General features: G+C 69.1%; 113 protein-coding genes (1 of these 113 only partly in view). 53 read left to right on the top strand and 60 right to left on the bottom strand.

Annotated elements, in window-relative coordinates:
- Positions 1 to 96 precede the first annotated feature (96 nt).
- The 4 genes from P0W64_RS11150 to P0W64_RS11165 form a co-directional block, all read right to left on the bottom strand.
- A complete protein-coding gene (locus tag P0W64_RS11150; protein WP_275480172.1) occupies positions 97 to 1410 on the bottom strand; it encodes a primosomal protein in 1314 nt (437 codons plus the stop codon).
- Positions 1411 to 1420: 10 nt separating this feature from the next.
- A complete protein-coding gene (locus P0W64_RS11155) occupies positions 1421 to 1987 on the bottom strand; it encodes a hypothetical protein (protein ID WP_275480173.1) in 567 nt (188 codons plus the stop codon).
- 224 nt (positions 1988 to 2211) lie between these two features.
- Positions 2212 to 3414: an NlpC/P60 family protein gene (locus tag P0W64_RS11160; RefSeq protein ID WP_275480174.1), complete on the bottom strand. Its 1203-nt coding sequence runs from the start codon at positions 3412 to 3414 to the stop codon at positions 2212 to 2214.
- On the bottom strand, positions 3411 to 3719 hold the full coding sequence (locus P0W64_RS11165; RefSeq protein ID WP_275480175.1) for a hypothetical protein: 309 nt from the start codon (positions 3717 to 3719) through the stop codon (positions 3411 to 3413). The genes P0W64_RS11160 and P0W64_RS11165 overlap by 4 nt, the downstream gene beginning before the upstream one ends.
- Before the next feature lie 120 nt (positions 3720 to 3839).
- Between P0W64_RS11165 and upp the strand changes: the two genes are divergently transcribed.
- On the top strand, positions 3840 to 4469 hold the full coding sequence (upp, locus tag P0W64_RS11170) for a uracil phosphoribosyltransferase (RefSeq protein WP_275480176.1): 630 nt from the start codon (positions 3840 to 3842) through the stop codon (positions 4467 to 4469).
- 10 nt (positions 4470 to 4479) lie between these two features.
- Here the strand turns inward: upp and P0W64_RS11175 are convergent, their stop codons facing one another.
- The 14 genes from P0W64_RS11175 to P0W64_RS11240 form a co-directional block, all read right to left on the bottom strand.
- Positions 4480 to 5076, bottom strand: a complete 597-nt coding sequence (locus P0W64_RS11175) for a hypothetical protein (protein ID WP_275480177.1) — start codon at positions 5074 to 5076, stop codon at positions 4480 to 4482.
- Between the two features lie 94 nt (positions 5077 to 5170).
- Positions 5171 to 5785 (bottom strand): isochorismatase family cysteine hydrolase, encoded by a 615-nt coding sequence (locus P0W64_RS11180; RefSeq protein WP_275480178.1) that lies wholly within the window; start codon positions 5783 to 5785, stop codon positions 5171 to 5173.
- A complete protein-coding gene (locus tag P0W64_RS11185) occupies positions 5782 to 7206 on the bottom strand; it encodes an amidase (RefSeq protein WP_275480179.1) in 1425 nt (474 codons plus the stop codon). Before P0W64_RS11185 ends, P0W64_RS11180 begins: the two co-directional genes overlap by 4 nt.
- A complete protein-coding gene (locus P0W64_RS11190) occupies positions 7203 to 8630 on the bottom strand; it encodes an amidase (RefSeq protein WP_275480180.1) in 1428 nt (475 codons plus the stop codon). The genes P0W64_RS11185 and P0W64_RS11190 overlap by 4 nt, the downstream gene beginning before the upstream one ends.
- A 17-nt stretch (positions 8631 to 8647) precedes the next feature.
- A complete protein-coding gene (locus P0W64_RS11195) occupies positions 8648 to 8827 on the bottom strand; it encodes a hypothetical protein (protein WP_275480181.1) in 180 nt (59 codons plus the stop codon).
- A 54-nt stretch (positions 8828 to 8881) separates the two neighbouring features.
- Positions 8882 to 10468: an ABC transporter substrate-binding protein gene (locus P0W64_RS11200; RefSeq protein WP_275480182.1), complete on the bottom strand. Its 1587-nt coding sequence runs from the start codon at positions 10466 to 10468 to the stop codon at positions 8882 to 8884.
- A gap of 70 nt (positions 10469 to 10538) precedes the next feature.
- Entirely contained in the window at positions 10539 to 11495 is a 957-nt protein-coding gene (locus tag P0W64_RS11205) for an ABC transporter ATP-binding protein (protein ID WP_275480183.1), read from the bottom strand.
- Positions 11492 to 12481 carry an ABC transporter ATP-binding protein gene (locus P0W64_RS11210; protein ID WP_275480184.1) on the bottom strand — a complete coding sequence of 330 codons (990 nt, stop codon included), beginning with the start codon at positions 12479 to 12481 and terminating at the stop codon, positions 11492 to 11494. The genes P0W64_RS11205 and P0W64_RS11210 overlap by 4 nt, the downstream gene beginning before the upstream one ends.
- A complete protein-coding gene (locus tag P0W64_RS11215; protein ID WP_275480185.1) occupies positions 12478 to 13383 on the bottom strand; it encodes an ABC transporter permease in 906 nt (301 codons plus the stop codon). The genes P0W64_RS11210 and P0W64_RS11215 overlap by 4 nt, the downstream gene beginning before the upstream one ends.
- The gene (locus P0W64_RS11220; protein ID WP_275480186.1) at positions 13380 to 14324 is read right to left on the bottom strand and encodes an ABC transporter permease; all 945 of its coding nucleotides are present in this window, start codon (positions 14322 to 14324) and stop codon (positions 13380 to 13382) included. The genes P0W64_RS11215 and P0W64_RS11220 overlap by 4 nt, the downstream gene beginning before the upstream one ends.
- Before the next feature lie 3 nt (positions 14325 to 14327).
- Positions 14328 to 15170 (bottom strand): GntR family transcriptional regulator, encoded by an 843-nt coding sequence (locus P0W64_RS11225; RefSeq protein ID WP_275480187.1) that lies wholly within the window; start codon positions 15168 to 15170, stop codon positions 14328 to 14330.
- A 107-nt stretch (positions 15171 to 15277) separates the two neighbouring features.
- The gene (locus P0W64_RS11230) at positions 15278 to 16033 is read right to left on the bottom strand and encodes a GntR family transcriptional regulator (protein ID WP_275480188.1); all 756 of its coding nucleotides are present in this window, start codon (positions 16031 to 16033) and stop codon (positions 15278 to 15280) included.
- A 216-nt stretch (positions 16034 to 16249) separates the two neighbouring features.
- Positions 16250 to 18031 carry a phospho-sugar mutase gene (locus P0W64_RS11235; protein WP_275480189.1) on the bottom strand — a complete coding sequence of 594 codons (1782 nt, stop codon included), beginning with the start codon at positions 18029 to 18031 and terminating at the stop codon, positions 16250 to 16252.
- A complete protein-coding gene (locus P0W64_RS11240) occupies positions 18028 to 18882 on the bottom strand; it encodes a purine-nucleoside phosphorylase (RefSeq protein ID WP_275480190.1) in 855 nt (284 codons plus the stop codon). The genes P0W64_RS11235 and P0W64_RS11240 overlap by 4 nt, the downstream gene beginning before the upstream one ends.
- Positions 18883 to 18923: 41 nt before the next feature.
- On the opposite strand from P0W64_RS11240, the gene P0W64_RS11245 reads away from it, so the two are divergent.
- From P0W64_RS11245 to P0W64_RS11255, 3 genes are read left to right on the top strand one after another with little or no spacing between them, the layout of a single operon-like run.
- Positions 18924 to 19634, top strand: a complete 711-nt coding sequence (locus tag P0W64_RS11245) for an enoyl-CoA hydratase/isomerase family protein (protein WP_275480191.1) — start codon at positions 18924 to 18926, stop codon at positions 19632 to 19634.
- A gap of 1 nt (position 19635) precedes the next feature.
- Complete coding sequence (locus P0W64_RS11250) at positions 19636 to 20802, top strand: amidohydrolase (RefSeq protein WP_275480192.1); 1167 nt, start codon at positions 19636 to 19638, stop codon at positions 20800 to 20802.
- Positions 20803 to 20807: 5 nt separating this feature from the next.
- Positions 20808 to 21971, top strand: a complete 1164-nt coding sequence (locus P0W64_RS11255) for an amidohydrolase (RefSeq protein WP_275480312.1) — start codon at positions 20808 to 20810, stop codon at positions 21969 to 21971.
- Between the two features lie 17 nt (positions 21972 to 21988).
- Here the strand turns inward: P0W64_RS11255 and P0W64_RS11260 are convergent, their stop codons facing one another.
- The gene (locus P0W64_RS11260) at positions 21989 to 22474 is read right to left on the bottom strand and encodes a gamma-glutamylcyclotransferase (protein ID WP_275480193.1); all 486 of its coding nucleotides are present in this window, start codon (positions 22472 to 22474) and stop codon (positions 21989 to 21991) included.
- A gap of 85 nt (positions 22475 to 22559) precedes the next feature.
- Between P0W64_RS11260 and P0W64_RS11265 the strand changes: the two genes are divergently transcribed.
- The gene (locus P0W64_RS11265; RefSeq protein ID WP_275480194.1) at positions 22560 to 23963 is read left to right on the top strand and encodes an NAD(P)H-quinone dehydrogenase; all 1404 of its coding nucleotides are present in this window, start codon (positions 22560 to 22562) and stop codon (positions 23961 to 23963) included.
- Between the two features lie 49 nt (positions 23964 to 24012).
- Positions 24013 to 24456, top strand: a complete 444-nt coding sequence (locus P0W64_RS11270; RefSeq protein WP_275480195.1) for a nucleoside deaminase — start codon at positions 24013 to 24015, stop codon at positions 24454 to 24456.
- Between the two features lie 7 nt (positions 24457 to 24463).
- Here the strand turns inward: P0W64_RS11270 and glpK are convergent, their stop codons facing one another.
- Positions 24464 to 25978, bottom strand: coding sequence for a glycerol kinase GlpK (gene glpK, locus P0W64_RS11275; RefSeq protein WP_275480196.1), 1515 nt, complete (start codon positions 25976 to 25978; stop codon positions 24464 to 24466).
- A gap of 26 nt (positions 25979 to 26004) precedes the next feature.
- Between glpK and P0W64_RS11280 the strand changes: the two genes are divergently transcribed.
- Positions 26005 to 27744: a glycerol-3-phosphate dehydrogenase/oxidase gene (locus P0W64_RS11280; RefSeq protein WP_275480197.1), complete on the top strand. Its 1740-nt coding sequence runs from the start codon at positions 26005 to 26007 to the stop codon at positions 27742 to 27744.
- A 52-nt stretch (positions 27745 to 27796) separates the two neighbouring features.
- On the opposite strand, the gene P0W64_RS11285 is transcribed toward P0W64_RS11280, so the two are convergent.
- The 4 genes from P0W64_RS11285 to P0W64_RS11300 form a co-directional block, all read right to left on the bottom strand.
- Entirely contained in the window at positions 27797 to 28222 is a 426-nt protein-coding gene (locus P0W64_RS11285) for a TIGR03618 family F420-dependent PPOX class oxidoreductase (RefSeq protein WP_275480198.1), read from the bottom strand.
- Between the two features lie 28 nt (positions 28223 to 28250).
- Entirely contained in the window at positions 28251 to 28694 is a 444-nt protein-coding gene (gene paaI / locus P0W64_RS11290; protein WP_275480199.1) for a hydroxyphenylacetyl-CoA thioesterase PaaI, read from the bottom strand.
- Entirely contained in the window at positions 28691 to 30727 is a 2037-nt protein-coding gene (gene paaZ, locus P0W64_RS11295) for a phenylacetic acid degradation bifunctional protein PaaZ (protein WP_275480200.1), read from the bottom strand. The genes paaI and paaZ overlap by 4 nt, the downstream gene beginning before the upstream one ends.
- Positions 30728 to 30816: 89 nt before the next feature.
- The gene (locus P0W64_RS11300; RefSeq protein WP_275480201.1) at positions 30817 to 31431 is read right to left on the bottom strand and encodes a TetR/AcrR family transcriptional regulator; all 615 of its coding nucleotides are present in this window, start codon (positions 31429 to 31431) and stop codon (positions 30817 to 30819) included.
- Positions 31432 to 31509: 78 nt separating this feature from the next.
- On the opposite strand from P0W64_RS11300, the gene P0W64_RS11305 reads away from it, so the two are divergent.
- The 12 genes from P0W64_RS11305 to P0W64_RS11360 all read left to right on the top strand — a co-directional run bounded on the left by P0W64_RS11305 (position 31510) and on the right by P0W64_RS11360 (position 42300).
- On the top strand, positions 31510 to 32247 hold the full coding sequence (locus P0W64_RS11305) for an enoyl-CoA hydratase/isomerase family protein (RefSeq protein ID WP_275480202.1): 738 nt from the start codon (positions 31510 to 31512) through the stop codon (positions 32245 to 32247).
- Positions 32244 to 33092 (top strand): 3-hydroxyacyl-CoA dehydrogenase family protein, encoded by an 849-nt coding sequence (locus P0W64_RS11310; RefSeq protein WP_275480203.1) that lies wholly within the window; start codon positions 32244 to 32246, stop codon positions 33090 to 33092. Before P0W64_RS11305 ends, P0W64_RS11310 begins: the two co-directional genes overlap by 4 nt.
- Positions 33093 to 33104: 12 nt before the next feature.
- Complete coding sequence (locus P0W64_RS11315; protein WP_275480204.1) at positions 33105 to 33902, top strand: enoyl-CoA hydratase-related protein; 798 nt, start codon at positions 33105 to 33107, stop codon at positions 33900 to 33902.
- A gap of 15 nt (positions 33903 to 33917) precedes the next feature.
- Positions 33918 to 34859: a 1,2-phenylacetyl-CoA epoxidase subunit PaaA gene (paaA, locus tag P0W64_RS11320; protein ID WP_275480205.1), complete on the top strand. Its 942-nt coding sequence runs from the start codon at positions 33918 to 33920 to the stop codon at positions 34857 to 34859.
- Positions 34856 to 35152 (top strand): 1,2-phenylacetyl-CoA epoxidase subunit PaaB, encoded by a 297-nt coding sequence (gene paaB, locus P0W64_RS11325; RefSeq protein ID WP_275480206.1) that lies wholly within the window; start codon positions 34856 to 34858, stop codon positions 35150 to 35152. The genes paaA and paaB overlap by 4 nt, the downstream gene beginning before the upstream one ends.
- Before the next feature lie 48 nt (positions 35153 to 35200).
- Entirely contained in the window at positions 35201 to 36118 is a 918-nt protein-coding gene (paaC, locus tag P0W64_RS11330) for a 1,2-phenylacetyl-CoA epoxidase subunit PaaC (RefSeq protein WP_275480207.1), read from the top strand.
- Positions 36119 to 36158: 40 nt separating this feature from the next.
- On the top strand, positions 36159 to 36653 hold the full coding sequence (paaD, locus tag P0W64_RS11335) for a 1,2-phenylacetyl-CoA epoxidase subunit PaaD (RefSeq protein ID WP_275480313.1): 495 nt from the start codon (positions 36159 to 36161) through the stop codon (positions 36651 to 36653).
- Positions 36653 to 37747 (top strand): 1,2-phenylacetyl-CoA epoxidase subunit PaaE, encoded by a 1095-nt coding sequence (gene paaE, locus P0W64_RS11340; protein WP_275480209.1) that lies wholly within the window; start codon positions 36653 to 36655, stop codon positions 37745 to 37747. Before paaD ends, paaE begins: the two co-directional genes overlap by 1 nt.
- Before the next feature lie 14 nt (positions 37748 to 37761).
- Positions 37762 to 39060: a phenylacetate--CoA ligase PaaK gene (paaK, locus tag P0W64_RS11345; RefSeq protein ID WP_275480211.1), complete on the top strand. Its 1299-nt coding sequence runs from the start codon at positions 37762 to 37764 to the stop codon at positions 39058 to 39060.
- A gap of 9 nt (positions 39061 to 39069) precedes the next feature.
- Complete coding sequence (locus P0W64_RS11350; RefSeq protein WP_275480213.1) at positions 39070 to 40044, top strand: helix-turn-helix domain-containing protein; 975 nt, start codon at positions 39070 to 39072, stop codon at positions 40042 to 40044.
- Between the two features lie 159 nt (positions 40045 to 40203).
- Positions 40204 to 41316: an NDMA-dependent alcohol dehydrogenase gene (locus P0W64_RS11355; protein WP_275480214.1), complete on the top strand. Its 1113-nt coding sequence runs from the start codon at positions 40204 to 40206 to the stop codon at positions 41314 to 41316.
- A 75-nt stretch (positions 41317 to 41391) separates the two neighbouring features.
- Entirely contained in the window at positions 41392 to 42300 is a 909-nt protein-coding gene (locus P0W64_RS11360) for a patatin-like phospholipase family protein (protein WP_275480216.1), read from the top strand.
- A gap of 9 nt (positions 42301 to 42309) precedes the next feature.
- On the opposite strand, the gene P0W64_RS11365 is transcribed toward P0W64_RS11360, so the two are convergent.
- The 4 genes from P0W64_RS11365 to P0W64_RS11380 form a co-directional block, all read right to left on the bottom strand.
- Positions 42310 to 42519, bottom strand: a complete 210-nt coding sequence (locus P0W64_RS11365) for a dodecin (RefSeq protein ID WP_275480217.1) — start codon at positions 42517 to 42519, stop codon at positions 42310 to 42312.
- Between the two features lie 207 nt (positions 42520 to 42726).
- A complete protein-coding gene (locus tag P0W64_RS11370; RefSeq protein ID WP_275480314.1) occupies positions 42727 to 44349 on the bottom strand; it encodes an MDR family MFS transporter in 1623 nt (540 codons plus the stop codon).
- A gap of 282 nt (positions 44350 to 44631) precedes the next feature.
- Complete coding sequence (locus P0W64_RS11375) at positions 44632 to 45783, bottom strand: hypothetical protein (protein ID WP_275480218.1); 1152 nt, start codon at positions 45781 to 45783, stop codon at positions 44632 to 44634.
- A 115-nt stretch (positions 45784 to 45898) separates the two neighbouring features.
- Complete coding sequence (locus tag P0W64_RS11380) at positions 45899 to 50395, bottom strand: ATP-dependent helicase (RefSeq protein ID WP_275480220.1); 4497 nt, start codon at positions 50393 to 50395, stop codon at positions 45899 to 45901.
- A gap of 124 nt (positions 50396 to 50519) precedes the next feature.
- Between P0W64_RS11380 and P0W64_RS11385 the strand changes: the two genes are divergently transcribed.
- Positions 50520 to 51122: a lysozyme gene (locus P0W64_RS11385; RefSeq protein ID WP_275480221.1), complete on the top strand. Its 603-nt coding sequence runs from the start codon at positions 50520 to 50522 to the stop codon at positions 51120 to 51122.
- Between the two features lie 45 nt (positions 51123 to 51167).
- Here the strand turns inward: P0W64_RS11385 and P0W64_RS11390 are convergent, their stop codons facing one another.
- Positions 51168 to 51716, bottom strand: a complete 549-nt coding sequence (locus P0W64_RS11390; RefSeq protein ID WP_275480223.1) for an NAD(P)H-dependent oxidoreductase — start codon at positions 51714 to 51716, stop codon at positions 51168 to 51170.
- Between the two features lie 39 nt (positions 51717 to 51755).
- The gene (locus tag P0W64_RS11395) at positions 51756 to 52664 is read right to left on the bottom strand and encodes an NAD(P)/FAD-dependent oxidoreductase (RefSeq protein WP_275480225.1); all 909 of its coding nucleotides are present in this window, start codon (positions 52662 to 52664) and stop codon (positions 51756 to 51758) included.
- Between the two features lie 68 nt (positions 52665 to 52732).
- Here P0W64_RS11395 and P0W64_RS11400 point away from each other — a divergent pair, with 68 nt between their 5' ends.
- A complete protein-coding gene (locus P0W64_RS11400; protein ID WP_275480227.1) occupies positions 52733 to 53293 on the top strand; it encodes a helix-turn-helix transcriptional regulator in 561 nt (186 codons plus the stop codon).
- Between the two features lie 4 nt (positions 53294 to 53297).
- On the opposite strand, the gene P0W64_RS11405 is transcribed toward P0W64_RS11400, so the two are convergent.
- From P0W64_RS11405 to P0W64_RS11440, 8 genes are all read right to left on the bottom strand, one after another.
- A complete protein-coding gene (locus tag P0W64_RS11405) occupies positions 53298 to 53525 on the bottom strand; it encodes a hypothetical protein (protein WP_275480229.1) in 228 nt (75 codons plus the stop codon).
- A 2-nt stretch (positions 53526 to 53527) separates the two neighbouring features.
- The gene (locus tag P0W64_RS11410) at positions 53528 to 55312 is read right to left on the bottom strand and encodes an acetyl/propionyl/methylcrotonyl-CoA carboxylase subunit alpha (RefSeq protein ID WP_275480231.1); all 1785 of its coding nucleotides are present in this window, start codon (positions 55310 to 55312) and stop codon (positions 53528 to 53530) included.
- A gap of 95 nt (positions 55313 to 55407) precedes the next feature.
- Positions 55408 to 56955: a condensation domain-containing protein gene (locus P0W64_RS11415; RefSeq protein ID WP_275480233.1), complete on the bottom strand. Its 1548-nt coding sequence runs from the start codon at positions 56953 to 56955 to the stop codon at positions 55408 to 55410.
- A gap of 7 nt (positions 56956 to 56962) precedes the next feature.
- Positions 56963 to 57382, bottom strand: coding sequence for a SufE family protein (locus P0W64_RS11420; RefSeq protein WP_275480235.1), 420 nt, complete (start codon positions 57380 to 57382; stop codon positions 56963 to 56965).
- Complete coding sequence (locus P0W64_RS11425) at positions 57379 to 58275, bottom strand: sulfurtransferase (protein ID WP_275480237.1); 897 nt, start codon at positions 58273 to 58275, stop codon at positions 57379 to 57381. The genes P0W64_RS11420 and P0W64_RS11425 overlap by 4 nt, the downstream gene beginning before the upstream one ends.
- 313 nt (positions 58276 to 58588) lie before the next feature.
- Positions 58589 to 59218, bottom strand: coding sequence for a Maf family protein (locus tag P0W64_RS11430; RefSeq protein WP_275480238.1), 630 nt, complete (start codon positions 59216 to 59218; stop codon positions 58589 to 58591).
- 5 nt (positions 59219 to 59223) lie between these two features.
- Positions 59224 to 59505 (bottom strand): acyl-CoA carboxylase subunit epsilon, encoded by a 282-nt coding sequence (locus P0W64_RS11435; protein WP_275480239.1) that lies wholly within the window; start codon positions 59503 to 59505, stop codon positions 59224 to 59226.
- Complete coding sequence (locus P0W64_RS11440; protein WP_275480240.1) at positions 59502 to 61148, bottom strand: acyl-CoA carboxylase subunit beta; 1647 nt, start codon at positions 61146 to 61148, stop codon at positions 59502 to 59504. Before P0W64_RS11440 ends, P0W64_RS11435 begins: the two co-directional genes overlap by 4 nt.
- Before the next feature lie 99 nt (positions 61149 to 61247).
- On the opposite strand from P0W64_RS11440, the gene P0W64_RS11445 reads away from it, so the two are divergent.
- From P0W64_RS11445 to P0W64_RS11455, 3 genes are read left to right on the top strand one after another with little or no spacing between them, the layout of a single operon-like run.
- Positions 61248 to 62057: a biotin--[acetyl-CoA-carboxylase] ligase gene (locus P0W64_RS11445; protein WP_275480241.1), complete on the top strand. Its 810-nt coding sequence runs from the start codon at positions 61248 to 61250 to the stop codon at positions 62055 to 62057.
- Between the two features lie 31 nt (positions 62058 to 62088).
- The gene (locus tag P0W64_RS11450; protein ID WP_275480242.1) at positions 62089 to 62598 is read left to right on the top strand and encodes a PH domain-containing protein; all 510 of its coding nucleotides are present in this window, start codon (positions 62089 to 62091) and stop codon (positions 62596 to 62598) included.
- Between the two features lie 38 nt (positions 62599 to 62636).
- On the top strand, positions 62637 to 63314 hold the full coding sequence (locus P0W64_RS11455; protein ID WP_275480243.1) for a response regulator transcription factor: 678 nt from the start codon (positions 62637 to 62639) through the stop codon (positions 63312 to 63314).
- A gap of 22 nt (positions 63315 to 63336) precedes the next feature.
- On the opposite strand, the gene P0W64_RS11460 is transcribed toward P0W64_RS11455, so the two are convergent.
- Positions 63337 to 64647 (bottom strand): HAMP domain-containing sensor histidine kinase, encoded by a 1311-nt coding sequence (locus P0W64_RS11460; RefSeq protein ID WP_275480244.1) that lies wholly within the window; start codon positions 64645 to 64647, stop codon positions 63337 to 63339.
- 9 nt (positions 64648 to 64656) lie between these two features.
- On the bottom strand, positions 64657 to 65184 hold the full coding sequence (locus P0W64_RS11465) for a GtrA family protein (protein ID WP_275480245.1): 528 nt from the start codon (positions 65182 to 65184) through the stop codon (positions 64657 to 64659).
- 106 nt (positions 65185 to 65290) lie between these two features.
- Between P0W64_RS11465 and P0W64_RS11470 the strand changes: the two genes are divergently transcribed.
- The 4 genes from P0W64_RS11470 (at position 65291) to P0W64_RS11485 (ending at position 68985) form a co-directional block, all read left to right on the top strand.
- The gene (locus tag P0W64_RS11470; RefSeq protein ID WP_275480246.1) at positions 65291 to 66547 is read left to right on the top strand and encodes a 5-(carboxyamino)imidazole ribonucleotide synthase; all 1257 of its coding nucleotides are present in this window, start codon (positions 65291 to 65293) and stop codon (positions 66545 to 66547) included.
- Positions 66540 to 67070 (top strand): 5-(carboxyamino)imidazole ribonucleotide mutase, encoded by a 531-nt coding sequence (gene purE / locus P0W64_RS11475; RefSeq protein WP_275480247.1) that lies wholly within the window; start codon positions 66540 to 66542, stop codon positions 67068 to 67070. The genes P0W64_RS11470 and purE overlap by 8 nt, the downstream gene beginning before the upstream one ends.
- 99 nt (positions 67071 to 67169) lie before the next feature.
- Positions 67170 to 67736, top strand: a complete 567-nt coding sequence (locus P0W64_RS11480; RefSeq protein ID WP_275480248.1) for a hypothetical protein — start codon at positions 67170 to 67172, stop codon at positions 67734 to 67736.
- 88 nt (positions 67737 to 67824) lie between these two features.
- Positions 67825 to 68985 (top strand): acyl-CoA dehydrogenase, encoded by a 1161-nt coding sequence (locus P0W64_RS11485; protein ID WP_275480249.1) that lies wholly within the window; start codon positions 67825 to 67827, stop codon positions 68983 to 68985.
- A gap of 130 nt (positions 68986 to 69115) precedes the next feature.
- On the opposite strand, the gene P0W64_RS11490 is transcribed toward P0W64_RS11485, so the two are convergent.
- Positions 69116 to 69502 (bottom strand): hypothetical protein, encoded by a 387-nt coding sequence (locus P0W64_RS11490; protein ID WP_275480250.1) that lies wholly within the window; start codon positions 69500 to 69502, stop codon positions 69116 to 69118.
- Positions 69503 to 69550: 48 nt separating this feature from the next.
- Here P0W64_RS11490 and P0W64_RS11495 point away from each other — a divergent pair, with 48 nt between their 5' ends.
- Positions 69551 to 69778: a hypothetical protein gene (locus tag P0W64_RS11495; RefSeq protein WP_275480251.1), complete on the top strand. Its 228-nt coding sequence runs from the start codon at positions 69551 to 69553 to the stop codon at positions 69776 to 69778.
- Between the two features lie 22 nt (positions 69779 to 69800).
- Here P0W64_RS11495 and P0W64_RS11500 read toward each other — a convergent pair whose 3' ends face one another.
- Together P0W64_RS11500 and P0W64_RS11505 are read right to left on the bottom strand one after the other, a co-directional pair.
- A complete protein-coding gene (locus tag P0W64_RS11500) occupies positions 69801 to 70484 on the bottom strand; it encodes a TIGR03089 family protein (RefSeq protein WP_343232852.1) in 684 nt (227 codons plus the stop codon).
- Complete coding sequence (locus P0W64_RS11505; protein WP_275480253.1) at positions 70481 to 72244, bottom strand: LCP family protein; 1764 nt, start codon at positions 72242 to 72244, stop codon at positions 70481 to 70483. The genes P0W64_RS11500 and P0W64_RS11505 overlap by 4 nt, the downstream gene beginning before the upstream one ends.
- Before the next feature lie 221 nt (positions 72245 to 72465).
- Between P0W64_RS11505 and P0W64_RS11510 the strand changes: the two genes are divergently transcribed.
- From P0W64_RS11510 to P0W64_RS11535, 6 genes are all read left to right on the top strand, one after another.
- Entirely contained in the window at positions 72466 to 73371 is a 906-nt protein-coding gene (locus P0W64_RS11510; protein ID WP_275480254.1) for a glycosyltransferase family 2 protein, read from the top strand.
- Between the two features lie 4 nt (positions 73372 to 73375).
- On the top strand, positions 73376 to 74506 hold the full coding sequence (locus P0W64_RS11515) for an NDP-sugar synthase (protein WP_275480255.1): 1131 nt from the start codon (positions 73376 to 73378) through the stop codon (positions 74504 to 74506).
- A complete protein-coding gene (locus P0W64_RS11520; RefSeq protein ID WP_275480256.1) occupies positions 74499 to 75308 on the top strand; it encodes an SGNH/GDSL hydrolase family protein in 810 nt (269 codons plus the stop codon). The genes P0W64_RS11515 and P0W64_RS11520 overlap by 8 nt, the downstream gene beginning before the upstream one ends.
- Complete coding sequence (locus P0W64_RS11525) at positions 75309 to 75935, top strand: TetR/AcrR family transcriptional regulator (RefSeq protein ID WP_275480257.1); 627 nt, start codon at positions 75309 to 75311, stop codon at positions 75933 to 75935.
- A 67-nt stretch (positions 75936 to 76002) separates the two neighbouring features.
- Positions 76003 to 76920 (top strand): diiron oxygenase, encoded by a 918-nt coding sequence (locus tag P0W64_RS11530; RefSeq protein ID WP_275480315.1) that lies wholly within the window; start codon positions 76003 to 76005, stop codon positions 76918 to 76920.
- A gap of 11 nt (positions 76921 to 76931) precedes the next feature.
- Complete coding sequence (locus tag P0W64_RS11535) at positions 76932 to 77648, top strand: DUF4873 domain-containing protein (protein WP_275480258.1); 717 nt, start codon at positions 76932 to 76934, stop codon at positions 77646 to 77648.
- A gap of 10 nt (positions 77649 to 77658) precedes the next feature.
- Here the strand turns inward: P0W64_RS11535 and P0W64_RS11540 are convergent, their stop codons facing one another.
- Positions 77659 to 78306 (bottom strand): class I SAM-dependent methyltransferase, encoded by a 648-nt coding sequence (locus P0W64_RS11540; RefSeq protein ID WP_275480259.1) that lies wholly within the window; start codon positions 78304 to 78306, stop codon positions 77659 to 77661.
- A gap of 219 nt (positions 78307 to 78525) precedes the next feature.
- Between P0W64_RS11540 and sigE the strand changes: the two genes are divergently transcribed.
- From sigE to tatB, 4 genes are all read left to right on the top strand, one after another.
- Positions 78526 to 79158 carry an RNA polymerase sigma factor SigE gene (sigE, locus tag P0W64_RS11545; protein WP_275480260.1) on the top strand — a complete coding sequence of 211 codons (633 nt, stop codon included), beginning with the start codon at positions 78526 to 78528 and terminating at the stop codon, positions 79156 to 79158.
- A gap of 249 nt (positions 79159 to 79407) precedes the next feature.
- A complete protein-coding gene (locus P0W64_RS11550) occupies positions 79408 to 79755 on the top strand; it encodes an RNA polymerase subunit sigma-70 (RefSeq protein ID WP_275480316.1) in 348 nt (115 codons plus the stop codon).
- 9 nt (positions 79756 to 79764) lie between these two features.
- The gene (locus P0W64_RS11555; RefSeq protein ID WP_275480261.1) at positions 79765 to 81312 is read left to right on the top strand and encodes a trypsin-like peptidase domain-containing protein; all 1548 of its coding nucleotides are present in this window, start codon (positions 79765 to 79767) and stop codon (positions 81310 to 81312) included.
- Between the two features lie 29 nt (positions 81313 to 81341).
- Positions 81342 to 81809 (top strand): Sec-independent protein translocase protein TatB, encoded by a 468-nt coding sequence (gene tatB / locus P0W64_RS11560; protein ID WP_275480262.1) that lies wholly within the window; start codon positions 81342 to 81344, stop codon positions 81807 to 81809.
- A gap of 64 nt (positions 81810 to 81873) precedes the next feature.
- Here the strand turns inward: tatB and P0W64_RS11565 are convergent, their stop codons facing one another.
- From P0W64_RS11565 to P0W64_RS11595, 7 genes are all read right to left on the bottom strand, one after another.
- A complete protein-coding gene (locus P0W64_RS11565) occupies positions 81874 to 82191 on the bottom strand; it encodes a hypothetical protein (RefSeq protein WP_275480263.1) in 318 nt (105 codons plus the stop codon).
- Positions 82192 to 82409: 218 nt separating this feature from the next.
- Positions 82410 to 83549 (bottom strand): P-loop NTPase, encoded by a 1140-nt coding sequence (locus P0W64_RS11570; protein WP_275480264.1) that lies wholly within the window; start codon positions 83547 to 83549, stop codon positions 82410 to 82412.
- Positions 83550 to 83603: 54 nt separating this feature from the next.
- Positions 83604 to 85532, bottom strand: a complete 1929-nt coding sequence (locus P0W64_RS11575; protein WP_275480265.1) for a lytic transglycosylase domain-containing protein — start codon at positions 85530 to 85532, stop codon at positions 83604 to 83606.
- A gap of 50 nt (positions 85533 to 85582) precedes the next feature.
- The gene (locus P0W64_RS11580; RefSeq protein WP_275480266.1) at positions 85583 to 86509 is read right to left on the bottom strand and encodes an AAC(3) family N-acetyltransferase; all 927 of its coding nucleotides are present in this window, start codon (positions 86507 to 86509) and stop codon (positions 85583 to 85585) included.
- 22 nt (positions 86510 to 86531) lie between these two features.
- Complete coding sequence (locus P0W64_RS11585) at positions 86532 to 87737, bottom strand: acetyl-CoA C-acetyltransferase (RefSeq protein ID WP_275480267.1); 1206 nt, start codon at positions 87735 to 87737, stop codon at positions 86532 to 86534.
- A gap of 75 nt (positions 87738 to 87812) precedes the next feature.
- Positions 87813 to 88169, bottom strand: coding sequence for a hypothetical protein (locus P0W64_RS11590; protein ID WP_275480268.1), 357 nt, complete (start codon positions 88167 to 88169; stop codon positions 87813 to 87815).
- A gap of 155 nt (positions 88170 to 88324) precedes the next feature.
- A complete protein-coding gene (locus P0W64_RS11595) occupies positions 88325 to 88963 on the bottom strand; it encodes a dTMP kinase (RefSeq protein ID WP_275480269.1) in 639 nt (212 codons plus the stop codon).
- A 52-nt stretch (positions 88964 to 89015) separates the two neighbouring features.
- On the opposite strand from P0W64_RS11595, the gene mtrA reads away from it, so the two are divergent.
- The 6 genes from mtrA (at position 89016) to secA (ending at position 97753) form a co-directional block, all read left to right on the top strand.
- On the top strand, positions 89016 to 89702 hold the full coding sequence (gene mtrA / locus P0W64_RS11600; RefSeq protein ID WP_275480270.1) for an MtrAB system response regulator MtrA: 687 nt from the start codon (positions 89016 to 89018) through the stop codon (positions 89700 to 89702).
- A 122-nt stretch (positions 89703 to 89824) separates the two neighbouring features.
- Positions 89825 to 91426: an MtrAB system histidine kinase MtrB gene (gene mtrB, locus P0W64_RS11605; RefSeq protein ID WP_275480317.1), complete on the top strand. Its 1602-nt coding sequence runs from the start codon at positions 89825 to 89827 to the stop codon at positions 91424 to 91426.
- Positions 91419 to 93227 carry an MtrAB system accessory lipoprotein LpqB gene (lpqB, locus tag P0W64_RS11610; protein WP_275480271.1) on the top strand — a complete coding sequence of 603 codons (1809 nt, stop codon included), beginning with the start codon at positions 91419 to 91421 and terminating at the stop codon, positions 93225 to 93227. Before mtrB ends, lpqB begins: the two co-directional genes overlap by 8 nt.
- A 68-nt stretch (positions 93228 to 93295) precedes the next feature.
- Positions 93296 to 93937 (top strand): phosphoribosyltransferase family protein, encoded by a 642-nt coding sequence (locus P0W64_RS11615; RefSeq protein WP_275480272.1) that lies wholly within the window; start codon positions 93296 to 93298, stop codon positions 93935 to 93937.
- Between the two features lie 257 nt (positions 93938 to 94194).
- Positions 94195 to 94917, top strand: a complete 723-nt coding sequence (raiA, locus tag P0W64_RS11620) for a ribosome-associated translation inhibitor RaiA (RefSeq protein WP_275480273.1) — start codon at positions 94195 to 94197, stop codon at positions 94915 to 94917.
- 118 nt (positions 94918 to 95035) lie between these two features.
- Complete coding sequence (gene secA, locus P0W64_RS11625; RefSeq protein ID WP_275480318.1) at positions 95036 to 97753, top strand: preprotein translocase subunit SecA; 2718 nt, start codon at positions 95036 to 95038, stop codon at positions 97751 to 97753.
- A gap of 9 nt (positions 97754 to 97762) precedes the next feature.
- Here secA and P0W64_RS11630 read toward each other — a convergent pair whose 3' ends face one another.
- Positions 97763 to 98323 (bottom strand): Rv3235 family protein, encoded by a 561-nt coding sequence (locus P0W64_RS11630; RefSeq protein WP_275480274.1) that lies wholly within the window; start codon positions 98321 to 98323, stop codon positions 97763 to 97765.
- Positions 98324 to 98412: 89 nt separating this feature from the next.
- On the opposite strand from P0W64_RS11630, the gene P0W64_RS11635 reads away from it, so the two are divergent.
- From P0W64_RS11635 to P0W64_RS11660, 6 genes are all read left to right on the top strand, one after another.
- Entirely contained in the window at positions 98413 to 99816 is a 1404-nt protein-coding gene (locus P0W64_RS11635) for a wax ester/triacylglycerol synthase family O-acyltransferase (RefSeq protein ID WP_275480275.1), read from the top strand.
- Positions 99817 to 99828: 12 nt separating this feature from the next.
- Positions 99829 to 100371: a hypothetical protein gene (locus tag P0W64_RS11640; RefSeq protein ID WP_275480276.1), complete on the top strand. Its 543-nt coding sequence runs from the start codon at positions 99829 to 99831 to the stop codon at positions 100369 to 100371.
- Positions 100372 to 100423: 52 nt separating this feature from the next.
- A complete protein-coding gene (locus P0W64_RS11645; protein WP_275480277.1) occupies positions 100424 to 101569 on the top strand; it encodes a ferredoxin reductase in 1146 nt (381 codons plus the stop codon).
- 172 nt (positions 101570 to 101741) lie between these two features.
- The gene (locus P0W64_RS11650; protein ID WP_275480278.1) at positions 101742 to 103007 is read left to right on the top strand and encodes an acyl-CoA desaturase; all 1266 of its coding nucleotides are present in this window, start codon (positions 101742 to 101744) and stop codon (positions 103005 to 103007) included.
- Between the two features lie 202 nt (positions 103008 to 103209).
- Positions 103210 to 104490 carry a fatty acid desaturase gene (locus tag P0W64_RS11655; RefSeq protein WP_275480279.1) on the top strand — a complete coding sequence of 427 codons (1281 nt, stop codon included), beginning with the start codon at positions 103210 to 103212 and terminating at the stop codon, positions 104488 to 104490.
- Positions 104491 to 104604: 114 nt separating this feature from the next.
- Positions 104605 to 105957, top strand: coding sequence for an acyl-CoA desaturase (locus P0W64_RS11660; protein ID WP_275480280.1), 1353 nt, complete (start codon positions 104605 to 104607; stop codon positions 105955 to 105957).
- A gap of 37 nt (positions 105958 to 105994) precedes the next feature.
- Here P0W64_RS11660 and P0W64_RS11665 read toward each other — a convergent pair whose 3' ends face one another.
- On the bottom strand, positions 105995 to 106465 hold the full coding sequence (locus tag P0W64_RS11665; RefSeq protein WP_275480281.1) for a pyridoxamine 5'-phosphate oxidase family protein: 471 nt from the start codon (positions 106463 to 106465) through the stop codon (positions 105995 to 105997).
- 63 nt (positions 106466 to 106528) lie between these two features.
- Between P0W64_RS11665 and P0W64_RS11670 the strand changes: the two genes are divergently transcribed.
- The gene (locus P0W64_RS11670) at positions 106529 to 106948 is read left to right on the top strand and encodes a MerR family transcriptional regulator (RefSeq protein ID WP_275480282.1); all 420 of its coding nucleotides are present in this window, start codon (positions 106529 to 106531) and stop codon (positions 106946 to 106948) included.
- An 18-nt stretch (positions 106949 to 106966) separates the two neighbouring features.
- Here P0W64_RS11670 and P0W64_RS11675 read toward each other — a convergent pair whose 3' ends face one another.
- Complete coding sequence (locus tag P0W64_RS11675) at positions 106967 to 107416, bottom strand: ester cyclase (protein ID WP_275480283.1); 450 nt, start codon at positions 107414 to 107416, stop codon at positions 106967 to 106969.
- A 154-nt stretch (positions 107417 to 107570) separates the two neighbouring features.
- Between P0W64_RS11675 and P0W64_RS11680 the strand changes: the two genes are divergently transcribed.
- Positions 107571 to 108305 (top strand): VOC family protein, encoded by a 735-nt coding sequence (locus P0W64_RS11680; protein ID WP_275480284.1) that lies wholly within the window; start codon positions 107571 to 107573, stop codon positions 108303 to 108305.
- A gap of 234 nt (positions 108306 to 108539) precedes the next feature.
- On the opposite strand, the gene P0W64_RS11685 is transcribed toward P0W64_RS11680, so the two are convergent.
- From P0W64_RS11685 to P0W64_RS11710, 6 genes are all read right to left on the bottom strand, one after another.
- Complete coding sequence (locus P0W64_RS11685) at positions 108540 to 109154, bottom strand: methylated-DNA--[protein]-cysteine S-methyltransferase (RefSeq protein WP_275480285.1); 615 nt, start codon at positions 109152 to 109154, stop codon at positions 108540 to 108542.
- 13 nt (positions 109155 to 109167) lie between these two features.
- The gene (locus P0W64_RS11690; RefSeq protein WP_275480286.1) at positions 109168 to 109638 is read right to left on the bottom strand and encodes a sigma-70 family RNA polymerase sigma factor; all 471 of its coding nucleotides are present in this window, start codon (positions 109636 to 109638) and stop codon (positions 109168 to 109170) included.
- A complete protein-coding gene (locus P0W64_RS11695; protein WP_275480287.1) occupies positions 109607 to 110041 on the bottom strand; it encodes a hypothetical protein in 435 nt (144 codons plus the stop codon). The genes P0W64_RS11690 and P0W64_RS11695 overlap by 32 nt, the downstream gene beginning before the upstream one ends.
- A gap of 80 nt (positions 110042 to 110121) precedes the next feature.
- Positions 110122 to 111297 (bottom strand): cytochrome P450, encoded by a 1176-nt coding sequence (locus P0W64_RS11700; RefSeq protein ID WP_275480288.1) that lies wholly within the window; start codon positions 111295 to 111297, stop codon positions 110122 to 110124.
- A complete protein-coding gene (locus P0W64_RS11705; RefSeq protein WP_275480289.1) occupies positions 111290 to 112747 on the bottom strand; it encodes an AarF/ABC1/UbiB kinase family protein in 1458 nt (485 codons plus the stop codon). The genes P0W64_RS11700 and P0W64_RS11705 overlap by 8 nt, the downstream gene beginning before the upstream one ends.
- A 107-nt stretch (positions 112748 to 112854) precedes the next feature.
- Positions 112855 to 113178, bottom strand: partial view of a TetR/AcrR family transcriptional regulator gene (locus P0W64_RS11710; RefSeq protein ID WP_275480290.1) — the 3' portion only. Its footprint extends 255 nt past the window's final position; 324 of the gene's 579 nt are visible here — the last part of the coding sequence; the start codon falls outside the window, past its right edge — the gene reads right to left on this strand; its stop codon occupies positions 112855 to 112857.

Below are 113178 nucleotides of genomic sequence, written 5' to 3' on the forward strand. Positions count from 1 at the left end.
ACACGCCCCCGCCGCGGGGGGGGGCCTTCTTCGTGCGTACGTGGAACCGGGTGTCGCCGCGCGGCGATGACTTCGGAGGGCGTCGAGCCCGGACGGTCAGCGCTTCTCGAGCCGCCCCTCGAACTCGTGCTCGAGCGCGCGCCACGCCTCGGACTCGTTCTCGAAGGGCTCCGACGGAGCGAGGCGACGCGGCTGCGGGTCAAGCGCGTAGGACACGAAGAAGCCGAGCGGCGTGGTCGGGCGCAGCGCATCGCGGACGGCGCTCTCGTCGGCGAAGTCGGCCGCGTCCAGCAGCAGCTCGACGGCGAGGTCCAGCTGATCGCGGTCTATGCGGCGCGGTCCGTCGGCGATGTCCTCGGCGATGCCGGGCAGCACATACACGTTGTCGTCGTGCACCTCTACCTCGAGCGTGCCGTCGGTTGCTGCGACCTGTACCTCCTCATAGGTGGAGACCTTCGACAGCTCGGTGTCGTTGTCGTCGGCGAGGTACCGCTCCAACGCCGAGGTCGAGTCGAAGACGTAGATCCTGCCCTTCTTTCCGAGGAACACCGGCGAATCGTCGAGGTAGCAGCGCAGGGTGTAGTACTCGCCGTCGCGCGTCACGACCTTCACGGGGTCGATGCCGACGGACCCCCAGAACGAATCGTCCTCGTAATCCTCGTCCTCCTCCTCGTCCTCGTCGGAATCGGTATCGGCTGCGTCGATACCGTCATCGTCCAGATCGTCGTCGGAGTCGTTGTCATCGGTGTCCAGATCGTCCAGGTCGTCGTCGAGGTCGGCTTTACCCGCGGCGAGCTCGGCTGCCGTCTCCGCTGCGGCGGCCAGTTCGGTCTCGGCGACCTGGACCGTGGCCTGCGGCACCTTGGGCGCCGTGACAACGCCCTCGATCGCATCGACCACGTCGTCCCACTTGCGGGCGATGATCTGGCCGACCTTGTGCCACATCTCGCGGCCCTCGCGACCCTCGAAGTTGCGGGTGCCGATGCGGACCGTCCCCAGCACCGGGTTGCCGTTGAAGAACTTGGTGACGTCGAGCAGTTCGCACACCTCGCCGATCAGCGACACGATCTCGAGGGTGTCCTCGAGCTCGGCGATGACCTCGGGTGTCGGCTCCTCGGCGGCCAGCTCGGGCACCGAGATCAGGTCGTACGAGCGCTCGTCCTTGGGCGTGAACGCCTCGGCGGGAAGGTCGGTGAGCCCGCTCCAGGCAGGGTGGTCATCGAGGTCGTTGTCGGCTCCGCTGCGCACGAATGCGACCAGTTCCGCAACGGATCCGAACCCGTACAGGTCGTCCTCGAGACCGAGGAATGCCTCCCATTCGTCGTCTCCCTCCCGCCAACGCGGGGCCCATAGGGAGTACACCGGGCCGTCGGTGAGGCCGAGCTCGATCGGGACGATGTCAGACGCCATGGCCGCCAGCCTAGTGCACGGCGGTGACAGCCTCGCGATGCTGACCTGCGAGTGCCGGATCGCTCCACTGGCCGGTGCGGGCGAGGTGCCCGGCCTCGTCGCTGCGTACCCGGACCAGGCACTCGACAGTGGAGCAGAAGGGCGGGAACCACGCGGTGTACTCGCCGGGCCGGAACACGGGATCGCGCATGTAGCGCAGCCGCAGGATCATGTCGCCACAGTCGCAGCTCCCGAGCAGCTGCGTCTGAACCCCGGGGTAGACGGTGTCGACCGTGGCATCGCGGCCCCACGGCCACGGGGCGCGGAGGAAAGCCCTCTCGAGGCTGAGCTTCCGGATCATGCAGTGCGGTCCCGAGCAGACCGGCGGATACCAATCGGTCATCGCGCCCGGCGACCCGGCGGGTGCGGTGTGTCGTACCTGCGCGATGGGCCCGCCGCATTGGCAGGTCCCGACGGTGCGACCCTCTACCCGACCGTAACCCTGTGTCGAGAGATGCCCGGTCGCGGTAGCGCGGTGGGCGCCCGGTTCGCGCGCGGGTCGGTCGTCGAAGCCCGGCCGCGCATGCCTGCCTGCCATGGCTGACAGCCTATGCGCGCTGATCGCGATTCGCCCTGCGTACGGAGGATTTGTGCAGCGACTCCTCAGATCGGATCGAACTCTGTCGAGGGGGTCTCCGGTCGGCGTCGGATGCCGGCCGCGGCGGTCGTCGTTCTGGTGGCCACGGTGATGAGTACGCGTCCCCGATCGCTGTTGCGCGTCGGGCCGCGTGGGGAAGCCTGGTCGTCCACCGGTGCGCGATCTCATGCCGGTCCCTCGGTGGGCCGGAAGAATCCCATGAAACCCATGCCGACGTTGTCGGTGCGCACCGACGAGATCTGGACCGGGTCCCCGGCCTCGATCATCCGGCCGTCGCCGATCACCATCGCCACGTGCCCGTCCCATACCGCCAGGTCGCCGGGGAGCAGCGAGTCGGCGGACACCTGCGCGCCGACGTGCTGCTCCTGTGCGAGCCGCGGGATCTCGATCCCGGCCTGCCGGTACGCCCACTGTGTGAGCCCGCTGCAGTCGAGTCCCTGGCCGGGAGAGGTACCGCCCCATTGGTAGGGGACGCCGAGTTGCGTCAGGGCGGCCCGCACCGCGGCGGCCGCCTGCTCGTTCGGGGCGCGGACAACACGACCGTCCGGTAGCCGCACCTCTACACCCTCGCCGGCGAGGATCGAATGTGACGCTACCCGTTGCGCGTTCACACTCGGAGGGCGCGCGGACGAGCGACCAGAGCCCGCTCCACCTGTCGCATCCGGCACCGACGACAGCGCCGAACCGAGTCCCGATGCGCCCGATCCACCGGTCCCCGTGCCGGATCCCGCTCCCGAACCACCGGCCCCGAGCGCCGACCCCGCGCCCTGTGCAAGGGTGGGCGCCGTCGACGTACCGGCGGATGCGGGCGCCGTCGCTGCGCCGGCCGAGCCGCTCGTGCCGTCCACCGCCTCGGGTGCCGACGGGGTCCGCTGGGCCAGCCCGGCGACGACGCCGGTCTCGCCGTCGAGGGCCTGACGGGTCTTCTCCAGCACCTGCAACGCCTGCTGTAGGTGCTCGGCAGCGAGCCGCAGCACAGCGAGCAGCCCGGCGGGATTCGTCAGGGTCGGGTTCGCGGCCTCGCCCTGCTGCACGAACGAGTCGACTACGCGTCTGAGCTCGGTCCGGCCCTGCTCGACCACGTGGGCAGCCGTCTGCAGCGAGGTCTGCAGTCTCCCGGTGTGCGTGCCCATCGCCTGCGCGCTCGTCCCGGCCTTGCCGAGGGAGCGCTGCGCCGCGCCCGCGTCGACGCCGGCCCAGGCGTGGCCGACGGTGACATTGGTCGAGCGAGTCTGGTCGCCGACCGATTCGAGCTGCTCCCGCAGCGTCGCGATCGCCCGGTCGATGCCCGCGGCCGTCACGTCGCCTGAGCCGAACGAGTCGAGGATCGAATAGAGCGGGGTCGCGAGGGCGTCGACGATGCTCACGCCATCACTCCGAACACGCTCGCGGCCCCGGTGGTCTCCGACGCCGCGACCACAGCGACCGACTGCGCGGTCGCCGTGCCGGCGGACGCGTAGTAGGCGGCGAGCCTTCCCACCTCGACGTCCGTCGATCCCAGCGCGCCGACCAGTGCTGCCAGGTAATCGCCGCCGATCACGCCGAAGACGGGCGCCAGGGCTCCCATCGTGGCCGCACCCGCCACAGCCCCGGATGCGGTCTCGCCTGCCAGCGCCCCGATCCGTGTCCCCGCGGCGGCGACCGCGTCCGTGTCCATCCGAAACGGCTCCATACGCCCTCCTCCCAGCACCCCTGCACTGATTAGACGCGCCAGGTGCCGCTCCGGTTCCGCCGAATCCGGCACCCGGCTGGCAGTCCGGAATGCCGCGCGGCGCCGGTAGGGTATCGATCCATGCAGACGACCGTCGTCGACCATCCGCTCGCCGCCGTGCGCCTGACGGCGCTTCGGGACCGGGGTTCGGACAACGCCACCTTCCGGGCCGCGCTCAAGGAACTGACCCAGATGCTCGTGTACGAGGCGATGCGTGGTGCCCGGGTCGACACGGTCGCCGTGGTGACTCCCCTGGAGACCACCGACGGCCACCGCCTCGCGGCCCCGCCGCTACTCGTGCCCGTGCTCCGCGCCGGCCTCGGCATGGTGGATCAGGCGCATGCCATGATCCCGGAGTCGCAGGTCGGCTTCGTCGGGATGGGACGCAACGAGGAGACCCACATTCCCGAGCCGTACTTCGAGTCGCTGCCGGCCGATCTGTCGGACCGCCCCGTGTTCGTGCTCGACCCCATGCTCGCGACCGGCGGCTCGATGGTGCAGGCCCTGGAACTGCTGAACGATCGCGGCGCCACCGACGTCACCGCCGTCTGCGTCGTCGCGGCACCGGAAGGTGTGGCGGCACTGGAGGAATCCGGCTATCCGGTGCGTTTGGTGACCGCCACCGTCGATCGGGAACTCGACTCCAACGCCTATATCCTGCCCGGGCTCGGCGACGCGGGTGACCGGCAGTTCGGGCCGCGCTGGACCTGAACGCTCCGAGCTACCGGGACCAGTACGCTAACGCGGCCTCGGGATGTTGCACGCCGTCACGGGTCGTGATCAGCAGCCCGGCCGGTCCGACCGTGTAGACGGTGGCGTGGTCGCTGCCGCGCACGACGTAGCCCGCCGACGAGCGGCTCACCGCGGAGAGCGTGATCCCGTGGCCCGAGGCCGTTCGGTAGCCGCGGTAGTACAGCCCGCCCGGGCCGGAGCAGATGGCCACCTGCGACGCGGAGGTCGACAGCAGGGCCTGCGCCTCGTCGATTCCTTGGCAGCGCGCGTCACCGGTCACGAAGCCTTGCCGGTCGGTGCCGGGCACGGTCGGCGCGTTCCCGCTGGTCGTCTGCACATTCCCCGTGGTCGTAGTCCGCGTGGTCACGGTCGCGGGCATCGGTGCCGCGGAGACGGTCACGGTCGTGCCGCCGACGGCGCTCACCGCGGCGGGTGCCGGGGTGGCCGAAGCCGCGGAGGACGAGCTGTGCCCGCCACGTGTCAGCAGCAGCGCTGCTGCGACGGCGCCCGCGAGGATGAGGAGTCCCACGATGACCGCGAGCACCACCACGGGGGTGTGGTTCGGCTGCCGGGGACCGTTCTCCATGGCCGTGAATGTACCGGGTCACGACATCGGACGTCACACGCCGTCGACGAGGTGGAGTCGCGGATCCACGTCGTGGATTCGCGCGAGCAAGGCGTCAGCCGGCGGCAACGGGAACGGTCGGTAGCCGACCCTCGAGCGCCCATTCGAGCATCTGCGAGCCCGGTCCCACGGCGGCGAACAGTGTCGCCATCATGTCCAGCGCCGGCTGGTGCTGGGCTATCGGTGCGGACGTCGCGTCGGCGGCGACGTACATGTCGAAATCGCGCTGCTGCCCCGACCGCACCGTCGACTCCACGCACACGCTGGTGACGACCCCACCGACCACCAGGCGACTGATTCCCCTGGCGCGCAGGACCACTTCCAGATCGGTGTACAGAAAGGCGTCGTAGCGGTTCTTGTCGACGATCGTGTCGCCGGGTTCGGGGGCCAGCTCGTCGATCACCGCGGCGTCCCAGCTTCCCCGCAGCAGTGCCGGCGGGTGCAGGGGCAGGCTGTCTGCGACCATGCGCGGCAGGTCCACCCGATCGGCACGGTAGACGTGCCGCGTGTAGATCACCGGCACCGATCGTTCCCGTGCGGCGGCGATGAGGGCCACGTTCGCTGCGGTCACGGCCTCCATGTAGGGGAGCCCGCGCCCGGCGGAGGGCAGCGACCCCCGGGGGTGGACGAATCCGTTCTGCATGTCGATGATCAGGACGGCGGTGGTCATGATGCTCCTTCCCGGGAGAGATCGGGACCGGCTCGGTGCCAGTCGGTGGACTGCTGGAAGGCGTCTGCCGCGCGCAGCACGGTGGCCTCGTCGAACGGGCGGCCCGCGAGCTGCATGGCCAGGGGGAGTCGGTCGGCCGTGAAGCCGATCGGCACGGACACGACGGGATTGCCCATCGGATCCCAGTAGGCCGTGTTGATCGAGTCGAACCACGAGAGCCCGATATCGAGTTCGTCGTAGGCGAGGGCGCCGGTATAGGCCGTGGCGGTGAGGATCAGATCGAGCCCCCGATCCGCGTAGAGGTTCGCGAGCTCCTGGTGTGCCACCCGCCGGACACGCTGTGCCTGAACGTAGTCCGCGGCACTGTCGGCCGTAGCACTCGGCAGCGACAGCCGCAGGGACGGCGAGTAGTCGGCGAGACGTCGCCGTGCGTCTCCGCGGTGATAGGCCAGCGTCTCACCGTTGTTGATGACGAACAGCGCCTCCGTCACCTCCCGATACCGCGGAAGGGTCACCGGCACGGTCTCTGCTCCGCGGTTCTGCAGCACCTCGATCGCCCGGTCCAACGCGGGATCGAGCGCGGGGTCCACGTCCGCGGTGTCGCGCCCGCTCGTCAGGTCGACGCCGATGCGGAGTCCGGTGAGGTCGGCGGTGAGTGCGGTGGTGTAGTCGCTGGTGGGGGTGTCGATGGCGGTGTGGTCGCTGGGGTGGTGTCCGGCGAGGACGGTGAGCATGGTCGCGCAGTCGCGGGCGCTGCGGGCCATGGGGCCGATGTGGTCGAGGCTGTATCCGAGGGGGACGCAGCCGGATTTGGGTACCCGGCCGAAGGTGGGCATGAGTCCGGTGATTCCGCAGAATGCGGCGGGGATGCGGATACTGCCGCCCGTGTCGGTGCCGAGGCCGCCGAGGAACATCCCCGCCGCCACGCCCGAGCCGGTGCCGGAGCTGGAGCCGCCCGGCCAGTGCGAGAGGTTCCACGGGTTGCGCGGTAAGGGGAAGTCCCTTGCGGCGTCGGGAAGCCCTGACGCGAACTCCATGGTGGTCAGCTTGCCCAGGATGATCGCTCCGGCATCCCGCAGGCGTTGCACGACGACGGCGTCGCCGTGGCTCCATGCCGGGTCGAGGACCAGGCTCTGTGCGGTGGACGGCGCCTCCGAGGTGGTGATGATGTCTTTGATTCCGATCGGAATGCCGGCCAGTGCCCCCGGTTCGCGGCCGGCGGCGCGGTCGGCGTCCGCCTGTGCCGCCGCAGCCAGGGCCTCGTCCGTGAAGCGGATGATGAAGGCGCCCAACGTCTCATCGTGTCGATCGGCCACATCTATGCAGTCCTGCACCAACTCCAGGCTGGTCAGGTGGCCGGCATGGAGTGCGGCCGCGGCATCGGTCAGGGTCGATACCTGTCGCGTGCCCGCCGTCGTCATGCCGGGACCTCTGCGGCCGTCGGCGTCATCGCGGGAGACCGCAGATGCCAGTCGGAGGCGGCCTGATAGGCGTCGCCGACGCGCAGGACGGTGGCCTCTTCGAAGGGGCGACCCGCCAGCTGCATCGACATCGGTAGGCCGGCGTCGTTGAACCCGATCGGTACGCAGAGCACCGGGTTGCCGGTGGTGTCCCAGTAGCCGGTGTGCATGGCGCCGGTGGTTCCCGAGGCCAGTGCTTCGACGAACCCGTCCATGTCCGCGTAGGAGGGCGCGGCGGTCGAGCTGGTGGGGGTTGCTATCACGTCGACGTCGGCGTAGAGCTCGGCCAGCGCCTGCTGCCCGACCCGGCGACACCGCTGCGCCTGCACGTAATCGGCTCCGCCGTAGAAGATCCCCGATCCGACGGTGGTGCGTGTGGCGGCGAAGTAGTCGCCCCATCGAGTCTGCAGATCGCCGCGGTGATAGGCCAGCGCCTCACCGAACATGATGACCAGATCGGCGATGGTCATCTCCTCGTAGAACGGCAGCTCGATGTCTACTATCCGGGCTCCGCGAGCGCGCAGCACATCCATCGCGTCGTCCCACAACCGCGGCAGCGCCGGATCCTCGTCCTCGAGCGCATATCGGGCCAGGCGGTCGACGCCGATGCGGAGGCCGGTGAGGTCGCCGGTGAGTGTGGTGGTGTAGTCGCTGGTGGGGGTGTCGATGGCGGTGTGGTCGCTGGGGTGGTGTCCGGCGAGGACGGTGAGCATGGTCGCGCAGTCGCGGGCGCTGCGGGCCATGGGTCCGATGTGGTCGAGGCTGTATCCGAGGGGGACGCAACCGGATTTGGGTACCCGGCCGAAGGTGGGCATGAGTCCGGTGATTCCGCAGAATGCGGCGGGGATGCGGATACTGCCGCCGGTATCGGTGCCCAGCGCCCCCAGCACCGCTCCTGCGGCCACGGCGCTGCCGGAGCCGGAGCTGGAACCCCCGGTCCAGTGCTGCAGATTCCACGGATTACGCGGAATGGGAAAGGGTTTCGTGGCGTCCGGCGAGCCGATCGCGAACTCCATGGTGGTGAGCTTGCCCAGGATGATCGCTCCGGCATCCCGCAGGCGTTGCACGACGACGGCGTCGCCGTGGCTCCATGCCGGGTCGAGGACCAGGCTCTGTGCGGTGGACGGCGCCTCCGAGGTGGTGATGATGTCCTTGATTCCGATCGGAATGCCGGCCAGTGCCCCCGGTTCGCGGCCGGCGGCGCGGTCGGCGTCCGCCGCGGCTGCAGCCGCGAGGGCCTGATCGGTGAACCGGGACAGGAACATCCCGGTCTGCTCGTCGTGGGCATCTGCCACCGCTATCGCGGCGGTGACGAGTTCGGTACTTGTGGTGGTGCCCGCCGCCAGCGCGGCGGCGGCATCGGACAGGGTGGTCGCTATCGACACGAGTGAGACCTTTCTCTTCAGGGGCGGGGATCGAAGGTGACGGCGGGTTCGGCGTACCGGACCCCGGGCATCGCGTACAGTCGCTCCACGCGGGCGCGGCTCGGCGCGTATGCGGCGACAAGCAGGTCCACCTCCGCGGAAGGTGGTGTCAGCCCGTGCATCTGCAGCAGTGCCTCTACGATCGTTCGATCATCCATGTTGTGACTCCTTCTCTTGCAATGTGATACGGATCTTCGGAGGTCGGATCGAGGTCAGTCCACGCTGACGGGTACGAGGTCCAGGAACCAGGACTTGGGTTGGACGAAGCCGTGCACGTCGGGAGCGAGCACGCGGGGATTGCGGTCGTTGAACGCGGTCAGCCAGGCGGCGTCTGCGGTCACCTGAGCCGAGATCTGTCCGTACAGGCTGTTGCGGGTGGCCGGATCGATCGTCGCCGTGGACCGCGTGATCAGGTCGTCGACCCGAGGGTTGGAGTAGTGGCCGATGTTCGTCGGCGATCCGGTGCCGAAGAGCAACCCCCAGAAGGCCTCCTGGATGAAGGTCAGTGAGATGTTGATGGCGTCGGCATGGTCCGGGATACTGCCGCCGGAGAATGCCGTAAGCATCGCCGCCCATTCGATCGGCTTCAGCCGCACCCGCACACCCACCGCTGCCAGATCGGCCTGCATCGCCTGATTCATCGAGCCCGGTTGCATATTGCCCGAGCCGCTCGTCGGGTATGACACCGTCATATCGAAGCCTCGGGGGTATCCCGCCTGCGCCAGCAACTGCCTGGCCTTCTCGGGGTCGTATCCGTAGAGATCGTCGTCTGGTCGATAGGCGAGGCTGGCGCGGGGCGCCACCTGCTCGGCGGTGTCGGCGGTCCCGGCCAGGAGGTGGGTGGCGATCGCGCGTCGATCGATGGCGTAGTTCAACGCCCGGCGCACTCGGACGTCGTCGAGTGGCTTCTTGGTGACGTCGAAGATCCACGGCCACACGTGGTCGTATGCGTTGGTGAGAACCTGGTAGCCGTGGCCCCGTAGCCAGTCGATGTCGTCGGGGTTGGGAGCCTCCGCCCAGTCCACACTGCCCGAGCGCACCGCGGCCAGCCGGGCCGATGCGTCGGGGACGGGCAGCAGGACGAGCTCCCGCAGCTTCGGTGCCCCGCGCCAGTAGTGCGGATTGGCCCGCAGCGTGAGCCGCTGCCCGCGCTGCATCGACGAGTAGACGAACGGCCCGGTTCCCACCGGGTGGGCGCCGAACTCTGAACCCCACCGGGTGACGGCCGCGGGGCTCGCCATATAGACGAACACCATGTCCTCCGGGAGATGTGAGTAGACGCCCTTGGTCTCGATCGCAACGGTGCGATCATCGATCCTGCGATACGACCGAACGCCGGACAGCGATAGGGCTGCGCGTCCCGATGCCGCCGTGTTGAACTGTGGCGCTGCAGGATTCATGTAGCGATCGAGGTTGAAGATCACGGCGTCGGCGTCGAAGGGGGTGCCGTCCGTGAAGGTGACCCCCGGCCGCAGGTGGAAGATCCATTCGGTCCCGGTGGGCGACAGCTCCCACGACTGTGCCAACGCCGGCACCACGCGAGGGGTGCTGGTGGACTGGTCGAGGTCGTACCGGGTGAGACCGTCGTACAGCTGATTGCCGACGAACCGGTTCCCCTCGTATCCCTGATTGCCGGCGAGGGTGGTGTCCAGTGACGGGATGTCGGACGCGGTCATCGCGATCCTCAGGGTCCCCGGATGATTCGATCGCTCCGGCGCGCCCTTCTCGCCGCAGGAGGCCAGCATGCCGCACACGACGATCAGGGCCAGGACGGCACGTGGCCGGATGATCCGCATCATCGGACGCTCCTTTCGGGCAGGGGGTATCGACGCAACGCGCCGGTGGGCGCGATGCGCGGGTGTCGTTCGCTCAGCCGGCGGCGGGAGCCATCAGCGCTTGGGGGTCGAGGTGTACGCAGGCGGCCAGGTGGCCTCTGTCACGGACCTGCAGATCGGGCCATTCGCGGGTGCAGGCTTCGACAGTGACGGGGCAGCGGGTGCGGAAGCCGCACCCGCTGGGCGGATTGCTGGGGCTGGGCAGTTCGCCGTCGAGCACGACGCGCTCGCGGCCACGGCCCGGTGTGGACGACAGCAGTGCCGCCGTGTAGGGATGCCGAGGCCCGCGCCACAGCTCGTCCGCCGAGGCCTGCTCCACTACCCGCCCGAGGTACATGACGGCCACACGATCGGAGATGTGCTGCACCACAGCGAGATCGTGACTGATGAACAGGTAGGCGATCCCGAGATCCGATTGCAGCCGGGTGAGTAGGTTGAGCACCTGGGCCTGCACGCTCTTGTCCAGCGCGCTGACGGCCTCGTCGCAGATCACCACATCCGGGTCACTACACAGTGCACGGGCTATGGCTGCGCGCTGGAGCTGACCGCCGGACATCTGGTGCGGATACCGCTGCGCATAGGACGGATCGAGCCCGACGCGATCGAGCAGCTCGGCAACGCGTGTGGTCCGCGCGCGCCGCGGGAAGCCGTGCGCGCGTAGATGGAAGGCGAGGGAGTCGAACACCGTCAGGCGGGGATTGAGGCTGGTCTGCGGGTTCTGCGGAACCACCTGTACGCGTCGGCGGAACTCCTTGCGTTCGCGCCCCCGAAGGCGGGCGATGTCGCGCCCTTCGAAGAACACGCGTCCGGCGTCCGGCTGTAGCAGACGCAGCATCATCTTCACTGTCGTCGACTTGCCGCAGCCGGATTCGCCGACGATGCCGAGCGTCTCGCCGGCGCGCAACGCGAGGTCGACGTTGCTGACCGCCCGTACGCCGCCGCCGAACGTCTTGCTGATGCCTTGTGCCTCCATCAGGTATTCGGTACTCATGCCGGCTGCCTCTCGCGTTCGCCGTTCACGGGCGCCACGACCGGGCAGGCCGTCCAGCGGCCTCCTGTATCCACCAGCTCCGGCTCGACATGCCTGCAGGAGTGGACGGCGTGATCGCAGCGTGGCGCGAAAGCGCAGCCGGCGGAGTGCTCCCCGGTGAGCGGCGGACGGCCCACGATCACCGGAAGCCGGCCGCGAGGCACGCCCGGAGTGGGGAGCGAGGACAGCAGGCCTGCGGTGTAGGGATGTTGAGGATGCGTGAGGATGTCGCGCGCAGAACCGGATTCGGCGATACGACCGGCATACATCACCGCCACCATCCCGTCCAGTTCCTCGGCCACCCCGACATCGTGCGTGACCATCAACAGGGCCATGCCCATCCGGCGCTGCAGCGAGGTGAACAGGGACAGCACCTGCGCCTGGACTGTGACGTCCAGGGCGGTCGTCGGCTCGTCGGCGATCAGCACGTCGGGCTCGCCGGCGACGGCGATGGCGATCACCGCCCGCTGCCGCATTCCGCCCGACAGCTGATGCGGTCGGCTGGCCAGCACCTGTGGTACGTCCGGGATCCCCACCAGCGTCAGCAGCTCCTCGCAGCGCGCGCGGGTGCCGGCACGAGTGCGGGTCAGACGGTGGGCGCGGAGCACCTCGGCCAGTTGTGAACCGATGCTGCGCAGGGGATCCAGCGCCGCCGTCGGGTCCTGGGGGACGAGCCCTAAGCGGCGTCCGCGAAGAGTCCGCATCCGCTTCTCCGGCATCGTGAGCAGGTCCTCCCCGTCGAGGGTGACCGAACCCGTGCACGCGGCAGCCGACCCGTACAGGCGCAGGACGCTGCGGGCGGTGACGGACTTTCCGCTGCCGCTCTCGCCCAACAGGACCAGTGTCTCGCCGGCGTCGACGGAGAGGCTGACGCCTCGGACGGCACGAATCGGGGAGTGGCCGCGAAACGTGGTCGTGAGGTCGGATATCTGTAGGCGTGGTGTCATCTGATCCTCCGGCGTACATCGAGGGCATCGCTGAGAGCGTCGCCGAGCATGTTGAAGACGAACGAGGCGGCGAAGATGACGCACGCGGGGATCAGGGCCGCCGCTGGGTGCGAGAAGAGGTACTGCCGTTGGTCACCCACCATCTGGCCCCATTCCGGCTTCGGTGGCGCGACACCGAGCCCCAGAAACGACAGCCCGCCGGCGAAGACCAGGGCCAGGCCCACGAGGCTGGTGCAGTACACGAGCAGCGCGGGTGCGACGTTCGGCAGGACCTGGCGATAGGCGATCGCGATCCGCGAGGCCCCGCTGACCTGTGCGCTCTCCATGAAGTCCATCCCGGCCAGGCGCAGTGTCTCGGTCTCCGCGATCCTCGCGACCGGTGGGATCAATACGATCGACAGCGCGATGACCGTGCTGGTCGTGCCCGCACCGAGGGCGGTGGCTATGGCGATGGCCAGTAGCACCGCCGGGAACGCGTAGAACACGTCCAGGGTGCGCATGATGGCGGAATGGATTCCGCGACCGGACATCCCGGCGGCCATACCGAGTACGGTGCCGAGGATGCCCGCGATGATCACCGGCACCAGAGCCGCCGTCATGCTGGGCCGGGCCCCGGCGACGAGCCGGTCGAGCACGTCGCGGCCCAGGCCGTCCGTCCCAAGGGGGTGGCCGCTGGCGCCGATCCCCTGCATGCGCTCGCTCAGCTGTCCGATCGTGGGATCCGATACCAGGTAGGGCCCGACGATCCCGAGTGCTACCAGGGCCAGCCCGAGCGCTCCGTAGCCCCACAGAGCCACCGGCATCCGGCGCATCCAGATACGCACGCGGGTGCGCGCGATGGACGCGCTCGTTGGAGCGGAATCGCGGGCGATCGTCCCTTCATCGGTGGCGATGCTGGTCATGATGTCCTCACTCGGGAATCGATCATCGCCAGTGCCATGTCGACGACGATGTTGATGAGTACGAATGCGACCCCGCAGACGAGCACTCCCGCCTGGGTGACGGGGAGATCACGCGAGGAGATGGACTGGAACAGCAGCAGACCGATGCCGGGCCAGGCGAAGATGGTCTCGACGAAGACCACGCCGCCGAGCAGGTAGCCGATCTGCAGTCCGGTCATGGTGATCAGCGCGGGCAGCGTGTTGTGCACGGCGTGCGCCGCTATCCGGGGGCCGGGTAGGCCGCGGGCCCGTAACGCCTCCACGAAGTCCATCGACAACACCTCCAGCAGGGACGACCGGAAGGTGCGCGCTATCACCCCGGCCGGCACCAGGGCGGCGGTCAGGGCGGGCAGGAGGCCGTGCCACATCAGGTCGATGAATCCGCCGCCGTCGAAGCCGTGCATCCCCGATACCGGAAAGAACCCTGTCGCCAAGGCGAGATAGACGATGAGGATCAGCGCGACCGAGTACTGCGGGGCCGACAGAGACACGGAACTGAGTGCCGACGTGACGCGCCCCGGCAGGCTCCGCGGATACCGCGCGGCGACCCCGCCGAGCAGCAGCCCCAGTGCGACGGCCAGGACCGTCGCATAGAGCGCCAGGATCAGCGTGTTACCGAAGGCGTCGGCCACCAGCCCGAAGACCGGCCGCTGCTGCGAGATGCTGATGCCGAAGTCGCCGCGCAGCGCATGTGTGAGCCAGGCCCAGAACTGGATGGGTAGCGCGCGGTCGAGCCCGAGCCGCTGGGTGAGCGCGGCCTTGGTCTGGTCGGAAGCGCCGGCGCCGGCCAGGAGTGCCACCGGGTCGCCGGGGATCAGCGCGATGGTGAGGAAGACGACCACGGCCACACCCAGCAGGATGGGGATCGCGAAGCCGAGACGGCGACATGCGAAGACCAGCATGTCTCACCTCGACCGATCGCCGCGCGGATCGCGGGAGGCACGGGAGGACACAGCGATCCGGTCGCCGCGATTGCGGAGCAGCGCGTAGTCGAACGGGACACCGGCGGGATCGAGGATCAGTTGCTCGACGCCGAGTACCGGCTGCCCCGCGGCGATTCCGAGGGTGTCGGCCAGGACGTCGTCGGCAGGGAGGCTCTCGATCCGCAGGTCGGTTCCGCCGACTCGTAGGCCGGCGTCCGCCAGCAGCGTCCACCAGTCGCTCCGGAACGGGGTGCGCGCCACGGCCTCCGCCTCCGGGAAGCGGATGTAGTTCGTGTAGATGCCGATGGCGGAGCCGTGGAGACGACCGATGTACTCGAGCAGCAGGCAGTCGTCGCCCGTGTCCGCGCGTAGCCGGGCGGCCACGAGCCGGGGCATGGGGATGCGTTCGCAGGCGACCACCTGATTCGTGATACCCCGATCCGAGAGCCCCTCCGCGCCATGGAGTTCGGTGATTCGGTAGGCGAATCGCTCGGCCACCGCGAACGTTCCGGTTCCCGGGATGCGTTCGATGACGCCTTCGTTCCGCAGCAGCGCCAGTGCCTCCCGGACCACCGAGCGCGAGACGTGATGCGTCCCCATGAGCTCGGGTTCCGGCGGGATTCCACCGTCGCCCGTGCGGCCGGCCAGTATGTCGCTGCGCAACACGTCCCGGAGCCAGCGCGCGTGATCGTGCGAGGAACCGCGAGAAGAGCCGGCCGCCCGCTGCGACGAGGTGGGCTCCTGCCTGCGTGCCGGGGTGGCCGTGCGCCGGGGGACGCGGGCGCCGCACGGTGGGCGCCGGTGTCGCTGATCTGCAACGTTCATGTCCCCATGGTGCGAGGCCGTTGTTACCGCCGGCATCTGCGGAGTAACGCGATGGTTTCGCCGTCGATCGCCGGTGAAACTGCAGGTCAGGGCTTCGGCTGCGTCCGCTACGCCGGATCCGGCTCCAGTTCCGCCGGTGCACGCCGATAGCTGGAGGTATTCGCGAGGCGGTGCCCCGGGTTGCGGATGAACGCCACGTCGAACACCGCGCCCTCGGCGGTGCGGATGACCTGCTCACCCAGCAACACCGGCTCGCCCTCCGCGACACCCAGCAGCCGCGCGTCGTGGGTGTCCGCCTGCGAGGCCTCGAACAGGAAGGTCGACTCGCCGATATCGATGCCGGCGGACCGCAGCATCCGATACCAGTCGACGCCGAACATGTCGCGGCGCAACAGGCCCGCCTGGGGGTAGCGCGTGTAATTGGTCGCCAGGCCCAGCGGCGCCTCGTTCAGCATGGCGACGTAGTCCACCCGCAGGACGGTGTCACCAGGCTCCACGCCGAGGCGATGGGCGATCCCGGCGTCGGCGGAGGCATCCGCCCAGTCCAGGATCCGGGTGCGCATGGCTCCGTCGAATATGCCGGTGGGAGCCGGATCGGACACACCGTGCGATTCCTGCAGGGAGACTGTGACCTGGCGGTGCGTAGCAATGGTGCCGATGCCGCGCAGCCGCACCACCAGGCCTTCCTGCTGCAATCGGGTGAGTACGTCGCGGACCGCCGCGCGCGAGACCTGGAACTCGGCGCGCAGCTCCTCCTCGGTCGGCAGACGCCCGTCGGGGAAGCCGTCGGTGACGATCTGCGTGCGCAGCGCGTCGTGCACGCGGCGTGATACGAACGAGCGGGGCTGAGGCGGGTCGGCCATGCATTCAGCATTCAGCATCGTGCGAGATCCGCAAGCGGGAGCGCCCGGTCGGCTGGACCGGCAGCCGCCGCTCGGGGTGCTGCCGCGCCCCACCTGTCGGGGAGCCGCGGTGTCAGAGGCCGGTGGGCCGGAACAGCGGGGCCCGGTCCAGCACGGGGTGTGGTTCGGCTAGTGGCGACCGTTCCGCAACGCCGTGACGGGGCACGACATCCGATGTCACCACGCCCGCACCGCCTCGGTCACGGAGTCCAGGCGTTTCTGCGCGGAACTCCTTGCCTCTGAGACGGAGCCGTGCTCGACCACCTCGAGGTAGAACTTGGCCTTGGGCTCGGTGCCCGACGGGCGGACGGTGATTCGCACACCGTCGCCGGTGAACACCAGGGCGTCTGCGGCGGGCCGAGCCGTGAGCAGATCCGCGACGGCGAGCGGGACACCGGCCGCCGACGGCGGCGGGTCGGCCCGCAGCCGGGCCATCAGGCTCGCGATCTGAGCCACGTCGGTGACGCGCCGCGACACCTGGGCGGTGAGATGCACGCCGTGCCGGGCGTAGAGATCGTCCAGCGCATCGAACACGGTGCGTCCCTGGGACTTCAATGCCGCCGCGTATGCCGCTGCGACGACCGCCGCGGAGATGCCGTCCTTGTCCCGCACCGCGTCCGGATCCACCGCGAGGCCCAGCGCCTCTTCGTACGCGAACACGAGCCCATCACCCGCGCGCATCAGGTTCTTGAAGCCGGTGAGCGTTCGCGCACACCGCGCGCCGCGCCCGGCCGCGATTGCGCCCAGCAGCTCGGAGCTCACGATCGTGGTGGCCACCAGTGGATCCCGCGCGTCGGAGGATGCCAGCACGTGATCCCCTAGGAGCGCGCCCGCTTGATCGCCGGTGAGCATGCTCCACCCGCCCAGGTCGCGGGTATCGCTCGCCCGCCAGGTCGTGCGGGCGCCGATGGCACACCGATCGGCATCGGGGTCGAGTGCGATGGCGATGTCGGCGTCCACCCGCTCCGCAAGCGCCAGCAGCAGGTCCGTCGCGCCGGGTTCCTCCGGGTTGGGGAACGATACCGTCGGGAAGGCACCGTCGGGTGCGAACTGCTCGTCCACGAGGTGTACATCGGTGAAACCGCTGCGCTGCAACGCCTCGACGGCGGGGGCGCCGCCGACGCCGTGCATAGGCGTCAGTGCGATCCGTAGGTCGCGCGGCCCGTCCCCGGCCCGCGACGCTGCGCGATCCAGATACAGGTCCGCCAGCGCGAGTGCTCGTTCATCCGACACCACGGGAGTCCGCGAGATCGCGGAAGCCGGGGGCGCAGAGGCGATCAGCGCCTCGATCTCGCGGTCCGCCGGCGCGGTCAGCTGCGGCCCACCCGACACGTACACCTTGTATCCGTTGTCGGCAGGTGGGTTGTGCGAGGCCGTGATCTGGATACCCGCGGCGGCGTCGAAATGCCGTGTCGCGAACGCGACGTACGGCGTCGGTGCCGGATCCGGCAGGGCTATCACCGAGAAACCCTGCGCTGCCAAGACCTCGGTGGCCGCCGCGAAGAACTCCTCCGAACCGTGCCGCGCATCCCGGCCGACCACCACTGCCGAACCACCCAGGCATCTTGCCGAGAGCCACGAACCGACCGCCCAGGTCGCCCGCGTCACTGTCGCCACGTTCATCCCGGCGGGTCCGCCGCGGACCGGGCCACGCAGGCCGGCTGTACCGAAAGTCAGTGGGGTGGAGAATCTCTCGACGATATCATCGGCGGACAGAGCGGCTACCTCGGCGCGCGTAACAGGGTCCGGGTCACCATCGATCCAGGCGCGCACGTCCTCCGCGGCGACGTTCGTTCCGCTCCCGGCGCCGGTTACGTTCGGCCCGCTCGCTCCGCTCCCGGCGCCGGTGACGTTCGGCCCGCTCGCTCCGCTCCCGGCGCCGGTGACGTTCGGCCCGCTCGCTCCGCTCCCGGCGCCGGTGACGTTCGGCCCGCTCGCTCCGCTCCCGGCGCCGGTCATGACGATCCCGCCACCACATCGGCGAGCAGACCGCCCATGCGCTCGGCCGCAGCGCGGCCTGCGGCGAGCACCTCCTCATGGTCCAGTGGCTCGCCCGTGATCCCGGCCGCAAGGTTCGTCACCAGCGAGACCCCAAGTACCGCAGCTCCTTCCGCGCGGGCGGCGATCGTCTCATGGACCGTCGACATGCCGACCAGGTCCGCGCCGAGCGTCCGTAGCATGCGGATCTCCGCGGGCGTCTCGTAGTGCGGGCCAGGCAGGCCTGCGTACACGCCCTCGGCGAGCGACGGGTCCACGTGTCGCGCTGCCTCGCGCAGGGCGGGGGAGTAGGCGTCGACGAGATCGACGAACTGCGCGCCGCGTAGCGGCGACCGCGCCGTGAGGTTGAGATGATCCGAGATGAGCACGGGCTGGCCCACCGACATGTCGTCCCGTAGACCGCCCGCGGCGTTCGTGAGGATCACCGTCCTCGCCCCGGCCGCGCACGCGGTCCGGACCGGGTGCACCACGCGGGACAGGTCGTGCCCCTCGTAGGCGTGGGTGCGGCCCAGCAGCACCAGCACGCGCGAGTCGCCGACGTGTGCCACGTAGGCGACTCCGCGGTGCCCCGCCGCGGTGGGCGGAGCGAACGACGGCAGCTCCGCCATAGGCACCGTCGCCGCCAGGCGACCCCGCGCGAGCAGCGCGTCCGCCGCGGGCGCCCAGCCGGAACCGAGGACGACGGCCACGTCGACCGCGTCGCCGTCGAATCCCTGACCCGCGGCCCGCGTCAGTAGCGCGTCCGCCGCCTCCGCCGCGGCCGCCGCGGGGTCCTCGAGTCCGGTGTCCCGCGCCGTCCGATCGTCGACCATGGTGCCCGATGCTATATCGCGTAACCGTTATGGTTGTCGCCATGCCCTATCTCGTGCGCGACGACGACGTCTTCATCCTCTACCTCGGCGATGAGGGCGTGGAGTTGTCCGCGACCAACCCCGAGAACCGCTTCACACCGGAGTGGATCGACGCCGTCGAGGCGCAGCTCGACGAGGTGGAGGCGCAGGCCGCGCGCACGCCCGGCGCCCTCGTCGTGACGGCGACGGGCAAGTTCTTCAGCAACGGCCTCGACGTGGGCCACATCGCGGCGCACCTCGACGAGCTGCCGCAGTACCTCGACACCGTGCACAGGCTCTACAGCCGCCTGCTGACCATGCCGATGACCACTATCGCCGCCGTGAACGGCCACGCGTTCGGAGCCGGCGCGATGCTGGCCCTGTCCTGCGACGCGGCCGTGATGCGCTCCGACCGCGGCTTCTGGTGCCTGCCGGAGCTTGGTCTGAAGATGAGCTTCACCGTCGGTATGGCGTCGCTGCTGCGCACGCGGATGCCCTACCAGACCGCGGTCGAGGCGATGACCACCGCGCGCCGCTACGGCGGCCCCGACGCGCAGGACGCGGGCATCGTGGCGGCGGTCGCCGAGGCCGGGGAACTGCTGCACGCCGCCGTCACTCAGGCCCGCGGGAACGCCGGTGCCGACGGCCCGACGCTGCGCAAGATCAAGACCGCGCTGCACGCGCCGCTGCTCGCCGACCTCGCGACGCCGCCCGCGCCGATGTCCTTCGGCTGACATGGCCGGTCCCCTGGCGGGGGTCGTGGCCGAGCACGAGGCCGATCTGCTGGCGCTGAGCCACGACCTACACGCACACCCGGAACTCGCGTTCGCCGAACACCGTTCGGCGGCGCTCGTCGCCGACGCTCTGGCTGCCGGCGGTTTCGAGGTGACCCGAGGCATCGTGGGCCTCGACACGGCGTTCGTCGCGACCGCCGGATCCGGAGACATGCGTGTCGGGGTGTTCGCCGAGTACGACGCCCTGCCCGGGATCGGGCACGCGTGCGGCCACAATGTCATCGCGGCGGCCGCCGTGGGGGCGGGGCTCGCTCTCGCGTCCGTCGCCGACGAGCTGGGGATAACCGTCGAGGTGTACGGCACGCCCGCCGAGGAGAGCGGCGGCGGCAAGGTGCTGATGCTCCAGCGCGGCGCGTTCGACGGCCTCGCCTGTGCGGGCATGGTGCACCCGGGGCCATTCGACGTGGCGGGCGCGCGATCGTTCGCCCTTGCGGACCTGGCGGTCGAGTACATGGGCCGGCGGTCGCACGCATCGGCCGCACCGCATCTCGGGCGCAACGCGGGCGATGCTGTGACCATCGCACAGGTCGCGATCGGGTTGTTGCGGCAGCATCTCGAGCCCGGACAGCAGCTGCACGGCATCGTGTCCAGCGGCGGCGAGGCGCCGAACATCGTCCCCGGCGCGGCCGAGCTGCTCTACTACCTGCGCGCCGACAGCGCAGACTCGGTTACGCGCCTGCGGGAGCGCGCGGAGGCCTGCTTCGCGGCCGGAGCCGTCGCGACGGGGTGCACACACCGCGTGCACGAGGTCTCCCCGCTCTACACCGAACTCGTGCCCGACCCGTGGCTGACGGATGCGTACCGCGCCGCCGTGGTCTCGCTGGGCCGGGAACCCGTCCCGGCTGCCGACGAGGTGCGGCATCCCGTCGGCAGCACCGACATGGGGAACGTGTCGCACGCGATCCCGTCGATCCACCCCCTGATCGGGTTGGAGGCCGGCGGCGCGGTGACCCACCAGCCCGAGTTCGCCGACGCGGCCGCGGGGCCGTCCGCCGACCTCGCTGTGACCGACGGTGCGCTCGCCCTGGCCACCGCGTTCGCGGCGGCGGCCTCCGACCCCGACCAGCGGCGGCGGCTGATCGATCGAGGAAACGGAGGAGAGGCGTGAAGTACATCGCGCACGTCGACGACTGGCTGACGCGAAAGGGAGAGTGGCTCCGCGAGTTCCGGCGCGACGTCCACGCCCACCCAGAGCTTTCGTGGCAGGAGCGGCGCACCACGGAGCTGGTGTTCGAGGCGCTCACTGCGGCCGGCCTGCATCCTCGTCGCCTCTCGACGACCGGGCTCGTGTGCGACCTCGGACCGTCCGAAGGCCCGCGGATCGCGCTGCGCGCCGATATGGACGCCCTGCCGATCCACGAGGACACGGGGCTGCCGTTCGCGTCGACCTCCGCGGGCGTCTCGCATGCGTGCGGCCACGACCTGCATACCTCGATCCTGCTCGGCACCGGCCTCGCGCTGGCCACGGTGCCCGAGCTGCCGATCGGCGTGCGACTCGTGTTCCAGCCCGCAGAGGAGGTCATGCCCGGCGGCGCGTTGTCGGCCGTGCGCGATGGCGTGCTCGACGGGGTCTCGAAGATCTTCGCGCTGCATTGTGATCCGCGGATCGAGGTGGGAAAGGTCGGCGTCCGTAGCGGGCCGATCACGTCTGCCGCCGATCACCTGGAGGTCGTGCTGCACTCGGCCGGCGGCCACACGTCGCGCCCGCACCTGACGTCGGACCTCATCTACGGGCTCGGGACCGTCATCGTCGGGCTGCCCGGTGTGCTGTCGAGGCGGATCGACCCGCGGTCCGGCACCGTGATGGTGTGGGGCGCCGCGAACGGCGGCTCCGCGCCCAATGCGATACCCCAGATCGGGCGGCTGAACGGTACCGTCCGTACCGGCGAGCACCATGTGTGGGAGATCCTCGAGCCCCTGGTCCGCGAGGCGGTCGACGGCATGCTCGGCCCATTGCGACTGAAGTACGAGGTCAACTACACGCGCGGGGTGCCGCCGGTGATCAACGACGAGGCCGCCACGGCCACGATCGCCGCCGCGGCCCGGGCGTTCGACCCGGAAGGCGTCACCGACACCCCGCAGTCCGGCGGTGGCGAGGACTTCTCGTGGTACCTGGAGGATGTGCCCGGAGCGATGGCCAGGCTCGGCGTCTGGCCCGGCGAGGGGCCGCAGCACGACATCCACCAACCCGATTTCATCGCGGACGAGCGCGCGCTGGAGACCGGTGTGCGGATCCTCTACGGCATCGTCTTCGAGAGCGGTTCGGAACTCGGCTGAACGGGATCCGGCCCGCGCTAGTCCGCCGAGGCGCCGGGCCCGGGGCCGACGTTGCGGGACTCGCGCGTCCGCAGCGCCAGGACGTAGTCGTCGGGTGCGCCGGCGATCTCCGCGGCGTCGGCCATCACGCCCAGGTAGCGCGCCGAGGGTAGGCCGCCCTCGAACGCGTCGAGCACATACAGCCACGCGAGGGTCGAACCGCCGCCCACGAGGTCGACCCGCGCCTTCACCTTGACGTGGATCCCGAGTTCGGAGCCCTCCCAGCGGTCGAGGGACCGCTCGTCCTCGTTGGTGACGTCGTAGAGCACCACGAAGACCTTGGCCTCCGGGTCGTCGAGGTCCTCGGTGACGGTGGCCAGCGCGCCCTCCCAGCCGATGTCGCCGCCGCCGAAGGTCAGCCGCCACCCACGCAACCACCCGGTACCGGACATGGGAGAGTGGGGTGCGCGCTCCGCCATCTGGTCGGGATGCATGTTGGATCCATAAGCGGCGTAAATCGGCACACCCGAGACTGTAGCCGCCCGCGCCGCGCGGCGTGGCAACCCTTACCGCGGCCCCGGGCGCCGCGACGCGTTACCGTTTCAAACCATGACCAACATCGTGATCATGGGCGGCGGACCGGCGGGATACGAGGCGGCCCTGGTGGCGGTGGCGCACGGTGGGGACGTCACCGTCGTGGAGGCCGACGGTATCGGCGGCGCGTGCGTTCTGTACGACTGCGTACCGTCCAAGACCTTCATCGCGTCGACCGGGATCCGGACCGAGACGCGCCGGGCCGTCGACCTGGGGATCGACCTACAGTTCGACACGGTCCGGATCGACGTCGCCCAGATCCACGGCCGCGTCAAGAACCTCGCGGCCGCGCAGTCTGCGGACATCCGTTCCCGGCTGGTCGAGGAGGGTGTCCGCATCCTCACCGGCACAGCGTCGCTTGCCGCGGCCGACGCGGGCATGGCGCAGCACAAGGTACACGTCACCACGCCGACCGGCGGAGAGATCACTCTCGACGCCGACGTCGTGCTGGTCGCGACGGGCGCGTCCCCGCGGGTGATGGACACCGCCCGGCCCGACGGGGAGCGCATCTTGACGTGGCGCCAGCTGTACGACCTCGAGGAGTTGCCCACGCACCTCGTCGTGGTGGGTTCGGGCGTCACGGGCGCCGAGTTCGTCCACGCCTACACCGAGTTGGGCATCAAGGTCACCCTCGTGAGCTCGCGCGATCGCGTCCTGCCCGGTGAGGACGAGGATGCAGCGCTCGTGCTCGAGGACGCCCTCGTCGACCGCGGCGTCACGCTGATGAAGAAGTCGTACGCCGCTGCCGTGGACCGCACCGACGACGGCGTCGTCGTCACCCTGACAGACGGCCGTACCGTCACCGGCTCGCACTGTCTCATGACGGTCGGCTCGGTGCCCAACACGTCCGGGATCGGGCTCGAGGAGGTCGGGCTGGAGGTCGACGGACGCGGCTACATCCCCGTGGACCGCGTATCCCGTACCAAGGTGCCCGGCATCTACGCGGCCGGCGACTGCACCGGGGTGCTGCCGCTCGCTTCGGTGGCCGCCATGCAAGGTCGCATCGCGATGTATCACGCTCTGGGCGAAGGGGTCTCGCCCATCAAGCTGAAGACGGTGTCATCGGCCATCTTCACGCGTCCGGAGATCGCCACCGTCGGCGTGTCGCAGGTGGCGATCGACAACGGCGTTTTCCAGGCGCGCACCGTCATGCTGCCGCTCGCCACCAATCCGCGCGCCAAGATGAGCGGCAACAAGCGCGGTTTCGTGAAGGTCTTCTGCCGTCCCAATACCGGCGTCGTCATCGGCGGTGTCGTGGTGGCGCCCAACGCATCCGAGCTGATCCTGCCGATCGCGCTCGCGGTGCAGAACGCGATCACCGTGGACGACGTGGCGCAGACGCTGTCGGTCTACCCCTCCCTCTCGGGCTCCGTCACCGAGGCCGCCCGCCAGCTGATGCGCCAGGACGACCTGGCCTGAGCCCGCGCGGAGCGCTGCGCGGCTGCGGGTGCGGGCGTAAGGTCTGCGCATGAAGGTGGAACTGATGCTCGAGGTCGCGTTGAACGAGGCTCGCGTCGGCTTCGGTGAGGGCGGCATTCCGGTTGGTGCAGCGCTCTTCGCTGCCGACGGAACGGCGCTGGGACGCGGCCACAACAGGCAGGTGCAGGAGGACGATCCGTCCGTGCACGCGTGTACGGACGCGTTCCGCAGAGCCGGTCGGCAGCACGACTATCCGTCCATGACCATGGTGTCCACACTCAGCCCGTGCTGGTACTGCGCGGGCCTGATCCGGCAGTACGGGATCGGTCACGTCGTGGTGGGGGAGACTCGCACGTACGCCGGTGTGCACGAATGGCTTTCGGATGCCGGGGTGCAGGTCACGCTGTTCAACGACGAGCGTTGCGCCGACCTCATGACCCGATTCATCGCGAATCGACCCGACGAGTGGAAGCTGGCCCGGGGCTCGCTGTGACGGCGCATCAGGCCCAGTCGAGCGTGCGCTCCACGGCGCGGTTCCAATCCGCGTAGAGACGCTCTCGGTCTTCGGAAGTCATGGCGGGCAGCCACCGTCGGTCCTCTGCCCAGCCCGAACGGATCTCGTCGAGGGTCCAGAATCGCGTTGCGTAGCCCGCCGCGTACGCCGCGCCCAGGGCCGTCGTCTCGATGATGCGCGGACGGACGACCGGTACCCCCAGGACGTCCGCCTGGAACTGCATGAGGGTGTCGTTGACGACCATCCCGCCGTCCACGCGCAGCTCGGACAGCGGGATGCCGCTGTCGGCGTTCATCGCCTCGATCACTTCGCGTGACTGGAATGCGGTGGCCTCCAGTGATGCTCGCGCGATGTGCCGCTTGTCCGCGAACCTCGTGAGCCCGACCACGACCCCGCGCGCGTCGGGACGCCAGCGCGGTGCGAACAGCCCCGAGAACGCCGGGACCACGTACACGCCGCCGTTGTCGGGCACGTCGCGCGCGAGCGTCTCCACCTCCGGCGCCGACGAGATGATGCCCAAGTTGTCCCGCAGCCACTGCACGAGTGAACCGCTCACCGCCACAGAGCCTTCGAGCGCGTACACCGTGGGCCCGTCGCCCAGCCGGTAGCAGACCGTGGTGAGCAGTCCGTGCTCAGAGAACACCGGCCGCTCGCCCGTGTTGACGAGGAGGAAGTTGCCGGTGCCGTAGGTGTTCTTGGCCGCTCCCTCGTCCAGCGCCGCCTGCCCGAACATCGCCGCCTGCTGGTCCCCGAGGATGCCCGCGATCGGTACGCCCGCCAGCACCCCGGTGGCGCGCACGTCGCCGTAGACCTCGGCGCTGGAACGGATCTCGGGCAGCATCGCCATCGGTACGCCCATCGCCGCGCACGTCTCGGCGTCCCACGCGCCGTCGGACAGCCGCATGAGCATTGTGCGCGAGGCGTTCGTGATGTCCGTGACGTGCATGGGGCGGCCCGGGCCGCCGTCGTCGGTGAGATTCCACATGAGCCACGAGTCGATGGTCCCTGCACACAGCTCACCCGCCTCCGCGCGCTCCCGCGCCCCGGGGACGTTGTCGAGGATCCACCGGATCTTCGGGCCCGCGAAGTACGTCGAAAGCGGCAACCCGCACGACGAGCGGAACCGGTCCGGGTCGCCGTCCGCGAGGCTCGTGCACAGGTCCGCCGTGCGCGTGTCCTGCCAGACGATCGCGTTGTGGATCGGCTCGCCGGTGGCCCGATCCCACACGACCACTGTCTCGCGTTGGTTGGTGATGCCCAGGGCCGCGATATCGGATGGACGCAGGTCCGCAGTGGCGAGGGCGTCCGCCGTGACCTTGCGGGTGTTGAGCCATATCTGCGTGGCGTCGTGCTCCACCCACCCGTTCCGTGGGAGTATCTGGTCGTGTTCGCGTTGCTCGGAGGCGACGATCCCCGCGTTCCGGTCGAAGATGATGCATCGGGTGGAGCTCGTACCTTGATCGATCGCCGCGACGTACTGCGGGCCGGAACCTGTAACCACGAGTCGATAGTGACACGGTGAACCTCATGGAACCTGCCAACACGGAAACCGAGCTCTCGCCGGCCTACCGCGCGAAGGCGTGGCAGCGGCTGGGGGAGACCGAGTTCGACGTCGTCGTGATCGGCGGCGGGGTGGTGGGCGCAGGCGCGGCCCTGGACGCCGCGACGCGCGGGCTGTCCGTCGCGCTGGTCGAGGCGCGCGACTTCGCTTCGGGTACTTCGTCGCGCTCGTCGAAGATGTTCCACGGCGGTCTGCGCTACCTCGAGCAGTTGGAGTTCGGCCTGGTCCGGGAGGCGCTGCACGAGCGCGAGCTCTCTCTGTCCACGCTGGCTCCGCACCTGGTCAAGCCGCTACCGTTCCTGTTCCCGCTGACCAGACGCGGGTACGAACGCCCGTATATGGCGGCAGGAATGTTCCTCTACGACACCATGGGTGGAGCCAAGACGGTGCCCGTGCAGAAGCACCTCACCCGCAGTGGGGCGCTGCGCCTCTTCCCGGGCATCAAGCGTGACGCGCTCATCGGCGGGATCCGCTACTACGACACCGTCGTCGACGATGCTCGGCACACCCTGACCGTCGCTCGCACGGCCGCGCACTACGGCGCCGTCGTGCGCACGTCGACGCAGGTGGTCGATTTCATGCGCGAGGCCGACCGGGTGTCCGGGGTGGTCGTGCGCGACACCGAGTCGGGCGAGACGACGCAGGTGCGCTCGACGGTGGTCATCAACGCGACCGGAGTGTGGACCGACGAGCTGCAGGCCCTGTCGCAGCAGAAGGGACGGTTCCGCGTCCGCGCGTCGAAGGGAGTCCACATCGTGGTCCCCCGCGATCGCATCGTGGGCGACGCCGCCCTGATCCTGCGCACGGAGAAGTCCGTGCTGTTCGTGATCCCCTGGGGGCTGCACTGGATCATCGGCACGACGGACACCGACTGGCACCTCGACCTCGCGCATCCGGCTGCGACCGCCAAGGACATCGACTACATCCTCGATCACGTCAACACCGTGCTCATCACGAAACTCACGCGCGAGGACATCTCCGGCGTGTACGCAGGTCTGCGGCCGTTGCTCGCCGGGGAGTCCGACGAGACGTCGAAGCTCTCGCGCGAGCACGCGGTCGCCGCCGTCGCGCCCGGGCTCGTGGCCATCGCAGGCGGCAAGTACACGACGTACCGGGTGATGGGCGCGGACGCCGTCGATGCCGCCGAGCAGTTCCTGCCCTACAAGGTGCCCACGTCCTGCACCGAGAAGGTGCCTCTGCTCGGAGCAGACGGTTACTTCGCGCTCGCCAACCAGACAGCCTCCATCGCGAAGGACCACGGCGTGCATCCGCACCGCGTGTCGCACCTGTTGAACCGGTACGGGGCTCTCGTCGACGACGTGCTCGCGCTTGCCGCCGACGATCCGGGTCTGCTCGAGCCGCTCGGTGGTGCGCCGCAGTACCTGCGTGTCGAGGCGCTGTACGCGGCCCGCGCCGAGGGGGCGCTGCACCTCGAGGACGTTCTCGGCCGCCGCACCCGCATCTCCATCGAGTATCCGCACCGCGGGATCGACTGCATGGACGAGGTGGCTGCGCTCATCGCCCCGGTCCTGGGTTGGGATGCCGCCGATATCGCCCGGGAGATCGAGGTCTACCGGGCGCGGGTCGATGCCGAGGTCAGGTCGCAGACTCAGCCGGACGATGCTGGTGCCGACGCCCTGCGTGCGGCCGCCCCCGAGGCTCGGCAGGAGATCCTCGAGCCTGTTCCGGCACCCGAGCGCACCTGACCGCGGACACCGGACGCAGGCGCGGCGGAGGGCCGACGCACCGCGCCTCGGATCACGCCGAGTAGTCCTGCGTGATCCAGCGGTCGGGGCGGATGCTCAGCAGCACGGAGTCGGAGCCGTCCATCGCGTCTACGAACGCGCGGCCGCCATCGGTGCCGAGGTAGCGGATGGCGAGCTCCTCGCGCGCCTGTCGCGGAGCAGGCTTCTGGCTGGCGACCACGGTGCCCTCGACGATGACGTACTGGTACGGCGGCTCCTCGCGTTGAACGGTCAGGGTCACGCGCCCGGCTGCCTCTATGAGGCGGGCCTTGCGGCTGTTCGCGCCCGTGCTGATGCGGATCACGCCGTCCGGCGTGTAGTCGTACCAGATCGGCGCCGCTGACGGCGGTCGCCCGTCCGGGGCGGCCACCGACAGCACAGCGACATGCTTGGCAGCGAGGAAGTCCTGGCGCTCGGTCTCTGAGAAGGCTCGTGGCATGCCTCCGAAACGCACGCCGTAGCGGTGGCTATTCCCGCCGCTGAGTGCCGATTCCTCGACGCCGCTCGCGGCCGATGGTCCGGCTGTCGCCGCGGAACTCCGCGACCACGTCGCCGTCGCGGGCGCCGACGCGAACCGTCACGTCGTAGATCCCGTTGCGGCCGTATCGCGCCCGTTCGACCGCCTCGGCGAAGAGGCGGTCGCCGAGGTGCGTCGGGGCGAGGAATCGGATGTCGACCCGGGCGGCGACGGCGGGCTCGTCGTAGCCGTTGCAGGCCACAGCGAACGCGGTGTCCGCGACGCTGAACACGAACCCGCCGTGCGTGATCCCGTGCCCGTTCACCATGTCGTCGCGCACCGTCATCGACACCACCGCGTGACCGGGCCGGAGCTCCACGATCTCCATGCCGAGGCCGATCGACGCCTTGTCGTCCTCGAACATCGCCCGCGAGAGCGAACAGCCGCCGCTCATTCCTCGCCCTTGGCGACCAGCGTCAGGACGTCATAGGTGGCGACCGGCTCGCCGTCCTGATTGGTGACGACGGCGTCCCAGCGGACCTCGCCGTAGTCGGCCGAGCTGCGAGGGGTGATCTGCTTCGCGGTGAGCGTGACCGTGAGCGAGTCCCCGGCCTTGACGGGGGTCAGGAAGCGGAGGCTGTCGACGCCGAAGTTCGCCAGGACGGGCCCGGGCGCAGGGTCGACGAACAGGCCGGCTGCGAGTGAGACCACGAGGTACCCGTGCGCGACGATCCCGCCGAACAATGGATTGGCCGCTGCCGCTTCGGGATCGGTGTGCGCGTAGAAGGTGTCGCCGGTGAACTCGGCGAAGTGGTCGATGTCCCCCCGGCTGACGGTGCGTGGCCCGCCGACGATCGTGTCGCCGATCCGTAGCCGCGTCAGGTCCTTCCGGAACGGGTGCACGCCGTCGTCGTTTCGTCTAGAGCCCTGGACCCAGCGACCGCCCGATGCGGTCAGGACATCGGGCGTGCCCTGGATCGCGGTGCGCTGCATATGGTGCAGCACGCCGCGGATGCCGCCGAGTTCCTCGCCGCCACCCGCGCGGCCCGGGCCGCCGTGCACCAGGACCGGCAGGGGGGAACCGTGGCCGGTGGATTCTCGTGCGTCATCGGAGTTCAGCACGAGCAATCGGCCGTGATAGGGCGCGATGCCGAGGAGGACGGTTCGGGCCAGCAGCGGATCCTTCGTCACGAGCGATGCCACGAGGCTGCCGCCGCCCCTCGCCGCGAGCGCGATCGCGTCGGCGGTATCGGAGTAGCCGATAACGGTGGAGACGGGGCCGAAGGCCTCGATCTCGTGTACTGCCGAAGCCGCCGGATCGGTGCAGCGGAGCAGCATCGGGGGCAGGAAGGCGCCTGTCTTCGCGTCGGCCCCGACCACCTCGAAGGCCTCCGGATCGCCTACGACGAGGTCCGCCGCGGCGCGTAGCTTGTCGACCGCGGCCAGAACGTCGGCGCGCTGGCCGAGGCCGACTACCGGGCCCATGGTCACACCGTCGGCGTCGGGTGCGCCGATCACGACCCGGGAGAGTCGCTCCCGCGCAGCCTCGACCACCGCATCGACGAGGGCGACCGGAACGATGGCCCGGCGGATGGCGGTGCACTTCTGCCCGGCCTTGACCGTCATCTCGGTGGTGAGCTGCTCGACATAGAGCGCGAACTCCTCGGAGTCAGGCGTGACGTCCTCGCCCAGGATGGAGCAGTTCAGCGAGTCGGCCTCCGCCGTGAAGTGGACCGAGTTCGCCGCGATCGCGGGGTGGGTGCGGAGCACGGCCGCAGTGTGCGCGGAGCCGGTGAAGGCGACGGAGTCCTGGCCTCCGAGGCACTCGAACAGCCCAGTGGTGGGTCCGCACAGCAACTGCACCGAGCCCTCGGGCAGCGCCCCGGACTCGATGATCCGACGGAAGACCAGCTCGGTGAGGTAGGAGGTCTGCGTGGCAGGCTTGACGATGCTGGGCACACCCGCGATGAACGCCGGGGCGAGCTTCTCGAGGAACCCCCACACAGGGAAGTTGTACGCGTTGATCTGAACCGCCACACCTCGCCGGGAGGTGTACAGATGCTGACCGAGGAACGTGCCGTGTCTGCCCAGCGGCTCGACCGGACCGTCCAGGTGGACTACGTCATTGGGCAACTCGCGTTTGGCCTTGCCTGCGTAGCTCAGTAGCGTGCCGAAGCCGCCGTCGATATCGACACCCGAGTCGCGCACGGTGGCGCCGGTGGACTTCGAGAGCTCGTAGAACTCGGCCTTGCCTGCCACCAGGGTCAGCGCCAGTGTCTTGAGGGCGGCGGCGCGTTCGTGGAAGGTGAGCCGCGCTAGCGCGGGGCCGCCGACCTCGCGGGCATACGTCACCATCGCCGGGATGTCGAGTCCGGTCGATGACACGCGGCACAGCTCCGACCCGTCGACGGCGCTGAGAACCGCTCGTCCCCCGTCGTCGGCAGCGAACCACCGGCCCGCCGCGTAGCTCTCCAGCATCCTGCTCACTAGGGACTCCCATCTACCGTACGTTCGGTCGGTAAATGAGAATGCGCGTGTCCTGTGCCGGTGTCAAGGCGCCGCGGCTCGGTCCTGGGTCAGCGGGGGCGGCGCAACCCGTCGAACGCCACCGCGACAACGGCGTCGGCGAGCTCGTCCGCGGAGTGTCCGGGGCGGGGGCGATACCACTCGATCAGCGAGTTCACCATGCCGAACACGAGTCGGCTGGTGAGTGCCGGGTCGACGTCGGCGCTCAGGTCGCCCTCGCCGACAGCGGCGGTGACCAGGCCAGCGACGAAGCCGTCGAATTCTCGACGGCGCGCGAGTGCCCTGCGCTCGACCTCGGAGTTGCCGCGCACCCGGAGCAGCAGTGTCACGTAGGGCAACTCGGCTACCAGCACGTGCACGCTGCGCCTGACCACGTGCTCGAGACGGTCGATGTACCTGCCGCTGGTCGCGCCGGCCTCGGTGGTGACGGAGAACAGGCCGCTCAGTGCGCGCGTGAGGGCCAGGTCGAGTAGCTCCTCCTTGCTCGCGACGTGGTGATAGATCGACGACTTCGTCAGTCCGAGGCTCGTCGCGAGGGTGCCCATGCTGGTCGCGTCGTAGCCGCGCTCGTTGAAGACCCGGACGGCCACGGAGAGTAGCGAGTCGAGATCGTAGCCGGGCCGTCCGGGCGAACCGGTCCGGCGCTTCATCGGGGCTTCTGGCATCGGTCCATCCTCGCAGACCGTGCACCGGATTCACCGGAGGACTTGAAACCGACCGAATGATCGGTTAATAATTACGGTGTGTCAGCCACCACAGCCCTTCGCGTCGAGCGGAACGAGGACCGCTACGTCCTGACTCTGGACCGGCCCGCCGTGCGCAACGCCATAGACGCGGCGATGATCGCCGAGCTGCATGCCGCGTGTGGGCGCATCGAGGCCGACCCGGCGCCGGTGATCGTGGTCGGTGCCGGCGACCACTTCGCCGGCGGTGCCGATATCGCGCAGCTGCGCGAGCGTGGTCGTGAGGAGGCGCTCGCGGGTATCAACCGGACCCTGTTCGATCGACTCGCCGCTCTGCCGTCCCCGACCGTTGCCGCCGTGAGCGGCTATGCGCTGGGCGGGGGTGCCGAGCTGGCCTACGCCTGTGACATCCGCGTCGCGGCCCAGACCGCCGTCTTCGGCAACCCCGAGCCCGGGCTCGGGATCATCGCGTCGGCGGGCGCGAGCTACCGCCTGCCGGCGCTCGTCGGGCAGTCGGTCGCGAAGCAGGTGCTGCTTGCCGGCCGCACCCTCGACGCTGAGGCTGCCTATCGCCACGGCTTGGTCATCGAGATCGTTCCTGCCGGAGAACATCTCGAAGCGGCACACCGCATCGTCGACCGCTTCCTGCGGTCCGCCCCGCTCGCGCTGCGCCTCACGAAGACCGTCGTCGACGCCCCGGGCAGCCACCCCTGGGCCGACGACATCGCGCAGGCGGTGCTTTTCGAGACCACCGAGAAGTACGACCGGATGACCGCGTTTCTGGAGAAGAGGAGATGATCCGGACGATCCCCGAGCACGTCGCCGTCGTCGGCGGCGGACGCATGGGTGCCGGAATCGCGCAGATATTCGCGCAACTCGGTTCGCACGTCACGATCGCCGAGTCCGGCGACCAGGCCGCCGCCCGCAGGCGCGTGGCGAACGGCCTCGCGCGCGCTGCGGAGAAGGGCGTCGCCGTCGACCCCGACACGGTGCTCGCCCGCGTCGCCACCGTCGGCGGCCCCGAGGAACTGCCGAACCGGATCGCACTCGCCGTGGAGGCCGTGCCCGAATCGATCGAACTCAAGCTCTCCGTCCTGGCTGCGGTCGAGCGGACCGTCGACGACGGTGCCGTGATCGCGTCCAACACGAGCTCGCTCTCGATCACGGAACTCGGTGTCGCTCTGAGTGATCCGGAACGGCTCATCGGGATGCACTTCTTCAACCCGGTGCCGGCGTCGAAGCTGGTGGAGATCGTCCGGGCGCCCGCGACCCGCTCCGACGTCGTCGAGCGCGTCCGCGCCTGGGTGGCTCTGCTCGGCAAGTCCGAGGTGCTGGTCACCGACTCGCCCGGGTTCGCCACCAGTCGCCTCGGCGTGCACCTCGGGCTCGAGGCCGTCCGCATGCTCGAGGAGGGGGTCGCCGACGCCGCATCCATCGATCGAGCCATGGAGCTCGGCTACCGCCACCCGATGGGACCGCTGCGCTCGACCGACCTCGTCGGGTTGGACGTCCGGCTCGCGATCGCGGAGCACCTGTCCGCCACCCTCGGTGACCGATTCACGCCGCCCCGTCTGCTGCGCGACAAGGTCGCCCGCGGCGAACTCGGCCGCAAGTCCGGCCGCGGGTTCTACAGCTGGCCGTAGGAAGGAGACCCCATGTCCGACATCGCCGATGACACCGTCTCGGTCGAGCGTGAGGAAGGCCTCGTCGTCGTGACCCTGCGCCGGGCCGCGGCAGCGAACTCGCTCGACCACGAGCTGAAGACCCGGCTGCTGCAGGTCGTCCAGGCGGTCGCCGCCGACGAGACGGTGCGTGCGGTCCTGCTCGCCGCGGACGGCAGGAACTTCTGCGTCGGCCAGGATCTCGGCGAGCATGCGACGGGCCTCGCCGCCGACCCGGCTCACGCAATGGACACCGTGGGCGAGCACTACAACCCGCTGCTCACCGCGCTGGCGGCGATTCGGGTCCCCGTCGTCGTCGCGATCCAGGGGGCCTGCGTCGGGGCGGGCCTGGGCATCGCCCTTGCCGGTGATATCCGTATCGCGGCGGAGGGAGCGTCGTTCGCGACAGCCTTCACGGCGATCGGGCTCGCCTCCGATTCGGGCCTTACCCGAACTCTCGTGGACGCCGTCGGCGCGAGTCGCGCGCGCGGCCTGATCCTGCTGGGCGACAGGTTCACCGCTGCCGAGGCGCACGCCTGGGGGATCGTGCATCGCGTCGTCCCCGACGACGACTTGCCCGCCGCGGCGAGGACGGTCGCGGCACGCCTCGCCGCCGGGCCGACCGCCGGTCTCGTCGCGGCGAAGCGGCTCGTCGCCGACGCGCTGCCACCGCTGGGCGAGGCACTGGAACGTGAGCGGACGGCGGCGGAGGCGCTCGGCGCGACCGCCGACCACCGCGCCGCCGTCGCAGCCTTCCTCGACAAGGCCCGTCCCACGTTCACCGGCCGCTGAAAGAAGGAGACTCTCGTGACCGACACCGCAGCGCTCGAGGAGGACTTCCTCCGCATAGTCGAGTCCGATCAGCGGATCGAACCCCGGGACTGGATGCCCGCGGGTTACCGCAAGACGCTGATCCGGCAGATCGCACAGCACGCGCATTCCGAGATCATCGGCATGCAGCCCGAGGGCAACTGGCTCACGCGGGCACCTTCCTTGCGCCGCAAGGCGATCCTCATGGCGAAGGTTCAGGACGAGGCCGGCCACGGCCTGTACCTGTACTCTGCGGCTGAGACCCTCGGAGTCGATCGCGCCGACCTGACCGACATGCTCATCGAGGGCCGGCAGAAGTACTCGTCGATATTCAACTACCCCGCGCTCACCTATGCCGACGTCGGCGTCATCGGATGGCTCGTCGACGGCGCCGCGATCTGCAACCAGGTTCCGCTGTGCCGCAGCAGCTTCGGCCCGTACGGCCGGGCCATGATCCGTGTGTGCAAGGAGGAGTCGTTCCACCAGCGGCAGGGCTACGAGCTCCTGCTGACCATGATGAAGGGCACCGACGCACAGCGCGCGATGGTGCAGGAATCGGTGGACCGCTGGTGGTGGCCGGCCCTGATGATGTTCGGGCCGCCGGACGACGAGTCGCCCAACTCGGCGCAGTCGATGGAGTGGCGGATCAAGCGGCACACCAACGACGAACTGCGCCAGCGGTTCGTAGACATGTCGGTACCACAGGCCGAGGTACTCGGCGTGACCTTCCCGGATCCCGACCTGCGGTGGAACCCCGAGCGGAGCTCCTACGACTTCGGTGAGCCCGACTGGGACGAGTTCGTACAGGTCGTCAAGGGCAACGGTGCGACCAGCATCGAGCGCATCGCGCATCGACGCGCCGCACACGAGGACGGCGCATGGGTGCGCGCGGCGGCCGCCGCGTTCGCGGCGAAGAACGACCGGGGGGCGGCGAAGTGACCGACCAGGCGAAGATCGAATGGCCGCTGTACGAGGTATTTCTCCGCGGCAAGCGTGGCCTCAACCACGTGCACGTCGGGTCGTTGCACGCCGCCGACGACGAGATGGCCCTCCGCCACGCCCGTGACGTGTACACGCGCAGGAACGAGGGAGTCAGCATCTGGGTCGTCCGGTCCACCGACATCACTGCGTCCAGCCCGTCGGAGAAGGACCCCTACTTCGCGCCGAGTGGCGACAAGGTCTACCGGCACCCCACCTTCTACGAGATCCCCGACACCGTCCCGCACATGTGATGCTGCGTGTCCGCCGATCCACAACCCAGCCCCGAACAGGATTCAGCCATGATCGATCCCGATAACGCCTATGAGGGGCTCGTCGATACCGACACCCACGGCCAGTGGGCATTCGGCACCAGCTTCGACGAGCCGCTCGCCGGTGTCGACACGACGGTGCCGGACGGCGTGGACGTCCATGCGTTGGCCGTCTACTGCTTGATGCTCGGCGACGACGCCCTCATCTCATCGCAACGGCTCACCGAGTGGTGCACGCGCGCACCGGAACTGGAGGAGGAGGTCGCGCTCGCAAACATCGGGCTGGACCTCGTCGGTCAAGCCCGGCTGTTGCTGGCGCGCGCCGCAGCCGCGGACCCGTCCGTGGTCCCCCGTATATCGGACACCTCGCCAGTGCCCGACGAGGACGCCCTCGCCTTCTTCCGCGACGAGCCCGGCTTCCTTAACGTCCGTCTAGTCGAGCTCGACAACGGCGACTTCGCCGAATCCGTCGTCCGACTGCTGGTGTTCACGTCCTGGCGCCTCGCTGCTCTCGACCGGATGCGAGACTCTCGCGACCCCGTGATCGCGGCCGTCGCGAGCAAAGGCGTGAAAGAGATGACCTACCACCGGGACTACGCCGCCCGCTGGGTAGTCACCCTCGCACGGGGCACCGACGAGTCGCGCCGCCGCACGGATCATGCCGTCTCCAAGGTCTGGCCGTACGTGCCGGAACTCTTCGAACCCGCCGACGAGGAGATCGCGCTCGCGAAGGTCGCTGTCGCCGTCGACCCGCGCGATGTGCGGGCCGAGTTCGACGCCGCGATCGGCCTCGTCTTCGGGGCTGCTGGACTCGACGTGCCGCAGGTGCCGGGCGTCGGCCGCGTCGGCGGGCGGGCCGGGCGCCAGGGGCTGCACACAGAGGCCCTCAGCCGGATCCTCGCCGAGATGCAGTCGGTCGCACGGGCTCATCCAGAAGGGAGGTGGTGACGTGACGTCACCCCTGCGGTGCACCCGCGCCACGACCACGGTGCTCCGGATCGCCGAGGAGATCGTCGGCGCCGTCCTCGATCCCGAGATGCCGCAGGTGACCCTGGCCGACCTGGGGATCGTTCGCGGGGTCACCTCGACCGGGTCTGGGGTCGAGGTGACCATCACGCCCACCTACTCCGGATGTCCCGCGATGGGCACGATCCGCAGCGACATCGTGGCGGCGTTGCAGGCGGCGGGTTTCGGTGAGGTCACGATCCTCACGGCACTGACTCCGGCGTGGACCACAGACTGGATCAGCGAGGCCGGACGTGCGAAGCTGCGCGCCGCAGGATATTCCACGCCTGGTGCGGCGCCCCGCCGGCCCGACGGTCCCGTCCCGCTCACCCTCGTTCCGCTGCCGCGGAGCATCACCTGTCCCGTCTGCGGATCCACCGACACACGTCTCGACTCCGAGTTCGGCGCCACGCCCTGCAAGGCCCTCTACCGCTGCCTGGGCTGCCGTGAACCGTTCGACCATGTGAAGGAGATCTGATGACCGCAGCCGCCCTCTCGTCCGCCAAGGCGCGTGGCCGCGGCTTCCACGCCCTCACAGTCGCGGAGGTCGAGTCCCTGTGCGACGACGCCGTCGCCGTTACTTTCAGTGTGCCGGAGGAGCTCGCGGACGAGTTCGCCTTCGCCGCCGGGCAGTCGCTGACGTTCCGCCGCATCGTCGACGGTGTCGAGCACCGTCGCTCCTACTCGATCTGCTCGTCCGTGGGACAGCGTCCGCGCGTGGGCGTCAGGGAGGTTTCCGGGGGCCTGTTCTCCACCTGGCTGGTGCGTGACGTGAAGGCCGGCGACACGATCGATGTGCAGGGGCCCACCGGTGTTTTCGCGGCCGACCCCGAAGCCGGTGGAGTGCACGTGCTCATCGCCGCGGGCTCGGGGATCACTCCGATGCTGTCGATCGCCGGAACGATGCTCGCGAACCCCGAGGCCCGCGTCGTCCTGGTGTACGGCAACCGGCGCACCCGGTCCGTGATGTTCGCGGACGAGATCGCAGATCTGAAGGACCGGTACCGCGACCGCTTCGACGTCATCCACATCCTGTCCCGCGAGCCGCGCGACGTCGAACTATTCAGCGGCCGTGTCGATTCGGAGCGGCTGCGGACGCTGTTGCGGACAGTCATCCCCAGCGCGGACGTGGATCACTACTGGCTGTGCGGTCCGCACGGGATGGTCGCGGACGCGGAGTCCGTCCTGGGCGAGATCGACGTCGACCGGGGGCGGATCCACCGAGAGCTGTTCTACGTCGACGACGGCACGCCGCCCCCGCAGGAGAAGCATCGTGAGCCGGGAATCACCGGACCGAGCAGCGAGGTCACCGTTGTGCTCGACGGCCGCAGTGTAGCCGGAACCGTGTCGCGCGCGGACACGATCCTCGACGGGGCGGAGGATTTCCGCTCGGATCTGCCGTTCGCGTGCAAGGGCGGCGTGTGTGGCACCTGCCGCGCAAAGGTGTTGTGCGGCGCCGTCGATATGGTCCGCAACTACGCGCTCGAGGAGGACGAGGTCGAGGCCGGCTTCATCCTCACCTGTCAGACATACCCGACGAGTGACGACGTCACCGTCGACTTCGACGCCTGAGACCAAGGATGACCATGACCACAGCACCGGCCTCGACCGAGGATATCGAGTTCGCGTCCAGAGACCGTATCGCCGCCGTCCAGCTGGAGCGGCTCAAGTGGAGCATCGCGTACTCCTACGAGAACGTGCCGCATTACAGGAGGTCTTTCGACGAGGTGGGTGTGCATCCCAGCGACCTCACGGAGCTGTCGGACCTCGCGAAATTCCCGTTCACAACCAAGGCGGATCTGCGGGCGAACTATCCGTTCGGAATGTTCGCCGTTCCGCGCGAACAGGTTTCGCGCATCCACGCATCGTCGGGTACCACCGGTCGCCCCACCGTCGTCGGGTACACCGCGAAGGACATAACCACGTGGGCCGACGTGGTGGCCCGCTCGTTGCGCGCCGGGGGCGTGCGCCCGGGTGACCGCGTGCACGTCGCGTACGGCTACGGCCTGTTCACCGGTGGTATGGGTGTGCACTACGGCGCGGAGCGGCTCGGTTGTGCCGTGATCCCGATGTCCGGCGGGCAGACGGAGAAGCAGGTCCAGTTGATCCGCGACTTCGAGCCGGACGCCATCATGGTGACGCCGTCGTACATGCTCACGATCCTCGACAAGATGGTCTCGATGGGTATCGATCCGACGACGAACTCGCTGAGGGTCGGTGTGTTCGGGGCCGAGCCGTGGACAGAGAAGATGCGGTCCGAGCTGGAGCGCGATATGGGGTTGTCTGCTGTCGACATATACGGTCTGTCGGAGGTCATGGGCCCCGGCGTGGCGATGGAATGTGCAGAGACGAAGGACGGCCTGCACATCTGGGAGGACCACTTCTACCCCGAGATCATCGATCCGACAACGGGCGAGGTCATGCCGGACGGTGAGCGGGGCGAACTGGTCTTCACGTCACTCACCAAGGAAGCGACACCGATCATCCGTTATCGCACAAGGGATCTCACCCGTCTGTTGCCGGGCACCGCGCGATCGATGCGGCGGATGGAGAAGATCACCGGTCGTACGGACGACATGATCATCCTGCGTGGCGTCAATCTGTTCCCGACGCAGATAGAGGAGCTGATCCTGGGTATCGACGCGCTCGCGCCGCAGTTCCAGTGCATTCTCGAACGTCCTGACCGAATGGATCAGTTGACCGTTCGGGTCGAGTACCGGCCGGACGCGCCGTCCGCGACGCATGCCGCTGCGGGCCGGATCCTGCAGAAGCTCGTCAAGGACAGGATCGGCGTCACGGTCGCGGTCGACGTGGTGGAGCCCGGCGGGCTCGAGCGATCGGTCGGGAAAGCCCGAAGGGTTCTGGATCGACGGCCGCGGGACTAGGCTGCGCCCATGACGACGGCCTGTACGCGCTTCGACGCCGCAGAGCTGGACCACGCGGATCGCTTCGACGCGTGGTACGAGACGGTGCGCAGCAGCTTCGTGCCCCTGCGTGCCGACGCATCGGAGCCCGCGGCGTTCACCGGTCGGCTCGTCGCTCAGACGATGGGTGGGCTGGCGATCAGTACCGTCGCCGCGACCGGGGTGACGGTGCGCCGGACGCGGCGCGAGATAGCCTCCGGTGACCCCGGTTTCGTCAAGGTGGGGCTCCAGCTGCTCGGCCGGGGCGCCGTCACCCAGGACGGTCGGACGACGATGCTCGATGCCGGTGACTTCGCCGTCTACGACACCTCCCGCCCGTACCGGCTCGACTACGAAGACGCATTCGCGGTCTTCGTAGTCATGGCGCCGAGCGAGCGGTTGCGGATCCCACGCCCGCGGCTCTCCGAGTTGACCGCCCAGAGGTTCGACGGGCGGTACGGGTTGCCGGCGATGGTCTCGCGTCTGCTCGGCGAGCTCAGCCGGCAGCTCGACGACTTGCCGGTGCGCAGTGACCCGGTCGTCGCCGACGCCGTGCTGGACCTGCTCACGGCGACCCTGGCCGACCGGATGGACGTCGACCCGGCGGCGGACGCGCATCGGCGCGCACTACTCCTCGAGATCCAGACCGGCATCATCTCGCGGCTCGCGGAACCAGACCTCACCGTGCCGGACATCGCTTCTGCGCACCACGTGTCCGTGCGCTATCTGCAGAAGCTCTTCGGCGAACACGGGGAGACGGTGAGTGGCTGGGTGCGGGCCCGTCGCCTCGAGCGGATCCGGCGCGACCTCGCCAACCCCGCTATGGCCGATCGCACCGTCGCCTCCATCGGAGCCCGGTGGGGTATCGAGAACGCCGCCGCACTGTCCAGGTTGTTCCGTGCGGAGGTCGGCTGCACGCCAACGGAGTTCCGCGCGACCGCCGCACGCTGGAGTGCGAGCGTCTGACGCGTCGCACTGCCGCCCACTGCACCGGTGGAGCCATGAGCCCCGGCCGACGGTGCGCCGGAGGGTAATGGTCGTGCGCACATAGGCAACTGCGCATGGGTCGATCCGAGCAGACTCGTGTTCTGAGCCACACCACCAGCACGACGGAGGATCAGACACATGAAGACGCAGGCAGCGGCGATCTTTGAACCGGGACAGGACTGGCAGATCGAGGAGCTCGAGCTCGACGCGCCGAAGTGGGGTGAGGTACAGGTCGAGCTGGCCGCGTCCGGCATGTGCCATTCGGACGAGCACGTGCGAGACGGCAGCGTCATCGTCGGAATGTACCCGTACATCGGGGGCCACGAGGGTGCCGGAGTCGTGACGGCCATCGGCCCCGGCGTCACGACGCTGGAGGTGGGCGACCATGTGGCGCTGGGCTTCATCCCCGCGTGCGGGCGCTGTCGTGCGTGTGCGACCGGTATGTCGAGCATCTGCGACCTGGGCGCGAACCTGCTGGTCGGAGCGCAGATTCTGGACGGTACGGCGCGCCATCACATCCGGGGCGAGGACGCGGGCCTGATGTGTCTGCTCGGAACGTTCGCGCCGCACACCGTGGTCAACGAGGCGTCCTGTGTGAAGCTCACCAACGACATACCACTCGACAAAGCCGCGCTGGTCGGCTGCGGCGTCACGACCGGCTGGGGCTCGTCGGTGTACGCGGCCGGAGTATCGGCGGGGGAGACCGTCGTCGTGCTCGGTATGGGCGGCGTCGGTTGTGGTGCGGTGCAGGGTGCGCATCTGGCGGGCGCCCGCCATGTGGTCCTCGTCGATCCGTCACCGTTCAAGCGCGAGCAGGGCAAGGTCTTCGGCGCCACGCACACGGTCGCGACGATCGAGGAGGCGCTGCCGCTGCTGGAGGAACTCACGTGGGGCCACCTCGCCGACAAGGTGCTGATCACCGTCGACGTGGCGCGCGGCGATCTTGTCGCGCCGGCGATGAGTCTGGTGGCGAAAGGCGGTGTATGCGTGCAGGTCTCGGTCGGAAAGCCTGACGATATCGACGTCCAGATGAGCCTGTTCGATCTGACTGCCATGCGCAAGACCTTCAAGGGCTCGTGGTTCGGCAACGCCAACATCCGCTTCGACATCCCCCACCTGCTCCGGCTCTATATGGAGGGGCAGCTCAAGCTCGACGAGATGATCACCCGCGAGTACACCCTCGACCAGGTGAACGACGGATACGCCGCCATGCGCCGCGCGGAGAACGTGCGCGGGCTCATCCGCTACTGACAGTCCCGCTCGGTCGTCGGCTGACCAGGGACCCACCGTGGCGGGCCGGGGAGGGGTCGGGCGCAGAATGGAGGGATGCGGGTCGCGTTGGTGCTGGGGAGCGGAGGAGCCAGGGGGTACGCGCATATCGGCGTGATCGCGGAGATCCTCGCACGCGACCACGAGATCGTCGGAGTCTCGGGATCATCGATGGGTGCACTCGTAGGTGGCCTGCACGCTGCCGGGCGGCTCGCGGAGTACGCGGAGTGGGCGGGGAGCCTCACACAGCGGGCGATGCTGCGGTTGCTCGATCCGTCACTGACCGCCGCCGGCGTTCTGCGTGCGGAGAAGATCCTCGAGGCCGTGCGTGACATCGCCGGGGACGTCGACGTCGAGGATCTGCCGGTTCCCTTCACGTCGGTCGCGACCGACATGCTCGCCGGCCGTTCGGTGTGGATCCAGCGAGGGCCGCTGCACGACGCGATCCGTGCGTCGATCGCGATCCCGGGTGTCATAGCGCCGCATGTCCTCGACGGCCGGCTGCTGGCGGACGGCGGGATCCTCGAGCCGATCCCGATCGGCCCCGTCGCCGCCTTGGACGCGGACGCGGTCATCGCGGTGTCCCTGTCCGGAGAGGACCCCGCCGCCCGGCCGGGTGAGCGGTTGGGGCGGCGCTGGCGCGCGACGTCCGCACTACTCGACACGAAGGCGGCGAAGACGGTGCTCGACACCCCTTCGGGCCGTGCGATGTTCGGGCGCTTCGTGGACGACGTCGACGATGACGAGACGGCGCCGCGCCTCGGCGGTTTCGAGGTCATGAACCGCACTATCGATATCGCCCAGGGGGCGCTCGCTCGGCACGCCCTGGCCGCCTATCCGGTGGACCTTCTCATCGAGATCCCGCGCACCGTATGCCGGAGCCTGGAGTTCCACCGAGCCGTCGAGGTCATCGGTGTGGGGCGGGCCGTCGCCCGGCAGGCGCTCGAGGATTGGGAGGAAGTGTGACCGATCAGGTCACTCCTCCATGCGGAACCCGATCTTGAGGGTCACCTGCGTGTGCCCGACTCTGCCGTCGTCGATGTGGCCGCGGGTGGAGACCACCTCGAACCATTCGAGGTTGCGCACGGTCTGCGACGCGCGTGCGATGGCGTTGGCGATTGCTGCATCGGATCCGTCGGGGGAGGAGCCGACGACCTCGATCTGGCGGTAAACGTGATTCGTCATGCCTCGATCGTGACACCCGTGGCGGTGCTGTGGGCAGGAATGGACGCGGCGCGGGTGAGGCGGTCGTCCGAATCGCCGGCCCAGAGGTGAAGCATCGCCGTCGGGGGGATGGCGCCGCGGATCCACCGTGAACTGGACCGACCGTGGGTGTGCCGGGGCCCGCCCCAGGCTGTGGGGCGGGCCATGCCGTGCCGCAGGGGGCCGAGTTCAGACGGCGATGGGTTCGCGCGTCGGGAGCTCGCCGGAGCCGGGCTCCTCGGTGCTCGCGGCGTCGGCAGCCACCGCGTCTCCGGTGAGGGGTTCGAGCGCGAGCTCGGTGTCGTCGGTGCCCGCGGTATCGGACTGCACGTCGATCGTGGTGCGCAGCGGCCGGTTCGGCAGCAACGCGACGGCGATCAGGCTGATCACGGCGCATGCGGCGGCGATGAGGAAGATACGGCCGGTGGCGTCGCCGTACGCGGCCTGGACGACGGCCCTGACGGGCGCGGGGAGCGCCGACATGTCGAGACCGCCGCTCGCCGGGCCCGCTTGGATGCCAAGTTTCGCCAGCCCCTCGGCCGACAGCGAGGAGACGCGGGTGGCGAGCACCGAACCCAGGACGGACACGCCGATCGCACCGCCGAAGGTGCGGAAGAAGGCGATGGAGCTGGAGGCGGTGCCGATGTTGCGGGCGCTCACCGTGTTCTGTACTGCGAGCACCAGATTCTGCATCAGGGCGCCGATGCCGAGGCCGACCACGGTGATGAACACGGCCACCGCCCACAGGCTCGTGGCGTGGTCGACCGTGCCGAGCAGGGCGAAGCCCGCGACCAGCAGCGTCGCGCCACCGATGACGAACGGCTTCCAGTTGCCGAATCGGGTGATCAACTGCCCCGACACGACCGACGAGACGAGCATGCCGGCCACCATCGGGATGGTGAGGATGCCGGCCATGGTCGGGGTGTAACCGCGCGCCGTCTGGAAGTACTGGCCGAGGAACGTCGTAGCGCCGAACATGCCCACCCCGACGGCGATCGAGGCGATTATCGCGAGGCCGGTGGTCTTCTCCATGACGATCTTCAGCGGTATGACAGGGTCATCGGCCCGCGACTCGACGAACACGGTGAGCGCCAGCAGCGCGACTCCGATGACGACGTATACGGCAGAGGTGGCGGAGAACCACGCGTAGTCGGTGCCGGCGAACGACACCCAGATCAGCAGGACCGAGACGCCTGCTGTCATGAGAAGCGCGCCGAGCCAGTCGATCGACACGCGGTCCTTGCGCGCGGTCGGGAGGTGCAGCGTGCGCTGCAGCAACGCGAGGGCGACGACGGCGAGCGGGACACAGACGAAGAAGCACCAGCGCCAGCCGAGCGTGCTGTCGACGATGACGCCGCCCAGGATCGGGCCACCGGACATCGACACCGCCATCACGGCGCCCATGTAGCCGGAATACCGGCCGCGCTCGCGCGGGGCGACGATGCTGCCGATGATGGCCACGACGAGGGCGGTCAGGCCGCCCATCCCGATACCCTGCACGACGCGGGCCGTGAGCAGCACGGGAACGCTGTGTGCGAGGCCGGCCATAGCCGAGCCGGCGACGAAGACCACGATGGCCGTCTGGACCAGCAGCTTCTTGTTGAAGATGTCCGCGAGCTTGCCCCAGATCGGGGTCGACGCTGCGTTGGCGAGCAGGGCTGCCGTTATGACCCACGCGTACGCGGTCTGCGAGCCGTGCAGGTCGCCGATGATGGTCGGTAGTGCCGTCGCGACGATGGTCGTGGACAGCAGGGCCGTGAAGAGCGCGGCGAGCAGTCCGGTCATCGATTCGAGGATCTGCCGATGGGTCATCGGCGCGGCCGTCGGTACGGCCCGGGACGTCGTTGATGTGGGCGTCATCGTTACCCCTCCTAACTGGTTCGGCCCGCGCCCTGTGGGGCAGCGAGTCGGTGAGTGTCATTGCAACCGTGTCGTTCTGGTGGGAACCGGACACGATCGCCCACATCGTCGGGGGCTCGGGCGATGACGCCCGCTTGGTTGCACTCTGCAAGTATATGTAGATTGAATGCGATATGCAACTATTCGAAGTATGCAAATGTTGTGGTGTGCGACACTCCGGTCGGAACGCAGTCGCTACGGGTTCTTTGCGAGGATCGTGTACTGCGCGGCCGCGGCCTGCTGCGCGTCGAGCAGTGAGTCGGTGGACAGGGTGAATACATAGCGGCCTACCTGCCCGCTGCACCCGAACGTGCCGTCGTCCGAGTAGTGCGCGCACCGCACGGTGGCCAGTCCGGCCGGCGCGGGCACCGGTTCGGCCGTCGGGGTGCTGTGACTGCGGCGAGCCGCGAGGAATCCGGACGCCGCCGCCTCGTTCCGAGTCCGGTAGACCACCGTCTTGCCTTGTCCCACCGCGTCGATCCCGGCGGCGCGGTACATGTCGGCGTCGGAGATGTCCTCGATGCGCAGGAGCAGGCCGTACAGATCGAAGTAGCTGTTGGCGATCTCGGTCTCGGAGATCGGGGGATCGGCCTCGTACAGAGTGCGGGCGAGGATGCCGTTGTCGTCTCCGGGTAGTGACTGGATCGATGCGGTGGGCGTCGGACTGAACCGCCTGACCTCGGGTACCTCGCGCGCGTAGGCCTTCGAGACGAGCCCTGCCGCCTCGCCGGTCGTGGGGGCCGTACCGCTGATGTTGATCACGAACGGTCCTTCAGCCCGGTAGGAGTCCACAGTGCCGGGCTTGAACTCGGTCGCGAACACGCCGTCGATCCCCACGATCCGCCGCTGGGACCCGGTGCCCTTCTCAACCGCCGCGAGCGCCTGGGTCGCTGAGTCGGGAGTGTCGAATCGATACAGGCCGACGCGCAGGGCCACGGTCGGATCGTCCATCTTGTCGCCACGGGTCGTGGTCATCCCCACGCGCATCTTGTTGGTGCTGAAGGCGGCGGCCGTCTCGTCGGGCACTCGCTTGCTCAGGTTCAGGCCGTCGAGTACGGGGTACGACCGCAGAGCGATGCCGCCGATCTTCAAACGTGGATCGACATCGGAGACCTGGATCAGGGCATCGCCCATACGGTTGCCCTCGACGATCCAACCGCGGTCCCTCGACGACGGCGGGACGGCTCGCATCGTGGTCGGGTACGTGCCGACGTCCAGCCCGGCCGGGACGACCGATCCCGGCGAATCGCCGGCGCTCTCGACCGCATGACCCGCCACCGTAGTGCCGCAGGCCGTCAACGAGGCGGCGGTACCGACGACGAGCAACATGAGGACTGTCTTCTTCATAGAGGCCTCTCCATTCCACGTGCAGTGGATCAGGCACGACTTGGCCGCCGCCAAATGCCCGATAAACACTATCTGCGGAAGGCGTGCAGGCAGACGAGATCCATGCGGCCCGCGACTAGCGCAGGCGCAGCCCCTTCGGCGTGCGGCCGAAGCCTGCGTCGAGGAACGCAGCCGCCAGCGCGTGGCCGTGGACGTGTTCGCCGTCGATGCGCTCCACGGTCAGGCTGCCGATGTGGCGCTCGCGTGCCACTGTGGCCAGCGCCGTCACCGCTGCGGCGGGGTCGACGTCGAATGTGAGGACCGTCCGCCCGCCGCGCTCGACGAACAGGGCGGGTCGGCCTCCGTCGAGCACCACCAGCGCACCGGCCTTGCGGCCGGGACGGGCGCGTGAGGAGTCTCCGTCGGGCTCGGAACGCTCGGGCCAGGGAAGGGCCGCGCCGTAGGGGTTGGCCGGATCGGTGGCTGCCAGGACGAGCGGGTCCGTCGGTTGCTCGCTCGCGCGCAGGGCGTCGACGGTGCCGGTGCGCGCGAACTGCGCGGCGCCGAGGTGCTCGATGAAGTACCCGCGTCGGGCTCTGCCGGACTCCTCGAATGCACTGAGTGCCTTGTATATTCGGGAGAATCCGCCCGGCACCTCCTCTGCGGCGACCGCCCCCTTGGTCACCACGCCGTACCGCTCGAGCAGTTGATCGGCGAGGCCGGCCGTCGCGGCGGTCGGGTCGAGGTCGGCGCGTGGCACTGCGCTCCACCGCCCCGTGAGCATGGGCGGGGCGAGCTCCGTCGGCACACGCACGCGTGCACGCGGCACACGTCCACGCGCACGGTGAGCGCCGCCCCGTGCCCTGCCACGCCCCCCACTCGACAGGGACGCCGAGCTGCGGCCGCCGACCAGGCGTGCGCGGACAGGCGCGAACGTGTCGCCCGTCAGCAGGCCTGCCCACACCAGGTCCCACAGGGCGTCCGGTGAGTGGGCGTCGGTGGGCAGCTGACGGTAGAAGAAGGCCCCGCCGCCCGCGACCGCGTCGAGCAGGGCGAGGTGCCCGGGCGTGAGCTCGAGCGGCGCCCCGGCCGGCACCGTCGTCTCCGCGAGATCCGCGGGGTGGAAGGCGATCCAGCCGTCCTGTGCGCCGATGGAGCCGGAACCGGTCCACAGGACCTCGCCGGTCGCCGTCAACTCGTCGAGCATCGCGGGGGAGTAGTCGCACACGCGCGACGGCAGGACCAGCGTCTCCCACGCCGATGCAGGAAGGGGCAACCCGGCGAGTTGGTCGAGGGCATCGGCGACACCGTCGACGCCGCGCAACGGCCTGTCGAGGTGGTGCCATCCTGCAAGGAATCCGGCGTACGTGGCGCCGGACACCGGTTCCACGTCGTGCCGCAGCTTCGCTAGGCTGCGCTGCCGGATGCGGCGCAGCACGGCGATATCGCACCACTGTGGCGAAGGGAGGTCGGTGACGAAATCACCTTCCACGACGCGCTTCTCGGATGCGAGGGCGGCCAGCGACCGCGCCACGACCGCTACGCCGAGGCCGTATCGTGAGGCGACCTGCTGCGCCGAGAACGGACCGTGCCTCCGCGCGTATCGCGCCACGAGATCGCCGAGGGGATCGGGGACCGCGTCGGTGAACGCGGCCGCGATGCCGGGCTGTAGGGGCACACCGAGGCCGTCCCGGAGGCGGCCCGCGTCTTCGACTGCGGCGACCATCTCTGCGCCTGTCGACCCCAGCCGGAAGGTGAAAGCCCTTCCGGCAGCGATCAACGCATCCACCGCATCGGGCACGGAGTCGCTGCGTTGGGCGATCTCGTCGGAGGTCAGTGGTCCGACCTCGCGAATCAGATCCGCCACCTGCTCGACCGATCGCGCCCGATACCCCGGCGCGACGCGCTGCAGCCCCGCTTCGATCTCGGCGATGATATCGCCGTCGAGCAGTTCGGTGAGCTCGACCCGCCCCAGCAGCTGAGCGAGCACCGCCGTGTCCAAAGATAGTACGGCGGAACGTCTTTCGGCCAGGGGTGCGTCCCCCTCGTACATGAACGCACCCACGTAGCTGAAGAGCAGTGACGCTGCGAACGGCGACGGTGCCTCCGTCTGCACCTCCGCCAGTCGCAGCGACCGCCCGGCGAGCCCGCGCATCACGTCCACGAGTGTCGGCACGTCGTAGACGTCCTGCAGGCATTCGCGCACCGCTTCGAGCACGATAGGGAACTCCGGATACCGGCGAGCCACCTCGAGCAGCTGCGATGCCCGCTGCCGCTGCTGCCATAGCGGCGCCCGCTTGCCGGGTTCGCGGCGGGGGAGCAGCAGCGCACGGGCGGCGCATTCACGGAAGCGTGACGCGAAGAGGGCGGAGCCGCCTACCGCGTCGGTCACCAGCTGCTCGACCTCGTCCGGCTCGAAGCGGAACAGCTCGGCGCCGGGCGGCGCGTCGTCGGTGTCCGGGAGACGCACGACGATGCCGTCGTCGGTAGCCGTCGCCGCGCCCGAGAGGCCGAGACGCTCAGACAGTCTGGCGCCTACGGCGAGGGCCCACGGCGCGTGCACCGGCATACCCAGCGGCGAATGCAGCACCACACGCCAGTCGCCGAGCTCATCGCGGAACCGCTCCACGACGAGAGTGCGGTCCGTGGGAAGTACTCCGGTGGCCTCCAGCTGCTCGTCGAGCAGTCTGCCGAGGTTGCCGATCGCGTACTCGTCCAGACCGATCGCCGCACCGCGCGCCGCCCGCCCGGCCGGGCCGAGGGATGCGAACTCCGAGGTGAACGAGCCCAGTGCGCGGCCTAGCTCGGCGGGACGGCCGACGGTGTCGCCGATCCAGAACGGTAACCGCCCCGGCTGTCCGAACGCGGGTGAGACGAGGACGCGATCGTGCGTGATCTCCTCGATCCGCCAGCTGGTGGCACCGAGCGCGAACACGTCACCGACGCGGGACTCGTAGACCATCTCCTCGTCGAGTTCCCCTACACGCGAGGCTTTCTCGCCGACCATGAACACCCCGAACAGGCCGCGGTCCGGGATCGCTCCGCCCGACGTGACCGCGAGCCGCGCGGCACCCGGCCGGCCGGTGAGCACACCGTTGTCGCGGTCCCATACGACGCGCGGGCGCAGCTCCCCGAACTCGTCGGACGGGTACCGGCCCGAGACCAGGTCGAGCGTCGCTGTGTAGGCCGACTCCGGCAACGTGGCGTACGGCGCGGCGCGGCGGACGACTGCGAACCATTCGTCGACGTCCAACTCGTCCATCGCGGCCGCGGCGACGGTCTGCTGGGCGAGCACGTCGAGTGGGTTGCGGGGGATAGACAGACGCTCGATCTCTCCCGCGCGCATGCGCTCGACGGTGACCGCACAGTGCAGTAGATCCGTGCGGTGCTTGGGGAAGAACGCGCCCCGACTCGGCTCGCCCACCTGGTGCCCGGCGCGGCCCACGCGCTGCAGGCCGCTCGCGACCGACGGTGGTGCCTCCACTTGGATCACCAGGTCGACTGCGCCCATGTCGATGCCCAGCTCGAGACTGGACGTGGCCACCACGCACTTGAGCCGGCCGGACTTCAAGTCGTCCTCGATGGTGGCCCGGCGCTCCTTGCTCACCGAGCCGTGGTGGGCCATCGCCAGAACGGGATCGGCTCCGTTGGACTGCCCGCTGCCCATCACGACCGCAGGGGCACCTCCGGGGACCGCGCTGTTGAGCGCCCGCGGAGCCGTGAGCTCTGCGTGGATCTCGTTGATACGAGCGGTGAGCCGCTCCGCCAGCCGTCGCGAATTGGCGAACACGATAGTCGAGCGATGGCGTTCGATGAGTTCGACGATGTCGCTCTCGACGTGGGGCCACAGCGACCCGGGGGCCGTGGCGGATCCGTCCTCATCGGGGTCGACCGTGTCGAGCGCGGTCATGTCCTCGACCGGCACGGTGACCGTGAGGGCGAAGGTCTTCTCGGACGGCGGGCGCACGACGCGTGCCGGGCGGGGGCCGCCGAGGAATGCGGCCACCTGCTCCGCGGGCTCGACGGTGGCGGACAGTCCGATCCGCTGCGCGGGATCGTCGAGCAGGGCATCGAGTCGCTCGAGCGAGAGTGCAAGATGTGTACCGCGTTTCGTGCCCGCGACGGCATGTACCTCGTCGACGATCACCGTGGTCACCCGTGTGAGGGTCTCGCGTGCACTGGACGTGAGCATGAGGTACAGCGACTCGGGTGTCGTGATGAGGATGTCCGGCGGTGTGCGCACGAGGGCGCGGCGCTGCTGCGCAGGTGTGTCGCCGGATCGCACGCCGACGGTCACCGTCGGCGCCGGGTCGCCGCGGCGCTCGCGAACCCGGGCGATGCCCGCGAGGGGAGCACGGAGGTTGCGCTCGACGTCGACCGCGAGGGCCTTGAGTGGGGACACGTAGAGCACGGTGGTATGCGGTCGCGACGCACTGTGCTCCCGCTCGGCCAGGCGGTCGAGCGCCCAGAGGAATGCGGACAGTGTCTTGCCGGAGCCCGTGGGGGCGACGACGAGCGTGTTGTGCCCGGCGGCGATCGACTCCCACGCGCCGACCTGAGCCGCCGTCGGCGCGGCGAACGACTCCGCGAACCACTCCCGTGTCGCGGGCGTGAACACATCCGGAACCGTCACCCGCCCATCATGGCCGACGGCACCGACAGGTTTCCCGACGCGCCGGGTCGCGGTCGTTGTTCGTGTGACTGGTGTGGTGAATGATGTTTCTGGTGTTCCTGGTATCGAGTGTGAGGCGGGATTCATGAGCGCGATGTCCATTCGGCGCGTGCAGCAGGGTGTCGTCGCTGCGCTCGCACTCGCTGTCGGGGTCAGCGGGGCCTGCGTCGCCGTCGCGCACGCCGATCAGCAGGTCGGTCGCTACGCGGTCAAGGGGCAGATCGAGGTGTCGTACTTCGCGTCGGGCGGCACGTCGACGTGGGGTGCGCCGATCTCGCCCGAGCGCGTCGCCCCGCATGGCGGTCGCTATCAGGACTTCGCGCGCGACACGTCGTTCTACTGGCATCCAGGCGTCGACGGTGGAACTGCTCATCAGGTAGGCGGCGCGATCCGCGCGGCCTGGGCTCACGAGAAGGGGGCCGCCGGCCCTCTGGGCTACCCGACCAGCGACGAACTGCGCGCCCTCAATTCGTTCAGTCAAGTGACGGCAGCCTACAACCAGTTCCAGGGCGGCGTCGTCTACTGGTCGCCCACTACCGGCGCGCACCCCGTGTGGGGAGAGATCCTCGTGAAGTGGACCGAGGCCAAGCGCGAGGCCGGCCAGTACGGCTACCCGATCGGTGACGAGGTGCGCAGCGGCGACACCTACAGTCAGAAGTTCCAACGCGGCACGATCACCTGGCCCTGAGAGCGCCCATCCGAACAGGATCCGGCCGTCGGGGCGGATTCGACGTCAGCCGCGGAGCTTCTCCGTAGCGGTGACGAGGGCGTCGAGTAGGCCGGTGAGCTCCCCTGCTCGGCGGTCGAGCGGGTTGAGGCCGTCGGGGCCGAAGTCGGTGAACAGGCCCAAGGCGACCTGGCTCCGCACGTCGACCATGTGGAAGTTAGCGACGATCTGACGCCACTGTTCGACGGCGCGGATGCCGCCGTCGGCGCCGTACGAGACGAAGCCGACCGTCTTGTGCGCCCATTCCGAGCCCAGCGAGTCGAAGGCGTTCTTGAAGCCGCCGGGCACGCCGTGGTTGTACTCGGGGGTGACGAAGACGAACCCGTCGTGCTCGTCGATCGCCTTGCTCCATGCTGTCACCGCCGGGTCGTCGTACTGCTTGTTCGCGGCGCCGGGCACCGTCGCCGACGTCAGGACGGGCACCCCGAACGACTTCAGGTCGATGATCTCGAACTCCGCATCGGTACGTTCCTCTGCGGCCTTGTAGACCCACTGCGCGACGGCCTCGCCGTTGCGTCCGTCGCGGACCGACCCGATGATGATGCCGATCTTCACGTGCACTTCCTTCCGATTGTGGCGGACTGCGCACCGACTCTAACCCGCAAGGCTGAACACCATCGCCGCCGCGGCCTGATTGCCCGCGGCGGCGGCCGCGACGACCTGGGCGAAAGGGTCGGCGACGTTCCCCGCCGCCCAGACCCCGTCCGCCGCGGTCGCGCCCACTGGACCCGTCGCTACCCGCGTGCCCACCACAGTGCCCATCATCTCCAGCGGCTCGGGCTCCAAGCCCAGTCCCGCCAGGAACCCGGCTCGGGCCTCAACGAACGTGGGGACGACGACCGCGGCGCAGGGTACGGCACCGTCGGCCGTGCGAATGGCGGTGACCCCGGCATCGTCGGACTCGATGGCGACGGCGGGACCGTCTACGACCTTCACGCCGGCCTCGGCGAGAGCCTGCTCCTGCTCTGCGTTCAGGACGCCGGGGGTGTGGCGGACGACCGTCAGGTCGTCGGTCCAGCGTCGCCACAGTCGACCCGCATGGGCGGCGAGGGCTCCGTCCGTGGCGAGGATCACGAGCGGCCGCTCGCGCACCTCCCAGCCGTGACAGAACGGACAGTGCACGACGCCCTTGCCCCAGTGCTCATGCAGTCCGTCGACGTCCGGGAGTCGATCGACGACGCCGGACGCCACGAGCAGCCGGCGCGTGCGGACGACGGTGCCCGACGCGAGTGTGACGGCGATGCGCTCGCCGTCACGGGCCGTCGAGACCGCTGCGTCATCGAGGGTCGTCGCGCCGTACTGCGCGAGCTGCTCGCGGCCGATCCGGACGAGCTCAGCGGGCGCCAGTCCGTCGCGCGTGAGGAAGGCGTGTACGCCCTCGGCGGGTGCGTTGCGCGGCTCCCCACCGTCGACGACCGTGACCGATAGGCGGGCGCGGGCGAGCGTGGTTGCTGCTGCCAGGCCGGCGGCTCCGCCGCCGATGACGAGTGCGTCTGTGTTCATGTCCTCCACAGTGCCCCGCAGCTGAGCAGAGTGGCAATATTCATTGCCGAAGTGGCAAAGTGGTGGCTATGGACGACGCATCGATCCTCGCCAATGTGGGCCCGCGGCTACGCGCAGTACGGCAGGAGCGGGACATCACACTGACCGCCGTCGCCGACGCGACGGGCATCTCGGTCAGCACTCTGTCGCGGCTCGAGGGGGGCGAGCGCAAGCCGACGCTGGAGTTGTTGCTGCCGCTCGCGCGCGCATACGGGATGCCCCTCGACGAACTCGTGGACGCCCCCGACGTGGGCGATCCGCGCGTGCGTCTCAAGCCGCAGCGACACGGCTCGACGACGATCGTGCCGCTCACGCGCCGGGCGGGTGGCCTGCGCTCGTTCAAGGTGGTGCTGGGGCCCCGCAGGAACGAGGTGCCCCAACCGCGCAGCCACGAGGGTTATCACTGGCTCTACGTGCTGGACGGACGCCTACGGCTCATCCTGGGCGAGCGGGACCTGGTGATCGCGCCGGGCGAGGTGATCGAGTTCGACACCCGCCTGCCGCACTGGTTCGGCTGTGCCGACGACCGTCCGGTGGAGTACCTCGCGATCTACGGGCCGCAGGGCGAGAAGGCCCACCACGTGGGTTGACGCGTTAGAGCGAAGCGGAGAAGCGCTGGACGGCGGCGACCGCGGTGCGCAGGCCCTCCGAGTCCGCACCTGACGAGGACACGGCACCGCCGGGAGAGAGGACGACGGAGCCGATCGAGTCACCGGTCGTGGCCTCGCGGACGGCCCAGGAGTAGGACTCGTCCGCGAGCCAGCGATCGGGCGACGTCGCGGTCAGGTAGTACCCGCCCACGTTGAGTCCGATCGGATCCACGGCTACTTGATCTCGAGCAGGACGGTGCCCTGTGTGACGGCGGTGCCCGGCTCGACGGACAGGTCGGACACGACGCCGTCCTTGTGCGCGGCGACCGGGTTCTCCATCTTCATGGCCTCGAGGACCACGATCAGGTCGCCCGCGGCGACCTCTTGCCCCTCCTCGACGGCGACCTTCACAACGGTGCCCTGCATGGGGGCGGTGACCGAATCGCCGGTCGCGGTCACCTCGGCGCCGCGATCGCGCTTACGCGGCTTGGGCTTACGCCGGATCGCGCCGTTCGAGCCGCCGCCGGCGAGGTTCAGCTCGCCGGGCAGCGACACCTCGACGCGGCGGCCGTCGACCACGACGACGACGTTCTGGCGCGGCAGCGAGTCGTCCTCGGGCAGCGGCTCGCTACCCGCGTAGGGCTCGATGGGGTTGTCCCAGTCGGTCTCGATCCACTTGGTATAGACGTCGAACCCGTCCTCGTCGCCGACGAAGGCGGGATTCTCGACGATATGCCGGTGGAACGGGATGACGGTGGCGAGGCCTTCGACCTCGAACTCGGCAAGGGCGCGGCGCGCACGCTCGAGCGCCTGCGTGCGGTTCTCACCGGTGACGATCAGCTTCGCGAGCATCGAGTCGAACTGGCCGCCGATCACGTCGCCCGCGACGACGCCGGAGTCGACACGCACACCCGGGCCGGTCGGCTCCTTGTAGACGGAGATCGGACCGGGCGCGGGCAGGAAGCCGCGGCCCACGTCCTCGCCGTTGATGCGGAACTCGAAGGCGTGGCCGCGCGGCGTCGGGTCCTCGGTGACGTCGAGCTTCTCACCCTGGGCGATCTTGAACTGCTGGCGGACGAGGTCGATGCCCGCGGTCTCCTCGGTGACGGGGTGCTCGACCTGCAGGCGCGTGTTGACCTCGAGGAAGGAGACGGTGTCGCCCTGCACCAGGTACTCGACGGTCCCGGCGCCGTAGTAGCCCGCCTCGCGACAGATCGCCTTGGCCGACTCGTGGATCTTGGCGCGCTGCTCGTCCGTCAGGAACGGTGCGGGCGCCTCCTCGACGAGCTTCTGGAAACGGCGCTGCAGCGAGCAGTCGCGGGTGCCGGCGACGACGACGTTGCCGTGCTGGTCGGCGATGACCTGGGCCTCGACGTGACGGGCCTTGTCCAGATACTGCTCGACGAAGCACTCACCGCGGCCGAACGCGGCGACCGCCTCGCGGGTGGCCGACTCGAACAGCTCCGGGATCTCCTCGATGGTCTGCGCGACCTTCATACCGCGACCGCCGCCGCCGAACGCCGCCTTGATCGCGACGGGGACGCCGTACTGCTCCGCGAACGCGACCACCTCGTCGGCGCCGGCCACCGGGTCCTTGGTGCCTGCCGCCATCGGCGCGTTGGCGCGCTCGGCGATGTGCCGTGCGGTGACCTTGTCGCCCAGGTCGCGGATCGACGCGGGCGAGGGGCCGATCCAGATGATGCCGGCGTCGATCACCGCCTGCGCGAAATCGGCGTTCTCGGACAGGAAGCCGTAACCGGGGTGGATGGCGTCGGCGCCCGACTTGCGGGCCGCGTCGAGGATCTTGTCGAAGACCAGGTACGACTCGGCCGACGTCTGGCCGCCCAGGGCGAACGCCTCGTCGGCGAGCTTCACGAACTGGGCCTGGGCGTCGGGCTCGGCGTACACCGCCACACTCGTGTAGCCCGCATCGCGCGCTGCACGGATCACGCGTACCGCGATCTCGCCGCGATTGGCGACGAGGACCTTGCTGATCTGGTTACTGGCGTGGGCTGCCACTGAAATCTCCTCTGGACCCTGTAGGGCGCTTGCGCACCCGTTCGTTTCATCCGGCTCGTCAGCCGCTCGCTAACCTTCCACGGGAGTCTAAGCGTCTACGCGGAGGGCGGGACTGGCAGGACCCCGCCGCCGTATGCGCTGGAGTCGCCGATCTCGGTCAGCAACGACCGTAGCGCGCCCAGATACAGGGTGACCGCCCGGCGCGCCGTCTCGAAGCCCGGGAACCTGGCAGCGACGTGCAGGCCCGACGGAGTGCGGTTCACCCACAGGTACACGTCCTCGATCGAGTAGTCCCGGGAGCGCAGCACGGCGGCGCCGCCCGCATCGTTGTACGCGGCGCCGGGTGCCGAGCGCGTGTCCATGAAAGAGATGACGAAGCGCGGCGTCGGCGTCGTGCCTATCAGCTCGCCGACCCGCAGGAAGGGCAGTTCCGTGCCCGGTTTGGACTGCTTCCACTGCTGCTGCGCACGACGCGCGAGGTCGCCGAAGCCCCGGGCCCCCGTCGTGTCCAGGCGGAACGGTGCGATCGCCACGAACCAACCCAGCGCAGCGAGCCACTGCTCGGCGTTGCGCGTGTGCCGGGGGATGACGCACCGGAACACCGGCCCGAAACCCAGGTCCGTGTTGATCCGCGCCATGCACGCCAGGACCCCTGTCACCAGCGTCGCCCCGGCCTCCGAGCACACGAGCGTGAATTTGTTGGTGCGGTCGTCGTCGAGCAGGTGGAAGTTGAGGGCGCCCTGCGGGATCCGCGGGACGCCTTCCGCGTCGTGCGTCAGCGCGGCCTTCGTCTCGACGGCCAGCGCGGCCGCCGATGTGGGCAGAAGCGGCATCGGGAAGGACGCCATCTCGCCACCCGATTCGTGCAGATGGGCGCGCCACAACCGGGCTGCGCGATGGTCCGCGTCGGCGCGAGCGGCGTCCTTCCGCTCTGCCGCGGAGAAGTCGACGTAGCTCCCGGTAGGCAGCAGTCGGGCGGGCGATCCCTTGGTCGCCTTCCGGTACAGCGAGGCGATCTCGTGGGGCGCGAGGACCAGCGAGTAGCCGTCGACGAGCGAGTGGTCCGCCGCGAAGAAGAGCGTGAAGGAATCCGGTCGCGCCACCGTCGCGAACATGTACGCAGGCCACGTGAGAGGCGCGGTGGCCCGGTCGAACTCACCCTGCAGCTGATCGCGCAGCGGATCCACCGAGTGGTACGTGCCGATCATGCGTAGGTCCAGCTCGACCCCGTCGGCAGGCAGGCTGCGCCGCACCACCGTGCGCTCGCCTGCGTCCGTCTCCCCGTCGCTGCGCTCGCCTGCGTCCGTCTCCCCGTCGCTTCGCTCGCCTGCGTCCGTTTCTTGGAGGATGACGTGCGTGCGCAGCACCTCGTGCCGGTTGATCCACGCGGTCAGGGCCTCGCGCAGCCCGGGGATGGACAGGGGCTCGTCGAACTCGATCCCGACGGCCAGCCACGACTCGCGCCCGCCGACGATGCGTCGGCGAGCCAGCAGGTCGTAGGCGCCCCGCAGGTGTGCCTCGTGCACATACGAGGTCCCGCGGTCGTCCGGCCGCCACTTATCGAAGTCGCGTTCCGCGGTCGGCATCCACTGGCCCAGCGTTCCCGGCACCAGCGGGTAGGCGCTCAGCTCGGTGAACTGCATGTTCGACTCAGGCGGACAGGCGCCGTTTGATGCGCGCGAGCATCGCCGACATCCCGCGCAAACGCAGCGGGCTGACGACGGTGTCCAGGCGCAGTGCCGAGTAGAAGTCGTCTGGAACGCCGAGGATCTCGTCGGCCGACCGCCCGTCCAGGCCCGCGGCCAGGATCGCCGCGAAGCCCCGGGTGGTCGGTGCCTCCTCGGGAGCGCTGAAGTACAGGCGCACATGTTCCCGATCGGCTGCGTCGACGTCTAGGAACAGCGGCGACTGGCATTCCGGCACCGGCTCCATCGCCGCAGTCTGGAGGTGCTCCGGCAGTGGCGGCAGGTCCCGCGAGAACTCCACGAGCATCGTGACGCGGTCGGACTCGCCGACCGCCGCGAAGTCGTCGACGATCTCCGCGAGCGGTTCCGGCAGGGCTGAGGTCACAACGCGGCCGGGGCCTCGCCCGGCTCCTCGCCCCGAGCGATCGGGGCCCGCACGGTGTTGCCCCACTCGGTCCACGAGCCGTCGTAGTTGCGCACATCCCCGAAGCCCAGCAGATACTTCAGAACGAACCAGGTGAGCGAGCTGCGCTCGCCGATGCGGCAGTACGCCGTCACGGGCGCCGAGCCGTCCAGGTCGCTGTACACGCCGTCGAGTCCCTCGCGGCGAAGGAAGCGGCCGTCCGGGCCCACCGCCTTCGCCCACGGGATGGACACCGCGGTCGGTATGTGGCCGCCGCGCAACGCGCCCTCCTCCGGGTAGTCGGGCATATGCGTGCGCTCGCCGGTGTACTCCTGCGGCGAGCGCACGTCGACGAGTTGCTGGCGGCCCAGCGCTGCGCGTACGTCCTCGGCGTACGCACGGATGACCGAGTCGTCGCGCTCGACGACCGGATAGTCCGTAGGTGGGTAGTCGGGGGTGTCGAGCGACACGTCGCGGCCGTCCGCGATCCACTTGTCGCGGCCGCCGTCCAGCAGACGCACGTCCTCGTGGCCGAACAGCGTGAAGACCCACAGCGCGTATGCGGCCCACCAGTTGGACTTGTCGCCATAGATCACGACGGTGTCGTCGCGGCTGATCCCCTTGTCGCTCATGAGTTTCGCGAAGGCGGTGCCGTCGATGTAGTCACGCGTGACGGGGTCGTTGAGGTGCAGGTGCCAGTCGACCTTCTGCGCGGTCGGGATGTGCCCGATGTCGTACAGCAGGACGTCCTCGTCGGACTCGATGACCCGCAGTCCCGGTGTGCCCAGGTGGGCGCTCAGCCAGTCCGCGGTGACGAGACGTTCGGGGTGGGCGTAGCCCGCTAGCTCGGGGCTGGTGTCGAGGTCGGTAGCCACGGATCACAGAGTAGTCCGTGCCTGCGGGGCGATGTACACGAGCGACCTGGAGGGGTGACGGATCGACCTCCGCGGACTCGGCCCGGCCGGGCCGCCCTCGTTCTACAGCGGTTGTCTGCGGCACCGAAGATCGTGGTGACGCTGCAGTGCGGGTCGGTCGGGGTGGCCTCGTCGACGGTGCCCAGCGCAGGACCCGCTCAATCCCTCTCTGCGGTAGTCGAATTCCTCATCGGCCGCGGACGCCCCGGCGGTCGCCGTGCCCGTTCGCGGCCGAGCAGGATGCGCCCGCAACCGTGGTCCGGTCCCCATCGTTTCACGCCCAGAGCGCCGCGACGTCCAGGTCCAGCTCACCGAGCAGGCGCCGGACCAGGGGGAGCGAGATGCCGATCACGGAGCTCGGGTCCCCGTCGATGCCGTCGACGAACCAGCCGCCCAGGCCGTCGAGCGTGAACGCGCCGGCGACCTTCAGGGGTTCGCCGGACTGCAGGTAGGCCTCCAATTCGGCGTTCGACGGCGCGCCGAAACGCAGTGCCGTCGCACCCGTCCCACGCGCCTCGCCCACGATGGTGCCGGCCCGTACGCGCAGCAGGCTGTGTCCCGTCAAGAGATCGCCGGATCGCCCGGCCATCGCGTGCCAGCGCCGCCGTGCGACATCGATGGTGTGCGGCTTGCCGACCAGCTCGCCACCGATGGAAAGCATGGAGTCGCAACCGATCACGACGGCATCGCCGAGAACGGTATCGTCTGCCAGCCGCTCGGCGACATCGCGCGCCTTCGCCTCCGCGAGCGCGACCACCGCGTCGCTGTGGGAGACGTCACCGAGTGCGGCGAGTACCGCATCCTCGTCGACCTGCGAGACCGACACGGTCGGCTCGACGCCCGCGGCGCGCAGCACCGACAGACGCGCGGGAGAGGCGGACGCGAGGACCAGCCCGACGGTCACGGCGCTCAGTGGCCGCCGGTGTAGAACAGCGGTGTCAGCGACGTGTAGGTGTTGGGCCCGTTGTAGTACTGCGGACGCATCTTCTCGCGGACCGGCGCCCATGAGTTCTTCGGCGCCGGCGGGCCGGAGACGGTTCCGGACGTCGCTGCGGCCAGCACCGTCACGATCGCGGCGACGTCCTCGGCGGAGGGGTTGCCCTTGACGAACTCGATCGCGCTCGCCAGCCGCTGCTTCTCTGCGGCGGCCGCGTCCACGGCGCCGTCGCCCGCGGTGTTCGTGCCGCTCACAGCGGGATGTTCCCGTGCTTCTTGGGGAGTGTCTCGACCATCTTGCGCTCGAGCATGTTGAGCGCTGTGACGATGTGGCCGCGCGTGTGCGACGGCGGGATCACGGAGTCGACGTAGCCGCGCTCGGCCGCGACGTAGGGATTCACGAGGGTGTCCTCGTACTCCTCCTGCAGCTTCAGCCGCAGAGCGTCGACGTCGTCACCGCTCTGTTCGGCCTCTTTGAGCTCCTTGCGGTAGACGAAGCCCACCGCGCCCGAGGCGCCCATGACGGCGAACTGCGCCGTGGGCCAGGCGAGATTGATGTCGGCGCCCATGTCCTTCGATCCCATGACGCAGTACGCGCCTCCGTAGGCCTTACGGGTGACGATCGTGATCTTCGGGACCGTCGCCTCACCGTAGGCGTACAGCAGCTTGGCGCCGTGCCGGATGATGCCGCCGAACTCCTGCTCGGTGCCCGGCAGGAAACCCGGGACGTCGACCAGCGTGATGATCGGGATGTTGAACGCGTCGCAGAAGCGCACGAAGCGCGCGGCCTTCTCGGAGGCGTTGATGTCGAGGCAGCCGGCGAACTGCGTGGGCTGGTTGGCCACGATGCCCACGCTGCGCCCGTCGATGCGGCCGAAGCCGACGACGATGTTCTGCGCGCGCTGGGCCTGGATCTCGAGGAACTCGTCGTCGTCGAGGAGTCTACGGATCACCTCGTGCATGTCGTACGGCTGATTGGCCGAGTCCGGGATGAGCGAGTCCAGCTCGCGGTCCTCCTCGGTGATCGAATCGGCGATCGACCCCGTGAGCGGGTCGGATGCCGGGTACCGCGGCGCCTCCGCGCGGTTGTTCGACGGGATGTAGCCCAGCAGCTCGCGGACGTAGTCCAGGGCGTCCTGCTCCCCGGATGCGACGTAGTGGGCCACGCCCGACTTCGCCATATGCGTCGACGCGCCGCCCAGCTCCTCCTGTGTGACCGACTCGCCGGTGACGGTCTTGATGACGTCCGGGCCGGTGATGAACATCTGGCTGGTCTTGTCCACCATGACCACGAAGTCGGTGAGCGCGGGGGAGTAGACGTGGCCGCCCGCGGCAGCACCCATGATCACGGAGATCTGCGGGATCACGCCGGACGCGCGGGTGTTGCGGAAGAAGATCTGCGAGTACAGCGCGAGCGAGACGACGCCCTCCTGGATGCGGGCGCCGGCACCGTCGTTGATGCCGATCAGCGGGCGTCCCGTCTTCACCGCGAGGTCCATGACCTTGGTGATCTTCTCGCCGTACACCTCGCCCAGTGAGCCACCGAAGACGGTGGCGTCCTGGCTGAACACGCAGACCTCACGACCGTCGACGGTGCCGTAGCCCGTCACGACCCCGTCGCCGGTGGGGCGCTTGGCCGCCATGCCGAAGTTGGTGCTGCGGTGCTTGGCGAGCTTGTCGAGCTCCACGAAGGAGCCCTCGTCGAGAAGGGCGAGGACGCGCTCGCGAGCGGTGAGCTTGCCCTTCTCGTGCACCTTCTCGATCGCGGCCTCACCCATCGGAACGTGGGCCTCCGCGTCGCGCTTGCGGAAGTCGGCGATCTTGCCTGCCGTGGTGTGGATGCTCGGCTCGTCGCCGGCTGCTCCGGCGGCTGCGCCGTCGGTGGTCGCACTCGTCATGCCCCGACTGTAACCAATAGGGTGTCCGCTACAGGCGATCGGCTCGGCGGACCCGCCGTTCGGGTTCTTACTCGAGATCGCGGAGAGGCGACCACATCCATGAGCACATTGCCGGACGCCGACGCGATCACCGCGGGCGTCGCCGGGACCCGCTGGAACTCCGTCGTCGTCGTCCCCGAGACCGGTTCCACCAACGACGACCTCGCTACGGGTCTGCGGGCGGGCGAGGAACCGGGTCGCGTACTCATCGCCGATCTGCAGACCGCGGGCCGCGGGCGGCACCACCGCTCGTGGGGCGCGCCCGCAGGATCACAGCTCGCGATCTCCGTCTCCGTTGCCGTACCCGGCACGGCCGCGCCGAGGGCGGGCTGGCTCAGCCTCGTGATGGGTACGGCCGCCGTCGCCGCGGTACGCGCGGTCGCCGGTTTGGACGCCGGTCTCAAATGGCCCAACGATCTGTTGCTCCCCGATACCGCGGGTCGCGGTGGCAAGACCGCGGGCCTGCTGGCCGAGCTCGTCGTGCCCGTGGGCGGGGGCGACTCCACGGCCGTGCTCGGTATGGGCCTCAACACGACGCTCGCCGAACCCGATCTACCTGTGCCCACCGCCACGTCGCTGGCCCTCGCGGGGGCGTCGACGACCGACCGCGACGCTCTCGCCGTCGCCTACCTGAGGGCTCTCGATGCGGGCCTGACGCGCTGGGCAGAGGACCCCGCCGGGACCCGCGACGCCTATCTGGGCGTTTGTGTGACCATCGGCCAGGACGTGAACGTCTCGCTGCCGAACGGCACCGTCGTCACAGGGACCGCGACCGGCGTCGACGACGAGGGCCGCATCCTCGTCCGAGCCGCGGGCGGTGAGACGCAAGCCCTGTCTGCCGGCGACGTGACACACCTTCGCCCGGCCTGATCGGCGCGTTCGTTTCTTTAGACTGATGGGCGTGGGGTTTCCCGACAACGTCCTGGGGATGGACGAGGAGCTGATAGTGCACTGCCACCCGCACGGGCGGCGGATGACGTTGCCCGTCGCGGCGCTGCTCGTGATGTCGGGCGGGTGTGGTGTCGCGGGCGGCCTGATCTCGCGCACCTCCGTCGCGGGCGACGCGCGGTGGGCCGCGTACGGCGCGGTCGTCCTGATGTGGCTGGTGGTGGTGGGTTGGTGCACCCTGCGGCCATGGCTCCGGTGGAGCACGACGCACCTCGTCGTGACCGATCGGCGCCTCGTGTTCCGCAGCGGGATAGTGCGGCGCCGGGGTATGGATGTGCCACTCGACGACATCCTCGGTGTGCGGGTTCGGCGGTCCGTCGGCGACCGGCTCGTGGGGTCGGGGCGGATCACCGTCGAGACCCTCGGCGGGCCGCTGCGCTTCGAGGACGTACCGCATGCCGCGCGCGTCGCCTCGGTGCTGGATGAACTCGCGACGTTCGGCCACCACGAGCCGGTGTGGTGAGCGGCGGTGCTCGTACACGGGGTGGCTATGCTGGGCCGATGCCCAGAGTTCTGCTAGCCGAGGACGATGACGCCATCGCCTCACCCCTCGCCCGCGCACTCGGGCGCGAAGGCTATGAGGTGGTTGTGGCGTCGACCGGGACCACCGCCCTGAAGCAGGCCACGGACGACGAGTTCGATCTCATGATCCTCGATCTGGGGCTGCCCGAGATGGACGGGCTGGACGTCTGCCGCGAGGTCCGCGCGGCCCGGCCCGGCATCGCGGTCCTCATGCTCACGGCACGCACCGACGAGGTCGACTTCGTCGTCGGGCTCGACGCCGGGGCGGACGACTACGTCGGGAAGCCGTTCCGGCTCGCCGAGCTCATGGCGCGCACCCGTGCACTCCTGCGTCGGCACAGCACGGCCGCCAATGCCCTGGATGTGGGCGGTATCCGAATGGACGTGCGGGGGAGGAGGGTCACCGTCGACGGCCAGGACGTGAGTCTGGCCAACAAGGAGTTCGAGCTGCTCCGCTACCTCATGGAGCACGCTGGTGAGCTGTTGGCCCGCGAGGACATCCTCGGCGAGGTATGGGGCGATTCAGACCTCCGCGGCTCGAAGACCCTCGACATGCACATCTCCTGGCTGCGCCGCAAGATCGGCGACGACGCCGGCACCAGCAAGCGCAGGATCGTGACCGTCCGCGGCGTGGGCTTCCGCTTCGACGCCGAGTAGGTGCTCATACTCAGGGAGCGGATCAGCGGGGTTCGGAGCTGAATTCGGCCTTGGGCTCGCCCGAGTCCGGAGTAGCGGCGGGAACGAAGACGGCGAATGTGGGTGGGCGGCGGTTCTGGAGTTGCAGGCGGCCGCCGTCGGCCTCGACGAACGCGCGAGCGAGCGCGAGGCCGACGCCCGTGCCGCCGGCGCCGGAGTAGCCGCGCTCGAATATCTTCTGCGCGTCCGAGTCGGAGACGCCGGGGCCCTCGTCGGTGACGGTGACGAGCACCGTCGGCGTGCCGCCCGCGCGCCCGACGGTGATCCGCGCCGTCCCGTCGCCGTGTTGCAGCGCGTTGTCGATCAGCACCGCCACGGTCTCGCGGAGCCGCGCCGGGGTGACCCAGGCGAGGATCGGCTCGCCGTCGGCGACCCGGAGGACCAGGCGTCTGCCCACGCGCGTGTAGAGCGCGCCGAAATCGGCGATCAGCGGACGCAGCTCCTTCTCGACGTCGACCGAACTGCGTGTCCCGGGCGGTGTGGCGGCACGTGCAGCGGCGACCATGTCGGTGAGCGCCGAGGTCAGTCGGTCGACCTGGTCGAGGGCGGCGTCGGCCTCCGTGACGACGTCGGGGTCGGGGTGCATCGACAACTCGTCGAGGCGGATTCGCACGGCGGTGAGGCGGCTGCGGAGCTGGTGGCTGACCTCGCCGACGATCTGTCGCTCGCGGTGCAGCCTATCGGCGATCTCGAGGGTCACGGCGTCCAGGACGTCTGACACACGGTCCAGCTCGGTGATGCCGTGCCGTGCCGGATCGGGGCGGAAATCGCCTCGCGCGATGCGCTCGGCACGGCCGGCGACCGCGAGCACGGGATCCGCGAGGCGGCTCGCTGTCATGGCGGCGACGACTATGCCGGCCGCGATCGACAGCGCCACCATCGTCGAAACGATGGTGAGCACCTGCCACTGCTGGTCGCGCAGGCGGTCGCGTGATTGTTGGAGCCGGATCTGGCCGGTGGTACCGAGGGACATCGACTCGGTGATGGGGTTGTGGCACGGTTCGCCGACCTCGATGTGGTGCAGTCTCCCCTGTGGGTCCGGGTAGTCCAGGGTGAGCCGGCCGCCCTCGGGCAGGATCAGCTTGAGCGATTCGACCTTGATCTCGGCGGGCAGGCGCCCGTCCGTGTCCTCCTGTGCGATGAGCTCGGAGCTGACGCGCTGCAGGCGGTGCTGCAGGTCGTTGCGAGCGGTGTCGTCCACCCAGCGCCATGCGTAGAACGTGAGCGGGATACCCAGCAGCAGGCCGGTGATGGTGACGACCGCGACCGTCGATAAGAGGATCCGGCGGCGCAATCGAGGTGGCTACTTCGGCTCGTCGACGAGGATCTGTTCCTCGGCGGGGGCGCCGGAGATGTCGTCCGGGAATGCCCAGCGCCGCAGGGCCCAGAACCGGAAGATCATCTGCAGCAGGTTGCCGACGATGTAGTTCAGCACGAAGTCGACGGTGACCAGCACCATGTGCGAGTCGGTCTCGCGGAGCGCGAACATGTTGTTCGCGACCCAGATCGGGGCCGCACCGATGATGACGCCTACCGCTGAGATCACGAAGAACAGCAGGGCCTCGTGGTGGCGCTCGCGGCCGCCGCGGTTCTTGAAGCTCCACTCGCGATTGAGGATGTAGGAGAGGATCACGGCGCACACGCCGGAGAAGATCTTCGCCACCGTCGGCTTCTCCGCGAGCACGGTGAAGACCAGCCCGTAGAAGATGGCTGCGTCGAAGATGCAGGTCGTGGCTCCGACGATCGCGAACTTGATCAGCTCGTGATGCTGCATCACCAGCCCGCGCAACGGCGCGGGGGTGCGGTCTAGGATCGCCTCGATGAATGCCACGCGCGAGAGTCTACGCGAACTTCTTAGACTACCTCGCAGAGTGTGATGCGGTCCCGGCGGGCCCGGATGTGTCCGCCGCAGCCAGGTGGCCTGAGAGGATGTCGCCGTGACTGACGAACGACCGGTCCCGAACAGGGACGGACCGCCGCGCGTGACGATGATCGGCGGCGGGCAGCTGGCCAGGATGACGCACCAGGCGGCCATAGAACTCGGCCAGAGCCTGCGGGTCCTCGCCGCGTCGCCGGAGGATCCCGCCGCACAGGTGTGTGCGGACGTCGTCCTCGGCTCGCACGACAGCCTCGACGATCTGCGCCGCGCAGCCGACGGCAGTCACGCCGTGACGTTCGACCACGAGGGGGTGCCCACCGAGCACCTCGTAGCGCTGCAGGACGAGGGCGTCGTCGTCCATCCGCCGCCGCAGGCGCTGCTGTACGCGCAGGACAAGCTGGCAATGCGTCGGCGTCTGCGCGAACTCGGCGCGCCGGGGCCGGACTTCGCGGAGATCGCCTCCGAGGACGACGTTCGCGCGTTCTGGGCCCGCGTCGACGGTGCGATCGTGCTCAAGGCCGTCCGAGGCGGGTACGACGGGCGGGGCGTCTGGCTGCCGGACACGCTGGGCGAGGCCGTCGAGGTGGCCCGTGATCAGCTCGCGGCGGGCGTTCCGCTCATGGCGGAGGAGAAGGTCGAGTGGGTCCGCGAGCTGTCTGCGATGGTCGCGCGCTCGCCGTTCGGCCAGGGCGCCACGTGGCCCGTGGTCGAAACGGTGCAGCGTAACGGGCAGTGTGCGGTGGTGCTCGCACCGGCGCCCGGGCTCGATTCCGTGGCCGCGGAGCGGGCCGAGGCGCTCGCACTGACGATCAGCAGGGAGCTGGGCGTCGTCGGGGTCATGGCCGTGGAGCTGTTCGAGACGGAGGACGGCGGCCTGGTGGTGAACGAACTGGCCATGCGGCCGCACAACTCCGGGCACTGGACGCAGGACGGCTGCGTGACGAGCCAGTTCGAGCAGCATCTGCGGGCTGTACTCGACTACCCACTGGGCGGCACCGCACCGCGCGCGCCGATCACGGTGATGGCGAACATCCTCGGCGCGGCCGAGCGGCCGGAGATGTCGATGGACGAGCGCCTGCACCACCTGATGGCCCGTATGCCCGACGCGAAGGTGCACCTGTACGGCAAGGGGGAGCGACCGGACCGCAAGGTGGGGCACGTCAACATCGTGGGTGGAGAGATCGGCGATGCGACGGACGCACCCACCGAGGGCGCGTACGACGAGTACGTGGCGGCCGTGCGGGAGCGCGCCGAGCGGGCGGCGACGTGGATGTCGACCGCCGAGTGGACCGACGGATGGAGCGAGCATGGCTGAGACGGTGGACGGTTCGACGCGAGGTGGCGGGGCGCGGGTCGGCCTGATCATGGGTAGCGACTCGGACTGGCCGACGATGGAGGCCGCCGCGGAGGCGCTCGCCGAGTTCGGCATCCGGTTCGAGGTGGGGGTCGTGTCCGCCCACCGGACCCCACAGCGCATGCTGGACTACGCGCGCGACGCCGCCGGGCGCGGTATCGAGGTGATCATCGCGGGCGCGGGCGGTGCCGCGCACCTGCCGGGCATGGTCGCATCGGCCACGACGCTGCCCGTCATCGGTGTTCCCGTGCCGCTCAAGTACCTGGACGGCATGGACTCCCTGTTGTCGATCGTGCAGATGCCGGCCGGGATCCCAGTGGCGACGGTGTCCATCGGCGGTGCTCGTAACGCGGGCCTGCTGGCGGTACGGATCCTCGGCACGACCGATCCGGTGCTGCGGCAACGCATCGCGGCGTTCCAGGAGTCGCTCGAGAAGATGGTGCTGGACAAGGACGACGCACTCCGGCGGCGCCTGCTCGAGTGAGCGTCGGGAACCCGCTGCGCACGGAGTGGTTCCCTTAGCGGTGCTCAGCCCTTACACTGACCCGCGACACTTCTGTGACAGGAGAGAACAATGGGTCGGATGGGATTCAAGTTCACTGGTGTGATTGCCGCGGCTGTGCTTGCTGCCGGTCTGGCGGCACCCGCTGCGCAGGCCGCCCCAGCGCCGCAGCCGCCGCATGTGGCGCCGTCGGCGAAGCACGCACCGGCGCCGGGTAAGAAGGCCGTGGGCAAGAAGGCCCCGATGAAGAAGGTCGCACCCAAGGGTGCCGCTTCGCCGCAGCAGGTGAAGGCCATGACGGCCACCATCCAATCGCAGCTCGACGCCGTTCTGGCGGGGGATACCGCGCGCGTGAAGAGGCTGTCGTGCGGCCTGTTCGCCGACGACATCCTGCAGCAGCCCAAGATGCTGCCCGCGATCTCCAAGCAGACGCGCCTCGTCGACGGTCGGCTGGTGATCGGCCGTCCGCGCGCCGCGACGGTGCGCAGCAACCAGGGGAAGATCACCGTCGACCTCGGCACGGCCAAGAACAACCGGCGTGCCGCGAAGACTGTCGCGTTCACGCTGGACCGGACGTCGGGCAGCTGGAAGGTGTGCGCGGCGGACAGCCCTTACGTCACGTTCGCGGGGCTCGCCGCATCGGCGTGATCCGCCGCCGGTTACCCGCAGCTAACTGAACCGGCGGTGCGGGCTAGGATCGACCGAGACACCTGCACGTCGGTCAAAGGAGATCTCCATGGCGGGTAACCCCGACTTCGATCTGTTCCAGCTCCCCGAGGAGCACAACGAGCTGCGTGCCGCGATTCGCGCGCTGTCCGAGAAGGAGATCGCGCCCCACGCGAAGGACGTGGACGAGAAGGAGCGGTTCCCGCAGGAGGCGCTCGATGCGCTGGTGGCCTCCGGGTTCAACGCGATCCACGTCCCCGAGGAGTACGACGGACAGGGCGCGGACTCGATCGCGACCTGCATCGTGATCGAGGAGGTCGCCCGGGTCTGCGGCTCGTCGTCGCTGATCCCCGCCGTCAACAAGCTGGGGACGATGGGTCTGATCCTGAACGGTAGCGACGAGCTCAAGCGTCAGGTCCTGCCGACCCTCGCATCCGGCGAGGCGATGGCGTCGTACGCGCTCTCGGAGCGCGAGGCCGGCTCGGACGCCGCGTCGATGCGCACACGAGCCAAGCAGGACGGCGACGACTGGGTCCTCAACGGCAGCAAGTGTTGGATCACCAACGGCGGCAAATCCACCTGGTACACGGTCATGGCCGTGTCGGATCCCGACAAGGGGTCCAACGGCATCTCGGCGTTCGTCGTGCACAAGGACGATCCGGGCTTCTCGGTGACGGGGTACGAGCACAAGCTCGGCATCAAGGGCTCGCCCACCGCCGAGCTTGCGTTCGAGAACTGCCGCATCCCGGGCGACCGGATCATCGGCGAGCCGGGCACCGGATTCAAGACGGCGCTGCAGACGCTCGACCACACGCGCCCGACGATCGGCGCGCAGGCCGTGGGCCTCGCCCAGGGTGCCCTGGACACCGCGATCGAGTACGTCAAGGAACGTAAGCAGTTCGGGAAGCGGATCGCCGACTTCCAGGCGATCCAGTTCATGATCGCCGACATGGCGATGCGTCTCGAGGCCGCGCGGCTGATGGTCTACACGGCCGCGGCGCGCGCCGAGCGCGGCGAGAAGGACCTGGGCTTCATCTCGTCGGCGTCGAAGTGCTTCGCCTCCGACGTGGCGATGGACGTCACCACCGACGCCGTGCAGTTGCTCGGTGGAGCCGGCTACACGCGGGACTTCCCGGCCGAGCGCATGATGCGCGACGCCAAGATCACGCAGATCTACGAGGGCACCAACCAGGTGCAGCGACTGGTCATGTCGCGCCAGCTGTTGCGCTGACGCTTCGAGCACGAAACGGGCCGCCGGGAAACCTCCCGGCGGCCCGTCGTGAATGCTGCGCGTGTGGCGGCCCGTCCCGAGCTTCAGGCTGCGGACTCAGGCGGTCTGGCGTGGCCTCACCGACGTCGCATCATCCGATGAGCGCGTGGATCGAGATGGCAACCGCCGCTACGGCTGCGACGACGGCGACGAGGCACAGCGGCTCGCGCCGGGCGATCGCGCGGATCGCCAACACGACCGGCACGATGCCGATCACCACCAGGTGACTCGTCTCTGCGAGCAGGATGTAGACCAGCGCCACCACAAGGGCGACGATCGTGCATTGGTTACGCGCCCAGCCGAAGCGGCCGGGCGGCGTCGTTACGACGGGGAGCGGCTGAGCCTGTGGGTACAGCGAACCCTGCGGCGGGTACTGCGGCCCCTGCGGATAGGGGTTGCCATGTGGGTACTGCGGTCCCTGTGCGTACTGCGTCTGCCACTGCTGCTCGCCGTGCTGCCACGATCCGGGATTCGTCATGCGTCGTAGTAGACCGGCGGCCCCCAGTCGATCGCTTAACGCATGCTGATGCCATCCAACCGAGCGCTCCCGCGGCCGTTCATCCTTGCCGCGGCCATACGCACAGTCGCGGGTTGGACGTTCGGCCCCGGCGGCAGATCATCGATGGCCCACACGTTCTCGACCGCGTTGTCCGGGTATGGCTCGGTCGACACCGTCGAGTTCGCATCGTGGACCGACAGTCCACCCGGCCGTTGGCCGACCCGCTCCGAGGTTCGCCTGCGTCGGCTCGCCTGACGCCGGCGCAGGCTGCATGAGCCTAGGTGACGCGGGCGGTCGCCTTCTCGGTCTCGAACTTCGCGGCCAGCCCGTCGCGGTCGGGGTTCGATACGTGTATGACGGAGGCCTCGGCGGCGAGGGGTGCGAGCAGGCCGTCGTAGACGTCGTCCACGCCCGCCCACTCCCGCGTGGACAGCACGCGGTCGCCCCGGGTATAGCCCGCGGATGCGGCCAGCGCCGTCGAGCGGGCCACCACGAGGTCGACGGAGTCGCCGTCGAGGGCGGGACCGGCTCCGCCGGGCGTGAACCCGTCGGGGTGCGCGCGCACCTCTGTGGTGTAGTCGTCGATCCCGACGGGGAGGCCGGAGATCGCTACCCCGAAGGCGTCGAGACCCACTGCGAGAACCTCGTCTCCATCGGCCTCAGACACCCGCTCGGGCGTGCAGAACGTCACCGACCCGGATGCTCCGAACCGTACCTCGCAGCCTGCCCACCATGCTCCGAACAGGATCCCGGCCGTCTGCCAGTGAGCGGGGAGCAGCACGCCCACCTCATCACCCTCGCCCAGCCCGTACTGGTCGCGGAGCAGGTTGGCGCACTTGGCGGCCCAGTTCGCGAGCGTGACGCCGGAGAGGCCCATACGCGCACCGGTCGCATCGTCGTACCAGGTGAACAGAGGATCGGGCCCGGCCGCGGGGAGAAGGATGCGATCGGTGACCGTCAGTCCACGCACGGCACACCCCCGTTCTGGGCGGCTGAGAAACCGGGCCGGTTGAGGATCGACGAGTACGTCGCGGCGAGCGACGGATCCATGGCCTCGGTCGTGGTCGTCTCGGAGTCGCTGCTGTCGCTGCTGTCGCTGCTGTCGCTGCTGTCGGTGGAGCCGGACGCGCCCGGCCCCGTGTAACCGTTCGCGAGAACGACCTTCACATGGCCCGAGTCGACTGACGTGTCCGCAGTGACCGGGAGTCCGCCCAGCGCGGCGGCGACGGCCTTGGCGCCGGCGTCGTCCTTGCTCGGCCCCACGACGGTGCTCCGCGAATAGCTCTCGCCGCCCTCCGCGTTCCCGACGGTGCCACGCGCGTAGCCCTTGCCGGCGAGTAGCTCGGAGACGGCGGACGCCAGGCCGGCCGTGTCGCCCGCGTTGACGACGTCGACGGAGACCGAGCCCGCGTTGACGGACGGCGCGGCCGGGGTGGACGCGGCCGACTTCTTGACGGTCTTCGGGATCTCGCCGCCGAGTAGCGACTTGGTGTAGGCGTGCACCTGCTTCGGATCGACGACGACGACGGACTGCTGGCCGTCGTCGCTCCAGCCGTCGTCGCGGACCACGGGGATGGTGGCGAACTTGATCGCGCCTGCGGACAGGTCCGCGAGTTGCTTGGCGAAACTGATGGTGTCCCACTGGTCGTCGATCGTGACCGAGCGGTGGATCGCGCTTTCGAGCTGATTCAGCTTCGACGGGCTGGACAGGGTGCCCGCGGACAGGACCTTATGCGCAAGGGACGCCATGAACACCTGCTGCCGCACGATCCGGTCGAGGTCGCCGCGGGGCAGCCCGTGGCGTTGCCGTACGAAGCTCAGCGCCTTGGGGCCGTCGAGGGTCTGCTTGCCTTTGCGGAACCGTGCGCCGGAGAACGTGTCGTTGACCGGATGCTTGAGGCACACGTCGACGCCGCCGACGGCATTGGTGAGCAACGAGAACCCGACGAGGCCGATCTCCGCATAGTGGTCGACGGTCACGCCCGTCAGGTCTGCGACGGTCTGCACGAGGGCGTCGCGGCCCGCCTTGGTGGCCTCATCCATCGCCTGCTCCTCGGACTCGCCCTCGTTCTCCAGCTCCTGCTTCTTCTGGATGACGGTGGTGCCGAAGGCCGAGTTGATCTTCCCCTTGCCGAGGCCCGGGATGCTCACGTACGAGTCGCGGGGGATCGACATCGCAGTCGCGGAGCGTCCGTCGTTGGGGATGCGGATGAGGATGATGGTGTCGGTGTTGAGCGTTCCGTCGTCGATACCGGCGTGCAGCTTGGCGAGTTCGCTGTCGGACAGCGGGTTGCCCTGCGCATCCACGCGGGAGTCCGTGCCGACGAGCAGGATGTCGGTCGCCCCGTCGGGCGCCGAGCCGCGTGGGATCGAAACGCGGCTCACCGCGGACTCGAGTGCATCGACGCGCGCCCACGCATACCCGACGACGACCAGAACCAGCACGGACAAGAGGGCGACCGCCGCGGTGCCGAGCCGCAGCACACCCGCGCGGTCGGGTGCCGCCGCGTTCGCGGCTCCGCGGAGCCCCGCGGTGCGGGTTCCGCGCTCACCGTGGCGCGCCGCGGACCGTCGGGAGGGCTCGCCGGGCTCGCCCGACGGCGTGCTGCCGCGGACCCCGTGCGCCGGCGCTCCCTGCGGGCGTGCGTCCCGTCTGGGTTGCCGCCTGCGTGTCGGCCGGTCGCCGGAGCCCCCCTGATCCGGGCTCGGGTTTTCGGGCACCAAACGGCTCCTTCGATCTCTGGCTCGTACGCGCGTGAAGAGGTCACGCGCGTCCGCTGTGACGGCACAGTCGCCGGCACATTCGCGTCAACGGTACTTCAGTCCGGTAGGACTTCCGCTGAAGCGGGAATGTAACGAAGTACATCGCGTCGCGCCTTCCGGGAACCCGCCCGGGAACCTGTGAGCTCGCTGCGCACTCACGCCCCGGTACCCTGTCGTCCGTGGCAGAGGACGGAGCCGAACACAGACGCGAACGCGTGGCGGTCGTGACCGTCACCTATTCGCCCGGTGAGCACCTCGACGACTTCCTCGCCAGCATTCCCGCTGCGACCATCACGGCGCCACGGGTTCTCATGGCGGACAACGGATCCGTCGACGGAGCTCCGGAGGCGGCGGCCGAGCGGTACCCGTTCGCGAGGTTGTTGCGAACGGGCGCGAACCTCGGTTACGGCGGGGCCGTGAACTTCGCTGCTGCACAGGTTCCCGTCGACGTGGAATTCCTCCTCGTCGCCAACCCGGACGTGCGCTTCGCACCGGGGGCGATCGACGAGTTGCTCGCCGCGGCCGACAGGCTGCCGGGCGCCGGCGCGTTCGGCCCGCTGATCCGTGATCCCGACGGCACGGTGTACCCGTCCGCGCGCGAGGTCCCGCAGCTCGTATCCGGCGCCGGCCACGCGGTGCTCGGCAAGGTGTGGCCGGCGAACCCGTGGACGCGCACCTACCAGCAGGCGGAGGCGGCGATCGCCGAGCGGGACGCCGGCTGGCTGTCCGGCTCGTGTCTGCTGGTGCGACGTGCGGCGTTCGACGCGCTCGGCGGCTTCGACGACCGATACTTCATGTATATGGAAGACGTCGATCTGGGCGACCGCCTCACGCGCGCAGGCTGGCGGAACGTGTACGTTCCGTCCGCCGAGATCGTGCATGCGAAGGGGCACGCCGCCGGGCGGGTGCCGGAGGTGACGCTCCGAGCGCACCACGTGTCTGCGTACCGCTTCTTCGCCGACCGGAATCCCGGGCCCGCGAGGCTGCCGCTGCGGGTGGCGCTCAAGGCTGGGCTGGGCGCCAGGTCGCGGATCGCGGTGACGATGGCCAAACGTGCCCGTGCGGGCGCGGTCAGGGAGAGGTGAACCGATGACGGATCAGATCGCGGGTAGCGGTGGGGCGGCCGGTCCGGCCGGCACCGATTCGCCGTTGGGCGACGTGGAGGCGGTGATCCTCGTCGGCGGCAAGGGCACGCGCCTGCGCCCGCTGACGTTGTCGGCACCCAAGCCGATGCTCCCGACGGCGGGACAGCCGTTCCTGACACACCTGCTGTCGCGGATCCGCGACGCGGGCATCTCCCGCGTGGTGCTCGGCACGTCGTTCCAGGCGGAGGTCTTCGAGGAGCACTTCGGCGACGGGTCCGAGCTGGGGCTGGAGCTCGAGTACGTGACCGAGACCGAGCCACTGGGCACGGGTGGCGGCATTCGGAACGTACTGCCGCAGCTGCGCGCCGAGACCGTGATGGTCTTCAACGGCGATGTGCTCGGCGGCAGTGACCTCAAGGCAGTGCTCGCGACGCATCGGGAGAAGGACGCCGATGTCACCATGCACCTTGTGCGTGTGGGCGACCCGCGCGCGTTCGGTTGCGTGCCCACCGACGCCGACGGCCGCGTCACCGCCTTCCTCGAGAAGACCCAGGATCCTCCCACGGACCAGATCAACGCTGGGTGCTACGTGTTCCGTCGTTCGGTCATCGAGGACATCCCGACCGGTCGCGCCGTGTCGGTCGAGCGCGAGGTCTTCCCGGCGCTGCTCAACGGCGGACGCAAACTGTACGGTCACGTCGACTACGCCTACTGGCGCGACATGGGGACCCCGGACGACTTCGTCGCCGGCAGCTCGGACCTGGTCCGCGGGATCGCACCGTCGTCGGCGCTCGAAGGGCCGCGCGGCGAGGCCCTCGTGCACCCGGGCGCATCGGTCGCGCCGGGTGCGCTCGTGATCGGCGGAACAGTTGTGGGCCGGGGAGCGGAGATCGGCGCGGGTGCCAGGCTCGACGGCGCAGTCGTGTTCGACGGCGTGAAGGTCGAGGCGGGCGCGATCGTGGAGCGGTCGATCCTGGGGTTCGGCGCGAAGATCGGCCCGAGGGCGCGTCTGCGCGACGCCGTCATCGGCGACGGCGCCTCGGTCGGCGCCCGCTGCGAGCTGCTGCACGGCGCCCGGGTGTGGCCCGGAGTGGAGCTGCCCGACGGCGGCGTGCGGTTCTCCACCGATGTCTAGCGGGACCGTAGGCGACGCGGGTTCATTCCGCCGCTACGTCGCGATCGGCGACTCGTTCACGGAGGGTGTGGGCGACCCGGACCCGACCGGGACCCACGAGTTCCGCGGGTGGGCGGACCGCGTCGCCGAGCAGCTGGCGGCGCATACGCCCGGATTCGGGTTCGCCAACCTGGGGATCCGAGGCAAGTTGCTGGCGCAGGTCGATGACGAACAGATCGAACCGGCCCTACAGATGCGGCCGGATCTGATCACCGTCTACGCGGGGGCGAACGATCTGATCCGCCCGTCTGTGGACATCGACGCTCTGATGCAGCGCTACGACGCGATGATCGGGCGCCTGGCCGATTCGGGTGCGACCGTCGTGGTGTGGACGGGCGCCGACACCAACGGCGGCGGGATCTTCTCGGCGCTGCGCGGCCGTTTCGCCATCTACAACGAACTGGTGCGTGAGATCGCGGAGGACCGCGGCACGTTGCTGCTCGACTACTGGCGCATGCGGGAGTATCGCGACCCGCGCATGTGGGAGTTCGACCGTATGCACATGTCGACTGCTGGGCACACCAGGATGGCGATCGGCGTCCTGGACCTCCTAGGCGTCGAGCACGACATCGAGGCGCTCGATCTGGGCCCGGTCCCGGTCGTCACCCCGGCGGAGGACCGCGAGATCAAGCGCAGATGGCGCCGCGAGTTCGCCTATCCGTGGGTGGTGCGGCGTGTGCGTGGCGTCTCGACCGGCGACGGGCTTCCCCCGAAGTACCCGCGACTGACGTTGCCCGTCATGGCCGAACCCACGGGGGAGTAGGTGCCGAGCAACGGGTCGCGGAAGCGGGGCGACAGCCGAGCGCAGACACGCGCGGCGATCCTCGGTGCGGTGCTCGAGTGGGCGGCCGAGTCGGGACTCGGGCGGGTGTCCATGGACGCGATCGCACGCCGGGCGCGGTTGGCGCGCGCGACGCTGTATCAGCACTTCCCTGGCCGGGACGCGTTGGTACAGGCGGCGATTCGCAGCGAACTCGATCGCTTCTACGTGGAGGTGGACAAGTTCGCCGGCCGCATCTCGGGACATACCGAGCGCATGGCGGCGAGCTTCGGCTTCGTCTATGCATACCTCCTCAGCCACCGGATCCTCGTGCGTGCGATGGCTGTGAATCCCCAGGTGCTCATCCCGCACATCCTCGGGGACTCGCCCACGCTGGCCGAAGGGCGCGCGTTCTTCCATCGGGAGATCCGCAAGGGTGACTACCGCGCCGACTGCGACCTCGAGGCGCTCGCGGACTTCGTCGTCCGGCAGTTGCACAGCGTCGTGCTGTCTCCGCTGCCCGGATCGAAGGGGGCGTCGACCGAGGAGCTGGTCGCGATAGGACGCCACTATGCGGAGGAGTTCGTCGTTCCTATCCAGCGCAGGTATCTGAAGGGCGACGCGCAGTAGACATTTCTTGAAAACTGTCTATTGGCGGAGTTACGTTGGACACATGACCACAGATGTAGCTCGCCGAATGTCCCACGAGGACGGCCGTTCGCCCGAAGACGGCCGTTCCCGCGAAGACGTCGCAGGCCGCCTCCTCGGTGGCTCGGTCCGTCGTTCCTACGCCCCCGCAGTCGATATCGACTGGGAGGCCCCTCTCGAAGAAGACAAGTGGTTCCTGCCGCCCCAGATGTGCACCCTGTACGGCACCGACATCTGGGAGTCGATGAGCAGGGAACAGCAGGTCGAGCTGTCTCGGCAGGAACTCGTGAACCTGCTCTCCATGGGCGTCTGGTTCGAGAACCTGCTGAATCGGATGCTGTTGCGGAACCTCCTGAGCGCCGATCCGACTTCGCGCGACTCGCACTACTCACTGACCGAGATGGGCGACGAGTGCCGCCACATGGTCATGTTCGGCCGCGTCATCGATCGGATCGGCGCCCGGCCGTTCCGGCTGCGCGGCTGGCAGCTCGGTGTCGTCAAGTACCTGCTGCCGCTGCTCATCCGCGGCGATGCGGTGTGGGTGTTCGCACTGGTGGGGGAGGAGATCTTCGATGCGCAGCAGCGCAAGATCCACCAGGATCCGCAGCTGCAGCCCATCGTCGCCCGGCTGATGCAGATCCACGTCACCGAGGAGGCCAGGCACATCGGGTACGCCCGCGACGCGGCGAAGCGCGGCATGGCGACCCGTAGTCGCCGGCAGACGTTCGTCGCCGGCAACCTGCACTTCGCGGCGGCTCTGGGATTCCGGTACCTGTTCGCGAACCCGCGGATGTACGCCAGGGTCGGTCTCGATCCGCGCGCCGCATACCGCGCCGCGGTGACGAATCCGAACCACATCGCGGCCAAGCACGACGGTTTCCGCGGGCTGGGGAAGTTCCTCGAGTCGGTGGGCCTGATGGGGCCGATAGCCCGGGTGGCGTGGCGGCGAGCGGGGTTCTGGGCGTGAACATCCTGGTCGTGACCGACGGACCGCCGCCGCACTGGCTGGGGTCCACGACGGTGATGCGGCCGCCCACGGAGCCGATCACGTTCGATCCGGCGGCCGACCGCTGGCAGGGCGAGTACGACGTCGTCGTATGCGACGCTCGCGTCGCCGTCGACGTGCCCCGGATTCCCGGCCTCCCGCCCGCGCCCGACGAGATCGGCCCGGGCTCGCCGAACGCGTACCTCGGCGTGCTCGTCGACGGTGTTCCGAACCTGTTCGTACTCGGCGACGGGACCGAGCGCTTCGTCCGTACCTGCTTGAAGTGGATGGCCGAGGAGGGCGCGACACGCATTACCTCCCGTGCTGCCGTCACCGCCGATCACGCTGTGCGGCGCGATACCCGGCGTCGCCTGCGTCGCCCGACGCGCGAAGAGGTCGATCTCTCGGATCCGTATCTGCGCGACGACGGTGTGTACTCCGGGCCCGCGTGCATGACGTCGGGTGAATCGGCGTTCACGGTGCCCGTGCGCCTATCGGGGCACCTGGAACCGCTCGACGGGCACTACCACTGGTACGGCACGGTCGACGACCCGGAGGCGGGCGCGCAGCTGAAGAAGGCGAAGAAGGGCTCGGTGACCCTCGCGATCGGCGACGGGCCGACGGTGCCGGCCGCCGTCACGGAGCGCACGGGGTGGGGGAGCTACCGCGTCGAGGGAACCGGCGGTCCACCGTTCCCCCTCGCGGGCTGAACAGCCACTGCTATTCGGTGTACGCCTTCGCGGCGACGACGAGGCCGCCGCCCAGCGGTAGCACGACAGGCAGGAGGCGCTCGTCGGCCGCGATGGATTCGGTCGCCTCGCGTGCGGCGAGCACGTCGTCGTCGGTGACCTTCGGGTCGGCGATGCGCGCACCCGCGACGCCCGTGTTGACGACGACGACTCCACCCTGGCGCAGCAGCCGCACGGCCTCGGCCACGTAGCGCGGAGCGTCGCCGACCTCGCCGTCGACGAAGATCAGGTCGTACGTCTCGTCTGCGAGTCGCGGCAGCACGTCGAGTGCGTGCCCGTTGATGAGGCGTGTGCGGTTGGTCGCGACGCCCGCCGCCGAGAACCCGATCTTCGCGGCCGACTGGTACTCGGACTCCGAGTCGATGGTGGTGAGGACTCCGCCAGGGCGCATACCGGACAGCAGCCAGAGGCCGCTGATTCCCGCCCCGGTGCCGACCTCGACCACCGATCTCGCTCCGGTGGCGGCCGCGAGCACGGACAGCGCGGCGCCCACCGCGGGCGCGACGGCCGGCACGCCGAGGTCGGCGGCGCGTTCCCGAGCCGAGGCCATCGCGTCGTCCTCGACGATCGCGTTCTCGGTGAACTCGAGCAGGGCGGCGGGATCTGCAGGTCGTGGCACGTGCCCGAGCCTATCGTGAACCCTTGCGTGAGTGGCCGCCACCTGCAACAGTTAGTGACGGAAATAGAGTCACAGGCGACACACAGACTGCTATCAGTGGTGCCACACGGGGGTTCGAAAGGCTCTAGCCGACGCCGATGCTCGACGGGAACAAATGCCGAGTGTCGGGAGTTCAGTGCACAGGAGACCCGGCTCGGGCCGGGGCCGAGGGAGGTTGGAATGGCGCGTTACGCCCGATTCGACGATGCGGTGGAACCGCTGGAGTCGGGGGCCGACGACGCCGCGCCGGAGGGCACCGCCGCTTTCGACGAGACCGGGGACCGGTCGCTGCTCCCGTCTTGGGATCAGTTGGTCCGCGAGCACGCCGATCGCGTATACCGTCTGGCCTACCGGCTGTCCGGCAACCAGCACGACGCGGAGGATCTGACGCAGGAGACCTTCATCAGGGTCTTCCGCAGCCTGCACAACTACGAGCCGGGAACCTTCGAGGGCTGGTTGCACCGCATCACCACCAACCTGTTCCTGGACATGGTCCGCCGCCGTGGCCGCATCCGTATGGAGGCGCTGCCCGAGGACTACGAGCGTGTCCCGAGCGGGGATCCGGATCCCGGACAGGTTCTCGACGATGCGAATCTCGGTGCCGACCTACAGCGAGCCCTCGACTCGCTTGCGCCCGAGTACCGCGCCGCCGTCGTTCTGTGCGACGTCGAGGGTTTGTCGTACGAGGAGATCGCCGCGACGCTCGGCGTGAAGCTCGGAACCGTGCGTTCGCGCATCCACCGCGGGCGCGCCGCCATCCGTGAGACCCTGGCCGGCAGCGGTCACACCACTAGCGCCTCGCTCGCCTACTGAGCGTTCCCGTGCTGTCGGGAACCTGAGGTCGCGTCCCGTTCGTTACTCATGGGTATGCAGTAATGTGAACGGGCGGTAGACCCGCACGGCCGAAAGCGAGGTGGACGCGACGTGAGTGGACCGTATGCGCCCGGGCCCGACCCGGCCGAAGACCCGACCCGTGAGCACCGCACAGCGGCGTTGCGCCGAGTTCTGTCTCGGGTGCCCGGGCGGCTCCAGCAGTCCGGAAACTCGGCTTTCCTCGCCCCCGTGGCCCCGACAGCCCCGGGGGAGCGGCGCTTCACCTCCACTCAACACCTCGCCTTCGAGGCCGTCGTCGCGTACGTCGACGGCGAGCTGCGGATGAACGCGCACATGCGCGCGGCCACGCACATCGCGGAATGCCCGGTGTGCGCGGCGGAGGTCGACGCGCAGCGCCAGGCCCGCGAGATGCTGCGCGAGTCCGGCGAGATCAGCGTGCCTCGCCACCTCCTAGGCACGCTGTCGCAGATCCCTACCGCCTTCGACGCCCCCGAATTCCCCGCCTACAGCTCGACGGATGCGGATACACGGCGCGCCGCGCAGGGGAGGCGAGCCCGCCGCAAGCCGCGTGGGTAGATTCGTGGCGTGACGTCCGACGCCAACACGCCCGACGGTCCCGCCGAGCCTTCGCGGGACGTACCGCAGCCGCCGCACTCCGGCGGCGAGAGGGGTCGCGAGGACGAACCACATCCCCGCTTGGCGCCCCGTCCGACCGCGCGCCCCGGAGTCTCGGAGGGCGAGCACGCCGTGTTCGGGCGTCCGTCGGGTGTTGCGGGCTCCTTCGACGGGCAGGCACCGTCGGTCCCGGACGAGCGGATCGGTTCCGCGGACCCCGATCCCGTGTTGCGCGAGGCCTTCGCGCGCCCCGAGGGGTCGACAGAGGTGCTGCAGCGCGATCCGTTCGCGATACCGCCCGGCACCGAGCGGGAGGATGAGGCGCCGTCGGATCCGTGGCGGGACACGGAGTCGTTGGCCGGATTGGGTGACCCCGCCGCTGAGGCGCCGCCGCGGCCCGAGCCCGGGCCAGGCCCCAAGCTGGGCGTTCGCGAGGTGCTGTTCGGCGAGCGGGTAGCGCCGCGAGCCCTGGCCGCCCTCGCGGGAGTGGCGCTCGTGATCGCGCTGGTAGGGGCGCTCGTGGGCGGCTTCGTCGGCCGCATCACCGGTACCACGTACGAGCGGTTGACGGATCCGCACGCCGCCCTTGCCCAGGACTCGTCGAAGATATCGGACCAGGGCTCTGCCGCGGCCGTCGTCTCGCAGGTCGGCCAGGGCGTCGTGACCATCGATGTGCGGACGCGGACGAGCGGCGGGCTGGGCTCCGGCTCGGTGATCGATGCGTCTCGCGGCTACATCCTCACCAACAACCACGTCGTGTCCGACGCCGTCGGTAACAACGACGCGAAGACCGAGGTCGTCTTCTGGAACGGTCGCCGCGTGCCCGCCAAGGTGGTCGGTGCCGATCCGGGCACGGACCTCGCGGTCGTCAAGGTGGATGTGGACGGGCTCCACCAGATCGGTCTCGGGGACTCCGACCAGCTGGCACCTGGGCAGCCGGTCGTTGCGATCGGTTCGCCGGTCGGACTCGAGCGAACGGTCACCACCGGCGTGGTCTCCGCGACCCACCGGGCCATCCAGGAGCCCGCCGACGGCGCAGACGCCCCGGCCGTGCTGGATGCTGTACAGACCGACGCCGCGATCAACCACGGCAACTCCGGCGGGCCCCTGCTCGATATGAAGGGGCGCCTGGTAGGCGTCAACACGCTGGCCAGCAACGCGGAGTTCGCCGTCGGGCTGAACTTCGCCATCTCGATCAACGTCGCCAAGCCGATCATCGAGAAGATCATCCGGGGCGAGAAGGTCGTGCACGCGGACCTCGGTGTCAACGGGCGCACCGTGTCGAACGACACGGCGTCGGGCGTTCGCGTCGAGAACGTCAAGAACGGCGGCGCCGCGGCGCGCGCGGGCATCCGTGAGGGCGATGTCATCACCAAGGTCGGGGATACGGACGTCGCGGACTATGCCGCGGTGGTGGTCGCGATCCGCGCGGCCGGCGTGGGTAAGCAGGTGCCCGTCACCGTCACGCGCGGCGGCCGGACCACCACCGTGCAGGTGACGCCACAGGCGGACTCCTGAGCGCGGTGCGCGCGGAATAGGATGGCGGGGTGTTCAACATCGGCTGGAGCGAGTTCCTCGTGCTCGCTGTCGCGGGGCTCGTGATCCTCGGTCCGGAGCGCCTCCCGGAGGCGGTGCAGTGGACGATGAACGCGCTGCGCCAGGTCCGGGAGTACGCGACGGGCGCCACGCAGCAGCTGAAGGACGAGATGGGCACGGACTTCGAGGAGTTCCGCGAGCCGTTGCAACAGATCCAGAAGCTGCGCGGCATGACGCCGGCCGGCATCGTCACCAAGCATCTGTTCGACGGGGACGACTCGTTCCTGAGGGGGGACCTGTTCGACGCGTCCCCGACCAAGCCTGCGTCGACGCCCGGGGCTCCCGCAGCCGAAGCCGCCATCGAGGCGCCCGCGAACGGCGAGGCCGCGGAGTCGTCGGGCCCCGTCCCGACGATGCCCCGCATGTCGCAACCACTGAAGCCCGGTGAGCGGCCTCCCTTCGATCCCGACGCGACGTAGCGCGGGTCTCGGGGTGACCGCCCACCGGGCTTCAGGGTCACATGGATCGGATCAGGTCAGGGGATCAGCGACGGGGGAAGCAGCGGCCGGGGACCCAGTGGCCCTGGTGCCAGCGACCCGGCTCCCACCAACCCTGGCGGAAGCGTCCGGGCTCCCACCAGCCCTGGTGCCAGCCACGCCAGTCCCAGAATCCGGCGTGCCAACGTCCGGGCGTCCACGAGCCGGGGTGCCAGCGCGGTCGCTCGTACCAGCCGCCGACCCAATGGCCGGGTTCGCACCAGCCGCCATGATGCGGCGCGGCCTGAGCGACCGCGTCACCGAACACGAAGAACAGGACCGAGAGTCCGATCACTGCCGTAGCGAGGAACAGTATCTTTTTCATGTCCTGGTTATAGGGCGTGAAGTGATCGGCGTTACGCAGTTCGGCAGGAAATTCTCAGCGACCTTGTAGACAACGAGAACACCAGTCGGGCATAAATAACCGTCGGTTGTGAACCGTTTTGGGTACCTAAGGTGCTCCACCTGCGGATATCGCGCATTCGGAGTCGGATTCTCCGGTTAGTGATGCACGAAAATTAATTTTCACGAATGGTGTGAAAACTACAGGTGGCGGGTCGTATCGATGCCGAGTGACATGCCGGCGAGCCCACGCTTGCGGACGGCGAGCTTGTCGGCGATACCCCGTAGCGCCGAGCCCGTGGGTGAATCCGGTCCGGACAAGACGATCGGGGTGCCGGCATCGCCGGACTCGCGGAGCGTGGGATCCAACGGGATCTGGCCGAGCAGCGGCACATCCGAGCCGACCGCGCGGGTGAGCCGGGCAGCGACCTGTTCGCCGCCGCCGGAACCGAACACCTCCATGCGCTCGCCGTCCGGCAGCGCCAGCCACGACATGTTCTCGACCACGCCGCATACCCGCTGCCGGGTCTGCAGAGCGATCGCGCCGGCTCGCTCCGCGACCTCGGCCGCGGCAGTCTGCGGGGTCGTCACGACCAGGATCTCTGCCCCTGGGATCAGCTGCGCGATGGAGATGGCCACGTCGCCCGTGCCGGGCGGCAGGTCGAGCAGCAGAACGTCGAGATCGCCCCAGAACACGTCGGCGAGGAACTGCTGGAGTGCGCGGTGCAGCATGGGCCCACGCCAGACGACCGGCGTGTTGCCGGACGTGAACATGGCGATCGAGATCACCTTCACACCGTGCGCGATGGGCGGCATGATCATGCTGTCCACCTGCGTGGGCTTGGCCTCGGTGCCCATCATGCGTGGCACGGAGTGGCCGTAGATATCGGCATCGAGCACGCCCACCTTCAGTCCGCGATCGGCGAGCGCCGCGGCGAGGTTGACCGTGACCGACGACTTGCCGACGCCGCCCTTCCCGGAGGCGACGGCATATACACGCGTGAGGCTGCCGGGCTGTGCGAACGGGATGACCGGGTCGGCGTTGTCGCCGCGCAGCGAGCGGCGCAGCGCCGTGCGTTGCTCGTCGTCCATCACGTCCAGCTCCACGCGCACCGCACCCGCGCCGGGCACATCGGCGACGGCCTTCGTCACGCGCTGGGTGATCTCCGTCCGCAGCGGACAGCCCGCGGTGGTGAGGTAGATCCCGACGTCGATCGAAGTGTCGTCGTTGATCTCGATCGACTTGATCATGCCGAGCTCGGTGATCGGCTTGCCGATCTCCGGGTCGTCGACGGCCGCCAGGGCCGTCCGGATCGCCTCTTCAGATGCCGCGCTAGTCATGGTTCTTCCATGCTATCGCCGGCGCCACTGCCGCCTACGGTCGGTGCCGGGCCGTCACCGGGGACGCGGCGTGGTGGTCGTGGGCGCCGCGGGCGCGTGGGCGGGCTTGGGATGCCGCGTAGTCGGCGCACGCGGCGCGGGCGTGGTGGTCGTCGCCGCCCCCGGCGCCGGTGGGTTTCCGGCGCGCGAGGGGCGCACGGGCAGACCGGGTGCGCCCGGAACGCTCGGACGCGGGGTGCCGGGCCGGGCGCTCGGGGCGCCGGGCAGGCCCGGGGTGGTCAGGCCGCCGCCCGGCTGGGGCACGGGGATCGCACCCGGCATGGGCCCTCCGATCGGCGCGGGATCGTCGCCCGACGACGGCGCCGCGCTCATCCCGGGTGGGCACGTGAACACCGTCGAGGGTGCTGCGGAGCCGCTCGCGCCCGGCGCAGCGGCCTGCTGCGAGGCTCCTCCCGGCTGCGTCGTGGTCGTCGCCGCAGCGGAGGCCGACGGCGCGCCGGGGCGGCCCGTGGTGGTGGTCGCGGCGCCCGAAGCTCCCGGTGCCGCGGGTTCCGTGGAGACCTGCGTCGGGCAGCTGACGATCACGACGGTGTGCGCGCGGGGCTTCGGCGGCGCCGGTGGCGGCTTGGGTGGCGCCGGGATCGGATGCGTCATCTCGGGGATGCCGCCCACCGGGATCGCGCGGTCGCGGTACGCCGCCGCCCACGCGACGACGTTGTCGACGTACTCCTCGGAGTTGTTGTAGGCGAAGACCGCCTTGCGCTCCTGTGCCGTGTCGGTGAGGTCGCTCGCGCTGGCGCAGAGGTAGCGACCGGCGGCGTAGGCGGCGTCGTAGAGGTTGTTGATGTCGGCGACACCGTCGCCGTTGCCGTCGGCGCCGAAGAGGCTCCACGTCGACGGCAGGAACTGCATCGGGCCGAGCGCACGCGCATAGGTCGTGGAGCTGCCGGACTGGGACGCGACGATGACCTCGTTGCCGGCGAGCGTCCCGTCGAGGGTGGGGCCCTGGATGTCGGTGATGGTCCGGCCGGCCTTGTCGGCGTTGCCGCCGTCCGCGTGACCGGACTCGATCCGCCCGATCGCAGCGACCAGGTACCAGGGCAGCTTGCAACCGGGGGAGTCCGAGGCCAAGAGGCGCTGAGCGTTCTGGTAGGCGCGGTACGCGATACCGGGGATACCGAGTGGTCCCGCCGGCAGCTTCACCGCCGACGGCGACAGCGGCGCGGTCGTGCGACCGCCGGGAATCTCGGTTCCGGAACCGAGACCGCCCGCCGAGGCGGCAGGCGTGAGTGCGCCCATACCCGGCGCGGCCTGGGCGAGCAGAGCGGGTCCGGGATCCGTCGCCGCGGGGTCGCGCTGCTCGGCCGCTAGGCGGATCGGCGAATCGCTGCAGGACAACAGCAGAGTGAGGGCCGTGAGCGCGCCGGCGCCGGCGAGGGCGGTGGTCCGGGGACCCGGGCGCCGCGTGGGCAGTGCCGGGCGCAGCCGACCGGAGGCGCGGAACCGCGAGGTGGAGCCGGTGGCGCGGGGCCTGGGTTCGTGCGACGGGGGAGCGTGCAGCGCCGGCGCGCGCAACCGTCGCCTGCGGGGCGCCCGAGGCTCTGCAGGCAGAGTATCGATCGCCTCGGGCGGGGCCGCCTCCTGCGGGTCCGTCGTCTCCTGCGGGTCCGTCGTCGAAGTGTCCGTCCCAGACCGGACGTCTGCTCCCGGGAACAGCTCCTCGGTCGAGGTCTCGTCCGAGGCCGGGCCCGGTGCAGGAACGATCTCGACGGTCGGTGAATCCGCTGGTGACGAGCCTGCCGACGATGCTTCCGTGAACGGTGCGGAGTCGGCGAACAGCGTCGCGTCTGCCGGCTGTGCGGAGTCCGTGGCCGAGATGTCGGTTTCCGCAGGTGTCGTAGAAGAACAGGAATCCGTCGCTGGTGAGGGGGGCGTCGGCGGTGCCGTCGGGGGCCCAGGTCTGGGCACGCGGCGTCGCGGCATCGTCGGTCACCTCCTCCTGCACGGCTGTATGCACACGGGCGTGAGACAGGTTACATATCGTGAACGGAGTGTGTGTAGCTTCCGCCAAAACATCTAGACAGCGTGTATTCGGCGATCGGCGTACGGAATCGTCCGGCCGGCCTGTGCGCATGCTGTGATCCGCCGCGCGCTGCTCGCCCCGACGCTCCCCGATCGCGGAGAAGCGCATCGAGCATCGGGCGTGTCGTAGCGACGTACTCGCGGCTGCCGAACACCACGGAGCGCGCGTCCCCCACCACACCACGCACAACGGTGTGGGCGACGTCTTCGAATCGTCGGCCCAGTTCGGGAAAGTAGGTGTCGTTGTCGTTGCCGACGTCGCGTGCCTCGATCCAGATCCGTTGTCCGGCGACCTCATACGGGAAGCGACGGATCTTGAGCCGCCGATGGGGATCGTCGATGGCCGACTCGACATGGTGCAGCATCGAGCTTCGATTGTGCCCCACGCCAAGCAGCAGGATCTTGGCATCGAGCTCTACCAGACGCGCGAAAGGCGATGCCGCACCGAGTGCGAACGCCAGTGGCTGGCCTTCGCATATGACGTCCGCGTGGCGGCCGATCGCCGCCACCGATGCCTGCGGGTGAGGACTGCGCCGCCTGCCGGGCCTGGCCAGCACCGCTCGTGGAACGGCGCCCATCTCGGTCGCAGTGACGTCCGCGTCGAACAACGGGACCGCGTCACGGGCGGCGAGTACGTCGGGCGTGGTGTCACCGGCGGCGCGATCCGGGCAGGGGTCCGTAACGGTGCCGCTATAGGCAGGGACGACCACTGTGCCTTCCGGGCCCACGGCGGTCAACAGCGCGTCCACCACCGTGTCCGCGCCGCCGTCGACGGTTCCGAGGCTGGACAGGGAGGAGTGGACGAGGACGGAGTCGCCGTGGGTCACGCCTGCGGCGCGGAGGTCGGCGGCGATCGCCGGAGCGGTCGATGGAGCCATGCGATTTCCCCAGTCGAACGGGTCAGGCCCGCTCGAATACCGCGGCGATGCCCTGGCCGCCGCCGATGCACATGGTCTCGAGTCCGTAGCGCGTCTCGCGGCGATCCATCTCATGCAGCAGTGTCGCGAGGATGCGTGCCCCCGTCGCGCCGACGGGATGCCCGAGCGAGATGCCGGAGCCGTTCGGGTTCAGACGGTCGTCGTCGGCGGATAGTCGCCACGCCTTCAACACCGCGAGAGCCTGCGCCGCGAAAGCCTCGTTGAGCTCGATGACGCCCATATCGGCGAGTGTCAATCCTGCACGGCCCAAAGCCTTCTCGGTAGCCGGCACGGGGCCGATACCCATCGCCGCCGGGGCGACTCCAGACACCGCCCACGAACGCAGAACGGCGAGAGGTCGCAGGCCCAGCTTCTCCGCCAACTCGGGTGTCGTTACCACGGCGGCGGCGGCTCCGTCGTTCTGTCCGCTCGAATTACCTGCCGTGACAGTCGATTCCGGATCCAACTTCGCGCGGATGGGCCGGAGCCCTGCGAGCGTCTCGACGGTGGTGTCGGCGCGCGGGTGCTCGTCGGTGTCAACGACGGTGTCGCCTTTGCGGCCGGGCACGGTCACGGGCACGATCTCGTCGGCGAACCGCCCCGCCCGATGTGCTTCGACGGCGCGCTGATGCGACGTGACGGACAACTGGTCCTGAGCCTCGCGTGTGATGCCGTACTCGGCTCGTAGGTTCTCGGCGGTCTCGATCATGCCGCCGGGTACGGGAAAGTTCTCGCCCCCGGCGGTGACGCGCGCCCGAGCGAGGCGGTCGTCGAGGCCCACCGACGGCGCCTTGACGCCGAAACGGATCCTGTCCGTGTAGAACTCGGTGCGGCTCATCGACTCCGCGCCGCCCGCGACCAGCAGATCGGCGACCCCGGTCTGCACCTGCATGGCCGCGAGAGTGATCGCCTGCAGGCCTGCTCCGCAACGGCGATCGACCTGCATGCCCGGAACCTCGATGCCATAACCCGCGTCCAGCGCTGCGACGCGGCCGAGCGCGGGCGCCTCCCCGTTGGGTGATGCCTGACCAAGGATCACGTCCTCGACGCGCGCCGGGTCCAAGCCTGTGCGCTCGACGATCGCGCGCAGTACGTCGGCGGCGAGCTTCTGTACCGGAACGGAGGCGAACACGCCGCCGAACCTGCCGACCGGGGTGCGCAGCGGGGAACAGATGACGGCGTCGGGCATGTGGACTCCTTCGAGCGAGGTGTGGCGTCCCTCGCATCATCACAGACCCCGCAGGACCGCCCCCGTCCGAGTCGACTACAGAGCGGGTTCGGAGCTCATGACGGCGCCGCCCGGCGCCAGGATCGTGAGCCCGTCGGCGTATACGTCGTACTCGTATCCGTTGTTGATCGCGTAGTAGACGGTGCCGCGCGGGGTGCTGCGACTGTAGGCGGGCAGGTCGATGGTGTTGCCGTTGCTCTTGGCCATGCCGTGGTACCGCAGCCGACCGTCGCCTTGGTACTGGCAGATCGCGATGCCGGACGACGCGGTGTCGATCCCGCGGATCAGGGCCTGCCCCGCGTCGCAGGTGGGGCGAGCGGCCGCGGTTCCGGTGCCGATGGTGAGCGTGGCGGCCGCGGCGACCAGGCCGGCGGCGACGAGGCGTGTCTTCATGCTGCTCCTTCTCGGGCTACGGGGTGTACCGGCCGACGGTAGATCCGCGCCCTTGGCCGTGGCTTGGGGTGCAGTTGCCGCCGCTCCGGTTCACGGCGTCGGGGACGTGGCATCGCCTCCACTCGCTGCCTGGACACGCCGAGAGCCGGCCAGCGCTAGAGCCGCGCGATCGCACCGGCCAGGTCGGTGGGGGAGTCGCCGTCGGTGTGCACGAGCCACGGTCCTGACCACGCGATCTCGGCGAGCTCTCGGTACACCGCGCCTGTCCGCTCCTGCAGATCGCCGTCGCGCTCATAGGCGTCCCGCTCGCGGGCGACGTCGAGGGCCTCGCGTCGCCGCGCACGCTCGGCGGCGACGGCGGTCGGCACATCCAGGTACACCTGGAGCGCCGGGACCGGCAGTGCGAACCGGCCGAACTCCAGTTCGCGCACCCAGGTGGCGACCGAGCCCTCGGCGCCCTCCCCGAGGCGGGCTGCCGAATAGGCGGCGGAAGAGCCGGCGTATCGGTCCAGCAGGACCACGTCGTGGACGGCGAGCAGCGAGAGGATCTCGTCGCGGGCCTCCGCGCGATCCAGCGCGAAGAGCAGCCCCATCCCGTACACGGACGACGCGGTGTCGCCGTGGCCACCACGCAGCGCCTCGGCCGCGAGATCCGCGTGCACGGACGTTCCGTAACGCGGGAACGCGAGTGTCGCGACCGATCGGCCGCCGTCCGTGAGCGCACAGGTGACCGCCTTCGTCAGGGTGTTCTTCCCGGCCCCGTCGAGTCCCTCGATCGCCACCAGAACGCCCATGCGCAAGGACTATAGGTGTCGTGACCGGATCACACGGTCCCCGGATGCCACTATGGACGGTATGAACCCCCGCATCCTCGTGATCGACGACGACCCGGCGCTGGCGGAGATGCTCACGATCGTGTTGCGCAACGAGGGCTTCGAGTCGATGGTCGTCGGCGACGGCACCCAGGCGCTGTCCGCGGCGCGTGACTTCCGGCCGGATCTGGTGCTACTCGATCTCATGCTGCCCGGGATGAACGGGATCGACGTGTGCCGCGTCCTGCGCGCCGACAGCTCGGTACCGATCGTGATGCTCACCGCCAAGTCGGACACCGTGGACGTGGTTCTCGGCCTCGAGTCCGGGGCCGACGACTACGTCATCAAGCCCTTCAAGCCGAAGGAACTCGTCGCCCGCGTGCGTGCGCGCCTGCGTCGCACCGAGGACGAGCCGTCCGAGCTGCTGTCGATCGGCAACGTCGTCATCGACGTGCCCGGCCACAAGGTCACGCGCGACGGCGAGCCCGTGCTGCTCACCCCGACCGAATTCGACCTGCTGGTCACGCTCGCTCGTAAACCACGCCAGGTGTTCACGCGCGACGTCCTGCTCGAGCAGGTGTGGGGGTATCGGCACCCGGCCGATACGCGCTTGGTCAACGTCCACGTGCAGCGCCTGCGCGCCAAGATCGAGAAGGATCCCGAGAACCCGGAGATCGTGCTCACGCTGAGGGGAGTCGGCTACAAGGCCGGGCCGGCGTGACGGAGGGACCCGATACGGCCCGTCGGCCGAGGGGCCGGGGGATGTTGCACTCGGCCGCGCTCCGGCGGGCCCGGGAGCGGATGCAGAGCGGTTCGGCACGCTCGGCGCAGGACCGGTTGACGATGGTGACCCGGCAGCTCGGCTCGGCACCGTCACGGTTGGGCCGGATCTGGCGCCGGTCACTGCAGCTGCGGGTCGTCACGTCGACGCTTGCGCTCAGTCTCGCGGTGCTGCTGATGCTCGGTTTCGTGCTCACCTCGCAGATCGCGAACCAGCTGCTGGACGCGAAGCTCTCCGCTGCGAAGGAGGAGACGCTGCGGGCGCGGCAGAGCGTCGAGCGGGTCCTGTCCGGATCCGACGTGCGTACGGACGGCGTCGACACGAGCCTGCGGTCCGCACGCAGCAACCTCACGACGCTCAGCGCCGATACCGGTCAGGCAGGTTCGGGTGCCGGCAGCTTCGACCCGGTGCTCATCGTCCCGCATGCGGAGGGCCGCACAGCCGTCGTCGTCGGCACGGAATCCGAAGTGCCGGAGACGCTGCAGAACTTCGTGCGGCACGGTAAGACGAGCTACCAGTACGCGAGCGTCACGGATACCTCCGGCCGCTACGGCAAGTCGCTGGTGATCGGCACGCCTGTGCAGACCTCGTCGGTGACGGGCCTCGAGCTCTACCTCGTGTTCCCGCTCACGCAGGAGGAGAGCACTCTGTCGCTGATCCGGTCGACGCTGCTCACCGGCAGCCTCGTGTTGCTGGTCCTGCTCGCCGCGATCTCCCTACTGGTCGCACGTCAGGTGGTGCTGCCCGTTCGGTCGGCGGCGCGGATCGCGGTGCGCTTCGCGGACGGCCGTCTCAAGGAGCGCATGCCCGTGCGCGGCGAGGACGACATGGCACGGCTCGCGATGAGCTTCAACGACATGGCCGAGTCGCTGTCGCGACAGATCACTCAGCTCGAGGAGTTCGGCAACCTGCAACGCCAGTTCACCTCCGATGTGAGCCATGAGCTGCGTACGCCGCTCACCACCGTGCGCATGGCGGCCGACATGATCCACGATTCGGCGGACGAGTTGGACCCGTCGCTGCGCCGCACCACCGAGCTCATGGTCACGGAGCTGGACCGCTTCGAGACGCTGCTCGCCGAGCTGCTCGAGATCTCCCGCCACGACGCCGGCGTCGCAGAACTGCACTCCGAGCAGGTCGACATGGAGGTGCCTATCGCGGCGGCTCTGGACACCGTCCGCCGACTCGCGGAGGACGCGGGGACCGAGCTGATCGTCGACATCCCCGACGATCCCGTGGTAGCCGAGGTGGACGCGCGTCGCGTCGAGCGCATCCTGCGGAATCTCCTTGCGAATGCCGTCGACCACAGCGAGGCCAAGCCCGTCATCCTCACAATGCGCGCCGACGCGGATGCGGTCGCGATCACGGTCCGCGACTACGGTGTCGGGCTGCGTCCGGGGGAGGAGAAGCTGGTGTTCAACCGGTTCTGGCGGTCGGATCCGTCGCGTGTGCGGCGCTCGGGCGGCACGGGGCTGGGGCTCGCCATCAGCATCGAGGACGCCCGCCTGCACTCCGGCCGCCTCGAGGCGTGGGGCGAGCCCGCGGGCGGCGCCTGCTTCCGGCTCACGCTGCCGCGCCGGCGCGGTCACAAGGTCCTGGTCAGCCCGCTTCCGCTGAAGCCTGCCCGGCCCCGCGCCCGCACGGAGGAGGCCGACGGTGCCTGACATCAACGTCCCGCCGCGCCTGCCGCGGGTCCTGCTCGCCGTGGTGCTGGTGCTCGCGACCGTCGCGTCGTGCGCCTCCATCCCCGACCGATCGAGCCCTCGCGTCATCGGCGATCTGGGCGGAGAGTCCACGGCCGCGGACCGTGCGATCGGGCCTGTGCGCGACGCGGCGCCCGAGATCATCGTCCGCGATTTCCTCAAGGCCAACGCGCACGCGGCCTCCGATTACGCGGCGTCCCGCAAGTTCCTGGTTCCCGCCGGGACTCAGCGCTGGGAGGTTCCTTCCCAGGCCGTGGTCGTCAGCAAGATCGACGTGATCCCCACCGAGCGGACCGCCAACGTCACCAAGATGACCATCCGCGCGCAGTCCGAGGGGCGTCTCGGCAGCGACGGCACCTACGAGCCTTCGGACGGCTCGATCACGCAGAACGTGCAGTTGGCGTCAGTCGACGGGCAGTGGCGTATCCAGGGCCTCTCGGACGTCGACCGCTCGCCGATGCTGCTGATCGACAGCGAGGAGTTCCGCTCCGCATACCGCCGCTACCTCCTGTACTACCCGGACCCCTCCGGGCGCACCATGGTCCCGGACGCGCGGTGGCTTGCCAGCTCGCGCCAGCGGCTGCCCGGTGACCTGCTGAATCTGCTCGTACGGGGCCCGCGCGCGTCCCTGCAGGACGCCGTCTTCAACCCGTTCGGACGCAACTCGAGTGTCCGGGGTTCGGTCACCGACGTCGCGGGCTCGCCCGACAGCGCAGGCGTCGGCTATTCGGGCGTGCGGGTCGACTTCGACGGCGTGCCCAAGGTGGAGCCCGACGTGGCGAAGCTGCTCGCCGGGCAGGTGGTGTGGACACTCGCCGGGGCGGACGTGCAGGGCCCGTACGTCATAACGGCCGACGGCGTACCGCTCGACGACAAGCACCCGAGCGGGTGGAATCAGAACGACGTCGCGTCCGTGAGCCCCACCGCATCGTCCGATCTCGCGATGGGCCTGCACGGCGTGCTCGACGGACGGTTCGTCAAGGTCACGTCGGGCGCGGCCACTCCCGTCGCCGGCACGCTCGGCCAGCTGACCAACATCCAGTCCGTAGGCATGTCGGGGAGCGGCCGCCGTGTCGCCGCGGTCCTCGACACGCGCGACCGCGGCCCGGACCAGGCCGCCTCACTGCTGGTGGGCGCGTACGGCGGCGTACCGACTCAGGTGCTCACCGCCCGATCGATGACCAGACCCAGCTGGATGCCGGACGACGCGACCCTGTGGACCGTTCTCGACGGGAACCGGGTGGTGCGCCTCCGGCAGGACCAGTCGACCGGCGAGGTCACGCAGATGGACGTCGACTCGAGCGAGGTGGCCCCTGCCGCGCCCGGACCCATCACCGCGCTGCGGCTCTCGCGCGACGGTGTTCGGGTCGCGCTCGTGGTGGGTGGCAAGGTCCTGGTAGGGGTCGTGCAACAGAAGACCAACGGGCAGCCGATGATCGCGCATCTGCAGCAGATCGCGACGGACCGCGACATGTCGGCATCATCGGTGGACTGGGTGAGCGGTGACGAGTTCGTGGTCGGTCGCACCACGTCCGACTCGCCCGTGCTGTCCGTGCGCTACGACTCCGGCGACGTGACCGCCCTGCCCAGCCGCAACCTGTCGCCGCCCGTGTCGACGGTGGCGGCCACCCAGAACGACGTGTACGCGGCCGACTCCTCGGGAGTATGGGAGATCCCCATCGGGGCGGACGCATCGAGTCAATACTGGAGTCAGGTCGACCGGCTGGCGGGGGCGCGGGCGAATCCGGTGCTGCCGGGCTGACGAGGAGGTCTGCTCGCGTGTGGGGGAGCCGAGCGTTGCGCGGGATCTACTCTGTTGCAGGAGAATTGGTGGATCTTGCGATCCCCAAGACGTGTGGGGGATGCGGTGCCGACGGTGTCGAATGGTGTGCCGATTGTGAGCGCGTTCTGCACGACGTGCCCGCGTTGATCCGCCCGACGGTTCCGGTCGGGGTGCCCGTGTGGACGCTCGGGCCGTACCAGGGGCCGCGCAGGTCCGCGGTGCTGGAGCTCAAGGAGAGGGGGCGCGGTGGCCTCGCCCAGCCGCTCGGGCGGGCCGTTGCGCACGCCGTGCTGCGCCTCGCCGAGTGGGGCGAGCTCGACGGTGCGCGGATCGCCCTCGTGCCGGCGCCGACTACCGGGCGCGCGGCGCGGCGCCGTGGCGGCGACGTCGTCACGGACGTGTGTGAATGCGCCGCCCGCATCGCGGAGCCCGTGGCTCGGATCCGGGTGTGCGCTGCGCTCCGGTCCGTCGTGGCAGAGGACTCGGTGGGGCTCGGAGCGGCGGACAGGCTGAGGAACGTCGCCGGCTCGGTGCGGGTGTTCCGGCCGGCCGCCCTGCCTCCGCCCGGCGCGGCCGTGGTGATCGTCGACGACGTGGTCACCACAGGGGCGACGCTCCGCGAGAGCGTGTCGGTGCTGAGCAGGGCAGGCGTAGCGGTCGCCGCAGCCCTGACGGTGGCCGCCGCGTGACCCGTTTGAACCCGGCATTCCGTGTGGCGAACGAAATCCTGGCGGAGTCCGCCGTACCGGGCTATGTTCGTGGGTACCCCAGCGGGGCCTACCCGATGTGAGTGGAGGTGATGCCCACCCGCCTGGCGCCCGGCAATCCGCCGGTCGTTGACAGATGAGTCCAGATCTATTGCGCGCCTTGATGATCTTCATCGGCTTTGGATTGGTGTTCCGGGTCGCGCGCTACATCGAGGGCCGACCGAGAGGCAGAAAAATTCATGACCACTCTTTCCTCCCGTGATACCAACCGCGCGTACGCCAGCACCGTCGAGGTCGATCCGTTCCGCGAGCCAGCCCACGTGTCAGATGAGCGCGAGAAGGAGTTCCTCACTCCCGCAGCCACCGTGGCGATCAACGGCCGCAACGTCGAAGTGCCGGAGCATTTCCGGATCTACCTGTCCGACAAACTCGCCAGGCTCGAGCGCTTCCGCCCCACCATCCGGATCTTCGAGGTGAACCTCTTCCACGAGAAGAATCCCCGTCAGTCCAAGGCGTGCCAGCGGTTGGAGATCACCGTCCGGGGTCGTGGCGTTGCGCGCGCCGAAGCCCGTTCCGACACCTTCTACGGCGCCCTCGAAGAGGCGCTGAACAAGCTCCAGTCCAACCTGCGGCGTGCGAACGACCGCAAGAAGGTGCATCACGGCCGCCGCACGCCGGTGTCCGTGGCAGAGGCCACCGCGTCGGCGGACCCCGCCCCGGAGCCGTCCGACGCCGAGTTCGAGGACGTGGATCTGAAGGCACTCGGCCTCGAGGAGCACGAGCCCGGACGGATCGTTCGGACCAAGGACCATCCGTCCATACCGATGAGCGTCGACGACGCGCTGTACGAGATGGAACTCGTCGGCCACGACTTCTTCCTCTTCTTCGACAAGGAGACGGAGAAGCCGTCCGTGGTGTACCGCCGGCACGCTTTCGACTACGGCCTGATCAGGCTCACCTGAATCCTCGCCTACCATGGACCCCGGTCGCCGGGCCGTGCCGCAGGGCGCGGCCATGGGCGGCCGGGGTTCCAAGTGTCGGACGACGATCGAGATTGAGGGTTCAGTGGTTCTTTCGAAGATGCTGCGGTTGGGCGAGGGCCGCATGGTCAAGCGGCTCGACGGCCTGGCCTCCCACGTCGAATCCCTGTCCGACGAGTTCGAGGCGCTGACCGATGAAGAGCTGCGGGCCAAGACCGACGACTTCAAGGAACGCCTGGAGAAGGGTGAGAAGCTCGACGAGCTGCTGATCGAGGCGTTCGCGACGGCCCGCGAGGCGTCGTGGCGTGTGCTCGGCCAGCGGCCGTACCACGTCCAGATCATGGGCGCCGCGGCCCTGCACTACGGCAACATCGCCGAGATGAAGACGGGTGAGGGTAAAACCCTCACCTCGGTCATGGCTGCGTACCTCAACGGGCTGTCCGGCGAGGGTGTGCACCTCGTCACCACCAATGATTACCTGGCCAAGCGCGATGCCGAGTGGATGGGCCGCGTCCACCGCTTCCTCGGCCTGACGGTGGGCGTGATCCTCGCGGGCGAGGATCCGAGCACACGCCGCGACTCCTATCTCGCCGACATCACCTACGGCACCAACAACGAGTTCGGGTTCGACTACCTGCGCGACAACATGGCGCACAGCACCGACGAGCTGGTGCAGCGCGGCCACCATTTCGCCATCGTCGACGAGGTGGACTCGATCCTCATCGACGAGGCGCGCACGCCGCTCATCATCTCGGGGCCCGCCGACTCGTCCAGCAAGTGGTACACGGAGTTCGCGCGCATCGTCCCGCAGATGCGCAAGGACACCCACTACGAGGTGGACATCAAGAAGAAGACGATCGGCGTGCACGAGGCCGGCGTCGAGTTCGTCGAGGACCAGCTCGGTATCGACAACCTCTACGACTCGTCCAACTCGTTGCTGGTCAGCTACCTCAACAACGCCATCAAGGCCGAGGAGTTGTTCGAGCGCGACAAGGATTACATCGTGCGGTCGGGCGAGGTGCTGATCGTCGACGAGTTCACCGGCCGCGTGTTGCCGGGCCGCCGTTTCAACGAGGGCATGCACCAGGCGCTGGAGGCGAAGGAGAACGTCGAGATCCAGGCCGAGAACCAGACGCTCGCCACGATCACGCTGCAGAACTACTTCCGCCTGTACGACAAGCTGGCCGGCATGACGGGTACCGCCGAGACGGAGGCGGCCGAGCTGCATCAGATCTACAAGCTGGGCGTCATCCCGATCCCGACCAACAAGCCGATGATTCGCGACGATCAGACCGACCTGATCTACAAGACCGAGGAGGCGAAGTTCGACGCGATCGTCGACGACATCGCCGAGCGGCACGCGAACGGCCAGCCGGTCCTGATCGGCACGACATCCGTCGAGCGGTCGGAGTACCTTTCCCGCCAGCTCACCAAGCGCGACGTCCCGCATACCGTGCTCAACGCCAAGTTCCATGAGCAGGAGGCGGCGATCATCGCCAAGGCGGGAACGCCGGGCGCCGTGACCGTCGCCACCAATATGGCCGGGCGCGGCACGGACGTCGTGCTGGGCGGCAACCCGGATATCCTTGCCGACCTGCGTCTGCGCGAGCGCGGCCTCGATCCCGTCGAGACCGCCGAGGAATACCAGAAGGCGTGGGACGAGACGATCGGCGACGTCAAGGCCGAGTCCAAGGCCGACGGTGACAAGGTGCGCGAGGCCGGCGGCCTCTACGTCCTGGGTACGGAGCGACACGAATCGCGCCGGATCGACAACCAGTTGCGCGGCCGCTCCGGCCGCCAGGGTGACCCGGGGCTCTCCAGGTTCTACCTGAGTCTCGGGGACGAGCTAATGCGGCGCTTCAACGGCGCGCAGATCGAGGCGTGGATGAATCGCGTGAGCCTGCCGGACGACGTGCCGATCGACAACAAGTTCGTCTCCCGCGCCATCCGCAGCGCGCAGACCCAGGTCGAGCAGCAGAACTTCGAGATCCGCAAGAACGTCCTCAAATACGACGATGTGCAGAACGAGCAGCGCAAGGTCATCTACGACGAGCGCCGCCAGATCCTGCGCGGCGAGGACCTGTCCGAGCAGGTTCACCACATGATCGCCGATGTCGTGGGCGCGTACGTAGCCGGTGCCACGGCCACCGGCTACGTCGAGGACTGGGATCTGGACGAGCTCTGGACCGCTCTGAAGGGGTTGTACCCGATCGACCTGCGCCACCAGGATCTGACGCGGGAGAACGAGTACGGCGAGCGCGACGACCTGTCCGCCGAGGATCTCGAGGCGAAGCTCGTCGACGACGCGCAGAACGCCTATAAGGCGCACACGGAGAACATCGATGCCGTGGCCGGTGAGGGCACGATGGCGCAGATCGAACGTTCGGTGCTGCTGCAGGTCCTGGACCAGAAGTGGCGTGAGCACCTCTACGAGATGGACTACCTCAAGGAGGGCATCGGGCTGCGCCAGATCGCACAGCGTGACCCGCTCGTCGAGTACCAGCGTGAGGGCTACGACATGTTCCGGGGGATGCTCGAGGGGCTCAAGGAGGATTCCGTCTCGACGCTCTTCAAGGTCCAGGTCCAGACCGAGGACGGTGAGGGTGCGGCCGCCGACGGTGCGCCCGCCGCCGTGCAGGGCGTGCCCGCGGAGCCCGAGCAGAAGCTGACGCTGTCGGGCCCATCGGAATCCGGCGACGCGCAGGAGATCGACGCCGCCGAAGATGTCCCGCCGTCGGGCAGCCGCGCGCAGCGTCGCGCCGACGCCCGGCAGGCGGACCGCGCGGCCCGCAAGTCGAAGTCGCGCCAGCGCCGCTGAGTCAGGCGCTCATGCGACGGTGGTGAACGCCGTCCAGCGCCAGTGGCCGTCCGCGCGCTCGACGCGGCCTGCGGCGGCGAGTACGCGGGGCCCGCGTGTGTAGGTGAGAAACACCTCCGCGCCCACCGTCGGCCGCCGTTGGCGACGACCGCCCACCGGGCGCGGCGCGGCGACGTGCACCCGGCTGTGTCCGGACACCGTCGGCTGCGCGGGCCCGTCCGCGAGCGTGCGCAACACGTCGACGACGGTGGCCGATGCGATCGGCGAGAGGTGGCGGGCCGGGCGCCGCCGGTCGAGAACCTCGAACACCGGCCGCAACGTGGCCAGAACGAAAACGCGGGCCTCGGGGCGCGCCGTGGCGAGCTCGGCCTCTCCCAGCGCCGATGCGGCGTCGATCATGGGCGCCGCGCCGTCGAGCTGTTGCCGCACACAGCTCTCGTCTCCCGGCGCTGCGAAGACTTCACCGTCGGCCGTACCGTCAGGAGGTTCGTCCTCGGTGATCGGCGGCTCGATCGCCGGCGCCCGCAGCACCGTGAACTGGTTCTTCTGCTCTATCGATAGTGCCCCCACATCAATTAGACGTATGAGAGGCCCGTTCGGATCCCGTAAACTCCGAGACTCGGAACGCCGATCGGGCGCCCGGGTGAGGAGGCACTGCGATGAGGGGCCGGTTGAGTCAGGCCGACGCCGAGTTCTACGCACTCGAGGACTCGACGACGCCGACGCACATCGGGTCGCTCGCCATCTTCCGCCGCCCCGCCGTGGGCCTCGACCACGAACAGTTGCTCGCCGCGGTCGAGGAGAAGCTGTCCGAGGTCCCGCGCTATCGCCAGCGCGTGCGCCCCGTACCGTTGGACCTCGGGCGCCCCGTGTGGATCGACGACCGCGACTTCGACATCACGTACCACGTGCGAGTGTCCGCGCTGCCGCAGCCGGGCAGCGACGATCAGCTACACGATCTCGTCGCGCGCTTGAACTCCCGCCCACTCGATCGCGAGCGTCCGCTGTGGGAGATGTATCTCATCGAGGGTCTCTCGGATGGGCGGATGGCGGTCTTCACCAAGTCCCATCTCGCGATCGTCGACGGTCGTGCGGGCGGGCTCGAGATCATGCAGGTGCTGCTCACGCCCGCCAAGAGGCTGCCGGAGCCGCCCGAGGACATGTGGATGGGCCAGCATCAGCCCAGTGACGGCGAGCTCGTCGTGAGCTCGGTCATCGACCTGCTGTCCAGGCCCAAGCGCACGGCGGCGATGGTGCAGGGCGCTATCGGCGAGATCGCCGACTCGGTGGACGGCCTGCGTGAGGCCGTCACCGGCGCAGCCGGTTTCGCGGCCAACCTATTGCGTTCGCAGGTCGCCGCGACCCCGGTCCGCTCGCTCAATGTGCCGATCTCGCGCAGTCGCCGATACGCCGTCGCGAGCATGGAGCTCGCCAGCTTCCGCAAGCTGCGCAGCGCGTACGGCTGCACGGTCAATGATCTGTTGCTGTCCGTCGTCGCGGGCGGCCTACGGACCTGGCTGATCTCCCGCGGCGAGCCGATCTCGCAGACCACACAGGTGCAGGCGCTCGTTCCCATCGCGGTCGAGGACGAGGGCGAGGAGACCGGCACCACCGTGCAGGCGTTCCTTGTGCCGCTGCCGGTGGCCGAGAGCAACGCCGTGGTGCGGATGCGGCAGATCGCGCATGAGGCGGCGAGTCAGGTGGGGCGTAACCGGCAGGTCGCGGCCCGGCGTCTCGCGACGCAGGGCGGATTCCCGGCGTCGACGATGCACGCCGCCGGCACCCGGACTGCGATGAGCGTGCCGACCAAGCTGTTCAACATCCTGATCACCAACGCGCCCGGGCCGCAGGCACCGGTCTACCTGGCGGGCAACGAACTGCTCGAGGTGTATCCCGTGCCGCCCCTGGTCGCGAACCAGGTGGTGACTATCGGGATCACGTCGTACAACGGGCGGGTGTACGTGGGCCTCAACGCGGACCGCGACGGTATGTGGGACGTAGTCTCGATGACGGAGTTCCTCTACGAGGCGCTCGAGGAGCTGGCCGAGGCGGCCAAGTCGTGAGAGAGGCGATCGATGCGGGTGTATGTTCCGGCGACACTGGCGGCGCTCACCGCGCTGCAGCGCGACGGAGAGTTGTTTCCGTTGGGCGGCACCGTATTCGGTGTCACTCCCGCCCTGCGTGAGGCATACACCTCGGGTGATGACGAGGAACTGGCGGAGGCCGCCATGCGGCACGCCGCGCGCGCGTCCCTGCGCCTCCTCGCGGCCGACGACGACGGGGGTTCGGAGCCTTCCGGCGACGGCGACGACGCGGGTGACGGCAGTGAGCTGCCTTTCCGGCGCGTGGTGATCACCGTCGACGTCCCGGAGGCGAAGGAGCGTCCGGATCTCGACGACGCGGTGCTGCGCGTGTCCGAGCCGATCCGGCTGGGTGACGTCGTCGCGGTGCACGTAGACGTCTCCGATGCCGAGGACGCTGTGAAGTCCGCGGCCGCCGTGGTCGATGCGGCCGACCTCGGCGACGAGGACGCGGAACTGGCCGTGGGTGACGCCGAGGATCACGACCTGGCCTGGTATGCGACGCAGGAGCTGCCGTTCCTGCTCGAGCTGCTCTAGAGAGCCCACAGTGAATCGGTGATGCGGCGCGCGGTGGGTATCGTCTTTGTCCATGAGCAACTCACTCCGCGGCATCCGCGACTGGCTCGAGGGCCCGGCGAAGAACGTGGCCTCTCAGAATCCTCGTGCCAATCTGGTCCGTGGCGCCGTAGCCCGGCTGACCACCCCGCTGCTGCCCGACGACTACCTGCACCTCGTCAATCCGCTGTGGTCCGCGCGCGAGCTGCGCGGCCGAATCGTGGACGTGCGCAAGGAGACCGGTGATTCGGTCACTCTCACCATCCGTACGGGATGGGGCTTCACGCCGCACTACCAGCCAGGCCAGTACATCGGTATCGGCGTCCTGCTCGGCGGCCGCTGGACGTGGCGCTCCTACTCGCTGACATCGGTCCCCGAGCATCAGGACGGCCGGGCGCCGAGCGAGGTCAGCATCACTGTGAAGGCGATGGCCGAGGGCTTCCTCTCGTCGCACCTGGTGAACGGCGTGGCGCCGGGCACCGTCGTCCGTCTGCAGGCCCCGGCCGGTGACTTCACCCTGCCGAACCCCCTGCCCGAGAAGATCCTGTTCCTCACAGCCGGCAGTGGGATCACTCCGGTGATGTCGATGCTGCGAACGCTCGACCGGCGCGGCATCCCCGCCGATACCGACATCATCGCCGTGCATTCGGCGCCCGACGCGGACTCGGCCCTGTTCCGCGAGGAGCTCGCCGAGTTCGACGCTTCGCACGCCGGCGTCACGGTGCGGATGCGGTACACCCGCGAGACCGGTCGCCTCACACCCGGCAACATCGGCGAGGCGGTGCCGGACTGGGCCGAGCGCGAGACGTGGATCTGCGGCCCGGGCGCGTTCCTGTCGGACATGGAGCAGGCGTGGCAGGCGAAGGGCATATTCGACCGGTTGCACCAGGAGCGGTTCACGGTCGAGCGTGCCGACGTCTCCGCGAGCGGCGGCGAGGTGCACTTCGCCAAGTCGGACAAGACCATCGAGGTCGACGGTGCGACCACGCTCCTCGAGGCCGGTGAAGCGCAGGGTGTGCAGATGCCCTTCGGCTGCCGCATGGGAATCTGCCAGACCTGTGTCGTGCAGCTCACCGAGGGCCAGACCCGTGACCTGCGCAGTGGTGACCTGCACGTCGAGGGCGAGCGCATTCAGACCTGCATCGCCGTCGCCGTGGGGGATTGCACCCTCGACGTGTGATTCCGACCCGAGTCCGCATTTCCGCATTAGGGATTCGGGAGCGCGGTGGTTGGGGGCCCGAAGCAGCGGCTGCGTGGTCTGAGGCGATCCGGCGATGCCAGACTCCTCCGGTTGACGCCTACGGCCCCGTAACTTACGGTTGCGTAGGTTGACTCCTACGGAAGGTGCCCGCATGGCCATCACCGACATCCCCGAGTATGCGCATCTGACGCCCGAGGACGTCGAGGCTCTCGGCGTGGAGCTGGACGCCATCCGCCGCGAGATCGAGGCGGTGCGCGGCGAGAGCGACGTCCGCTACCTGCGGCGCACGATCGCAGCGCAGCGCAGCCTCGAGGTCGCTGGCCGCCTGATGACCATGGGCGCCACCAACCGTGCGCTCTGGTGGGGCGGCGCCGTGACCCTGGGCCTGTCGAAGATCATCGAGAACATGGAGCTCGGGCATAACATCATGCACGGGCAGTGGGACTGGATGAATGATCCCGAGGTGCACTCGACCACGTGGGAGTGGGACAACGCGGGAACCTCGCGGCTGTGGAAGCACACCCACAACTACATCCACCACAAGTACACCAATGTTCTCGACATGGACGATGACGTGGGCTACAAGCTGCTCCGCGTCACGCGGGATCAGGAGTGGGTCCCGTTCAACGCAGGCAACATCGTCTACAACGCCCTGCTGATGTCGCTCTTCGAGTACGGCGTCGCGGTCCAGCACCTCGAGATCGGCCGCGCGATCAGCAAGTGGAACCGGTCGTACTACGACCGCGACAAGTTCAAGTCCGACGCCCGCGACGTCGGGCGCAAGATCGGCAGGCAGGTCCTCAAGGACTACGTGATCTTCCCGGCACTGGCGGCGCCGATCGGCGGCCGTCGCGGCTGGCGTAAGGCCCTGACCGCGAACATCGCGGGCAACGTGATCCGCAATGTCTGGACCAACGCGGTCATCTTCTGCGGTCACTTCCCCGACGGCGCGGAGAAGTTCACCAAGCAGGACGTGGACAGCGAGACGCAGGCGGAGTGGTACCTGCGCCAGATGCTGGGCAGCGCCAACCTGACCGGCGGTCCCGTGATCGACTTCTTGTCCGGGAATCTGAGCTACCAGATCGAGCACCACCTGTTCCCGGATCTGCCGTCCAACCGGCTTGCGGAGATCGGTGTCAGGGTGCGGGCTCTATGTGACAAGTACGACCTTCCGTACACGGCCGGTCCGCTCCACGTGCAGTACTTCAAGGCGTGGCGCACCATCGCCAAGTTGTCTCTGCCGGACAAGTACCTCTCCGACTCCGCCGACGACGCACCCGAGACCGCGTCCGAGGCGATGTTCGCCGGTACCGAGTACGCCCAGACCCGCGTCGACGGCGCGACGGGCCGCCGGTACGGCCTTCGGGCCGCCCGCCAGGCCCTCCATCGCGGTAAGCGACGACTCACCCGCGACTAGAAACCCTCCATGCCACGAGCCCGACGGTGCAGACCACCGTCGGGCTCGTGGCGTAACCTGACCAGTATCGACTGCGTCACACCCCGGTCGCGATGGGACAACTTTCCTGTTCTTGTCCCATTCGCTCTGTTATCGTCGAGCGCAGGATCTTCCCGTGGTCGACCTATGGGCCGACCGTGCTGAGAGAACGTAAGGACGCTACGTGGCAATCACCGATATCGCGGAGTACGCGCACCTGACCGAGGCCGACATCGAGGCGCTCGGCGCCGAATTGGACGCTCTGCGCCGGGAGATCGAGGAGAGCCGTGGCGAGGAGGATGCCAAGTACATCCGCAGGGTCATCTTCAGCCAGCGCGTCGCCGAGTCCGCGGGGCGCGTATTCGGCCTGGCAGCGGGCGTGAAGGGCTGGAAGGGCAAGGCTGCATGGGCCGCATCGGCCGCGTGCCTGTCCTACGCCAAGGTGATCGAGAACAACGAACTCGGTCACAACATCATGCACGGCCAGTGGGACTGGATGAACGACCCGGAGATCCACTCCAGCAACTGGGAGTGGGACTCGGCGTCGGACGGCAAGTTCTGGCGGCACACGCACAATTACATGCACCACAAGTACACCAATGTCACCGACATGGACGACGACATCGGCTATGGCATCCTGCGCGTCACGCGCGACCAGCCGTGGGAGCCGTACATGCTGTTCAATCCGGTGTACAACCTGATCTTGGCGACGGGGTTCCAGTACGGCAAGGCCGTGCAGCACCTAGAGCTGATGAACGCCATGAAGGCGGCTCTCAACGGCGGCGAGCAGTACGCGGAGTACGACTGGCCGGAGTTCCGCCGCCGCCTGAAGATCGTCCTCACCAAGATCGGCAAGCAGACTGCCAAGGACTACGTCCTCTTCCCGGCGCTCGCCGTGCCTTTCACCGGTGCCCGCGGCTACCGCAAGGCCGCGTCGGCGAACTACGTCGCCAACACCGTTCGCGACGTCTGGGATCACATGACCATCTTCTGCGGCCACTTCCCGGACGACGCCGAGAAGTTCACCATCGAGGACATCGACTCGGAGACCCTCCACGAGTGGTACCTCCGCCAGATGCTCGGCACCGCGAACTTCGAGGGCAGCAACGCGCTGCACTTCATCTCGGGGCACCTGGGCCGGCAGATCGAGCATCACCTGTACCCGGACCTCCCTTCGAACCGGTACAACTACATCGCCTCGCGCGTTCAGGAGATCTGCGAGAAGTACGACCTGCCGTACAACACCGGTTCGATCTGGCGTCAGTACGCGGAGTCGTGGCGCACCATCATCAAGCTGTCGCTGCCGGACAAGTACCTCAAGGCGACCGCTGACAACGCGCCGGAGACGCACTCCGAGAAGCGGTTCTACGATCAGGCGGGTCAGAGCACCGTCGTCAGGGGCTACGTCGACGACGAGGGCCGCCGACGCGGGCTGCGCAGCCACGTCGCCCAGATCGCGGGCTGACGATCGTCGATCACCACCGGGCTGTGGCGTGTCGCCACGCCTTGGTCCGGGCGTGTCTGCGGGCGGATCGGCTATCGTCGACAGGGCATACCGATCGAGGAAGGGCGGCCCGACGTGGCTATCAGTGACGTCGCTGCATATGCGCACCTCACTCCGGAGGAGGTAGAAGAGCTCGCGCGCGAGCTCGACCAGATCCGGGCAGACGTAGAGTCCACGCGCGGCGATGCCGACGCGCGATACATCCACCGGGTGATCCGGGCGCAGCGCGCCTTGGAGGCCGGCGGGCGGCTGGCCCTGCTCGGCTCGCGGAGCCGTGTGCTGTGGTGCAGCGGCGTCGGGATGCTCGCGCTCGCGAAGATCATCGAGAACATGGAGCTCGGGCACAACATCATCCACGGCCAGTGGGACTGGATGAACGACCCGGAGATCCACTCCACGTCGTGGGAGTGGGACATGGCGTGTCCGTCGGCACACTGGATGCACTCGCACAACTACATGCACCACAAGTACACCAACGTCGTCGGGCTGGACCTCGACGTCGGCTACGGCGTGCTGCGCGTGACGCGCGACGAGCGGTGGCAGTTCAAGCGGGTCTTCCAGCCACTGGCGAGTCTGTTCCTCGGTGTGACCTTCGAGTGGGGCATCGCGCTGCACGACATCGAGCTCGCGGAGGCGATCGCCGGCAACAAGCCGTGGCCGATCACGCGGAAGCAGCTCGCCGAACTCGGCCTGAAGTCCGCGCGTCAGGTGGGCAAGGACTTCGTCGCCTATCCGCTGGTCAGTCGCGCGGTCGGCGGATCCTTCCGGCGGACGTTCACCGCGAATCTCACTGCCAACGTGATCCGCAACCTGTGGACCTATGCGGTCATCTTCTGCGGGCATTTTCCGGACGGGGCGGAGAAGTTCACGCCCGAGTCGATCGTGGACGAGACCGAGGGTGAGTGGTACCTGCGTCAGATGCTGGGTAGCGCGAACATCACCGGCGGTCCCGTCATGGACTTCCTGTCCGGGAATCTGAGCTACCAGATCGAGCATCACCTGTTCCCCGATCTGCCGTCGAATCGTCTTGCGTCCGTGGCAGTTCGAGTGCGAGCTCTGTGCGAGAAGTATGACCTGCCGTACACCGAGGGATCCCTCGCGAAACAATACGGGCTCACGTCGCGCACCATCGCCAAGCTCGCGCTCCCGGACCGGTGGCTCAGGGCCACCAGCGACGACGCCCCTGAGACGGCGTCCGAACTCCGCTTCGTGATGCGTGAGAGGCTGACGCATGCGCAGGAGTCCGCGCAAGAGCGCATCGCACACGCGCAGGAGAGCGCCCACGAGCGGTTCGCGCATGCGCAGGAGGGCCTGGCCGCCGCGCAGGTCGAAGTCCAGCGTAAGGGGCTGCGCACGGCCTTGGCCGAGCTCGCGCACCGCAAGGTCGAGGAGAAGCGTCGCCTGCGCGAGGAGCGCCGTCGGGGCTGACGACCCACTCGCCGCGGCGTCAGGCGTGCCAGGCCCGTCAGGCGTGCGGGTTCCCGTACGAGCGGAGTATCCGGAAGTCGAAGACGAAGAGCTGATCGCGCCGAACCCGGTCGAGGTAGTCGCGCTCGGGAAACAGTCGATCGCCACCCGTCGCCTCGTCGTGGCCGAGCACCATACCGGGCGGGGTGCGGTCCCCGTGGCGAGCCTTCAGTAGCCGCACCAGCAGCTCCGGCGCATCCGTGCCGTCGAGAATCCGAGCCTCGGCGTCGAGGCCCAGCCAGCGCGGGTACGGGCCGAAGACGAAGAGCGAGCACCGAGGGTCCCGCCGGATGTTGCGCGTCCGTACCAGTGACGGGGCTCCGGTGCTCTGGATGCGGTCTCCCACGGCCGCGAGCTCGACGCGCGCGACGTGCGTCGACCCGTCTGCTCGCAGTGTCGCTACGGCCGCATCGGGATGGTCTCGGACGAACTCGGTAACCCACCCGCTGGTGGCATCGGTGTCTGTCATGGAACAGATAGTGCAACCTCAACTCGACTTGAAGGCAACCCGGCAGCGGGTCACACTCCCAGCATGGGTTCGGGCTCCGGGATGGACGGATTGCAGTCGATCGATGTCGTGGCGCGCCGGCTCGGGATGCGTGCATCGGCGATCCGCTACTACGAGCAACGCGGGCTCGTGGCGCCGGCGGCCTGGCGCTCGGGCCGACGTTGGTATGGGCCGGCCGAGGTGCGGAAGCTGGCCATGATCGACTTCTGGCAGAGCGCCGCATTGATGAGTCTGGACGATATCGGCGAGATGATGGCGGGGCCGGCGGCGGACCGCCGATGGGACCGACTCGTCACGGCTCAGGTGGCGAGTCTGCGAGAGCGGATCGAGCAGCTGCAACAGGCGTGCGAACTACTGGAGCACATCCACCACCATCATCCCAGCTCCTCGCCGGATGGGTGCCCGCACTACGAGGGTCTCCTGCACGCGCGGCTCGATCTGTAGCGGCGGCGGGGCTCGGGGTCAGCTCGTGGGGATGATGCCGAGTTGCTGGAGGACCTTGACGCCGTCGTCGAGACCGACCTCCTCGGCGATCAGTCCGTTCTGCACCTTCAAGACTGTGGTGCCGGTGAACCGCATCGTCTTCTCCGAGGCCGCAGAGACGGAGCCGATCGGCAGATCGGTGAAGTCGACGTCGCCGGTGTGGGTGCCGCCACCTTCCCACTGCCCCACGACGTAGTCGCCCTCGGCGATGAGATCCGCAGTGCCCCAGAAGTTCAGGTCTGGGAACGCCGCGCGGAAGCTCTCGGCGAAGGCGCGGACCTGATCGCGTCCGCGAAGCGGCTGATGTAGCGAGTACTCGAAGCGGATATCGGGTGCGGCGAGTTCATCGATGACGGCCGGATTCCACGGGTTGCCCCAGAACTCGGTGAACCAGCGCCCGACGATGGCCTTGTTGTCTTCGATCGACATGGTGTTCTCACTTCCTATGCGTCGCAGGTGGATACCGCCTGTGTGGTATCCACTCTGGAGACGCTGCGCACTCTGCGAACGTGAGATCACTCCGCGTGCTGGCCCGACAACGACCTTCGAGGTTAGGGTGAGCTAACTACGGAGGAGGGTTTTCATGGCGGATCAGGCTGCGTTCGACCATCTCATTCATTGGGTCGATGACCTGGGTGAGGCGATGAAGGCCTACGAGGAGTCGGGGATACCCACTCATGAGGCGCTGACGATGCCGGGGTTCCGCAACGGCGCCTGGGGCGTTGACGACGAGCGGTATGTCGAGCTGGCGACCGTCGATGACTGGGAGGCGGTGAGAGCCTCGAAGTATGCGCAGGGCATCGATATTCTCAAGCCCGCCGTTGAGGCCCTGCAGGGCCCTGGCCTGCTGACTTTCGCTGTCGATGTTCCGGATGCTCGTGCCACGGCCGACCGATTTCGGGCGGCCGGGCGGGAGGTCGAGGTGTTGGACGTGTGGTTCGAAGACAGGGGGGTGGGGTTCGTCGAGGTGTTCGTGCGGGATGCACCGTCGTATTTCCCGTTCTTCATCACCTACGAGCCGCCGCGGGCCGAGCTGGGCCGGATGCGCGCCGAACACAGAGCTGCCGCCGGTATCAGCTCGGAAGGTCGTCCGGACCTTGTTGCATTGCTGATAGGCAGTGCTGATCCCGAGGAAGATGCTCGGAAGCTCGCAGGCTTTGTGGGATGTCCTGTGCGGGGGACTGTTGTCGAGCTTCCCGGGGCTGAGGTGCGGTTCCGGCAAGAAGCGCCGTTGGGGCTGTTCGGGATCGACGTTCGAGGATCGTCGATCGATGGATCGACGACGATCGCCGGCGTCATGGTGAACGAGGAACAATAGGCCTTCCTCGTCATCGGCTCTGCTCGGCAGCGGCGCTTCCGAGGCCGATGAGCAGGTGGAATCCGCCGGTGCCGCTATCGCCGATCGACACCGTCGAGACGGCCATAGATCCTGCTCTGCCGGTGTCCGCCCCAGGTGCCGGGCGTGGTGCTCTGGAACAAATGATCCGTGTGATCCCGAAGCGTGTACATGAGGTTCCCCGGCTATCGGATGTCGGTGTCGTCGTGGCCGTATTCATGCCGCCTCGAGGTGCAGGAGCGCCGACTTGGCATCAGCGCCGCCGACGTAGCCGCCGAGGGTGCCGTCGGCCCGCACGACTCGGTGGCAGGGCACTACGACCGGGATCGGGTTGGTCGCGCACGCGGTGCCGACGGCCCGTACGGCCGCCGGGTTTCCCACGAGCTCGGCTACCTCGCGGTAGCTCAGGGTCTGCCCGTAGCCGATTTCCGGAAGGTGACGCTGCACGAGCTGTCGGAAGCCGTGTGAGAGTGATAGGTCCAGCTCGAGGTCGAAGTCCCTGCGTCGGTGCTCGAAGTACTCGTCCAGCTCGCGGGCGGCGCGATCGAGACGCCGCGGCGCTCGTAGGATCCGAGGACTGATCTTGGCGGCGAGCACCTCCAGGACCCGGTCGTGGTCCTCGCGAGCGAAGGCGACTCGCACCAGGCCCCTGTCCGTGGCGGCGAGCAGCAGCTCACCGAGCGGGGAATCGACGGTGGTGTAGGCGACGTCGAGGAGGCCCTCGGTCTGCGCCTGCGTGATCAGACGGTCGCGGAGTCGAGCGAGCGTATCGGAGCTGACGGGCGCCGAGAGCATGCTGGTGATGTCGGTGTTCGTGGTGGATTCGTTCATGCTGGTTCTCCTTTCAGTGTGCGCCCGGATAGGTTCTTCGTAGGTTCTTCAGTCCGTCTGCTGCGGCGCGTCGCGCGGCTTCGACGGTGCCGCCGAGGATCTCGGCGATCTCTGCATAAGGCAGGTCGGCGGCGTATCGGTAAGCCACCGCCGTGCGCTGCTTGTCGGGTAGGCGCGCTACTGCCGTCCAGACGTCGTCGTCATCGCGGTCGAATCCTTTGCTGGTGGCCGATTCTGGTACTTCGTCGACCGGAGTGGGGCGCCGTTTCGCCGCTCGGATCACGTCGATCGCCTTCCTGCGCGCGATCGTCACCAACCAAGCCTCGACGTTGGCGTCGTCCGGAAGATCCGGATATGCGCGCAGCGCGGCCAGGAAGGTCTCCGACCAGGCGTCCTCGGCGTCGTGCGCGCTGAGCATCGTCCGGCACACCCGCAGTACGGTGGCGGCGTTGTCATCTACCACTTGCTCGAAGGGTACTTCCACTCGAGTAGCACCTCCCTCGGAGTCCGCGGCGCGCACAGCGGGTTCGCACCCACCGGCCGGTCTGCCACGCCATTCGCACCTGGTCCAGATACTCGGCGCTCTCTCCATTGGTGATCGTTTCGCCGCACGCGACTTCACCGACCACTGCCCGGACCGCCCACCGGAAGAAATCGCCGTCAGGTGAGGCCGGTAGGTCGAACCGGCGTCGCTCGTCGGCAAGGTACGTCACGATCTCCAGTATCGCCTCCCGGTGCAGGCGGTCCGTATCGATCGCATCGCTGAAGGTGGCGCTGTCGGGCCGGCGGCGATGGTGGCGGAAGTGCGGTCCCACGAGCGCGCGGCTGGACGCCATGATCGTCAGCGGTCCGAGCGAGGTGTCCGCCGCGGTATGCCTGATGCTCATCTGACTTCTCCTTTCTTCCTGTAGACGCCCGACGGCGGGCTGACGTGAGATCCGCGCGGCCTCCTGTAACGGTGTCGGAGCTACCTGTCGAAGACGACGGGGACGCTCACCGGGCCGCGAACGGCGGGTGTGTCCCGCCAGGCCACGGGGCCGGACAACCGCGGTGCGCGCGCCAGAACGCGCGGCAGCGCATGCTCGAGTTCGAGCCGCGCGAGCGCGGCGCCAAGGCAGAAATGTGCCCCGTGCCCGAACGAGAGTGTAGGTGGCCCTTCACGTTCGGGCAGCAGGGTGTCAGGCTCGACGAACACTGCCGGGTCCCGGTTAGCCGCCGCGATCACGACCAGAACGGCATCGCCCGCGGCGATCGTCACCCCGGCGATCTCATGTTCCTCCTCTGCTGTCCGCGCCACCGCCTGGGCGGGCGCGTCCAGGCGCAGCAACTCGGCGACCAGTCGGGCATCCGATCGTCCGGACGGCGGCCCCGCCGGGACCGGCGCCGCGGAGGACAGCAGGCGGACGATCCCGGCGCCCAATACGTTCGCGGTCGTCTCGTGTCCGGCGACGGCGAGCAGCAGGGCGTTGGCGACCACGTCATCGAGCTCCAGGTCCGGATCCGTCGCGAGATAGCTGAGCAGGTCGTCCCCGGGGTGTGCGCGACGGTCTGCGGCGAGCGGCAGGAACATGCCCGTGAGTGCGGCCGCCGCGGCGGCGCCCGCGGCGATCTCGGCACCGTCGGCGAACGCGCCCAGCGCGCGGATCACGCTGGGGGACAGCTCCTGCAGCGCAGCAGTCGCTCCGTCGTCCAAGTCGAGCCACGCGCCGATCACCGCCAACGGCAGGGGCAGCGCGACGTCGGCGGCGAAGTCGACCTCGGCCCCGGCGGGCAGCGAATCGAGGAGGTCGTCGAGCACGGCGTCGATACCGTCGGTGAGACCCGCGATGAAGCCGGGTGCGAACACGTCACGCAGCGAACCGCGGAGCCGGCGATGTGTCGCACCGTCGGCGAAAAGCATGGTACGGCCAGTGAATTCGACCGCGAGGGGATCGGCTGCGTCGCGAACACCCGGGGCGGCCAGCGGGTCGCTGGTCCACCCGGGTCCGGCCAGCACCTGCCGCGCCTCCGCGTAGCCGAGTACCAGCCACGCCCCGGCGCGCTCGTCCCAGACCACCGGACCTTCCGTACGGCGGGTGGCGTAGAAGGAATAGGGATCTGCGGCGGCCCACGGGAGGCGGGATCCGGATCCGCTGTCAGACATGATGGTCCATTCCGTGCGGCAGGCCACGCGAACGCACCCACGCCTCGTGAGCTCGGCCCACCTCGGACACCGGCGCTGCCACGCCGTCCATATCGTCGAGTGCCGCCCGCGCGTAGAACGTGGCACCGAGGGTTGCGAGCATCGCCCCGATCGACAGGCTGATCCGGGAGAAGAAGACGTAGTCGCGCGGAATGGTCATGCGGCGCACCGGATGGTCGGACGACCGCACGTCGATCAGCGCGCGCACCGTCTGCTCGGACTGGGCCGCGGTGAACGTCGCGGGCTGTGGGCCCATCAGCTCCGTTACCATCGACGCCCACCAGCCGTACGCGTCGTCGACCGAGAGGTCCACGCCGTCCGGGAAGAACCCGGCGGCGGCCATCAGGCCGTGCAGATCCTCCCGGCGACCCTCGACGGTGGCACGCAACAGCGACACCATGCGGTGCCGAACCGGCTCGGAAAGCACCTTCACGCAACCGAAGTCGAGTAGTCCGACGCGGCCGTCGGGACGGAACCGGAAGTTCCCCGGGTGGGGGTCCGCATGGAACAGGTCGGCGTGCCGGTACGAGCCGGTGATCATTCGCGACAGCACCTCGGCCCATACGTTCTTCAGCTCCTGGTCCGCGGTCTGCGCTGCGGCCCAATCCATCCCGTCCAGGTAGGACATGGTCAGGACGCGGTCTCCGCTGGCACCCGGAACCGGCTCGGGCACGACGATGTGCGGGTGCCCGGCGTACAGCTCGGCGAATGCCGCGATGTTCCGGGCTTCGCGCCGGTAGTCCAACTCCTCGCCGATGCGCTCGGCGATCTCGGCGGTCGCGCCACGCAGGTCCGACATCGGCCCGCCCATCAGGCGCAGCGCCGACGACACCAGCTCGGTATTCCGCAGATCGTCGCGTATCGCTTCCGCCACACCGGGATACTGAACCTTGACCGCGACCGAACGACCGTCCGGGAGCGTCGCGCGATGCACCTGCCCGATGGACGCCGCGGCCATGGGCTCGGAGGCGAACTCCGCGAACACTTCGCCGACCGGACGGCCCAGATCGTCCTCGATGACCGAGCGCGCGAGATCGGGGTGCATGGGCGGCGCGTCGGCCTGTAGTCGGGCCAGCGCCCGCTGGTACGGCGAAAGGATCCCGCCGGGTCGATTCGGCCCGCTCGCTCCGCTCCCGGCGCCGGGTCGATTCGGCCCGCTCGCTCCGCTCCCGGCGCCGGTTGCCTCGATGACCGAGAACATCTGCCCCGCCTTCATCATCAGGCCCTTGGAGTGGCCGAGCAGCTCGGCGTACCGCGCGGCGGTCCGCTCGTGATAGCGGTCCACTGCGCCGTCGTCGCCGGCGCGCTCCCGCAGGGCTGCCACGACGCGCCCGCCCGCAGCGCGAGCGGTGAAGCCTGTGAGAGGCATCGTCCGGCGCAGCCGTCCGCGCGGGACGCGACCGTCGGTCATCGGGCCCGCCTCGGTGCGCACCACATGTCCATGAGATCGACCGTAGACCGTGGTGCGGTCCGGCCGTTTCCCGACCACGTGACCGCGCTGCCTGCCTGCTCGGGCGGTCAGGCGGACAGCAGACGTTGGAACGTCGCGATGTCCTGTTCGGTGATCTCGGGCTCGGCGGCCAGGACCCGGTACCAGATGAGGCCGAATACGAGGTCGGCGGCGAATGCACCGTCGAGATGGGTGGGCCAGTCACCACGCTCGGCCGCCCGCGTAGTCAGGGACTCGAAAGCCGCCCGCCGTTTGCAGAGGAAGCCCTCCTGGAACCGCAGGCGGAAGTCGGGGTCCTGCTGCGCCTCGCTCATCAACGAACGGAGGACCTCCGCCACACCCGGTCTCACCAGCAGTTCGGCCGAGTCCCGCAGGAACGCCTCGATGTCCGC

Origin of the sequence: Tsukamurella sp. 8F (assembly GCF_029167375.1) — a bacterium.
Taxonomy (GTDB): domain Bacteria; phylum Actinomycetota; class Actinomycetes; order Mycobacteriales; family Mycobacteriaceae; genus Tsukamurella.

Bases quoted from the DNA above. Each gene is read 5' to 3' on its own strand.
- sigE (WP_275480260.1), top strand. From the start codon at position 78,526: ATGGCGCGTTACGCCCGATTCGACGATGCGGTGGAACCGCTGGAGTCG.
- P0W64_RS11360 (WP_275480216.1), top strand. From the start codon at position 41,392: ATGCGGGTCGCGTTGGTGCTGGGGAGCGGAGGAGCCAGGGGGTACGCG.
- P0W64_RS11685 (WP_275480285.1), bottom strand. From the start codon at position 109,154: ATGAACGAATCCACCACGAACACCGACATCACCAGCATGCTCTCGGCG.
- P0W64_RS11480 (WP_275480248.1), top strand. From the start codon at position 67,170: ATGGGATTCAAGTTCACTGGTGTGATTGCCGCGGCTGTGCTTGCTGCC.
- P0W64_RS11695 (WP_275480287.1), bottom strand. From the start codon at position 110,041: ATGAGCATCAGGCATACCGCGGCGGACACCTCGCTCGGACCGCTGACG.
- P0W64_RS11215 (WP_275480185.1), bottom strand. From the start codon at position 13,383: ATGACCAGCATCGCCACCGATGAAGGGACGATCGCCCGCGATTCCGCT.
- P0W64_RS11530 (WP_275480315.1), top strand. From the start codon at position 76,003: ATGTCCCACGAGGACGGCCGTTCGCCCGAAGACGGCCGTTCCCGCGAA.
- P0W64_RS11225 (WP_275480187.1), bottom strand. From the start codon at position 15,170: ATGAACGTTGCAGATCAGCGACACCGGCGCCCACCGTGCGGCGCCCGC.
- P0W64_RS11415 (WP_275480233.1), bottom strand. From the start codon at position 56,955: ATGCAGTTCACCGAGCTGAGCGCCTACCCGCTGGTGCCGGGAACGCTG.
- P0W64_RS11665 (WP_275480281.1), bottom strand. From the start codon at position 106,465: ATGACAGACACCGATGCCACCAGCGGGTGGGTTACCGAGTTCGTCCGA.
- P0W64_RS11270 (WP_275480195.1), top strand. From the start codon at position 24,013: ATGAAGGTGGAACTGATGCTCGAGGTCGCGTTGAACGAGGCTCGCGTC.
- P0W64_RS11250 (WP_275480192.1), top strand. From the start codon at position 19,636: ATGGCCGGTCCCCTGGCGGGGGTCGTGGCCGAGCACGAGGCCGATCTG.
- paaE (WP_275480209.1), top strand. From the start codon at position 36,653: ATGACCGCAGCCGCCCTCTCGTCCGCCAAGGCGCGTGGCCGCGGCTTC.
- P0W64_RS11150 (WP_275480172.1), bottom strand. From the start codon at position 1,410: ATGGCGTCTGACATCGTCCCGATCGAGCTCGGCCTCACCGACGGCCCG.
- P0W64_RS11705 (WP_275480289.1), bottom strand. From the start codon at position 112,747: ATGACCGACGGTCGCGTCCCGCGCGGACGGCTGCGCCGGACGATGCCT.
- P0W64_RS11175 (WP_275480177.1), bottom strand. From the start codon at position 5,076: ATGGAGAACGGTCCCCGGCAGCCGAACCACACCCCCGTGGTGGTGCTC.
- P0W64_RS11580 (WP_275480266.1), bottom strand. From the start codon at position 86,509: ATGGCTCCATCGACCGCTCCGGCGATCGCCGCCGACCTCCGCGCCGCA.
- P0W64_RS11235 (WP_275480189.1), bottom strand. From the start codon at position 18,031: ATGACCGGCGCCGGGAGCGGAGCGAGCGGGCCGAACGTCACCGGCGCC.
- paaC (WP_275480207.1), top strand. From the start codon at position 35,201: ATGATCGATCCCGATAACGCCTATGAGGGGCTCGTCGATACCGACACC.
- P0W64_RS11570 (WP_275480264.1), bottom strand. From the start codon at position 83,549: ATGACTAGCGCGGCATCTGAAGAGGCGATCCGGACGGCCCTGGCGGCC.
- P0W64_RS11245 (WP_275480191.1), top strand. From the start codon at position 18,924: ATGCCCTATCTCGTGCGCGACGACGACGTCTTCATCCTCTACCTCGGC.
- P0W64_RS11265 (WP_275480194.1), top strand. From the start codon at position 22,560: ATGACCAACATCGTGATCATGGGCGGCGGACCGGCGGGATACGAGGCG.
- P0W64_RS11385 (WP_275480221.1), top strand. From the start codon at position 50,520: ATGAGCGCGATGTCCATTCGGCGCGTGCAGCAGGGTGTCGTCGCTGCG.
- P0W64_RS11355 (WP_275480214.1), top strand. From the start codon at position 40,204: ATGAAGACGCAGGCAGCGGCGATCTTTGAACCGGGACAGGACTGGCAG.
- P0W64_RS11220 (WP_275480186.1), bottom strand. From the start codon at position 14,324: ATGCTGGTCTTCGCATGTCGCCGTCTCGGCTTCGCGATCCCCATCCTG.
- P0W64_RS11165 (WP_275480175.1), bottom strand. From the start codon at position 3,719: ATGGAGCCGTTTCGGATGGACACGGACGCGGTCGCCGCCGCGGGGACA.
- P0W64_RS11700 (WP_275480288.1), bottom strand. From the start codon at position 111,297: ATGTCTGACAGCGGATCCGGATCCCGCCTCCCGTGGGCCGCCGCAGAT.
- paaI (WP_275480199.1), bottom strand. From the start codon at position 28,694: ATGAGCGGCGGCTGTTCGCTCTCGCGGGCGATGTTCGAGGACGACAAG.
- P0W64_RS11310 (WP_275480203.1), top strand. From the start codon at position 32,244: ATGATCCGGACGATCCCCGAGCACGTCGCCGTCGTCGGCGGCGGACGC.
- mtrA (WP_275480270.1), top strand. From the start codon at position 89,016: ATGGACGGTATGAACCCCCGCATCCTCGTGATCGACGACGACCCGGCG.
- P0W64_RS11440 (WP_275480240.1), bottom strand. From the start codon at position 61,148: ATGACGAGTGCGACCACCGACGGCGCAGCCGCCGGAGCAGCCGGCGAC.
- P0W64_RS11490 (WP_275480250.1), bottom strand. From the start codon at position 69,502: ATGACGAATCCCGGATCGTGGCAGCACGGCGAGCAGCAGTGGCAGACG.
- P0W64_RS11445 (WP_275480241.1), top strand. From the start codon at position 61,248: ATGAGCACATTGCCGGACGCCGACGCGATCACCGCGGGCGTCGCCGGG.
- P0W64_RS11205 (WP_275480183.1), bottom strand. From the start codon at position 11,495: ATGAGTACCGAATACCTGATGGAGGCACAAGGCATCAGCAAGACGTTC.
- P0W64_RS11370 (WP_275480314.1), bottom strand. From the start codon at position 44,349: ATGACCCATCGGCAGATCCTCGAATCGATGACCGGACTGCTCGCCGCG.
- P0W64_RS11515 (WP_275480255.1), top strand. From the start codon at position 73,376: ATGACGGATCAGATCGCGGGTAGCGGTGGGGCGGCCGGTCCGGCCGGC.
- P0W64_RS11350 (WP_275480213.1), top strand. From the start codon at position 39,070: ATGACGACGGCCTGTACGCGCTTCGACGCCGCAGAGCTGGACCACGCG.
- P0W64_RS11315 (WP_275480204.1), top strand. From the start codon at position 33,105: ATGTCCGACATCGCCGATGACACCGTCTCGGTCGAGCGTGAGGAAGGC.
- P0W64_RS11590 (WP_275480268.1), bottom strand. From the start codon at position 88,169: ATGAAGACACGCCTCGTCGCCGCCGGCCTGGTCGCCGCGGCCGCCACG.
- P0W64_RS11200 (WP_275480182.1), bottom strand. From the start codon at position 10,468: ATGATGCGGATCATCCGGCCACGTGCCGTCCTGGCCCTGATCGTCGTG.
- P0W64_RS11210 (WP_275480184.1), bottom strand. From the start codon at position 12,481: ATGACACCACGCCTACAGATATCCGACCTCACGACCACGTTTCGCGGC.
- P0W64_RS11595 (WP_275480269.1), bottom strand. From the start codon at position 88,963: ATGGGCGTTCTGGTGGCGATCGAGGGACTCGACGGGGCCGGGAAGAAC.
- P0W64_RS11520 (WP_275480256.1), top strand. From the start codon at position 74,499: ATGTCTAGCGGGACCGTAGGCGACGCGGGTTCATTCCGCCGCTACGTC.
- P0W64_RS11670 (WP_275480282.1), top strand. From the start codon at position 106,529: ATGGGTTCGGGCTCCGGGATGGACGGATTGCAGTCGATCGATGTCGTG.
- P0W64_RS11675 (WP_275480283.1), bottom strand. From the start codon at position 107,416: ATGTCGATCGAAGACAACAAGGCCATCGTCGGGCGCTGGTTCACCGAG.
- P0W64_RS11300 (WP_275480201.1), bottom strand. From the start codon at position 31,431: ATGCCAGAAGCCCCGATGAAGCGCCGGACCGGTTCGCCCGGACGGCCC.
- P0W64_RS11585 (WP_275480267.1), bottom strand. From the start codon at position 87,737: ATGCCCGACGCCGTCATCTGTTCCCCGCTGCGCACCCCGGTCGGCAGG.
- P0W64_RS11155 (WP_275480173.1), bottom strand. From the start codon at position 1,987: ATGGCAGGCAGGCATGCGCGGCCGGGCTTCGACGACCGACCCGCGCGC.
- P0W64_RS11240 (WP_275480190.1), bottom strand. From the start codon at position 18,882: ATGGTCGACGATCGGACGGCGCGGGACACCGGACTCGAGGACCCCGCG.
- P0W64_RS11565 (WP_275480263.1), bottom strand. From the start codon at position 82,191: ATGAAAAAGATACTGTTCCTCGCTACGGCAGTGATCGGACTCTCGGTC.
- P0W64_RS11395 (WP_275480225.1), bottom strand. From the start codon at position 52,664: ATGAACACAGACGCACTCGTCATCGGCGGCGGAGCCGCCGGCCTGGCA.
- P0W64_RS11640 (WP_275480276.1), top strand. From the start codon at position 99,829: ATGCGGGTGTATGTTCCGGCGACACTGGCGGCGCTCACCGCGCTGCAG.
- P0W64_RS11680 (WP_275480284.1), top strand. From the start codon at position 107,571: ATGGCGGATCAGGCTGCGTTCGACCATCTCATTCATTGGGTCGATGAC.
- P0W64_RS11375 (WP_275480218.1), bottom strand. From the start codon at position 45,783: ATGAAGAAGACAGTCCTCATGTTGCTCGTCGTCGGTACCGCCGCCTCG.
- P0W64_RS11650 (WP_275480278.1), top strand. From the start codon at position 101,742: ATGGCCATCACCGACATCCCCGAGTATGCGCATCTGACGCCCGAGGAC.
- purE (WP_275480247.1), top strand. From the start codon at position 66,540: ATGGCTGAGACGGTGGACGGTTCGACGCGAGGTGGCGGGGCGCGGGTC.
- P0W64_RS11635 (WP_275480275.1), top strand. From the start codon at position 98,413: ATGAGGGGCCGGTTGAGTCAGGCCGACGCCGAGTTCTACGCACTCGAG.
- upp (WP_275480176.1), top strand. From the start codon at position 3,840: ATGCAGACGACCGTCGTCGACCATCCGCTCGCCGCCGTGCGCCTGACG.
- P0W64_RS11185 (WP_275480179.1), bottom strand. From the start codon at position 7,206: ATGACGACGGCGGGCACGCGACAGGTATCGACCCTGACCGATGCCGCG.
- raiA (WP_275480273.1), top strand. From the start codon at position 94,195: ATGACCACTCTTTCCTCCCGTGATACCAACCGCGCGTACGCCAGCACC.
- P0W64_RS11280 (WP_275480197.1), top strand. From the start codon at position 26,005: ATGGAACCTGCCAACACGGAAACCGAGCTCTCGCCGGCCTACCGCGCG.
- P0W64_RS11180 (WP_275480178.1), bottom strand. From the start codon at position 5,785: ATGACCACCGCCGTCCTGATCATCGACATGCAGAACGGATTCGTCCAC.
- P0W64_RS11485 (WP_275480249.1), top strand. From the start codon at position 67,825: ATGGCGGGTAACCCCGACTTCGATCTGTTCCAGCTCCCCGAGGAGCAC.
- P0W64_RS11575 (WP_275480265.1), bottom strand. From the start codon at position 85,532: ATGCCGCGACGCCGCGTGCCCAGACCTGGGCCCCCGACGGCACCGCCG.
- P0W64_RS11285 (WP_275480198.1), bottom strand. From the start codon at position 28,222: ATGCCACGAGCCTTCTCAGAGACCGAGCGCCAGGACTTCCTCGCTGCC.
- P0W64_RS11400 (WP_275480227.1), top strand. From the start codon at position 52,733: ATGGACGACGCATCGATCCTCGCCAATGTGGGCCCGCGGCTACGCGCA.
- P0W64_RS11455 (WP_275480243.1), top strand. From the start codon at position 62,637: ATGCCCAGAGTTCTGCTAGCCGAGGACGATGACGCCATCGCCTCACCC.
- P0W64_RS11645 (WP_275480277.1), top strand. From the start codon at position 100,424: ATGAGCAACTCACTCCGCGGCATCCGCGACTGGCTCGAGGGCCCGGCG.
- mtrB (WP_275480317.1), top strand. From the start codon at position 89,825: ATGGTGACCCGGCAGCTCGGCTCGGCACCGTCACGGTTGGGCCGGATC.
- P0W64_RS11365 (WP_275480217.1), bottom strand. From the start codon at position 42,519: ATGACGAATCACGTTTACCGCCAGATCGAGGTCGTCGGCTCCTCCCCC.
- P0W64_RS11195 (WP_275480181.1), bottom strand. From the start codon at position 8,827: ATGGATGATCGAACGATCGTAGAGGCACTGCTGCAGATGCACGGGCTG.
- P0W64_RS11495 (WP_275480251.1), top strand. From the start codon at position 69,551: ATGCCATCCAACCGAGCGCTCCCGCGGCCGTTCATCCTTGCCGCGGCC.
- paaK (WP_275480211.1), top strand. From the start codon at position 37,762: ATGACCACAGCACCGGCCTCGACCGAGGATATCGAGTTCGCGTCCAGA.
- secA (WP_275480318.1), top strand. From the start codon at position 95,036: ATGCTGCGGTTGGGCGAGGGCCGCATGGTCAAGCGGCTCGACGGCCTG.
- P0W64_RS11230 (WP_275480188.1), bottom strand. From the start codon at position 16,033: ATGGCCGACCCGCCTCAGCCCCGCTCGTTCGTATCACGCCGCGTGCAC.